The sequence below is a fragment of the Bradyrhizobium sediminis genome (assembly GCF_018736085.1).
In the GTDB taxonomy this organism is placed as follows: Bacteria; Pseudomonadota; Alphaproteobacteria; order Rhizobiales; family Xanthobacteraceae; genus Bradyrhizobium; species Bradyrhizobium sediminis.
In genome coordinates, this window is the sequence record NZ_CP076134.1 from 1,899,416 (window position 1) to 2,013,533 (window position 114,118).

At 60.8% G+C, this 114,118-nt stretch carries 101 protein-coding genes and 5 pseudogenes (1 of these 106 only partly in view); 53 read left to right on the plus strand and 53 right to left on the minus strand.

The genetic code is table 11. The annotated features are described in order from the left end of the window. The first annotated feature begins 14 nt into the window (after nt 1–14). Complete coding sequence (locus tag KMZ29_RS09090) at nt 15–413, plus strand: hypothetical protein (RefSeq protein WP_215623383.1); 399 nt, start codon at nt 15–17, stop codon at nt 411–413. Nucleotides 414–603: 190 nt separating this feature from the next. Here the strand turns inward: KMZ29_RS09090 and KMZ29_RS09095 are convergent, their stop codons facing one another. Further along, nucleotides 604–789 (minus strand): hypothetical protein, encoded by a 186-nt coding sequence (locus tag KMZ29_RS09095; RefSeq protein ID WP_215623384.1) that lies wholly within the window; start codon nt 787–789, stop codon nt 604–606. A gap of 25 nt (nt 790–814) precedes the next feature. Here KMZ29_RS09095 and KMZ29_RS09100 point away from each other — a divergent pair, with 25 nt between their 5' ends. Beyond that, complete coding sequence (locus tag KMZ29_RS09100) at nt 815–1,000, plus strand: hypothetical protein (RefSeq protein ID WP_215623385.1); 186 nt, start codon at nt 815–817, stop codon at nt 998–1,000. A 26-nt stretch (nt 1,001–1,026) separates the two neighbouring features. Here KMZ29_RS09100 and KMZ29_RS09105 read toward each other — a convergent pair whose 3' ends face one another. From KMZ29_RS09105 to KMZ29_RS09120, 4 genes are read right to left on the minus strand one after another with little or no spacing between them, the layout of a single operon-like run. Further along, complete coding sequence (locus tag KMZ29_RS09105) at nt 1,027–1,347, minus strand: cupin domain-containing protein (protein WP_215623386.1); 321 nt, start codon at nt 1,345–1,347, stop codon at nt 1,027–1,029. Beyond that, a complete protein-coding gene (locus KMZ29_RS09110; RefSeq protein WP_215623387.1) occupies nt 1,344–2,099 on the minus strand; it encodes a YqcI/YcgG family protein in 756 nt (251 codons plus the stop codon). The genes KMZ29_RS09105 and KMZ29_RS09110 overlap by 4 nt, the downstream gene beginning before the upstream one ends. Before the next feature lie 23 nt (nt 2,100–2,122). Beyond that, nucleotides 2,123–3,415 (minus strand): MFS transporter, encoded by a 1,293-nt coding sequence (locus tag KMZ29_RS09115; protein ID WP_215623388.1) that lies wholly within the window; start codon nt 3,413–3,415, stop codon nt 2,123–2,125. Continuing rightward, complete coding sequence (locus KMZ29_RS09120) at nt 3,415–4,128, minus strand: hypothetical protein (RefSeq protein WP_215623389.1); 714 nt, start codon at nt 4,126–4,128, stop codon at nt 3,415–3,417. The genes KMZ29_RS09115 and KMZ29_RS09120 overlap by 1 nt, the downstream gene beginning before the upstream one ends. 62 nt (nt 4,129–4,190) lie before the next feature. Between KMZ29_RS09120 and KMZ29_RS09125 the strand changes: the two genes are divergently transcribed. Next, nucleotides 4,191–5,207, plus strand: a complete 1,017-nt coding sequence (locus KMZ29_RS09125) for a GlxA family transcriptional regulator (RefSeq protein WP_215623390.1) — start codon at nt 4,191–4,193, stop codon at nt 5,205–5,207. A gap of 45 nt (nt 5,208–5,252) precedes the next feature. On the opposite strand, the gene KMZ29_RS09130 is transcribed toward KMZ29_RS09125, so the two are convergent. Next, a complete protein-coding gene (locus KMZ29_RS09130) occupies nt 5,253–5,933 on the minus strand; it encodes a transglutaminase-like cysteine peptidase (protein WP_215612807.1) in 681 nt (226 codons plus the stop codon). Between the two features lie 438 nt (nt 5,934–6,371). Further along, on the minus strand, nt 6,372–6,560 hold the full coding sequence (locus KMZ29_RS09140; protein WP_215623392.1) for a hypothetical protein: 189 nt from the start codon (nt 6,558–6,560) through the stop codon (nt 6,372–6,374). A 237-nt stretch (nt 6,561–6,797) separates the two neighbouring features. Between KMZ29_RS09140 and KMZ29_RS09145 the strand changes: the two genes are divergently transcribed. Further along, nucleotides 6,798–7,928 carry an alpha-hydroxy acid oxidase gene (locus KMZ29_RS09145; protein ID WP_215623393.1) on the plus strand — a complete coding sequence of 377 codons (1,131 nt, stop codon included), beginning with the start codon at nt 6,798–6,800 and terminating at the stop codon, nt 7,926–7,928. A gap of 49 nt (nt 7,929–7,977) precedes the next feature. Here the strand turns inward: KMZ29_RS09145 and KMZ29_RS09150 are convergent, their stop codons facing one another. Beyond that, nucleotides 7,978–10,047 carry a HAMP domain-containing methyl-accepting chemotaxis protein gene (locus tag KMZ29_RS09150; protein ID WP_215623394.1) on the minus strand — a complete coding sequence of 690 codons (2,070 nt, stop codon included), beginning with the start codon at nt 10,045–10,047 and terminating at the stop codon, nt 7,978–7,980. A 409-nt stretch (nt 10,048–10,456) separates the two neighbouring features. On the opposite strand from KMZ29_RS09150, the gene KMZ29_RS09155 reads away from it, so the two are divergent. Beyond that, a complete protein-coding gene (locus tag KMZ29_RS09155; protein ID WP_215623395.1) occupies nt 10,457–11,107 on the plus strand; it encodes a hypothetical protein in 651 nt (216 codons plus the stop codon). Nucleotides 11,108–11,251: 144 nt separating this feature from the next. Here KMZ29_RS09155 and KMZ29_RS26665 read toward each other — a convergent pair. Then, nucleotides 11,252–11,475 (minus strand): annotated as a pseudogene (locus KMZ29_RS26665) (DUF6894 family protein); the annotation flags it as partial. Between the two features lie 434 nt (nt 11,476–11,909). On the opposite strand from KMZ29_RS26665, the gene KMZ29_RS09160 reads away from it, so the two are divergent. After that, nucleotides 11,910–12,263 carry a phasin gene (locus KMZ29_RS09160; RefSeq protein WP_215623396.1) on the plus strand — a complete coding sequence of 118 codons (354 nt, stop codon included), beginning with the start codon at nt 11,910–11,912 and terminating at the stop codon, nt 12,261–12,263. Between the two features lie 13 nt (nt 12,264–12,276). On the opposite strand, the gene KMZ29_RS09165 is transcribed toward KMZ29_RS09160, so the two are convergent. Together KMZ29_RS09165 and KMZ29_RS09170 are read right to left on the minus strand one after the other, a co-directional pair. Next, complete coding sequence (locus tag KMZ29_RS09165; protein ID WP_249779870.1) at nt 12,277–13,065, minus strand: 2-keto-4-pentenoate hydratase; 789 nt, start codon at nt 13,063–13,065, stop codon at nt 12,277–12,279. A gap of 248 nt (nt 13,066–13,313) precedes the next feature. Then, nucleotides 13,314–13,634, minus strand: coding sequence for a c-type cytochrome (locus KMZ29_RS09170; RefSeq protein ID WP_215623398.1), 321 nt, complete (start codon nt 13,632–13,634; stop codon nt 13,314–13,316). A gap of 115 nt (nt 13,635–13,749) precedes the next feature. Here KMZ29_RS09170 and KMZ29_RS09175 point away from each other — a divergent pair, with 115 nt between their 5' ends. After that, the gene (locus KMZ29_RS09175) at nt 13,750–14,004 is read left to right on the plus strand and encodes a hypothetical protein (RefSeq protein ID WP_215623399.1); all 255 of its coding nucleotides are present in this window, start codon (nt 13,750–13,752) and stop codon (nt 14,002–14,004) included. Between the two features lie 44 nt (nt 14,005–14,048). Here KMZ29_RS09175 and KMZ29_RS09180 read toward each other — a convergent pair whose 3' ends face one another. The 4 genes and pseudogenes from KMZ29_RS09180 to KMZ29_RS26670 form a co-directional block, all read right to left on the minus strand. After that, the gene (locus tag KMZ29_RS09180) at nt 14,049–14,189 is read right to left on the minus strand and encodes a hypothetical protein (protein ID WP_215606880.1); all 141 of its coding nucleotides are present in this window, start codon (nt 14,187–14,189) and stop codon (nt 14,049–14,051) included. 94 nt (nt 14,190–14,283) lie between these two features. Then, nucleotides 14,284–14,823 (minus strand): hypothetical protein, encoded by a 540-nt coding sequence (locus KMZ29_RS26985; RefSeq protein WP_369810091.1) that lies wholly within the window; start codon nt 14,821–14,823, stop codon nt 14,284–14,286. 157 nt (nt 14,824–14,980) lie between these two features. Then, on the minus strand, nt 14,981–15,166 hold the full coding sequence (locus tag KMZ29_RS09190; RefSeq protein WP_215605715.1) for a hypothetical protein: 186 nt from the start codon (nt 15,164–15,166) through the stop codon (nt 14,981–14,983). 176 nt (nt 15,167–15,342) lie between these two features. Further along, nucleotides 15,343–16,164 (minus strand): annotated as a pseudogene (locus KMZ29_RS26670) (ShlB/FhaC/HecB family hemolysin secretion/activation protein); the annotation flags it as partial. Between KMZ29_RS26670 and KMZ29_RS26675 the strand changes: the two are divergent. From KMZ29_RS26675 to KMZ29_RS09210, 4 genes and pseudogenes are all read left to right on the plus strand, one after another. Further along, nucleotides 16,132–16,722: pseudogene (locus KMZ29_RS26675) on the plus strand (EAL domain-containing protein); the annotation flags it as partial. The pseudogenes KMZ29_RS26670 and KMZ29_RS26675 sit on opposite strands and share 33 nt — an antisense overlap. Nucleotides 16,723–16,811: 89 nt before the next feature. Beyond that, entirely contained in the window at nt 16,812–17,735 is a 924-nt protein-coding gene (locus KMZ29_RS09200; RefSeq protein WP_249779871.1) for a hypothetical protein, read from the plus strand. Between the two features lie 203 nt (nt 17,736–17,938). After that, on the plus strand, nt 17,939–18,292 hold the full coding sequence (locus KMZ29_RS26680; protein WP_249779872.1) for a DNA-directed RNA polymerase subunit N: 354 nt from the start codon (nt 17,939–17,941) through the stop codon (nt 18,290–18,292). Between the two features lie 1,083 nt (nt 18,293–19,375). Then, entirely contained in the window at nt 19,376–20,704 is a 1,329-nt protein-coding gene (locus tag KMZ29_RS09210) for a hypothetical protein (RefSeq protein ID WP_215623401.1), read from the plus strand. A 123-nt stretch (nt 20,705–20,827) separates the two neighbouring features. Here KMZ29_RS09210 and KMZ29_RS09215 read toward each other — a convergent pair whose 3' ends face one another. Next, complete coding sequence (locus KMZ29_RS09215; protein ID WP_215623402.1) at nt 20,828–21,937, minus strand: IS5 family transposase; 1,110 nt, start codon at nt 21,935–21,937, stop codon at nt 20,828–20,830. A 533-nt stretch (nt 21,938–22,470) separates the two neighbouring features. On the opposite strand from KMZ29_RS09215, the gene KMZ29_RS09220 reads away from it, so the two are divergent. The 7 genes and pseudogenes from KMZ29_RS09220 to KMZ29_RS26990 form a co-directional block, all read left to right on the plus strand. Beyond that, nucleotides 22,471–22,866 carry a hypothetical protein gene (locus KMZ29_RS09220; RefSeq protein ID WP_215623403.1) on the plus strand — a complete coding sequence of 132 codons (396 nt, stop codon included), beginning with the start codon at nt 22,471–22,473 and terminating at the stop codon, nt 22,864–22,866. Between the two features lie 12 nt (nt 22,867–22,878). Beyond that, nucleotides 22,879–23,004, plus strand: coding sequence for a hypothetical protein (locus tag KMZ29_RS26870; protein ID WP_256442505.1), 126 nt, complete (start codon nt 22,879–22,881; stop codon nt 23,002–23,004). A gap of 42 nt (nt 23,005–23,046) precedes the next feature. Then, on the plus strand, nt 23,047–23,547 hold the full coding sequence (locus tag KMZ29_RS09225) for a hypothetical protein (protein WP_215623404.1): 501 nt from the start codon (nt 23,047–23,049) through the stop codon (nt 23,545–23,547). A 199-nt stretch (nt 23,548–23,746) separates the two neighbouring features. Further along, a complete protein-coding gene (locus KMZ29_RS09230; protein ID WP_215623405.1) occupies nt 23,747–23,962 on the plus strand; it encodes a hypothetical protein in 216 nt (71 codons plus the stop codon). A 699-nt stretch (nt 23,963–24,661) separates the two neighbouring features. Next, complete coding sequence (locus tag KMZ29_RS09235) at nt 24,662–24,952, plus strand: hypothetical protein (protein ID WP_215623406.1); 291 nt, start codon at nt 24,662–24,664, stop codon at nt 24,950–24,952. Between the two features lie 171 nt (nt 24,953–25,123). Continuing rightward, a complete protein-coding gene (locus KMZ29_RS09240; protein ID WP_215623407.1) occupies nt 25,124–25,372 on the plus strand; it encodes a hypothetical protein in 249 nt (82 codons plus the stop codon). Nucleotides 25,373–25,457: 85 nt separating this feature from the next. Further along, a pseudogene (locus tag KMZ29_RS26990) lies at nt 25,458–26,075 on the plus strand (phage terminase large subunit); the annotation flags it as partial. A gap of 291 nt (nt 26,076–26,366) precedes the next feature. On the opposite strand, the gene KMZ29_RS09250 reads toward KMZ29_RS26990, so the two are convergent. Further along, complete coding sequence (locus KMZ29_RS09250; protein WP_215623409.1) at nt 26,367–26,714, minus strand: c-type cytochrome; 348 nt, start codon at nt 26,712–26,714, stop codon at nt 26,367–26,369. 254 nt (nt 26,715–26,968) lie between these two features. Here KMZ29_RS09250 and KMZ29_RS09255 point away from each other — a divergent pair, with 254 nt between their 5' ends. The 6 genes from KMZ29_RS09255 to KMZ29_RS09280 all read left to right on the plus strand — a co-directional run bounded on the left by KMZ29_RS09255 (nt 26,969) and on the right by KMZ29_RS09280 (nt 32,188). After that, complete coding sequence (locus tag KMZ29_RS09255) at nt 26,969–27,397, plus strand: GNAT family N-acetyltransferase (protein ID WP_215623410.1); 429 nt, start codon at nt 26,969–26,971, stop codon at nt 27,395–27,397. Nucleotides 27,398–27,630: 233 nt separating this feature from the next. Next, entirely contained in the window at nt 27,631–28,638 is a 1,008-nt protein-coding gene (locus KMZ29_RS09260) for an ABC transporter substrate-binding protein (protein WP_215623411.1), read from the plus strand. A 38-nt stretch (nt 28,639–28,676) separates the two neighbouring features. After that, nucleotides 28,677–29,492 carry an ABC transporter permease gene (locus KMZ29_RS09265; RefSeq protein WP_215623412.1) on the plus strand — a complete coding sequence of 272 codons (816 nt, stop codon included), beginning with the start codon at nt 28,677–28,679 and terminating at the stop codon, nt 29,490–29,492. A gap of 4 nt (nt 29,493–29,496) precedes the next feature. Continuing rightward, nucleotides 29,497–30,282 carry an ABC transporter permease gene (locus KMZ29_RS09270; protein WP_215623413.1) on the plus strand — a complete coding sequence of 262 codons (786 nt, stop codon included), beginning with the start codon at nt 29,497–29,499 and terminating at the stop codon, nt 30,280–30,282. Next, a complete protein-coding gene (locus tag KMZ29_RS09275; RefSeq protein ID WP_215623414.1) occupies nt 30,279–31,340 on the plus strand; it encodes an ABC transporter ATP-binding protein in 1,062 nt (353 codons plus the stop codon). Before KMZ29_RS09270 ends, KMZ29_RS09275 begins: the two co-directional genes overlap by 4 nt. An 11-nt stretch (nt 31,341–31,351) precedes the next feature. Further along, complete coding sequence (locus tag KMZ29_RS09280) at nt 31,352–32,188, plus strand: phosphodiesterase (protein WP_215624204.1); 837 nt, start codon at nt 31,352–31,354, stop codon at nt 32,186–32,188. A 204-nt stretch (nt 32,189–32,392) separates the two neighbouring features. Here KMZ29_RS09280 and KMZ29_RS09285 read toward each other — a convergent pair whose 3' ends face one another. Next, nucleotides 32,393–32,968, minus strand: coding sequence for a DUF2889 domain-containing protein (locus KMZ29_RS09285; protein ID WP_249779936.1), 576 nt, complete (start codon nt 32,966–32,968; stop codon nt 32,393–32,395). Nucleotides 32,969–33,015: 47 nt separating this feature from the next. Continuing rightward, a complete protein-coding gene (locus KMZ29_RS09290; protein WP_215623416.1) occupies nt 33,016–33,993 on the minus strand; it encodes an NADPH:quinone oxidoreductase family protein in 978 nt (325 codons plus the stop codon). Between the two features lie 307 nt (nt 33,994–34,300). Here KMZ29_RS09290 and KMZ29_RS09295 point away from each other — a divergent pair, with 307 nt between their 5' ends. Beyond that, on the plus strand, nt 34,301–35,533 hold the full coding sequence (locus tag KMZ29_RS09295; RefSeq protein WP_215623417.1) for an acetyl-CoA C-acetyltransferase: 1,233 nt from the start codon (nt 34,301–34,303) through the stop codon (nt 35,531–35,533). Between the two features lie 47 nt (nt 35,534–35,580). Here the strand turns inward: KMZ29_RS09295 and KMZ29_RS09300 are convergent, their stop codons facing one another. Next, nucleotides 35,581–36,309: a CBS domain-containing protein gene (locus KMZ29_RS09300; protein WP_215623418.1), complete on the minus strand. Its 729-nt coding sequence runs from the start codon at nt 36,307–36,309 to the stop codon at nt 35,581–35,583. Nucleotides 36,310–36,479: 170 nt separating this feature from the next. On the opposite strand from KMZ29_RS09300, the gene KMZ29_RS09305 reads away from it, so the two are divergent. Then, on the plus strand, nt 36,480–36,848 hold the full coding sequence (locus tag KMZ29_RS09305; protein WP_215623419.1) for a hypothetical protein: 369 nt from the start codon (nt 36,480–36,482) through the stop codon (nt 36,846–36,848). A gap of 240 nt (nt 36,849–37,088) precedes the next feature. Then, on the plus strand, nt 37,089–38,768 hold the full coding sequence (locus KMZ29_RS09310) for a PHA/PHB synthase family protein (protein WP_369810122.1): 1,680 nt from the start codon (nt 37,089–37,091) through the stop codon (nt 38,766–38,768). Between the two features lie 18 nt (nt 38,769–38,786). On the opposite strand, the gene KMZ29_RS09315 is transcribed toward KMZ29_RS09310, so the two are convergent. From KMZ29_RS09315 to KMZ29_RS09325, 3 genes are all read right to left on the minus strand, one after another. Beyond that, on the minus strand, nt 38,787–39,626 hold the full coding sequence (locus tag KMZ29_RS09315; RefSeq protein WP_249779874.1) for a CHAD domain-containing protein: 840 nt from the start codon (nt 39,624–39,626) through the stop codon (nt 38,787–38,789). A 134-nt stretch (nt 39,627–39,760) separates the two neighbouring features. Next, nucleotides 39,761–41,293, minus strand: coding sequence for a bifunctional aminoglycoside phosphotransferase/ATP-binding protein (locus KMZ29_RS09320; protein WP_215623422.1), 1,533 nt, complete (start codon nt 41,291–41,293; stop codon nt 39,761–39,763). A gap of 12 nt (nt 41,294–41,305) precedes the next feature. After that, nucleotides 41,306–42,289 (minus strand): zinc-dependent alcohol dehydrogenase family protein, encoded by a 984-nt coding sequence (locus tag KMZ29_RS09325; RefSeq protein ID WP_215623423.1) that lies wholly within the window; start codon nt 42,287–42,289, stop codon nt 41,306–41,308. 268 nt (nt 42,290–42,557) lie between these two features. Here KMZ29_RS09325 and KMZ29_RS09330 point away from each other — a divergent pair, with 268 nt between their 5' ends. After that, nucleotides 42,558–45,251 carry a bifunctional acetate--CoA ligase family protein/GNAT family N-acetyltransferase gene (locus KMZ29_RS09330; RefSeq protein WP_215623424.1) on the plus strand — a complete coding sequence of 898 codons (2,694 nt, stop codon included), beginning with the start codon at nt 42,558–42,560 and terminating at the stop codon, nt 45,249–45,251. A gap of 63 nt (nt 45,252–45,314) precedes the next feature. On the opposite strand, the gene KMZ29_RS09335 is transcribed toward KMZ29_RS09330, so the two are convergent. Genes KMZ29_RS09335 through KMZ29_RS09345 form a run of 3 tightly spaced genes read right to left on the minus strand, consistent with a single transcriptional unit; the run spans nt 45,315 to nt 46,537 of the window. Further along, nucleotides 45,315–45,716, minus strand: a complete 402-nt coding sequence (locus KMZ29_RS09335) for a hypothetical protein (RefSeq protein ID WP_215623425.1) — start codon at nt 45,714–45,716, stop codon at nt 45,315–45,317. Nucleotides 45,717–45,765: 49 nt separating this feature from the next. Further along, complete coding sequence (locus KMZ29_RS09340; protein WP_215623426.1) at nt 45,766–46,260, minus strand: phage holin family protein; 495 nt, start codon at nt 46,258–46,260, stop codon at nt 45,766–45,768. Between the two features lies 1 nt (nt 46,261). Continuing rightward, a complete protein-coding gene (locus KMZ29_RS09345) occupies nt 46,262–46,537 on the minus strand; it encodes an ElaB/YgaM/YqjD family protein (RefSeq protein WP_215623427.1) in 276 nt (91 codons plus the stop codon). Nucleotides 46,538–46,726: 189 nt separating this feature from the next. Here KMZ29_RS09345 and KMZ29_RS09350 point away from each other — a divergent pair, with 189 nt between their 5' ends. Genes KMZ29_RS09350 through KMZ29_RS09360 form a run of 3 tightly spaced genes read left to right on the plus strand, consistent with a single transcriptional unit; the run spans nt 46,727 to nt 49,753 of the window. Further along, nucleotides 46,727–47,863: an ABC transporter permease gene (locus KMZ29_RS09350; protein ID WP_215623428.1), complete on the plus strand. Its 1,137-nt coding sequence runs from the start codon at nt 46,727–46,729 to the stop codon at nt 47,861–47,863. Nucleotides 47,864–47,865: 2 nt separating this feature from the next. Continuing rightward, nucleotides 47,866–48,645 carry an ABC transporter ATP-binding protein gene (locus KMZ29_RS09355; protein ID WP_215623429.1) on the plus strand — a complete coding sequence of 260 codons (780 nt, stop codon included), beginning with the start codon at nt 47,866–47,868 and terminating at the stop codon, nt 48,643–48,645. 4 nt (nt 48,646–48,649) lie between these two features. Further along, entirely contained in the window at nt 48,650–49,753 is a 1,104-nt protein-coding gene (locus KMZ29_RS09360) for an ABC-type transport auxiliary lipoprotein family protein (protein WP_215623430.1), read from the plus strand. A 63-nt stretch (nt 49,754–49,816) separates the two neighbouring features. Here KMZ29_RS09360 and KMZ29_RS09365 read toward each other — a convergent pair whose 3' ends face one another. Then, a complete protein-coding gene (locus tag KMZ29_RS09365) occupies nt 49,817–50,134 on the minus strand; it encodes a c-type cytochrome (RefSeq protein ID WP_215623431.1) in 318 nt (105 codons plus the stop codon). A 158-nt stretch (nt 50,135–50,292) separates the two neighbouring features. Here KMZ29_RS09365 and KMZ29_RS09370 point away from each other — a divergent pair, with 158 nt between their 5' ends. The 4 genes from KMZ29_RS09370 (at nt 50,293) to KMZ29_RS09385 (ending at nt 56,188) form a co-directional block, all read left to right on the plus strand. Next, entirely contained in the window at nt 50,293–51,006 is a 714-nt protein-coding gene (locus tag KMZ29_RS09370) for a helix-turn-helix domain-containing protein (protein WP_215623432.1), read from the plus strand. A gap of 549 nt (nt 51,007–51,555) precedes the next feature. Beyond that, nucleotides 51,556–54,762 (plus strand): ATP-binding protein, encoded by a 3,207-nt coding sequence (locus KMZ29_RS09375; protein ID WP_215623433.1) that lies wholly within the window; start codon nt 51,556–51,558, stop codon nt 54,760–54,762. 47 nt (nt 54,763–54,809) lie between these two features. Next, entirely contained in the window at nt 54,810–55,199 is a 390-nt protein-coding gene (locus KMZ29_RS09380; RefSeq protein WP_215623434.1) for a hypothetical protein, read from the plus strand. Nucleotides 55,200–55,453: 254 nt separating this feature from the next. Beyond that, nucleotides 55,454–56,188: a Crp/Fnr family transcriptional regulator gene (locus KMZ29_RS09385; RefSeq protein WP_249779937.1), complete on the plus strand. Its 735-nt coding sequence runs from the start codon at nt 55,454–55,456 to the stop codon at nt 56,186–56,188. Between the two features lie 32 nt (nt 56,189–56,220). On the opposite strand, the gene KMZ29_RS09390 is transcribed toward KMZ29_RS09385, so the two are convergent. The 10 genes from KMZ29_RS09390 to KMZ29_RS09435 all read right to left on the minus strand — a co-directional run bounded on the left by KMZ29_RS09390 (nt 56,221) and on the right by KMZ29_RS09435 (nt 66,249). Further along, nucleotides 56,221–56,886 (minus strand): ATP-binding cassette domain-containing protein, encoded by a 666-nt coding sequence (locus KMZ29_RS09390; protein ID WP_215623436.1) that lies wholly within the window; start codon nt 56,884–56,886, stop codon nt 56,221–56,223. Continuing rightward, a complete protein-coding gene (locus tag KMZ29_RS09395) occupies nt 56,883–57,632 on the minus strand; it encodes an ABC transporter ATP-binding protein (RefSeq protein WP_215623437.1) in 750 nt (249 codons plus the stop codon). The genes KMZ29_RS09390 and KMZ29_RS09395 overlap by 4 nt, the downstream gene beginning before the upstream one ends. Further along, nucleotides 57,629–58,621 (minus strand): branched-chain amino acid ABC transporter permease, encoded by a 993-nt coding sequence (locus tag KMZ29_RS09400; protein ID WP_215623438.1) that lies wholly within the window; start codon nt 58,619–58,621, stop codon nt 57,629–57,631. Before KMZ29_RS09400 ends, KMZ29_RS09395 begins: the two co-directional genes overlap by 4 nt. Then, complete coding sequence (locus KMZ29_RS09405; protein ID WP_215623439.1) at nt 58,621–59,517, minus strand: branched-chain amino acid ABC transporter permease; 897 nt, start codon at nt 59,515–59,517, stop codon at nt 58,621–58,623. Before KMZ29_RS09405 ends, KMZ29_RS09400 begins: the two co-directional genes overlap by 1 nt. 146 nt (nt 59,518–59,663) lie before the next feature. Continuing rightward, on the minus strand, nt 59,664–60,974 hold the full coding sequence (locus KMZ29_RS09410; RefSeq protein ID WP_215623440.1) for an ABC transporter substrate-binding protein: 1,311 nt from the start codon (nt 60,972–60,974) through the stop codon (nt 59,664–59,666). Between the two features lie 152 nt (nt 60,975–61,126). Then, the gene (locus KMZ29_RS09415) at nt 61,127–61,903 is read right to left on the minus strand and encodes a cyclase family protein (RefSeq protein WP_215623441.1); all 777 of its coding nucleotides are present in this window, start codon (nt 61,901–61,903) and stop codon (nt 61,127–61,129) included. Nucleotides 61,904–61,946: 43 nt separating this feature from the next. Then, nucleotides 61,947–62,654: a molybdate ABC transporter substrate-binding protein gene (locus tag KMZ29_RS09420; protein ID WP_215623442.1), complete on the minus strand. Its 708-nt coding sequence runs from the start codon at nt 62,652–62,654 to the stop codon at nt 61,947–61,949. Next, entirely contained in the window at nt 62,651–64,789 is a 2,139-nt protein-coding gene (locus tag KMZ29_RS09425) for a xanthine dehydrogenase family protein molybdopterin-binding subunit (RefSeq protein WP_215623443.1), read from the minus strand. Before KMZ29_RS09425 ends, KMZ29_RS09420 begins: the two co-directional genes overlap by 4 nt. Beyond that, on the minus strand, nt 64,786–65,256 hold the full coding sequence (locus KMZ29_RS09430; protein WP_215623444.1) for a (2Fe-2S)-binding protein: 471 nt from the start codon (nt 65,254–65,256) through the stop codon (nt 64,786–64,788). Before KMZ29_RS09430 ends, KMZ29_RS09425 begins: the two co-directional genes overlap by 4 nt. A 12-nt stretch (nt 65,257–65,268) precedes the next feature. Continuing rightward, on the minus strand, nt 65,269–66,249 hold the full coding sequence (locus tag KMZ29_RS09435; protein ID WP_215624205.1) for a Bug family tripartite tricarboxylate transporter substrate binding protein: 981 nt from the start codon (nt 66,247–66,249) through the stop codon (nt 65,269–65,271). A gap of 315 nt (nt 66,250–66,564) precedes the next feature. Between KMZ29_RS09435 and KMZ29_RS09440 the strand changes: the two genes are divergently transcribed. The 4 genes from KMZ29_RS09440 (at nt 66,565) to KMZ29_RS09455 (ending at nt 72,493) form a co-directional block, all read left to right on the plus strand. Continuing rightward, nucleotides 66,565–68,673, plus strand: coding sequence for a molybdopterin-containing oxidoreductase family protein (locus KMZ29_RS09440; protein ID WP_215623445.1), 2,109 nt, complete (start codon nt 66,565–66,567; stop codon nt 68,671–68,673). A 72-nt stretch (nt 68,674–68,745) separates the two neighbouring features. After that, nucleotides 68,746–69,528, plus strand: a complete 783-nt coding sequence (locus KMZ29_RS09445) for an enoyl-CoA hydratase/isomerase family protein (RefSeq protein ID WP_215623446.1) — start codon at nt 68,746–68,748, stop codon at nt 69,526–69,528. A gap of 93 nt (nt 69,529–69,621) precedes the next feature. Next, the gene (locus KMZ29_RS09450) at nt 69,622–71,136 is read left to right on the plus strand and encodes an IS1182 family transposase (RefSeq protein ID WP_215620168.1); all 1,515 of its coding nucleotides are present in this window, start codon (nt 69,622–69,624) and stop codon (nt 71,134–71,136) included. Nucleotides 71,137–71,524: 388 nt separating this feature from the next. After that, complete coding sequence (locus tag KMZ29_RS09455; protein ID WP_215623447.1) at nt 71,525–72,493, plus strand: Bug family tripartite tricarboxylate transporter substrate binding protein; 969 nt, start codon at nt 71,525–71,527, stop codon at nt 72,491–72,493. 6 nt (nt 72,494–72,499) lie between these two features. Here the strand turns inward: KMZ29_RS09455 and KMZ29_RS09460 are convergent, their stop codons facing one another. The 3 genes from KMZ29_RS09460 to KMZ29_RS09470 are packed head-to-tail and all read right to left on the minus strand — an operon-like array spanning nt 72,500 to nt 77,603. Then, complete coding sequence (locus KMZ29_RS09460; protein ID WP_215623448.1) at nt 72,500–74,131, minus strand: alkaline phosphatase family protein; 1,632 nt, start codon at nt 74,129–74,131, stop codon at nt 72,500–72,502. A gap of 60 nt (nt 74,132–74,191) precedes the next feature. Then, entirely contained in the window at nt 74,192–74,620 is a 429-nt protein-coding gene (locus KMZ29_RS09465; protein WP_215623449.1) for a GlcG/HbpS family heme-binding protein, read from the minus strand. Further along, nucleotides 74,613–77,603 carry an FAD-binding and (Fe-S)-binding domain-containing protein gene (locus KMZ29_RS09470; protein WP_215623450.1) on the minus strand — a complete coding sequence of 997 codons (2,991 nt, stop codon included), beginning with the start codon at nt 77,601–77,603 and terminating at the stop codon, nt 74,613–74,615. Before KMZ29_RS09470 ends, KMZ29_RS09465 begins: the two co-directional genes overlap by 8 nt. 261 nt (nt 77,604–77,864) lie before the next feature. Between KMZ29_RS09470 and KMZ29_RS09475 the strand changes: the two genes are divergently transcribed. From KMZ29_RS09475 to KMZ29_RS09500, 6 genes are all read left to right on the plus strand, one after another. Beyond that, nucleotides 77,865–78,728 (plus strand): hypothetical protein, encoded by an 864-nt coding sequence (locus KMZ29_RS09475; protein ID WP_215623451.1) that lies wholly within the window; start codon nt 77,865–77,867, stop codon nt 78,726–78,728. Between the two features lie 202 nt (nt 78,729–78,930). After that, complete coding sequence (locus KMZ29_RS09480; RefSeq protein ID WP_215623452.1) at nt 78,931–80,136, plus strand: pyridoxal-phosphate-dependent aminotransferase family protein; 1,206 nt, start codon at nt 78,931–78,933, stop codon at nt 80,134–80,136. Nucleotides 80,137–80,247: 111 nt separating this feature from the next. Beyond that, nucleotides 80,248–81,045, plus strand: a complete 798-nt coding sequence (locus KMZ29_RS09485; protein ID WP_215623453.1) for an enoyl-CoA hydratase/isomerase family protein — start codon at nt 80,248–80,250, stop codon at nt 81,043–81,045. 141 nt (nt 81,046–81,186) lie between these two features. Then, nucleotides 81,187–82,173, plus strand: a complete 987-nt coding sequence (locus KMZ29_RS09490) for a tripartite tricarboxylate transporter substrate binding protein (RefSeq protein WP_215623454.1) — start codon at nt 81,187–81,189, stop codon at nt 82,171–82,173. Nucleotides 82,174–82,318: 145 nt separating this feature from the next. Continuing rightward, nucleotides 82,319–82,861: a tripartite tricarboxylate transporter TctB family protein gene (locus KMZ29_RS09495; RefSeq protein WP_215623455.1), complete on the plus strand. Its 543-nt coding sequence runs from the start codon at nt 82,319–82,321 to the stop codon at nt 82,859–82,861. A gap of 27 nt (nt 82,862–82,888) precedes the next feature. Then, nucleotides 82,889–84,406 (plus strand): tripartite tricarboxylate transporter permease, encoded by a 1,518-nt coding sequence (locus KMZ29_RS09500; RefSeq protein ID WP_215623456.1) that lies wholly within the window; start codon nt 82,889–82,891, stop codon nt 84,404–84,406. A gap of 416 nt (nt 84,407–84,822) precedes the next feature. On the opposite strand, the gene KMZ29_RS09505 is transcribed toward KMZ29_RS09500, so the two are convergent. The 4 genes and pseudogenes from KMZ29_RS09505 to KMZ29_RS09520 form a co-directional block, all read right to left on the minus strand. Next, on the minus strand, nt 84,823–86,016 hold the full coding sequence (locus KMZ29_RS09505) for a CaiB/BaiF CoA transferase family protein (RefSeq protein WP_215623457.1): 1,194 nt from the start codon (nt 86,014–86,016) through the stop codon (nt 84,823–84,825). Nucleotides 86,017–86,275: 259 nt separating this feature from the next. Beyond that, nucleotides 86,276–87,429 (minus strand): IS3 family transposase gene (locus KMZ29_RS09510; RefSeq protein ID WP_215620300.1). Its coding sequence is split into 2 segments (ribosomal slippage): nt 86,276–87,180 and nt 87,180–87,429, totalling 1,155 coding nucleotides; the frame shifts between segments, so codons are not numbered across the junction. A 943-nt stretch (nt 87,430–88,372) separates the two neighbouring features. Then, nucleotides 88,373–88,857: pseudogene (locus KMZ29_RS09515) on the minus strand (CoA transferase); the annotation flags it as partial. Between the two features lie 162 nt (nt 88,858–89,019). Continuing rightward, nucleotides 89,020–89,355 (minus strand): hypothetical protein, encoded by a 336-nt coding sequence (locus tag KMZ29_RS09520; RefSeq protein ID WP_249779875.1) that lies wholly within the window; start codon nt 89,353–89,355, stop codon nt 89,020–89,022. A 167-nt stretch (nt 89,356–89,522) separates the two neighbouring features. Here KMZ29_RS09520 and KMZ29_RS26925 point away from each other — a divergent pair, with 167 nt between their 5' ends. Next, nucleotides 89,523–92,726: a M10 family metallopeptidase C-terminal domain-containing protein gene (locus KMZ29_RS26925; protein ID WP_215623458.1), complete on the plus strand. Its 3,204-nt coding sequence runs from the start codon at nt 89,523–89,525 to the stop codon at nt 92,724–92,726. A 7-nt stretch (nt 92,727–92,733) separates the two neighbouring features. Here the strand turns inward: KMZ29_RS26925 and asnB are convergent, their stop codons facing one another. The 3 genes from asnB to KMZ29_RS09540 form a co-directional block, all read right to left on the minus strand. After that, nucleotides 92,734–94,581 carry an asparagine synthase (glutamine-hydrolyzing) gene (asnB, locus tag KMZ29_RS09530; RefSeq protein ID WP_249779876.1) on the minus strand — a complete coding sequence of 616 codons (1,848 nt, stop codon included), beginning with the start codon at nt 94,579–94,581 and terminating at the stop codon, nt 92,734–92,736. Between the two features lie 56 nt (nt 94,582–94,637). After that, nucleotides 94,638–95,720, minus strand: coding sequence for a glycosyltransferase family 2 protein (locus tag KMZ29_RS09535; RefSeq protein WP_215623460.1), 1,083 nt, complete (start codon nt 95,718–95,720; stop codon nt 94,638–94,640). Between the two features lie 199 nt (nt 95,721–95,919). Continuing rightward, complete coding sequence (locus KMZ29_RS09540; protein ID WP_215623461.1) at nt 95,920–97,248, minus strand: polysaccharide deacetylase family protein; 1,329 nt, start codon at nt 97,246–97,248, stop codon at nt 95,920–95,922. Nucleotides 97,249–97,304: 56 nt separating this feature from the next. Between KMZ29_RS09540 and KMZ29_RS09545 the strand changes: the two genes are divergently transcribed. Beyond that, a complete protein-coding gene (locus KMZ29_RS09545) occupies nt 97,305–99,263 on the plus strand; it encodes a hypothetical protein (protein ID WP_215623462.1) in 1,959 nt (652 codons plus the stop codon). A gap of 121 nt (nt 99,264–99,384) precedes the next feature. On the opposite strand, the gene KMZ29_RS09550 is transcribed toward KMZ29_RS09545, so the two are convergent. Genes KMZ29_RS09550 through KMZ29_RS09560 form a run of 3 tightly spaced genes read right to left on the minus strand, consistent with a single transcriptional unit; the run spans nt 99,385 to nt 103,358 of the window. Further along, nucleotides 99,385–101,037, minus strand: a complete 1,653-nt coding sequence (locus KMZ29_RS09550) for a hypothetical protein (protein ID WP_215623463.1) — start codon at nt 101,035–101,037, stop codon at nt 99,385–99,387. Next, nucleotides 101,030–102,229 carry a DegT/DnrJ/EryC1/StrS family aminotransferase gene (locus KMZ29_RS09555; protein WP_215623464.1) on the minus strand — a complete coding sequence of 400 codons (1,200 nt, stop codon included), beginning with the start codon at nt 102,227–102,229 and terminating at the stop codon, nt 101,030–101,032. The genes KMZ29_RS09550 and KMZ29_RS09555 overlap by 8 nt, the downstream gene beginning before the upstream one ends. Nucleotides 102,230–102,239: 10 nt before the next feature. Then, on the minus strand, nt 102,240–103,358 hold the full coding sequence (locus tag KMZ29_RS09560; RefSeq protein WP_215623465.1) for a lipid II:glycine glycyltransferase FemX: 1,119 nt from the start codon (nt 103,356–103,358) through the stop codon (nt 102,240–102,242). Nucleotides 103,359–103,538: 180 nt separating this feature from the next. Here KMZ29_RS09560 and KMZ29_RS09565 point away from each other — a divergent pair, with 180 nt between their 5' ends. From KMZ29_RS09565 to KMZ29_RS09575, 3 genes are read left to right on the plus strand one after another with little or no spacing between them, the layout of a single operon-like run. Next, a complete protein-coding gene (locus tag KMZ29_RS09565) occupies nt 103,539–104,606 on the plus strand; it encodes a radical SAM protein (protein WP_215623466.1) in 1,068 nt (355 codons plus the stop codon). 27 nt (nt 104,607–104,633) lie between these two features. Next, the gene (locus tag KMZ29_RS09570) at nt 104,634–105,413 is read left to right on the plus strand and encodes a class I SAM-dependent methyltransferase (protein WP_215623467.1); all 780 of its coding nucleotides are present in this window, start codon (nt 104,634–104,636) and stop codon (nt 105,411–105,413) included. A gap of 46 nt (nt 105,414–105,459) precedes the next feature. Then, nucleotides 105,460–106,305 (plus strand): class I SAM-dependent methyltransferase, encoded by an 846-nt coding sequence (locus KMZ29_RS09575; protein WP_215623468.1) that lies wholly within the window; start codon nt 105,460–105,462, stop codon nt 106,303–106,305. Here the strand turns inward: KMZ29_RS09575 and KMZ29_RS09580 are convergent. The 3 genes from KMZ29_RS09580 to KMZ29_RS09590 all read right to left on the minus strand — a co-directional run bounded on the left by KMZ29_RS09580 (nt 106,302) and on the right by KMZ29_RS09590 (nt 109,723). Next, complete coding sequence (locus tag KMZ29_RS09580) at nt 106,302–107,327, minus strand: lysylphosphatidylglycerol synthase transmembrane domain-containing protein (RefSeq protein WP_215623469.1); 1,026 nt, start codon at nt 107,325–107,327, stop codon at nt 106,302–106,304. The genes KMZ29_RS09575 and KMZ29_RS09580 overlap by 4 nt on opposite strands. A 139-nt stretch (nt 107,328–107,466) precedes the next feature. After that, nucleotides 107,467–108,612, minus strand: coding sequence for a glycosyltransferase (locus KMZ29_RS09585; protein ID WP_215623470.1), 1,146 nt, complete (start codon nt 108,610–108,612; stop codon nt 107,467–107,469). 7 nt (nt 108,613–108,619) lie between these two features. Then, complete coding sequence (locus KMZ29_RS09590) at nt 108,620–109,723, minus strand: N-acetyl sugar amidotransferase (protein ID WP_215623471.1); 1,104 nt, start codon at nt 109,721–109,723, stop codon at nt 108,620–108,622. A 324-nt stretch (nt 109,724–110,047) separates the two neighbouring features. Here KMZ29_RS09590 and KMZ29_RS09595 point away from each other — a divergent pair, with 324 nt between their 5' ends. The 3 genes from KMZ29_RS09595 to KMZ29_RS09605 form a co-directional block, all read left to right on the plus strand. Beyond that, the gene (locus KMZ29_RS09595) at nt 110,048–111,472 is read left to right on the plus strand and encodes a lipopolysaccharide biosynthesis protein (protein ID WP_215623472.1); all 1,425 of its coding nucleotides are present in this window, start codon (nt 110,048–110,050) and stop codon (nt 111,470–111,472) included. Nucleotides 111,473–111,607: 135 nt separating this feature from the next. Continuing rightward, nucleotides 111,608–112,867: a glycosyltransferase family 4 protein gene (locus tag KMZ29_RS09600; RefSeq protein ID WP_215623473.1), complete on the plus strand. Its 1,260-nt coding sequence runs from the start codon at nt 111,608–111,610 to the stop codon at nt 112,865–112,867. A 155-nt stretch (nt 112,868–113,022) separates the two neighbouring features. Further along, nucleotides 113,023–114,118: the 5' portion of a hypothetical protein gene (locus KMZ29_RS09605; protein WP_215623474.1), read on the plus strand. The gene runs 488 nt beyond the window's last position; only the first 1,096 of its 1,584 coding nucleotides appear in the window; its start codon is at nt 113,023–113,025; its stop codon lies off the right edge, out of view.

A 114,118-nucleotide genomic window follows, 5' to 3' on the forward strand; every position in this document is an offset into this window, starting at 1 on the left:
ATGAGGAGTTTGAGATGTCGAAGCGAAAAGCGTCAACTTCCTGGATTGGCCGCGGCGCCGTCGCGGGGACAATCGCCGCGCTGGCATTCACGATGGCAGAGCCGCCGCCGGCTGCCGCCGGCTCGGTAGAGGCCGCATCAACCGGCGTTGCGTCGACCGCGCCGTCCAGCGATGCCACGGACTTCAGCGCCCGCCGTCGCCGCTACTACCGCAGCGGCAACGCCGCCGGACTCGCTATGATGGGCATGATGATTGGAACCATTGGCGCGATTGCCGCGCAACAACGGCGCGATGACTACTATTATTATGGACCCGGCTATTACGGCTACGGACCCGGTTATTACGGGCCCCGCTATTACGGCTATGGACCGTATTATTACGGCCCTCGTTACTATCGCTATTACCCGTACTAGCCTGCGGGTCAGGCGGGGGACACGGGCGAATACGTTGCCGTGACCTGCGCCGCACGCCAGAAGCGAAGCGGAAAGAGGTCGCCACCAAGGCGGCCTTCTGGTGTGCGATCTTGGATATTGCCAAGCCGCCAATGTGTCGCGCCGGACTCGAATCTGGCACGGTTTGACGGTTGGTGGCGGTTTTCGGCTCTCAGTTTGGCTTGCCGCGCGGGTTGTTCCTTGGCATACTTTCAACTTCGTCGGGTCCCGCCCGGTCAATTTCGAGGCGCGCCATCCGAAGTATCAATGTAGCTGTCGTCAGGCCGAGGCGCTCGGCCTCCTGCGCTGCTGTATCGACCTTTCGGGCCAAGCCTTCGCGTTTATCTGGATATGTCATTCCTGTTCCTCATCTAAGGTGCGAGATGAAAGATCCCACATTTGTTGCAGAGCTGCAGAAGAGGCTCGGAGCTCCATCGAGCGAAACCGTCGAAAGCCTGCGGCTATTGAAGGCCTTCCTCAAACTTGCGCCCGGCCAGCGTTTTGAAATCATCGAGCTGGTCGAACGCTTGGCGGCCGACCCAGCCGACAGCGATCCCACATTGTCCTGATTAGTCTCGTTTTCCCGATAGCCGCCTCAGCCGCCGGTCGGATTGACGGCGGGTGGGCGCGTTGCGATCGCGTAGATCGCCTCATCCAGCGCTTCGGATTGGTGCAGCGTGCCGGCGGGCAGCAGGATGGTGTCGCCAGGACGGCAGATGCGCTCGCCGCCCTCCCACTCAAATTTCAGCGCGCCTTTGATGATGACGAGGATCTCATCCACAGGGTGGGTGTGGAAATGATGCACCTTGCCCGCGGCATCGCGCTGCAATTCGACGCAGCCCTGCGCCGGAAGCAACGCCAGGATGGCGGGGTCGATCGAGAATTCCGTCTTCGTGCCAGCGATGATCCGGGTCATGCTGCTTGCTCCCTGTCTTTGGCTGGAGAGGTCTTGTTCTGCGCGAGTTTGGCAAACGGACATCCCACCTCGGTTTGATTGTCGTCTGCCAGGAAGTATTGCTTGTATTCGCGTCCGTTGGCGTCGCCGTAGCGTCCAAGCAGCGGCGAGGGGCTGGTGCTGTCGTAGGGGATGAGCCGCTTGCGTACTTCGGCGAATGCGGCGGCGGCGGCCTTCTCCGTTCCGAGGATCTTTTCAAACACCCAGCGCGGTTGGAACGTCATCATGAACGCGCTGGAGCGGCGGCTTTGCCGCATCACATGCGCAGGCGTGCTGCAGACCACGAAGATCGGCTCACCCGCGAACGAGAACTCCCACATCGGATGATCGATCTGTTCGGGGATCATGTCCGGCCACGGACTCTTGTCCTGCTGCGCCAGCTGATCGAGCGTGTGCCACATCTTCCGGTAATAGGCCTCTAGCGTCTGCACCGGGCGCGGCCGGGTGAATACGATCAGCGACGTGTTCGGCCCGTGCGAACGGGATTCGGCGACGAACCGCGCGAGCTGCGCCCCGAGGACCTCGACGTCGAACGGATCGAGGAACAGGTAGCGCAACTGGTCCTGCCGGTGGCCGGCGACTCCGAACACACAGGGGAAGGGTCTCGCCTCACTGCTCATCTGCGCTTCGAATTCGGAGAACATCACGCTTTGCCATGTGCTCACCGCGTAGCTCGAGGCGACTTCGCCCTTTCTCAAATACAATCGCGACATTCCGTCCCCTCCCGTTTATGCGGCTAACGAACTATCAATTTGCTCCTCATCAGCAGCGGGCCGGCAATGCCCGGCAGCGACATGAGCAGCAGAATTCCAATGAGCGCGCCGTAGCCGGCATCGCCGACCGAGCCCGTGCCGTGCCCGAGGTCGGTCCCGGCAAGCTGGCTAACGCCAACCATGGCGAACCCGATAACGGGCTGCGAAGCGCCTGCGAAAATTCCCGCAGCCGTGGTGTTGACCGATGCGCCGACACCGATCAGCTCGGCCGTGTAGAGTTTCTTCGTGCATTTCAGCACCAGCGGCACGGTCCCGCCGGCCACCAGTCCGAGGGCTGAGAAAACGACGGTGACATAGAGAAAGCCCAGCGCATGGGCGACCGGGGGCAGCAGCATCGCGATCAGGGCCATCCGTAGCAGGCATATGCGGACCAGGGCCATGTCAAGCGCTGCCGCCGCTCGGTCCGCCATGTGGCCAAGAAAGATCGAACCGATCGCGTTGCCGATCATGAAGGCTAGCAGGGGCGTGCTCGCGGCGGACGGTGAGATATTGAAGAAATGCGCCACCATCGGAATTCCCCAGACGCCCGATAGCGTCGTCACCACGGCAAAGTGGGACGCAAAGGTCATGGCGCATCCCCAGTTCGCCAATTGCGAAAGGGACTGCCGGCTGGCGGCGAGAACGCTCTTCAAGGTCTTGGTGCTGTGCGACGCCGGATCCGGCTTGAGCGCCACGGAGGCAAAAGCGAGGTTCGCCACGCCGACGCAGGCGATAAAAACAAAGCACGCTCGCCAGCCAAAGCCGGTCACTGCAGCGGCGAGCGGTGTGGTCGCCAATACACCGCCGACATAGCCTGACACCTGCGAGATGCCCGACATCACGCCGAACCGTTCGTCCTTGAAACTGAGCGCGACTAGCTTCAACAGTGCGGTGAAGACCAGCGCATCGCCGCAGGCAATGACCAGTCTTGCCAGGAAGACGTCGAGCAGGTTTGGCGCCAACGCAAACGCCGCGCTGCCGAGTGAAGACGCCGTCATGCTGAACAGCACCACGCGCTTGACGCCGAAGCGGTCGACCAGAACCCCCGCCGGAATCTGCATCAGGGTGTAGCCCCAGAAGTAACTCGAGGCGAGCATCGCAACACCGGCGGCATCGGTGCTGAAATCGGCCATGAAATTCAAACTGATCGATTGCGGCGACACCCGCTGCAGGAAGGCGATCGCGTAGGCGGTGGCCACCGCTGCCCAGGCCAGATAGGTGCGATCCGTCGGGCGGACGGCGGGGCTAAACGCGGTGTGTTGTTCAGTGAGCGCCATCAGCCCCTCACGAGACCGACCGAGAAAAGTGCGTCTGCCGAGTCCGGGATGGTGCGCTGCATCGCAGCGTCGACCAGCGACGCCGCGCCGCGATAGACCTGCCGGTGATGCCTGATATGGCCGTAGGCGCCGCGCATGATCATGCCGGGTACTTCGAGGCGCTTGCCGGGATAGAGCAATTCGCACATTTCGACGCAGGCCGCCTGGAGTACTGCGTCCTGGGTGTCAGCGAGCAGCGAGGGCGTAACCTTCTCGCAGATCTTGGCATTTGCGGCCCACACGATGGGATTGCGGGTGCGCCATCCATAGAGGATGCCGGCATCGCCGCTGTCGGCGGCGCCCGATGACTTCAGGACCTCCGTCGTGAAAAATCCGTAGAGGCCGCGGCCTTGATGGGCCGGAAGTACCTCGGTGCCACTGCGGTAGATAGCCAGCCGGCCCGCGATCCGCAGCTTGCGGTAGACCGAAAAGGCTATCAGTCCGGTAGCGTCATAGACCAGGACGAGGCTGAATTTCCTGTCGAACGGGGAGGATTCTGCCGTCCAATGCGGCTCCGTCGCTTGCCAGTTGACGGCGATGATATTGTTCATCGCATCCATCAGTGCCCGCTGTTCGTTCGGGCTGACCCGCGAGGCATCAGGAAAACTATAGACCGCGTAATCGGGCCAGGGCGATTTGATCGTTCCGTATTGGCGGCGCAGCTCTCGTGACATGTCCGGCACCCCGCTATCCTAGCGAGCTATACAGGCGAGCCCTGAATGGCTTAAAGGACAATATGCCCTCGAAATCTGCCAAATTCCGGCGGCCGGAGCCGCGCGAAAAGGCCCCGGCAAGGCGCGTGGCGATCGTCGCCTTTCCCGGCGTGACCCTGCTCGACATCTCGGGTCCGGCGCAGGTATTCGCGGAATTGCAGGCGATCGACCTGCCCGGCGCGGGCTACTCGCTGTCGTACCTCTCGACCTCGGGCGGATTGGTGCCGACCGACGTCGGGATGATGGTCGACACCGCCCCGCTCGCCAGCATTCGACCGAACCAGGTCGATACCCTCGTGATCCCCGGCGGCCCGGGCATCTGGGCGCTGCGGCAGGACGCGGTTCTGATGAAGTGGATTATGGAGGTGCTGCCCAAAGCCCGGCGGGTGGCATCCGTTTGTCTCGGAGCGTTCGTGCTGGCCTGGATCGGCGCGCTGGATGGCAAGCGCGCCGCGACGCATTGGCGCTACTGTCCGAGGCTGGCGGACGGTTTTCCAAAAATCCGCGTCGAGCCGAATGCGATCTTCGTCAAGGACGGGCGGGTCTGGACATCGGCCGGCGTCAGCGCCGGCATCGACCTTGCGCTCGCCATGATCGAGGAGGATTTCGGCCATACCACCGCGCTCGACGTCGCGCGCAGGCTGGTGGTGTTTCTCAAGCGCCCTGGCGGCCAAAGCCAGTTTTCGACGGTGCTCGCGGCCCAGGCCTCCGACGTCGAGGGGCGGTTCAGCGCACTGCACGCATGGATCATTGAAAATATTGCCGGCGACCTCAAGGTGGAAACGCTCGCCAAGAAGGCTGGCATGACCCCCCGAACCTTCGCGCGCGCCTATGTCAGCAGGACCGGAATGACGCCGGCAAGCGGCGTCGAGGCGCTGCGCGTGGAGACCGCGCGGCTGTTGCTGGAGAGCAGCGAAATCCGCGGCGTGATCGAGGTGGCGCGGCGGGCCGGGTTCGGCGACGACGAACGAATGCGGCGGGCATTCATTCGGCACCTCGGCATATCGCCCTCGGAGTACCGAAGCCGCTTTTCGGGATGAGCGGCACCCATGCGGGCACGGGCGAACAGCCGCGCCGGGGCATGGCTAGCCGACAGCCTTGTTGCAGGGCAGGCCTGAAACGGCTGTACCCGGCAGTGTCCGAAACTCTCTGACGCCGGAGTGATCGAGCGCCAGAATTGGCAGATAATTGTGCCGGGCGGTGCTCTCGACCAATGTCATCGATCTGTTGTCAAGGAGGACCCATTGTGCCGAAATGCGCACCGCCACGACCAGATGGGCGCCCTGTTGGGGCGATTTGGGGTGGACGATGATCAGTCGACGGTCATTGGCAGGAATGCCCGCATCCCCCAGTGCTGCGTATTTGGTGACCGCATAGTTCTTGCAATCCCCTGATGATGCCAGCGCGTCGAGAGGCGATCTCCAAACTCCATCCCTGGTTGGGTGGATCGCAAGATTGACGGCGCGATTGATGTGACCGACCCGCGCGCGTCCCTCGTATTGCCGTGCTTCGTCGACGATTTCGATGAACCGGAGGGCGGCAGGCGAGCCACATCCATCGGGTTGAGCGCGGCACCGGGCGACCGTCCGCTCGTCAGCCTCGATGTCCAGTTGCAGTTGCCGCCAAATCGCCGACAAGGAACTTGACGGCGCCTCGACGGTGGGAAGCCCAAACGGCTCGTCAGAATCGGCGCGCGCGGCGCCCCCCGACAGGAGAACCCCGAGCACGGCCGCGCGAAACAAGCGTGCGAAAGGAGCTGCCTTCATAACTAATCATAGCCGTCTGTGGGCTACGTCGGTTTGACAAGGGTCAAGGATCGCCGCCACGATGTTTCTCCGGTTGGTCCCGAAAATGCGCCAAGCTCTGACATTTTCGGCCACAATCGAAAATGACGATGGTGCCATGAAAACGCTGGCCGTCATTTCGATTCTGGCGCTGCTCACGGTCTCGGGGGCGGCCTATACGGATCAGCTTCTGACCGGCGATCAACAGATGACGCAAGGCGCGAACTGAAGCCGGCTGTGGGGGCCGGCTTTTTCTATTTGGCTACTTTGGGGGACGACAACGATGCTTTCTATGGATCAATTCTTGAGATTCATCAGCGTGCCGGCGGTCATGGCCGCATTCCTGATCGCATCGCAGGTCTCCGGGGCGGGAATTTTCCATTCTACGCCGGTGCAAATCGCCAGCCAGTGACAGAGCGCTTATCGCGCCGCCTTCGAAAAGACCAGCGACTGATCCTCGAAGTCCTCGATCGGGAGCTTACTGACGTCGCTCGAGACTTGGAAACCCTGCAACGACATCATGCCTGCGGATCCGGCGGGACGTTCCGCCGAAGGCGTTGCAGCGAGCATGACGACCGCCGCAAAGGCAGAAATCATCAGGCGCTTCATGGGAAACCTCCGTTCGGCTCTCCCCCAAAAGCCTGCGCCTTTTGACTAGCGCGGGCTGCAACGCAGCCATGTGAGTGGCTTCACCCCTCACCTTTATGTGTCCTTATCCGGCGCGGGCTGCTTAATGAGCGGCGGGGCAGGGCTCGCAATTCGGGCCCCAAAACGCGCGTCAGGCGGTAGCTTTCCCCGTCTGTTCGCAGCGGCTATTGTCTTTAAAAAGACGGGGGGAGAAACACCATGAACGACGGTACGCCCATTCGACCGATGGACGTGGAACTTGGCGCGAGCGGCGAAGAGTTCCAGAACCTTCACGAATTCGTACGCAAGGCGCGCACGAACCTCAATCAGAACGCCTGGGACTATATTGTCGGCGCGGCCGAGACCGAGACCACCATGCGCCGCAACCGCATGGCGCTCGACGAGATTGCGTTCCGGCCGCGCGTGCTGCGTAACGTCGCCAAAGTCGACCCGTCCGTCGAGGTGTTCGGCCGTAAATTGCGATTGCCTGTCATGCTGGCGCCGGTCGGCGCGCTGGAGATGTTCGATCCCGACGCAGGCGCGGCCGTGGCGCGCGGGGCTGGCACGTTCGGCACCGCCCACATGCTGAGTTCGGTGACCGAACCGGGGCTAGAGAAGACCGCCGAGGCCGCGCCCGACACCTTGCGCATATTTCAGCTCTACGTTCGCGGCGGCGATGCCTTCGTCGAGGATTGCGTCGGCCGCGCCATCGCCAATGGCTACACCGCGTTCTGCCTGACCGTGGATACCGCGCATTACAGCCGGCGCGAGCGCGATATCGCCAAGCGCTATGTCCGCGCCAGCCGCGTCCGCGCCACCGGGGGCGACTTCCAGAAGGGGCTGGAGTGGCGCACCGTGAAGCTGATCAAGGACAAGTTCAAGATCCCGCTTGTCATCAAGGGGATCGCCACCGCGGAGGACACGGCGATTGCGCTGGATCACGGGGTTGACTGGATCTATGTGTCAAATCACGGCGGCCGTCAGCTCGACCATGGCCGTGGCGCCATGCAGGTGTTGCCCGAAATCGTCGCCGCCGTCGCCGGCCGTGCCAGGATCATGGTCGACGGTTCGTTCTGCCGCGGTACCGACATCGTCAAGGCGATCGCAATGGGAGCCGATCTCGTCGGCGTCGGCCGCCTGCAATGCTGGGCGCTGGCGGCTGCGGGCGAGGCCGGCGTCGTGCGGATGCTGGAATTGCTGGAGGACGAGGTGATGCGGTGCCTGGGACTGCTCGGTGTGACGAGTTTCTCCGAACTCGATAAGTCCTATCTGCACCCGGCGACGCCGACCAATCTGCCCCATGTGTTCAGCGCATTCCCGCTGCTGGACATTGAGCCCTACCGCTATTGACGGCCGGCCCTCTCCGCGCCCGGGCGCGGAGAGGCTTGTCTGATTGCGATCAAGCGGCCTTGATGTTGCTGAGGAAGGCTTCGACGTGGGCCCGCATCGTCTCGGACTGCCTCGACAACTCGTTGGACGCCTGCAGCACCTGATGCGCCGCGGCACCGGTATCGCCGGCGGCTTGCTGAACACCGGCCACGTTAGATGAGATTTCACCGGTGCCGAGCGCCGCCTGCTGCACGTTGCGTGCGATTTCCTGCGTGGCCGAGCCCTGTTCTTCCACCGCGCTGGCAATCGCCGAGGCAATCTCGTTCATATCGTTGATCGTAGTGGTGATCCCCTTGATGGCGCCGACGGCCTCGCTGGATGAGGTCTGGATCGACGAAATCTGGGCACTGATCTGGTCCGTCGCCTTTGCGGTTTGCTCGGCGAGACTCTTGACCTCGGCGGCCACCACGGCGAATCCCCGGCCGGCCTCGCCGGCGCGTGCCGCTTCGATCGTGGCATTGAGCGCGAGGAGGTTGGTCTGGCCGGCGATATCGCTGATCAGCTTGACGACGTCGCCAATGCTGGCGGCGTCATTGAACAGTCCCTGCACCGTCGTATTGGTGCGATCGGCCTCTGCCACGGCCTTCTGGGCGATCGCGGCCGATTGGGCTACCTGACGGCTGATCTCAGTGACGGAACTGGCCAATTCTTCTGACGCCGCCGCGACCGTTTGCACGTTCGTGGATGCTTCTTCAGTCGCGGCCGCCACCGCGGTCGCCTGATTGCTGGTCTCTTCAGCCGTTGCCGTCATCGACGATGCGGTCGCCTGTAGCTCGGTCGAGGCCGATGCCACCGACCTCAGCACCGTCGAGATATCCGCATCGAACGTTTCGGTCAGGCTGTTCACCCGCGCCGCACGCGCAACACGCGCACTGATGGCTTCGGCTTCCTTGGCGGCAAGCTCCTTGGCCTTGATCATGTTCTCCTTGAAGATCAGGACTGCTCTCGCCATCAGGCCGATTTCGTCCTTCTTGTCGGTCGCGGGAATTTCGACGGAGTGATCGCCGCCGGCAAGCCGCCCCATCGCGGCCACCATCTTGAGAATGGGTGGCACGATAGACCGGTTGGTCAGGTAGACCACGGTCGCGGCGACGCCGATGCCGACGCCCATCAGCACCCAAAGCAGCGTCGTGAGGAAACTGGTTTCAGCGAGAACCGCTGCGCCGTCAGCCTTGAGGCTGTTTTGTTGCCGTGAGACCATTCCGCCCGAACGCGAGCCCGCGGTATCTTTCGCTCCCACGAAGATGTCGAGCAGCTTGTTGGCGCGGGGGGCGGCTTCGTTGGTCAGGAACCATTGCGCCATGTTCCAGCGGTCCGAGGCCCGGATATCGAACATCTTCTGCGGCAAAGGCGCGAACTTGGCGCGCGCTGCAACGAGTTCGTCGAAGGCCTTCTGCTGGTCGCCGGTCATTTCTGACCGCCGCTGCGACAGCGCATCGAATTTCTTCTGATTGAGCGCCCAGAGTTCCTCGAACTCCGTTTTGAATGTCTTGTCGGCCGTGAGCAGATAGGCGCGGATTGCGCCGATCGCCATTGCCATGCTGCCACGCATATCGGCAAAGGCAATCAACAGGCTCTTGCGCTGATCGGTCGAGGCAATATTGCCCTCCTCATCGATGATGGAGGTAGCCTTCTGCAGCATGAGTCTGGCGAGAGGGGCGGCTTCGGTGGCAAGCATCTTGGCCGCGGGCTGCTCGTCGATGGTGTGAGCGATCGCCTCGGCCTTGTCTTGCGCGCTACGCAATTCGTCAAGCAGCGGCTTGGCTTGCTTCCAGTCCTGCTTGTTCTGCTCCACGGTCCAGTTGCCGGAAAGGCGATCCATCTCGGAGCCGCGGGTCTGGATCTCCTTCCAGAGCCCGGCGCGTTCGGTCTTGAAGGCTTCGTTGCCGGTGACGAGCCAGCCGCGCAGCGAAGCGAGTGACGCGTAAATTCCGGCCACCAGGTCGCTGGCGGTCATGGCGGTCGGAACCCGAAGGTTGACGGTGCGGTCGGTGGATTCGCTGACCGAGCGAACCTTGAGGATGGTCGTGCCGACCACGCCGGCCAGGAGAATGCAAAGGACGCTGAAACCAAGAATCAATCTTCCTCGGATATTCAATTGCATGAAAGCCATACCGAATCCCCCCTAATGAATCGCATCTCGAATGAGGCTCTCCATTAACTCTAAAGATTGAAACAACGTTTGGTCCGTAATAATACGCATTGTCGGCAAGGTTGCGGGATTTGCACTCGCGCAGGAATGGGCGGCTAGGCGCGCCTCAAGGCGGTGTTTCTGAGAGGCGGCTTCGAGGGCTTCAGCCGCGCCGCCGAAATGCCCTTCAACATGGTGTTGGAGGCCAGTCCGTAACACCCGCTCGTTCGGGTTTGGTGCTGGTCGAGTTGGGCGATGTCCACTATTGCCATGGATCAGTGCACAACAGCAATTTGCGGCGTCTAAGGCCGATGTCAGGCTGGGCGATTGCGTATCGCACTATGGAAGGGGATCAACGATGGGCGCCGCTATCAAGATTGGCAGCATGTTGCGGGAATGGGGGCGTTCGTGCCTTGTGGCACCCCTCGTATTCGGGGCCCTCGTCACGGCAGGCTCGGCTCAGTCGCAGGGGAGTGGCGATACGATTGGCGACTTGGTCAGAACATCGACCTTCAGCAGCGCCGATCATGTCAATGTCGGGAAGTCGAATGTGGTCAAGCAGGCGTGTTTCTTCCGCGAGCAGGGAAGCAGCCATATGCTCGATATCGGCGTGAGCGCCGACGGCGCCTTCATCCGTCTCGCCTATGGCGACGGCCCGTTACCGGCCGATTCGATTCCAAAGCCGACGCTGCAGGTGTTTGCCGGCAAACAATTGACGAAGCTGGTCGACGGCGACATGAAGGTGACGGGTGAATACGAGCCGATCCAGGTTTATGACGGCGCGGCGAATTACACGCCGAATATCGCAACCAGATACGGTAGTGGATTCATCGTTGTGACAAGCGGCGACACCAGATCATTTTTGGGGATCGTGGCTCGTGCCCGCGGCGAATTCATCGTTGTGAGGTCTGCCTCCGATCCCCGGAAGGTCGATGTCGTAGCAATCTATGATTTCAAGGAAAGCACGATGTCGGCGCTGCTATCCTGCGCGAAGAAGCTGTTCCGCTAGCTAACGCCACCGACGAGGCAAGTTAAGGTCCGTTTCTTGCGCTGGTTACAGCTATTGCGGCAAGCATGGCGGCGAAGAAGGCATGCCAAGGTCGGAGCCGCGCCCCCACGTGACTGGCGTCAGGTCTTCGTAAGGGAGATACCGGGCTTTGCCTCGCCCGGGGTAAACCGGCTCGCGATGAACCTCGGCGCCGGACTCGTCGACGACGATGATCGAAAGGCTGCGATCCTTGAGCCGGGGTCATGCCTGAGCAACCGCGCGAGCTCCTTGCTATGCTCAATCGCACCCACAGCGTTAGGAAATTTCAGTCCCTTTCGGTCTCTGGTTGGAACGCCGTCCTTCACGTCGAAATAATAGATTCGCGACACGATCCTTGCAGCGGCCGCTATTGTTGAAGAGGACGGACGCCCCCGGCAGCGAGCTCAGGGGCATCCGTGAACCAGCGTACAAGGAAGCTTGCTCCGAATTCGATCGACCGCGATCTTCCTTTACATTGACAAATGAGCACTAATCGGCGGCGGCAGTCTTGACCTTGATCAAGGTGACTGTTTCGGCAGAAGGCCGGCCGACGCTTGCTGCCTGCGGCAGCTGTGGATCCCGCAGCCGCGGCAAGTGCCGGGAAATTCCAGCGCCGGCAGGGCCATTTGCGATGTCGGCTCCCCGGGGGCGAGGGAACAAGATCCGAGGCGTGATCGAGAGCCGTGTCGTTCCGGTAAGCTGACCCGCGCCGGGACCAGGCAAACTCTCCAAAGACGCCGCTGCCGAAATGTGGTACCTTGAGTTTAAACGGGAGGATGGTGGAATGATCGAACCAAAATTGGAAGTCCCGGCCGAATTGCGCGAGTTGGCCGAAAAGACGATCGACCAGGCGGAAAAGGCCTTCGGGATGTTCTTTGATGCCGCGGGCAAATCGATGGAGTCGATTCCGAATCCGGGAACGGAGATGTCGAAGCAGGCGCTATCCTTCACCGAACAGAACATGAAGGCTGCGTTCGATCATGCGCGCAGGCTGGTTCATGCGACCGATCTCCAGGAGGCGATGCGAATTCAGTCGGAATTCCTGAAGAGCCAGTTTACCAATGCCGGAGAGCATATGAGACAGATCACCGGCGGCGTGATGTCGGCGGCCAAGGATGCGTCGAAGGGTAAATTCTGATAGCCGCAGCGTCTCAGACAAAGCGGAGACGGATTTCGTCAAGTGCTATTCCCGTTGGCACTGCGGTCCATGTCTCGCCGGCAGCGACGGGCATGGCCTTTGTCAGCGTGCCGGTGCTGACAATCTCACCGGCCGCGAGCGGCGGGTTGAAGGGATCGTTCGCCAGCAATCCGACGAGATGGCGTAGTGCCGAGAGCGGGCCGCCCAGCACGTTTTCGGCATGGCCTCGGTCGATCGGTCGCCCGCCGCAACTGAGGTCGATCCGGAATGCCGGCAGCGTTCGTTGCCATTCCGCCGACTGCGGCGCAAACGGATGACGCGGTCCAATTAGCAGTGCACCGTGTACGCCGTTGGCGGCAACCGTATCGGCTGCGGAAAATTTCCACCCCGGAAAGATCGACTGCACGATCTCGAAGCCGAGTGCAACCCAATCGATGCAAGATGACAAGGCCGTCTCGTCCATCTGCGCCGACGGCGCTGCCGAAAGGCCGAACACGATTTCCGGCTCGATGCGTGGCTCGGAAAACGGCGCCAATGACAGCGTATCGACGGCGGCAAGATCGTGCAAGCTGCGATCGAACACATAGCCCCAGATCGGGGCATAGACGCCGTATTGTGTCCAGATCGTGCGATTGGTGAAGCCGATTTTGCGTCCGGCTGGTTTGGCGCCGCTGGCTTCGTACATCTGCCGGACCAGCGGAGTCAGGCGGTAAGCGTCATCGACGCTGAGGCCACCGGGCCTCGAGGAGAAGGGCGAAATTTGCCGGCCGCCGACCAGCGCGGCGAATGCTTCGGTCGCCATGGATTCTTGAGGCCTGGTGCTTTCGCCTTGGTCCATTCGAGAAGGCTCACTCAAAGCAGGTTACTGAGTATCGAGCCAAGCCTATCCAGTCAGGGTGCGGCCGTACAGCCGGTAGGACCCTCGCGACACTTGGCGGCGGCAGCCGCAGGTGGCGAGAAAACCGCTGACCTTGGGGTGGTTGCGCGGGGGCGCGGGCTGTTGTGCGCTGCGAGGAGCGGACCCGCCGCCGGAAATTTACCCTGCGCGTCCTATTTGCGAAGCGAGCCGATATAGGCGGCAATATCGGCCGCCTCGCTCCGGCTCAAGGGGAAGTTCGGCATCTTCGGGTGCGGTTCGATCAGGAAGGCAGCGACCTTTTCCGGGGTAAAATCGGGCTTCTTGGCGATCACCGCAAACGGCGGAACGTCGGCGCTGGCCTGCTTCTGATCGCCGTCAACCACGTGGCAAGTGGCGCACCAGCGCTTGGCGAGCGTGGCCCCCTGATCGGCATCGGCGGCCATTGCCAGTGATCCGCTCAGTCCGGCTGTGGCGACAACCAATGCCCGAATTCCCTTGAAAACCGCTCGCATCCGATGCTCTCCTTCGACGTCAGTGGCCTACGCTATTGGCCAGCACCAATGCAATGGGCCCGGCAATCAGCTACACAAATTGGCAGGCAGGGCAAAGGCTACAAAGCGGGCATTAATGGCCGAAATCATCCATTTCGTGGCACTGGCTTTCGATCTCGTCGATGGCGCCCTCGTTCCCGGGGAAGGCGTGGACTGCGAGAACCCGGGGCTCGCCATCCAGACGGCGCAGGGGCAGTGGAAGCTGTTCGGTCACGCCGGTGCCGTTGCGTTCAGCCGGACCAGCGATTTCGAACAGGGCAAATTCAACCGCCGGCATGTGCTACGCTGGTTTGGCCAGGTGCCGGACGAATATCTGAACGACGAGGGGTGATCTCCGCATCGCCGCGACCAGACTTGCGGGATCGCTCAATACCTTCACTTATCCTTGTCGCCCAGCGTCTTGCCGGTGGTTTTGTTGACCAGATGCACCCGGGCGCAAGCCGGGCAAGTCACCGCCTCATAACTATCCGCTCGCTCGGCCGGCGCCTCGTCGGGCAACCAAACCTGAACGTTCATGGCAGTCTGTGGGCACCGAAAGATGAGATTGGCCATCAATACAAAATGGCCGGGCCGACGTGTAGCGCATTGACCTGCCTCAAAGCCGTTTGATCTACAGGCGCGGTCTTCCTGATGCGGTCCTTGGGGTGGCGCTTGGCCTTTGGCTGCCCCAAGCTCCGCGCGTCCAGTGCGAAAGCGCAAGTTGTGGCTCGTTGGTAACGATCGCTCCGATCATTGTTGATTCGGACTGTCGATGCGCGCGCGGCGGGTGGCCGGACGATTGACGAGGTGCTTCGGAGGGGGCGGTGATCGCAGCGCGGATTCCTGTCAGCACGGAGGTGAAATGCTCATCGCGTTCGCGGTCGAAACGCTGTTGATGGGCGCGGAAAGCCGCCACCCGCCCTGCAATTTCTTCGCGAATCTCGCTACGGGTGACGGTCGACGTGCGCGGCGTCTCCGCGGTTGCAACGGGTGGTTCGATCGGTTCAAATTCATCGACTGGTGCGGATTCAATTCGCGCTTCAGCCTCCGGTTTCTTTCCGGTGACAGACTGCACGAACGCCATTGTCTGCGCGATTAAGAGATCGCGCTCTTTTGCCCACTTCATCACCCACCTCAGCCAAGGTAGCTTCAGCAAAAAGCCGGTGATCATTCAAGCGAGTTTTTTGTGCGGCGCCTATGCGTGACGGTTCGGTCAAGACGGCAGGGGGCTTTACCGCGGCGCGATCGCTGTTGTCTTGCTCAGCCATCAACCGTGGCCCGACGCGCGGCGGAGATTTCCATGATCCCGCATGATGCGTCGGTTGCCGTCAGCGGACGCTGACGAATGCGCCCCATAATGCCGCGAGGATGGCGCCGGCCAAGACATAGCTCGGGCTGTTGCAGAACGTGCTGCCATATCGGCACATTTCCACACCGAGAGTGCCGATTTCATGATGGCTGGCGGCATAGAACAGGCCCGACAAAATCGCCAGTGCGGCAGCTACGAAATACATCGGGTATCCCTGGAGCAGCGTTTTCGGTGGCAGAGTCTGCGGGATTGTTCCCGCACAGAGCGCCAGCATATTGGAGGCTATGGATTAAATCGCGTTGACGTTGAAGCGTGGAATTTTCACCAAAAATTGCTTCAACCAAGCCGCAAATTGTTCCGAAACCGGCGTCCCGGTCCGACCTAATGACAGCGCGCCTGGGCTCTTTGCGGACAAAGTCTCAAAGAGTTGGACAGCGAAAACGGCACGCGCGCACTGCGGGTCGTGTTGTCGGAGGCGCGGTAACTCAAGGGGGCGGCCACCGCGATGTCGGCCCGCAGATCGTCGCCCAGGGAGAACCGCACGCCGGCGCCGACGGAGGTGAGCGCCAGGCCGTCATTGTAGCTGTATCCGGCGTTCCAGGCCGTGCCGGCGTCGACGAAGTTGTAGAGTTGAAAACCCGTCAGGTAGCCAAGATTCAGCTTCTGATCGAAGCGCAATTCGAGCGATCCGGCCATGCCGTTGTCGCCGCTGATTTCTGCGCTGCCATAGCCTCGTCCGAAGGCCGCGCCGCCCAAGTAGAATTGCTGCGAGAGAAACAACGGGCCCGACGCGATCTGGCCGGCTGCCGACAGTTTGACCGACCATGCGTCGGGCAGCGTCTGATAGCGCGTGAACCAGAGACCCAGCACCGAGAACGTGCTGGAAGCGCCGTAACGTGACGAAAAAACATCATCCTGCTGCGAGGCGCCGAAGATATCGAGACCTTGCCGCCCCATCACCGTCAGGTAGTTGTTGCCGCCGAAATTGTCCTGCAGTCGATAATCTGAAGTCAGGCTCACGGTGCGGATGTAGTCCCTGTAGATCGGACCAATGACGTCGCTCTCGGAGACGTTGCCGAAGCCCGCTGCCGCCGTGATCGTCAGCGTCGATTTCTGCGATTGCAACGGAACGACACTGCCGTGGGTCTCGAAGGATTCGGTTTTGGTGACGTCGTTGAAGAGGCGGCGGAGGCGCGGACCTGGGAGCAGGCCGGACACAATATTCGCATCGGCGTCAATCTTTCGCCTTCGCAGCTTCAGTCGGGCGATCTCGCAACCTCGGTTGTGGAGGCGCTCGACATCACCGGCCTGACGCCTGCACTGCTCGAACTCGAGGTGACTGAGGATATCCTGCTGCTGGACGAGCAGCGGGTGCTCGACACAGTCTTGAGAATCCAGGAACTCGGCGTGCGTGTCGTGTTCGACGACTTCGGCACCGGCTATGCCAGCCTGAGCTATCTGAAGAAATTCCCGCTCGACGGGCTCAAGATCGACCGTTCGTTCGTGCTCGAGCTGCTTGCTGATTCCGACGATGCGGCGATTGTCGGCTCGACTATCGGCCTGAGCAAGCAACTGGGCCTGTCGGTGATCGCAGAAGGCATCGAAAACCGCGCCATCGCCGATCTGCTCGCCAGCATGGGATGCGAAGAGGGGCAGGGCTATTTCTTCGGTCGGCCGATGCCGGCCCAGGCGTTCGAGGAGCAGTTCTTCACGGTGCGCGAGTCCACGGCCCGTGTGCTCGCAGGCGGCGAGGCGGCCTGAACAACTTCGCAAGAGCCGTCTTGGGCGATTGAGTCTCTTGAACGTGAGCCACCCTGCAGTATAACTTTTGAGCTGTTGGAGGGCGTTCTATGGCAAGGGCCATGCTTCGGCCGGCCCGTCGCGTGGCGTTCGCCGGGGTGGTGTTGATTTATTCGTCCTGCCTGGCCTTGGGCAAGGACGCGGATGAAAAGACCGCTTCAGCGCCCAACATCTATCTCGACCTCAGGACGAATTACGCCACTTTCCCTGCCGGCTCGCTCTCGGTCGGCTTCGGCAGCTTCGGGTTGTTTGCCGGACATCCGGCGCTTTCGAGGCTCGCGAGCCTCTCGAATCTTTCGAACATCGCGACACTTCCGGCGCTCCCGGCCGTGTCGCCGTCTTCCAGCCGGACCGTCGGGCTCGACGTTCCGCTCACGATAGATTTGAACGACCAGGTCTCGGTGTATGGCGGCTTCAGCGCCAGCGCATCGCGAAGCGATGGGTCCGACTGGTCCGCGTTTACGATCAACAGCTGGAACGTCGGGTTCCAGGACGATGTTTATCAGCAGAACGGCGGTTCGATCCCGACAATCACGCTGCAGTCGACCGTCACGCGGTCGGCACCGGGAGTCTCGCTTCCCACGACGTCGCTCAACACCATTCTCGAGTTCGATTACGCCCTGAACGCGGATGAAACTCGGGGGCTGCTCGCGGGCGGTCAATACACCGCGGTTGCCGTGGAATCCCCGCGCGTGACGATCAATCCAAATTTCGTCGGCTATGTCGGCGGCTACTATCAGTGGGATAACAACTGGAAATTCACCGGCCGGGTCGGAGTCCAATCATTCGGCGGCGGGCAGCTTCTCAACCGAACGGTGTTCGAACCTTTCACCCAGCCGCTCGTAAGGCTCGACCTCGACCGAATGGATGACGACGACAACCGCTTGTTCGGCGTGACGGCGCTGATCTCGTGGGTGCCGAAGCCGTCCTACCAGTTGACGGTGAGGACGCCGCTCTATCTGGTGAAGAACTAGCGCGGTCGCCCGCGCCGGAAAATTTGACACGTCGGGCAAATCACCGGCATATCTTCATCATCGCAAGACTATCAAAGCCCGCACCGGGGAACCGGCCGCAGGCTTGTTGGCTCCTGAATTGGACGTTGGGTTGCCACCACATTTCCCTTGTGCCGCCGCATTTCCGCGATCCTGTGTGTCGCGCTGGGCCAAGGGAAATTACGATGAATAAACCGCTCGTTGCCGCACTGATCGCAGCATCCCTCATATCGTTCGAGGCGCGAGCCCAGGAGCGGGCCGGAAGTGCCGCTCTCGGCGCGGTGTCGGGGGCCGTCGTCCTTGGGCCGGTCGGCGCGGTGGCAGGTGCATTCATCGGATATACCGCAGGACCGGCGATCGCGCGTTCCTGGGGAGTGGGGCGCTCCGGATCGCGATCACGGGCGCGACATGCCGCGCAATCCACTCCGGGAACGCAGCAACAGGCGGTCGCCCAGGCGAGTTTGCAGCCGCCGCCAGCCAGGACGGCGGGCCCGCGTCCGGCAAGGAACGCCGCGCCGCCGGTTCAGGGATTTGAATAGCAGCGTCGGCGGCACGGCGCCGTCCGCTTTCAGGATTTGACACGTCGGGCAAATCACCGGCATATCTTCATCATCGCGAGACTATCGAAGCCCGCGCCGGGAAACCGGCCGCGGGCTTTTTCAATCTGATTTTTTCAAACGGCCGGCGGTCGTACTCCACCGGCATGAGCCGTCTGCACAAAATCTCCTGAGATTATCGGCGATAGGTAATGAGGAGACACCCAAAAATTCCCGCCGGAAAGGCCATTAAAACGGAGCTGGCGCGTATTGCAGAGAATGTCGTAGCCAGGAGGGTTTGAACGCGCGCCCTTGGTCGGCGGCCTTAATAGACGGGGATGGAAATGCCATACGCTTGCGCGACGCAAGATCCACCGCAGCGTCAACGCAATCCCAAGCGATACACTGGCAGCTTCGGCTGTTCGACTTTACGCACCGGAAGACTTGCATCTCCATCCGGGAATTGCTTCGCAGCGTGCTCGCAATGACGCGCTTGAAGGAGTTTCTTGTGCTGGGCGTGCTCGCGAGTTGGTTTGTTGCTGCGGTTTCCTTCGTCAACGGCTCAGTTTTTAGGTACGCGGTCTTGTTCGTGGTCACGGCATACGCGCTAGCGATGCTTTTGATGGCGCTGTCGGCGCTAGTCCGGAGCGGGTGGAATAAGGAGTTAACACTCGGCCTTGAGAGGTGGTTCTTGCTGTGGGGGCCACCTGGGTTAGCGGCTGCATTTTCCGTTGCTCTCGTTGTTGATCTGATGAAATGCCAAAACCTTTGTAGTGCGTTTGATGATTGTCTATCGCTCGAGGCTTTCAAGTACCACGTTGCAATTTTCTTAATGGGCTTGATCAGGATCACGTTGCAGGTCTACGCAATCATAGGGCTTGCAGCTCTTTTCATCAGGTCGATCCAGATGGTTGAGAAATTCCGTAGGAGATGTCAGTGCCCACATACTTGCGAAGAGCATAAGATCGGAAAGATTCGATCCTAAAGGATACGCCAGACACAAAATTTTACTTTGAGAGCCAGAGGTTCTCCGACATTCCAAATTATCGAAGCCGCTACGTTCAAAACTATACCCAACTAAATAGTGTGGGCGCGCAAGAAGTAAGGAAATACCGTGCCCTAATCGATGCTGCGGCTGCGCGTTACTCGATCGACCCTGATATTGTGAAAGCCACTATTTACACCGAAGTATCTAGAGGCGTGATCTATGGGAAGCCTGCCGAGTGGCTGGGGAGGGCGCGCACATGGTATCCGGGAAATATCGATACAAGCTGGCAAGAATTGATCCCAGGATCGAACGTGCGTGATCCGAAAGACAATATTGAACTCACTGCAAAGCTCATCTCGCGGATTGCCAACCGGCTCGATGACCCCAGCATTGAGAATATCTATTCTCTGTACAACAGCCTGTCGCATGATCGAACGTACGTGAACAAGGAAACCAAGACGACGCCCTATTTTGCCAAGATGGCGTTGGAAGCGAAGGCGTGGGAGAAAGACAACTGGTCTTCTCCGGAATTCCCAAGCGCCAAAGATGCGCAGCGCGAGGTTCTTCCTTCTGAACGTCACGTCTTCGACAATCGTTTCGGATGGTGGGGCTCCTCTCCGGCAGGCGCCGCCATAACGCCTGCTCCCGACGGTTCGGATGCATTCGGCAACCGTTTCGGAAATTGGGGCACTGCCCCGGCGGGCGGTTTGGGCGATGCCCGTTCTCCGGTCTTGCGTGAACTGGAGAAGTACCGGAAATCTTCGGCTCCCGACGGTTCAGCACCGACTGCGGTACACGGCGCGCCTACGCCGGCGTTCCAACCGGATGCGGTATATTCGCCTGCTGGCGATTTCTTCGGAAATTTTCCGCGGGTTTCTGCTGGTACGACACCGGCACCCATCGCCTTCAACGTGCCAGGGCCGGCCGTTGGTACAGGCGCCGCCGACAATTTTGGTGCCGCCGGGAGGAGGCCCGTAGGTGTCCTCGGTAGTTTCATCGGAGATAGTCCCATCGTCGCTGCGGAGGTGAGGCCGCAGTTGCACGGCGTGAGCGCACCGGGTCTTTCGAACGAGGAAACCGCCTATGGCGATCAATCGGGAAATCTGCCTAGCGGGCCGCGGCCTGTGGGTTATCCGCGGCTACGGAGCCGCGTCGTCAGCCCTGCTTTCCCGGCCATCATGCCTCCCGATGCTGTTCCGCCGGATCCGCCAGAACCTGCGCCGCTGCTGGGGATCTTCAGCGGCAAGCCGATGGTGCCGCTTCCACATGAGTTCTGGGGCTTGCCGAAAAAATCCGGTGCGTCTTCCAACGACGCCTTGTTCGATCTTCTGGCTGGCCTCGCCTTGCGGAATCCAGCGTCGATTCCGCCGGACGACGATCCTCGCAGATTCGATCGCGACGACCAGATGCAGCCCTGGTTCCTCTAGCAGTCTGCTGAAAAACCCTGAGATGGAGAGTATTCTTGTTCTGGCCGGTCGTTGTTGGGGCGGCGCGGTGGAGTTGGATGTAATTTTCTAGTCTGGTGTTGGGTGTACCCTGACGCCGGGTGGCTAAGCGGCAAGCAGTTTGGGAATGCGGATCAGGTTATAGGCGATCAGATTGAGCAGGAAGTCGGCGGCGACGCGGCCGATGCCACGATGTTTGGTCTTGCGCATGGTGCCATGCTGCTTGCCCCATCCGAAAATGCACTCGACCATCGCCCGGCGCGATTGCGACATGCCGTACCCCGGATGCCGCGTGGTTCGTTCGTCGATGGCGCTGTTGCGGTTCTTGCCGGTTTTGGTGACGGCCTGGTTCTGTGTCACATGCGGCGTCACGCCGATGGCGCGAAGATTGGCGACGTGATCGGCCGTATCGTACGCCTTGTCCTCACCGACCGTGATGCGGCGGCCTGCGGCTTTGCGTCTCGCCTTCAGCATGGTCTCCGAAGCCCGGCGTTCGGCGGTGCCATTGGCATGCGTGACCCTGCCGGCCACCGCCAGCCCATGCCGGTTCTCCATGGTGGCGTGGCCCATATAGCAAAGCTTGGCCTCCCGGCCGGCCGCCTTGCGATAAAGCCTGCTGTCCGGGTCGCTGGTGCTCGCATGGGTGTCGTTCTTGCGCTTCTGGCCGTGGAAGTTGGCGCCATCATCATCGTCGCCGCTGCCGTCCTTGGGGCGAAAACTCTTCTGCGACGCCCAGGCTTCGATCAGCGTTCCGTCCACCGAAAAATGCTCATCCGACAATAGCGATTTGACCTGAGAATGGTTCAGAGATTTGACCTGAGAATGGTTCAGAAGCCTGGTCATGAACTTCGTGAACACATCCCCGTTCTGCAGCCGCTCCCGGTTCTTGGTGAAGGTGGTCGGGTCCCAGACCGGATCGTCCGGCGACAGCCCCACGAACCAGCGATACAAAAGATTGTAGTCCAGTTGCTCCATCAACTGGCGTTCCGAGCGGATGCCGTAGAACACCTGCAGCAGCAAGGCGCTCAGCAATTGCTCTGGAGGGATCGAAGGACGTCCCTCGCTGGCGTACAACCTCCCAAGGCTGCGGTTCAAATCACTCAAAACATCCCGGACAAGTTCCCGGACCTTCCGCAGCGGGTGGTTCGCTGGCACACGCCTGTCCGGCGCAATGTACGAAAACAGGCCGCCCTGATCCGTAAACCTGCCGCGCATGATCGCCTCCGCCGATTCGAGATGACAAAGTGAATCATCAAGCCCCCTCCGTGGCGAGGGGGTTCTTCAGCAGACTGCTAGAGGCGGAGCTAGCTGCGGATCGGCCGCCGCCTCTCGATCGGCGCCGCCGGAACTCCGCTTCATCGGTGTCCAAAAAATTTGACACGTCGGGCAAATCACCGGCATATCTTCATCATCGCAAAGACCAACAAAGCCCGCGCCGGGAAACCGGCCGCGGGCTTTCTTATCTTGAAGCGGGCTCTCTGATCTTGAATCCAAAGGTGGCCGTCCCGTATGAGTGGTGGCCAGTTTCTCCTGCACAGAATCTCCTGGGATTATCGGCGACAGCTGAGGAGGAGATGTGCGAAGATTCTTCACGAAGCAGGAAAGTTTGACGTCGTTCTGAAGTCATACCTGTTCTCCGGGATTGCCGCCGCCCCATGATATCCGCGACCTTGGATGGTAGTGGGGTTTGGCAGCGGGGAATTGAGATGTCGCGCTGGGTGCCAGGAGTTGGGCTGGGGAATACGGAAATGTCCGATCGCATCTTCTACGTTGCTGGGCGGGCGGCGCTTGGCGCGCTGTTTCTGTGCGTGGCGCCAGTGACGAGCGCACGCGGTGACTTCGGTTCATGTATTGCGAATGCTTCTGCGTATGTGGTTGAGCTGGATGATCTTCTTTTAAGAGAGGAGAACCGGCTTGCGCCGTATGACGATCTCAACGAGCGATCGTTTCCGCTGCACGATTGTGAGACGGATGCCTTGTTGGAAGTAGTCAAGCGATCGCGCTTCATTCGGTTGGTAGACTACCACCCGCCCACCAAAGAATACTTCATATATTTCTCAAACGACTACATGCGGGCCAGTTTCACGTATCTGGTTCCCGAGAAAAGATCGACTTTCAAGACCGCCTCACGGGTCCACAAGTAGCGAATCCCAGCAATGTCCGAAAAAATCTTCCTCACTTACACCAATGCCTCGGCGGTGCCTTATCAGGGCTCGGTGCTTGGCCATCATATTGTGCTGAACCACATCACCGTCAGCGTTGCAAGGCGGGATTTGATCTAGTCCGGATCAGCAGCCGCCGTCGTCCCGGCAGGAGGCAGCAGAATGTTTTCCCGAGAAATGGCAATTCGGATGTTGCTCATTGGCGCCCTTCTAGTAATAGCGAGGCTGGCGGTCGACCTCACCGCGGCTGCGGCTTATGTTTTTCCGGAATTCGACGTCGGGCAGAAAGATATCGCATTTGTCATCTTCATTCTCGCCGTACCGTGTGTCCTGATACTGGCTTTAGTTCGTCTCTTCCAGAAGCGGCTTGTCGAGGCCGGCGGCCTCTTGATCATCTGTTGTCTTCCATTCTCATTTGACGAAACCCTCAACCGGCAATTCTGGAAATTCCGAATCCACAAATCAGATTACCAGTCGATCATGCAGTCAGATCCTGGGCCGCCACCTAAATATCGAGTCTTCAATTGGGGCAATCGAAATACTCGATTAATGGGCGGCGGCGTCCTTTTCGAGGCCGTCGTGTACGACGAGTTTGACAACATTGCATGGTGGTCGCCAGAATGGGGCGGACTCAGGTCAAGTCCATCGCCCGAAGATCGGTAGATCACCATGCCTTCCGCTTATCCGTCGTGCAAACGGCGTACTGAGCCTTTTGGCGATCACTTCTATTACGTTTCCGAGGAATGTTGACCGCCACGGAATGGTAGGATCGACGCCTTCAGCGCGTGGTCGCAAGATCTGTCGAGCGAAGCCAGGATGAGAGCAAATATGCAAAGTCATTTTTCAGCTTTGGGTCCAGTTCATGCCGCGCATTGATGGCCTCACATCTCGTCAGCAATGGATGCTCTATCCGGTTTATGCTGCGGCTGTGTTATCTTGCCTGGGGACGGTGCTCTTTTTCATAAGCCTGAATGATACCCGCAATTTCATTGGTGAAAAGGGCGTGGAGTACTGCTGGATGTACGGAAGCTTTGAGCGGTATCTATTCATCAATCTGGCGTCAATCGGTGAAGCATAGGAGAGTTGCTGGGTCTGCATTGGCTCGCGCAACGAAACTACTTGTTCATCTATCTAATCCTCTGGGCAGCCTGGCTGCCTGGCTGCTTGGCGAACCATTGCTGTCGTTATTGTATTGTTAGTTTGGCGTGAAGGAGTGAGCGATGGCGGATCGAAGCGTTTTTGACGGCTACTCCCTGACGCTTTATCGTTCTGATGGCTCGGTTGTGGGGTCGTGGCCGGCCATTTCGGGCAGAAACGGAAATCAAAGGCCAAGCGATCAGAATCTGCCATTCAAGGGGCCGCTTACCGAAGGAACATATTCTTTCTCGACCGTGGTTCGTTCAGCGGCAGCGATAGGCGAAGATCTGCCTTCAGCCGTTTGACGTCGGTGTCATCGAAGCCCGGAAGATTCCGTGGAGCCCGTTCGGTGATGGGCCTCGCGAATTTCCGAGGTTGTCGTCAGGTACCTTCCTCGATATCGCCCGGCTCACCTGCACTGCGGCTCGCAAAGAGAGTTTGACACGTCGGGCAAATCACCGGCATATCTTCATCATCGCAAAGACTAACAGAGCCCGCGCCGGGAAACCGGCCGCGGGCTTTTTCATTCTCTGACTTCCCGAATCGGACGGCGGCCGCACGTCATGGCGCCACATCCTCCCATGCACCGCTGCCAGAAGCGTCGCAAGCGGGCCGCCGTCCGAGCCTTGGTGATCTTTGGATGATCCGTTCGGACATGCATCTTTCGTTTCGGATCATGTTCATTTTTTGCCGGCACGCGCGAACGCGCCGGCACGCGGCGTGGCAAGAGCCCACGCTCGCACGCGGTCCCGCCGCGACGATCCACTATGCGGATCGCGTCTGGGATACGGTTCGCGCCGGAAATGATTGCATCAGCGATCATGCCGCACATTTCATTCATACCGAGGCAGGAGGCTGCATGACCGCATATCTGATAGCGCTCGCACTGGCGGGTCTCGTCACCATCGCGGTGTGGGAGGGATTCCAGTGAGTGCCGAGATTATCCAGTTCATGCCGCGACCTAAACACAACCGCGCGCCGGTCGGCTTTCCCAAGCCGGTCCTTCACTCAACCGCAAGGCCCGAAGATCGCGCCGAGGATCATGCCGACACGTCGCCTTGCGAAGATGTCGGGACAAATCCCGAAGAAATCCGGTTTGAAGATGGCCAAAGCACTCACCGAAATCCGCTCGCTGGCGCGAAGCCACACCCGAACCGCGCTCAACGTGCTGGTCGGCGTCATGCGCAGCAAGGATGCCACAGCAGCGGCGCGCGTCTCCGCGGCCAACGCCGTTCTGGATCGCGGCTGGGGTAAGGCGCCTCAGGCGCATCAGAACGGCAACGACGGCGCGTTTGAACTGATCCACAGAATCGAGCGTATCATTGTCCATCCTGAAAATCCCGACAGCTAAGGTCTTCGAGCCGCTGCTTGCGCCCGCCCGTTACAAAGGGGCATACGGCGGACGAGGCTCGGGAAAATCGCATTTCTTCGGTGAATTGCTGGTCGAGACCTGCCAGGCCGAGCGCGGCACGCTGGCGGTGTGTATTCGCGAAGCGCAAAGGACGCTGGCGCAATCTTCCAAGCGGCTGATCGAAAGCAAGATTGCTCGCCTGGGCCTCGGTCACCAATTCCGGGTATTCAGCGACAGGATCGAGACGCCCGGCGACGGCGTTATCATCTTCAGGGGCATGCAGGATCACACCGCCGAGTCGATCAAGTCGTTGGAAGGTTTTGGCATCGCCTGGATCGACGAGGCACAGAATTTGAGCGCGCGGAGCCTTTCCCTGCTGCGGCCGACGATCCGCGCCGAAGGCTCCGAGCTGTGGGCGAGCTGGAATCCGCGGCGAAAATCGGACGCGATCGACGATTTCTTCCGGGCGAGGGAGCCTGCGGGCGGAATCCTCGTCAACGCCAACTGGCGCGACAACCCCTGGTTTCCTTCCGTGCTGGAAGACGAACGCAAACTGGACCTGTCGCGCTATCCCGACCGTTACGATCATATCTGGGAGGGCGATTATGTGAGGGCATTCGAGGGCGCCTATTTCGCGCAGATGCTGTCGGAGGCGAGGGCGCAGGGCCGGATCGGAAAGGTCTCCGCCGATCCGCTGCTGCCGCTGCGCGCTTTCATCGACATCGGCGGCTCCGGCGCCACCGCGGATGCCTTCACGATCTGGATCGTGCAGTGGATCGGCGCAGAATTGCGGGCCGACTTTCAGCATCTGCGGCGGTGGCGAAAAAGCGTGGAGCAGGCGCAGAGTTATACATTCAAGGCCATGATCACGGTGATCGTCACCGGCTTTGTCGGAGCGGTGTGGCTGGGGATCAAAGCCATGCTCGGTAAGTGACCTCGACGTTCGTCCGGAAAATCAGCCGGTGTTGCTCCGTCTCCAAACTCCGGGATCACGCTATTTCTGTGTCGCAAGAGCGTAGAGGTAGGCGAGGATCGCATCGACGTCCTCGTCGGAAAAATCGATCTGCGGCATCGCCCTGTGTCTGGAAACCATGCCCTCCTTCAGTTCGGCCTGCAGTTCTCGCGGCGCAAACCGGGCATAGATATCGCGCATCGGCGGGGCCTGCTTGAGCGGGCTCTCGCCAGCGGCTTCGATGGCATGGCAGCGACCGCAATTTTGCTGAAGGATGGCCTTACCTCTATTCCTCAGCCCGCTGGAATCGGCGGCTTCCGAGCTGGCGGACAAGCCCAAAAGGAATCCAACGGCCAGAATCCTGGCCTGATTGGCGAGACACGGTGTCATGTGTGGAGCCTCCCTCGTCCGCATTGTCGTCATAATAGCGAAACCGGGCAAGAAGACTATATTTTGAGGCCCCCTGTCGAATCTTTCGGAGATGGGGAAGCCGCACCTTATCCTCCATCAGGGTGCTCGCACTTTCGACATCATCAACAACCTGTCCTCCGGGCGTCTCGGGCTTTGATGCAAGCGCGACGCCGGATTCGACGCGGGTTGGAGCAAAGTTACTTCAGAGGCCGAGGTTTGTGGAGGACTGGCCAATGTACAGGATACGTGAGGTCGACGGGCACGACGATGAAGTCGCGGATACGCTAACTGACCTGCACCGCCTAACGTTCTTTGATGGCGCTTCGATGCCGGAATTCGATCTCGGGCATTGGTGGCTCGGCTTTCACGAGGCGATCCCGATCGCGTTTGCCGGCATGGTTCCATCGACGCGCGCTCACAATTCAGGATATTTCTGCCGGATCGGTGTCTTGAAGAAGCACCGTGGCAACGCGCTTCAGTTGCGGCTGACGCGTGCATTGGAGTCACGCGCTCGTCGCAATGGATGGAGTTTTGTGGTCTCGGATACCACTGACAATCCTGCCTCTGCCAACAACCTCATCCGTGCCGGCTATCGGCTGTATCAGCCATCATATCCATGGGGTTATCCGAACACGCTGTATTGGCGCAAATCTATCAGATAGGGACGCGGACGGTGCGCGTCTTCCGCAACTGCACGTTCCGCCCGGTGGCCTGACGGCCATCGGGCGGTTTTTGCTTTGGCTCACAGCCACGAGGGCTGGCCGGGTGCGTCCACTCCCTGACTTTGCTGCACGGCAAAAATGCGGCCGTCGCAAAAAGTTCATACGCGACCTATACTTGGTGACTTCGTGAGTACTGTTGAAAAAATGCCTCTTTGGAAATCGGAGCCATCCGCATGAAGACCGCCCGTTTTGTCCTGACATTGCTCGTGCTGTCGCTGGTGGCGCCGCTGCAATCTGCCAAGGCGGCTGACGTCATCTGCTACAATTGCCCGCCGGAATGGGCGGATTGGGCCTCGATGCTGAAGGCGATCAAGGCCGATCTCAGCTACGATATTCCCCACGACAACAAGAACTCCGGTCAGGCGCTTGCGCAAATTCTGGCCGAGAAGAGCAATCCAGTCGGCGATATCGGCTATTTCGGCGTCACCTTCGGCATGAAAGCAAAGGCCCAGGATGCGCTGGAGCCCTACAAGCCCGCCAAATGGGACCAGGTTGCTGCCGGATTGAAGGATGCGGACGGTTACTGGACCACCATTCATTCCGGCACGCTCGGCCTGTTCGTCAACAAGGACGCGCTGGGCGGCAAGCCGGCGCCGGCCTGCTGGAAGGATCTGCTGAAGCCGGACTACAAGGGAATGGTGGGCTATCTCGATCCATCGTCGGCTGCCGTCGGATATGTCGGTGCCGTCGCGATCAACATGGCGCTCGGCGGCTCCGCGGCCAATTTCGATCCCGCCATCACCTTCTTCAAGGAGCTCCGAAAGAACGATCCGATCGTGCCCAAGCAGACCTCCTACGCCCGTGTCGTTTCCGGCGAGATGCCGATCCTGCTGGACTATGATTTCAATGCCTATCGCGCGAAATATTCGGAGAAGGGGAGTTTCGAGTTCGTGATTCCGTGCGAGGGATCGGTGACATATCCCTATGTCGTCGGCCTCGTGAAGAACGCGCCAGACAAGGACAAGGCCAAGAAGGTGCTGGACTATCTCTTGTCCGACAAGGGACAGGCGATCTGGACCAATGCTTATCTTCGTCCGGCGCGGCCGATCGAATTGCCGGAGGCGGTCAAGAAGAAATTCCTGCCGGACAGCGACTATGCCCGAGCGAAGAATGTCGACTGGGGCCAGATGGAAACGATGCAAAAAGGCTTCGTCGACCGCTATCTCGCCGAGGTCCGCTGATGCAGTATGGTGCCCCGTCTTAGGGGTTCCATTGGTTCATGCCGAATAGGTTCTTCGTCTGGCTGTGTTTGCTGCCGCTTGCCGTGCTGACGGCGGCGTTCTTTCTGCTGCCGATGGCAAGGCTGGTGGTGACGGGCGCCGAAGGACCGCAAGGAATGGCCGGATACCTGGCCATCCTGGCCGAGCCGCGCTACCGGGCCACACTGATCAACACCGTTCTGCTGGCGGCTGCGACCACGATCGTGACGCTCGTCATCGCGACCATTGCGGGCATGTTTCTGCAACGCCATCGCTTTCCCGGCCGGGCTGTGCTGATTGCGATGCTGACCTTTCCGCTGGCGTTTCCCGGTGTGGTCGTCGGTTTCCTGATAATTCTGCTCGCCGGACGACAGGGCCTGATCGGCGATTTCTCAAACCGCATGTTCGGCGATAAACTGGTCTTCGCCTATTCGATCTACGGGCTTTTTCTCGGCTATCTCTATTTCTCGATCCCGCGCGTCATCCTCACCATCATGGCGGCAGTCCAGAAACTCGACGTCGGCCTCGAGGAGGCCGCGCGCTCGCTTGGCGCGAGCCCCTGGGCCGTGCAGCGTGATGTGGTGTTGCCGGCACTTGGGCCGGCTTTCCTTGCCTCCGGCGCGATTGCCTTTGCGACCGCGATGGGCGCATTCGGGACGGCGTTCACTCTGGCCACCAATATCGATGTGCTGCCGATGCTGATCTACACCGAGTTCACGCTTGCCGCGAATTTCGCGACATCGGCTGCCTTGTCGGTCGGGTTGGGGATCATCGCCTGGGCGATCCTAGCGCTTGCCCGTTCTTTCAGCGGCAGCGCGGTCGCGGCGGCTGGATGACACCATGCGTGATTGCCTGATATTTGTCGGCCAGCTCCTGTTCACACTGCTCGTCGCCGCATTCCTGGTAGTGCCCGCGATTCTGTCGATTTCCGCCGGAGTCACGGTGAATTATTTTCGCGGCATCCAGTCGGGGGTAACGCTGCAATGGGTATTTCAGGTCTGGGATTTGTATGCCGGCACCATTCTGCTGTCGTTCCTGATCGCATTCGCAACCCTTGCCGTCACGCTGATTGCAGGAGTACCGGCAGCCTATGCATTGCACGTGCGGGGAGGGCGCCTCTCGCGCATCGTCGAGGAAATCATCACGCTGCCGCTGGCGATTCCCGGGCTCGCGATCGCGCTGGCGCTGCTGTTCACCTATCAGGGCTTCAGCGATTTTCGCCGCTCGTGGCTGTTTATCCTCACCGGACATGTCATCTTCACGATGCCCTTCATGGTGCGGTCCGTGATGGCGGTATTTGCAACCGTCGACATCAAGACGCTCGACGAAGGCGCGGCATCGCTGGGCGCGTCGCCCTGGCGGCGCTTTTACGACGTCATCGTCCCCAACGCCGTGCCCGGCATTCTGGCAGGCAGCTTGATGGTGGTGACGCTCTCGCTCGGTGAATTCAATCTGACCTGGATGCTGCACACGCCTTTGACAAAGACGTTGCCGATCGGCCTTGCCGACAGCTATGCGTCGATGCGCCTGGAAGTGGCGTCGGCCTATACACTGATTTTCTTCGTCATGATCATTCCGCTGCTTGTCGCGATGCAGATGTTTGCCGATAAGGAGCAGCAAAGATGAGTTCAACTGCCGGGCATGGCGCGTCGGTGCGCATCGAAGCCTGCGGCAAGACGTTTGCCGATGGCACGCGTGCGCTCGAGCCTGCGACCCTCGACATCGCCCGCGGCGAAACGCTGGTACTTCTCGGCCCCTCCGGCTGCGGCAAGACCACTATGCTGCGCATCATCGCCGGGCTTGAATTACCGGATGCAGGCGGCCGGGTCCTGTTTGACGGTAATAACATGACGTCGGTGCCGATCGAGCGGCGGAACGTCGGCATGGTGTTCCAGTCCTACGCGCTATTTCCCAATATGAGCGTCGCCGACAATATCGGCTATGGCTTGAAAATCCGGGGCATGGCGAAGGAGGAGCGCGCATCGCGCGTCGCTGAACTGGTGGCGCTGACCAACATCTCCGGATTGGAGAACCGCCGCGTCGACCAGCTTTCCGGCGGTCAACGCCAGCGCGTCGCGCTGGCGCGCGCGGTCGCGATCCGGCCGGGCATCCTGCTGCTCGACGAGCCGCTTACCGCGCTTGACGCCGCATTGCGTGACCGTCTGCGCGGCGAACTCAACCGGCTGCTGCGTGCGCTCGGCATCACCACGATCTATGTCACTCACGATCAGTCCGAAGCCATGGAGCTCGGCGACCGAATTGTCGTCATGCAGAAGGGGGCGATTGCCCAGATCGGCTCGCCGCGCGAGATCTATTTCAGGCCAAGGAATCGCTTCGTGGCTGAGTTCATCGGCGCTGCAAACATCATCGAGGCCCCGGTCGAGGACGGCCGTCTCATGCTGCCGGGTGGACGACAACCGATCGGCGGTGACGCAAGGCATGCGGCCGCGGTCGCCATGATCCGCCCTGAGACGATCCGGGTCGTCGAGGAGGGAGCGGCGCCACTCTCGGGGACCATCGACAGCGTCAGCTTCATTGGCGATCGGCAACGCATGGTGATCCGCGGGGCATCTGATAAACTTCTCACCGTCGATGCGCCGAATACCATCGGGGCCCAGGCTGGCGAACGGATTGGACTTTTGATCGCGCCAGAGGCCGTCCGCCTGTTGCCGCCTGAAGATTGAAAATGACGTCGATGACCCCAAGCCCTGTTCGCATCGCGCAGATTTCCGATCTGCATATCAAGCCACCGGGCCGGCTGGCTTACGGCCGCGTCGATACGGCAGTGGCGCTGGAGCGCTGCGTGGTTGCCTTGAATGAATTCAGGCCGAGGCCAGACCTCGTGGTGATTTCAGGCGATCTTGCCGATACGCCGACGGTTGAGGAGTATGATTATCTCAAGCACCTGCTGGCACCGCTCGAACTGCCTTTTGTCAGCATTCCCGGCAATCACGACTTGCGCGAGATGATGCGCGCTACGCTTCCGCAAGGCTACGCCTTTTCGACGGGAGCGCTCAATCAGCGGGTCGAAGTCGGCGGGCTCGATCTCGTGCTGCTGGATTCCAGCGTGCACGGCAAGCCGCATGGCGAGCTCGATGGGCCGACCTTGCAATGGCTTGAGGCAACCTTGGCATCCTCGGGCAACCGACCCGCGTTGCTGTTTCTGCACCATCCGCCGTTCAAGGCCGGAATCTGGCACATGGACCGGCAGAACCTCGCCAATGCCGGAGAACTCGCGCCTGTCATCAGACGCCATCCACGTGTGCTGCTGATCGCCACGGGGCACATTCATCGGGCGACCCTGACGATGTTTGCCGGGGTTCCGGCCACGATCTGTCCTGCGCCCAATCACGCGGTGGATCTCGATCTGGCGCAGTTGCGGGAGCCGTCGTTCAAGGTCGAGCCGCCAGCCTTTCATCTCCACAGCTGGTTTCCGGGCGAGGGCTTTGGCAGCGTAGTCACCCATCAGGTCCAGATCGGTATATTCGACGGGCCGCATCCGTTTTTTGGACTCGACGGCAAGCTGCTCTAAGCGGGTGACCGGAAAAGCCCTCCAAGGCGGGAAGATCCGTGCTATAGTTAAATTGGTCATTGTTTTAGTTCTGGGATCTGCCGCAATCTCCCCCGCGCATGGATATGGGTCTGGTCGAAGATGGAAGGCGGTCGGCCCTCGGGCCAATCTGCCAGCGGGAAGATCCATACGATGATCCTGTTCGGGCCAATCAACAGGCCGCGCTCAGGCACCGGCAGGACGCTTGGCTGAAAATTGCGGAAACATCTCGGCGACAATGGGTCCATCGGTTCGCCAGGAATGGCAGCCGCCGATGAAGAACGGCCGCTCGGTCGAACTGCGCTGATTGTCAAGCGAACCGCCGCCCTCCGGCGTCTTGCCGTAAGACATCGTCTGAAACAGCGCCGTCACAGCCGGGCCAAGCAGTTCCGACAAATGAGTGCAGGTTTCCAGCGGGCCGATCTTCTGCCGGACCAACGCGCGCCATCCCTTGCCGATGCGTTCGCCCACCAAGCGCTGCAGGATCGGTTCGACCTCGATGCAGGTGGGGAACGGCGTCGAACGCATGATCGTCTCGGCTTCGACAATGGTCATGCCATCATCGACCGCGAGGCGCAGGGCGATGTCGTGAACGGGTTCACCTGGCTTTAACTCGCCGCGGTAACGGTCTTGCTGGGCAAAGGGTTTTGTGTCGATCAGCCGCGCTTCGACTTCCCAGAGCCCGTCGTCGCGCAAATAGCCGTCGCATTCGACCGTGCGCTTGTGCATGCGGCGGCGGCGTTCACTACTTTCTTCGTTCATTTGCGGCAACTGCTCCTGTCTCTATCTGCGAACTTCGCAAGTGCTCGCTAGCTGATCCTGACGACCATCTTCCCAAGCGCCGAACGGCTCTGCATGGTCCTGAATGCATCTCGGAAATCCTCGAACGCAAATATCTTGCCGACGACGGGTGCGAGTTTCCTCTCCGTGAGCCAGGTGAACAGCTGGGACATCACGCGCTTCTGCGCCTCCGGCTCACGCCGGGGAATTTGTGCCAGATCGACGCCCAACAGCGCGCCGCCCTTCAGGAGCGGCAAGTTGAATGGCAATGCCGGAATACTGCCGGCGGCAAAGCCGATAACGAGATGACGCCCGTTCCATGCGATCGAGCGGAATGCCTGCAGGGAGACCTCGCCGCCAACCGGATCGAAGTTCACATCCGCGCCGTGGCCATCGGTCAGAACCTTCGGGGTGTCGCGCCAATCCGCCCGCGTATAATCCACGGTCGCCTCAGCGCCGTAGCGGCTCGCAAATTCTCGCTTTTCCTCGGTAGAGGCCGCGGCAATGACGCGGGCGCCCAACAGTTTGCCGATCTGAACCGCCGCAATCCCGACGCCGCCGGCCGCCCCCAATACCAGCAGATACTCGCCCGCACGCAGTGCGCCGCGCTCGCTCAGCGCATAGAGTGATGTCAGATAGTTTGCTCGGAACGAGGCCGCGACCTCCGGTGCGATCCCTTCCGGCATGACTTCGAGTGCGGCAGCCGGCACGGATATGTATTCCGCCAGCCCGCCCGACCGCGCGATGCCCATGACCGGCACGCCCCGCGCAAATCCCTGAGCGTCCGCAGCCACCACGTCCACGACGCCGGCGAACTCCGTTCCAGGCGTGAAGGGGAGAGCATCCTTGGTCTGATACAATCCCTGCACTTTCAGGCCGTCGACGAAGCCGACGCTCGCAGCCTGAATTCTGACGCGCACCTGGCCGGCCGGCACCTCGGGTAGCGGAACTTCCTTCAAGGGGATGTTGTCGATGAGATCGTACTTCTCGACCACGACGGCTTTCATTTCTTCCTCTTGATCGGTGTGCTGAGGCAATAGCGCGCCGTTTACCGCCTATTGCCAGCTCCGTCACCCGCCGCCTCGTTAATAATTTGACCGGTTATCCGGATTATTAAATCATGCCGTTCTGCCAATTCGCAAGCGGTAGTCGGGCTTGCTGCACGGGATGTCGCCGCGGCTGAGGAATATTCGCGATCACGACGATCTCGATACCAGCCATGTCGACGGCGCCGACGTTGCATGGGCCGTACGAATTGACTTTGAAACCTGCCCCGCGGCAAATGCCGGCAACGATTTCACGGAAGGAAACATCATGGTTGAGGCGCTGATCATCGACGCATGCAGAACGCCGCGGGGCATCGGCAAAGCCGGCAAGGGGGCGCTGGCAGGCATTCATCCGCAGCGGCTCGGCGCGACGGTGTTGCGGGCGCTCGCCGACCGCACCGGGATCGATACCGCCGATGTCGAAGACATCGTCTGGGGCTGCAGTTCCCAACGCGGCCCGCAGAGCGGCGATCTTGGCCGGATGTCGGCGCTCGACGCCGGCTACGATGTGCGCACCAGCGGCGTCACGCTCGATCGCTTCTGCGGCTCCGGCATCACCAGTGTCAACATGGCGGCCGCCTCGATCATGTCGGGCTCCGAGGATCTCGTAATCGCCGGCGGTACCGAGATGATGTCGATGGAAGGCCGCCGCGGCGAAGGCCCGCTGATGATGGATGCCGGCAATCTGCACCTGCGCGCAATTCATCCGCAATCCCATCAAGGCGTCTGCGCCGACGCTGTCGCGACGCTTGAAGGCATTACGCGACAGGACATCGACCGGCTCGGCTTCGAGAGCCAGCAGAGGGCCGCCGCTGCCATCAAGGCCGGCCATTTCAGCAAGAGCCTGATTCCCGTCTACCATGAGGACGGCAGCCTCGCGCTCGACCGCGAGGAATATCCGAGGCCACAGACCACGCTCGAAGGGCTGGCCGGTCTGAAGCCGGCCTTTCCGGCGATCGCGGACTACCCGCTCGACGACAAGGGCACGACCTATCGCAAGCTGATCCTGCAGAAATATCCCGACCTGGAGATCGATTTCATGCATCACGCCGGCAATTCATCCGGCGTGGTCGACGGTTCGGCGGCGATCCTACTGGCATCGCCGAGCTACGCCAAGACGCACGGCCTAAAGCCCCGCGCGCGCGTCGTGGCCATGGCCAATATGGGCGATTCGCCCACCCTGATGCTGAATGCCCCGGTCCCGGCGGCGCGCAAGGTGCTGGCCAAGGCCGGTCTCACGCTGGATGACATCGATCTGTTCGAAATCAACGAGGCCTTTGCGGTGGTGACCGAGAAGTTCATCCGGGATCTCGAAATCGACCGCGACAAGGTCAACGTCAACGGCGGATCGATTGCGCTCGGTCATCCCATCGGCGCGACCGGCTCGATCCTGATCGGCACTATTCTCGACGAGTTGGAGCGGCGTGACCTCAAGCGCGGCCTGGTGACCATGTGCGCCGCCGGTGGCATGGCCCCGGCTATCATTATCGAACGCGTCTAGTTGGGAGCGGTAACGCGGCGGCTGGCGCGAGCGCCCGCCACCGACGATCAGCTCGCCTTGGCCATTTCCTCGTCTTCCGGCGAGTTCAGGTACATGCCGGACATGGTGTCGACCCAGCAGAGATGGTCGTGAACCTTGACCACGCCGGTGACGTTTTCGGTGGCGACAACGGCCGCCTGCCTTGAACTCTCCTCGGTGATGACGCCGCTCAAATGCACGATGCCGTCGCGCACGATGACGTTCAGGCCGAACGGGCACCAGTCGTTCTTCTCGAGGACGTCGATGATGCGGTTACGAATGTGATCATCGTCGGCGGTCGGGTCGGGGACCTGGCGGGCAAGACTCGCCACCGCTTGCAGCAGGTTGGCACGCGCCACGATACCGACAATCTTGTCGCCGCGCATCACCGGCAGGCGTTTGATGTTGTTGTTCTCCATGCGCCGCACGATCTCCTCGAGCGGGGTATCTTCGGTGATGGTCACCGGATCTTGCGTCATGATTTCGGCGACCTTGCTGCCGTGTTCGTGAACGAAATCGGCTGCCGCCGCACTCGGGCCGAGTATGAATTTCAGGAATCGGCCGCGCTTGCGCTGGGTACCGATCTCACTGCGGCGAATGAAATCGCCTTCGGAGATGATGCCAACCAGTTTGCCTGAAGCATCGACCACCGGCAGCCCGCTGACGTGCTTCTGAAGCATGGTATTGGCGGCTTCGGCAATCGTGGTCTCCGGCATGACGGTGATGACCGGCCGGGTCATGATCTGATGGGCGCGCATGGGGGCCTCCGCAGGGGTCGAAATTGGAGCTAATTTTGTAACACTATTCCCAAAGGCGAGCCACATCTTGATGCAAGTCAAGGGCGGACAGGGCCTCGCCGATTGACGCAGCTCAATGTGCCTCCCGGAGGAGGCCGTATGCTTCCAAGCAAGGTAAGATGGAGGGTGTGATGCCTGAGCTTCCTGAACCGGCTGCTACGGTAGTCGAACAATCCGCGATTGATGCATCGGCGCGATTGACCAAGGCAAGCCAGCGCGCGCTGGATTTGATGATGGGCGCGCAGAAGGTGATGCTTGAGGAGGTCGTTTTCGCGAGCAACGAGTTGCTAGACCGGGCGAAGACCGAGACGCACCTTTTCTCCGAGTTCATCTCGAAAATGGCGGGATCGCATTCGGTCAAGGACCTGAACACGATGTGCAGGGAGTGTGGACAGCATCAGATCGACTTCATCCGCAGGGACAGTGATCGGATCTTCAAACACGGCGAGCGGATGATCGAGGTCACCTCGAAGCTGTTCAGCGGGCGGCCCGACAGCTGATCCGTCTGCGGCTGTCATGGAATTGAAGTGGAAGTATTCTAAGTGAAACAGATGGAATCCGTGCAACCGATGGCGGCTCTGCCAAAGATCGATAGGCCGAGACTGCCCTGTCCAGCGCATGCCCCGGGTTACGGCGAAAACCGAGCTGTCGTTTCGGCCGAGCCTCGCGCCGTGCCAGCGTCCGAAACCCAGCAGAAATCGCCGCCTGAGGACCACGAGGCCGATCGCGCCTTTCATGCGATGCTGGCGCGTCTGACCGGTGGCATATCGCCGGTTGCGTTGTCGCTTGCCTTTATCGATTGGGCCACGCATCTAGCGGCGGCGCCTCAGCGGCAGATGGATATTTCCCAGGAAGCATTGCAGACGGCGAGACAGCTGTTTGGATCCTCGCTGCATTTCTTTTCGTCCAACCTACAGTGGGCCCTGATCAAGCCGAAGCCGCAGGATCGGCGCTTTGCAGCCCCGGAGTGGGAGCGTCCGCCGTTTAATCTGCTCGCGCAGGCGTTTCTGCTGCGAGAGAAATGGTGGCATAATGCGACGACTGGCGTCCGCGGCATGGCGCCGGCAAACGAGGCGATTGTCGAGTTTTCGGTGCGGCAGGTGCTCGACATGCTGGCACCGTCCAATTTCGCCGCCACCAATCCCGAGGTGTTGCAGAAGGCGTTCCAGAGCGGCGGCGAGAATTTCGTTTTCGGGTTGCAGAACTGGTATAGTGATTGGATGCGCATGCTGTCCGCCGGCAAGCCGTCCCAGCAGGATCAGGATTTTGTCGTCGGCAAGAACGTGGCGACGTCGCGCGGCAAGGTCGTCTTCCGCAATGAGCTGATCGAGTTGCTCCAGTACTATCCGACCACGGCCGAGGTGCATCCGGAACCGATCCTGATCGTACCGGCCTGGATCATGAAATATTACATCCTCGACCTTTCGCCGCATAATTCACTGGTGAAGTTCCTCACCGACCAAGGCTTCACGGTATTCATGATCTCCTGGCGCAATCCGGGACCGGGGGATCGCGACATCGCCTTCGACGATTATCGCAAGCTTGGTGTGGAAGCTGCGCTCGATACGATCGGGCGGATCGTGCCGGACCGCCAGGTTCACGCGCTTGGCTATTGCCTGGGTGGGACATTGCTGTCGATCGCCGCCGCCACGATGGGACGCGACGGCGACAACGGATTGAAATCGATCACCTTGCTCGCGGCACAGACCGATTTCACCGAGGCCGGCGAACTGACCTTGTTCATCAACGAAAGCCAGGTCGCTTTCCTCGAGGACATGATGTGGGAGCGCGGCGTTCTCGACACCACGCAAATGGCGGGCGCATTCCAGTTGTTGCGCTCGAACGATCTGATCTGGTCGCGGATCACGCGCGATTACTTGATGGGAGAACGCGCGCCGGCCAGTGACCTGATGGCTTGGAACGCCGACGCCACGCGGCTGCCGTACCGGATGCATTCAGAATATCTGCGCAAGCTGTTCCTCGACAACGACCTCGCGGGAGGCCGCTATGTCGTCGAAGGAAGGCCGATTTCGTTGTCGGATATTCACACAGCAATGTTCGTGGTCGGGACGCTTCGCGACCACGTGGCGCCCTGGAAGTCCACCTACAAGATCCACTACCAGGTGGATGCCGATGTGACATTCCTCTTGACCAGCGGCGGCCACAATACCGGCATCGTGGCGCCGCCCGGCGAGGAGGGCCACTCCTACCAGGTCAGCTGCAAGCCGGAGGATGCTCCCTATGTCGGTCCTGACGAATGGCTGAAGGCGGCGCCGCACGCCGAAGGATCGTGGTGGGCGGAATGGGTCAGATGGCTCACCACGCGGTCCGGCGAGCCCTGCGAGCCGCCCCGGATGGGCGTTGGGCAGGTCGACGGCTGGAGTTTACGTGATGCGCCCGGTGATTACGTCCGCCAGTGATCTGCCACGACCGCGGTCTCACTCCAGCGCGGCCAGTTTCCGATAGGCCGCGGCCGCCGTCCGTATCAGCCGCTTTGCGCGCTTGCGGCTGAGAAATTGCAGAGGCGGTCGGCCGCCGTCTTTCTCCAGATCAACCGCCAGAGAATGCCCTCTTGCATCGTCGTTCAACTGCCCGAGGGCTCCTTGTGCCTTGCGCAGGTGCTTCAGCGCAGTCCGTTGCGGCGAAAATTTCCTGTCCGGAAACAGGTCTTCGAAGGATTCGATAGAATAGGTCAGCTTCTTGTTCAACAGACGCAGCCGATGCCGCTTCTCCGCGTCCATTTTCGCGAGCTTGCGGCTCTTCTTCAGAAGCTTCTGCTGCCACTGCGCCAGTTTGCGCAGGCTGTAGGCGGCGACCGGGGATGCGCGCTTCCGGGCGGCTTCTTTTCCTTTCCTGATCGACCAGGGTCCATGTTCGATCCAGTCGGAGGTATTCTTGACCAGACGCCGATATCTGGTTGAGACGAGCGCTCGCGCCAGAAGTCGATGGGTATCCGCGCGCTTGGCGGTCCAGGCCTGATGAGAGGGGATGTCCTGCGGCCGCCGTCTATTGATTGTCTTCAGCCTTTCGATTGCAACGTCGATATCTCGCATGACCCCGAGATGGGTGTTCAGCCACTTCAGATCGGCCCATATTTGTGTCCGCTTGGAGTCGGAAACCATCGGCGAGAAGAACAGGATGGCCGCGCGCAAATGCGTCAGCGCGATACGCATCTGGTGCAGGGCTGCCGGATCGCCATTGCATGTCGCTTCATGATTTGCGGTCAAAGCAACGAGGGAGCGGCGCGCTATAATTCGAAATGCGGTGTCGCACGCCATCGCAGCATTCAGCCGCGGGGCAGGATCGTGGCGCCGTCCTTGCTTAGGTGCGGTGCGGGAGGCGGCTCGACTGCCTGATTTCGGGGATGGCGGCATGGCTGTTTCGCGTTATCGGCCCTGTGCTGCCTCACCCATTAGCGGATCCGGCTTCGGCAGTGTTCCAGAGTTTGCCCGGCTGTTCCAGATGCGTCGATGACGTCCCAGTCGATCGCGCCGGTGTCATATTTCTCCTGGAGTCCGGCGATCTCGGGCGTGGCGTCGGACGCATCGCGCTCGCGGCGACCGACGCGGTTCATCCGGGTCGCGAGGTCGGCTACCAGAAAGAAGCCGGCAAACCTGATATTCAGCCTGCGCGCGGTATCGTGGATTGCGGCTCGCTCCGTTTCATGAGCGAATACGGCGTCCACCACGACGGAATGACCCTGCGCAAGAACCCGCGCCGCGCGTTGCACGAGGATTTCGTAAATTTGTTTGGTAATTTCCGGCCGGTATGCGCTTTCGGGCAGCCGGTCCGTCTCGTTGGACTTGAACAGCTGCTTGCGCAGCACGTCGCTGCGCAGCACGACCGCGCCCGGGAGCGGCGCGATATCGGGAGCGAGCGCCCGCGCCAAGACGGATTTTCCAGTTCCGGACAATCCGCCGATCGCAACCAGTATTGGCGCCGGGGGATGGATGATCTGACGCGCCAGCGCGAAATAGGCCCGCGCCGAATGCATGACCTCAGCTTTGCCGTGATTGTTCCGGTCAAGACGGGCGAGCAGCACGTGGGCGCGGATAGCCGACCGCAGCGACATGAATAGGGGAAGCGCTGCGAGCGCATCGTGGTTTTCGCTTGCTGCCATCCCAAGATATCGATTGAGCAGCGCGTTCGCCGCCGCTTGCCGGCCGTAGCGAATGAAATCCATCATCGGAAATGCAAGATCGTAGAGCACATCGACCGAGGCGATCGTGGCATCGAACTCGATCGCATCGAACAGCACGGGCTTGCCCTCGATCAGCACGATGTTCGCCAGGTGCAGGTCGCCATGGCAGCGGCGGATGTATCCCTGTCGGCCGCGCTGTTCCAATAGCCCGCGGACCCGCGCAAACGCGGCCAGAGACCCATCCCTGAGGTCATCGATATCGCCGGTGGGAAAACAGGCTGCGGTACGGAACGCCTCGGTATTGCCCTCGATGATCGAGGGGATTGACGTGATCCAGGGCTCGGCGGCGGCGCGCGGCGCGACTGCGTGAGAGGCAGCGATCGCTTCCGCGATGGCATCGACGAGCGTGGGATCCGGCGGGCCGGACTCGACCAGCCGGTCGATGGTCTGGCGTTCGTCGAAGCGCGTCATTTCGATGGCGAATTCGACCGGAGTGCCGCCACCGTCGATAGCAAGCGATCCATCGACGCCTTGCGTGATCGGAATGACGCGGCGATAGATTTGCGGCGCGAACTGGCGGTTTATTCTGATCTCTTCGTCGCAGGCGGCTTTCCGCTTCTCTAGCGTCGAATAATCCAGAAACGGAAACCGGACGGCGCGCTTGATCTTCAGCGCGCGGTTGCCCTCAAGAAAGACCGACGCCGCATGCGTATCGATCCGATGAACATGCGGGTGCGTCGCGGGGTCCGTGAGCAATGCGAACACGCGCTCCTGCATGGGGGAGTCGGCGGTTGAAGGTGTCATGCGGGCCGGGCCTCAGGGTTGGAGAACTGCGGCGCCCAGGATTTGCCCCGTCCGCAGCTTGGTCAGGACATCGTTGGCTTCAGCAAGCGGGAATGCCGTGGTCTGGGTCCGGATTCCGGCCTCGGGGGCGATCTTGAGGAAATCCAGCCCGTCCTGGCGCGTCAGATTGGCAACTGAAACCAGCTGCCTTTCCTGCCAAAGGAGATGGTAGGGAAAGCTCGGAATATCGCTCATGTGGATGCCCGCGCAAACCACCCGTCCGCCCTTGCGCACCGCGCGCAGTGCCGCGGGCACCAATTGTCCGGCAGGGGCGTAGATGATGGCGGCGTCGAGTGGGGCGTCAGGGACCTGGTCCGACGGCCCGGCCCACACGGCGCCGAGCAGGCGGGCGAAATCCTGCGCCGCGATGTCGTTGGCTCGCGTGAAGGCATAGACGGAGCGGCCCTGCCAGCGCGCGATCTGGGCGACGATGTGTCCGGCCGCGCCGAAGCCATAGATGCCGAGCCGCGGTGCGCTGCCAGCCATCACCAGTGACCGCCAGCCGATCAGGCCCGCGCACAACAGCGGCGCGATCGACACGTCGTCGCCGTCTTCGCCGAGCGGAAATGCGTAACGGGCGTCCGCGATGGTGTGGGTGGCGAAGCCGCCTTCACGGGTGTATCCGGTGAATTGAGGATAATCGCAGAGATTTTCCATGCCCTCTTTGCAGTAGCGGCAAGCGCCGCAGGTGTAGCCGAGCCAGGGGATTCCGACGCGGTCGCCGATTCGGAGCGTCGTGACATTGCGGCCGACGAGGTCGACGCGGCCGACGATTTCATGACCGGGAATCACGGGATACTTGATGCCGGGAAGTTCCGCATCGACGACATGGAGGTCGGTCCGGCAGACGCCGCAGGCGCTTACCTTGACGCGAATTTCTCCGGCGCCGGGGTCAGGGTCCGCGCGCTCCTGCATCTGCAGAGGTGTCCCCGGCGCCGACAGTACCATCGCCCGCATCTGCTTCTCCAGAACCTGCCCGACGGACGCTAGTATGCATACGGCGGCGCGGTCGCGAGCCATTGACCTCAATCAAATATATCCAGGAGGAATCATCCTATGAATTTAGAAATATTTCTGTTGCCTTGACTAATAATCAACAATGGTGCGACCAAAACAGTCATCGCGCTGCCATGTGTTGGGTTATGATGTTTTCTTCGGCGATCCGGTCACACGCAAGAACGCGTTAAGAATCATAACACCTAGGCCGGCGTCAGCCGGGCAAGTCATGTCAACCTATCGTCTAAAAAATGTGCTTTCGCCCCGTTCGGTCGCGCTGGTGGGGGCCAGTCCGCGGCCGAGATCCGTCGGGCGGGCCATTCTCGGGAACATTCGCAAAGCGCAGTTCCAGGGTGAATTCGGGATCGTGAATCCGCGCTATGCGGAGATCGACGGCGTTCGCACGGTCGGCAGCCTCGCCAAATTGCCGTTCGTACCCGACCTCGTGGTGATTACGGCACCGGTAACCGCGATCGCGGGGCTGATTGATGAGGCAGGAAAGCTCGGCACGGCGGGCGCGCTGATTATCACCGCCGGGCTCGGCCATGGTCCGGGCTCGCTGGCGGAGGCGGTCGAGCGCGTCGCGCGCAAGTACGGAATGCGGCTGATAGGACCGAATTGTCTCGGCGTGATGATACCTGGCGCAAATCTCAACGCCAGTTTCTCCGCGCATATGCCGGGTCCGGGAAATCTGGCGCTGATCTCGCAGTCCGGTGCCATTGCCGCAGGCATGGTGGATTGGGCGGCGCAGCGCGCCGTGGGCTTTTCCGGGATCGTTTCGATCGGCGACCAGCTCGACGTCGATATCGCCGACCTGCTCGATTATTTCGCGCTGGATGGCAAGACACGGGCGATCCTGCTCTATGTCGAAGCGATCAAGGACGCCAGCAAGTTCATGTCCGCGGCGCGAGCCGCCGCCAGGATCAAGCCCGTCGTGGTCGTCAAATCCGGCCGCATGGTGCAAGGCGCGAGAGCGGCTACAACCCACACCGGGGCGCTGGCCGGTTCGGACGCGGTCTACGATGCTGCGTTCCGCCGCGCCGGCATCTTGCGGGTATCCGATCTTCGCGAGCTATTCGATTGCGCTGAAACGCTGGGGCGGGTCGAATCGCCGCCGGGCAAGCGGCTGGCGATCCTGACCAATGGCGGCGGCATCGGTGTTCTCGCGGTCGACCGGCTTGTCGAACTGGGGGGGATTCCCGCGGTCATCACCCCTGAGACCAGGCAGAAGCTTGACGCGGTGTTGCCGCCGACATGGTCCGGATCGAATCCCGTCGATATCGTGGGCGATGCCGACCCCGCGCGCTACGCGGCGGCGCTGGAAGTCTTGCTGGCCGACACGAGCATTGATGCAATCCTGGTAATGAATGTTCAAACTGCGATCGCTTCGGCTGACGATATCGCCGCCACGGTAACCGGCTTGGTCGGCAAGTATCGTGAAAAGCACCGCCGCTCGGCGAAGCCCGTGCTTGCGGTTTGGGTCGGAGCGCACCACGAGATCGGGGATCTCTTGAGCGGCGCCGGGATTCCCAACTACCCCACCGAGGATGACGCGGTGCGCGGGTTCATGCACCTCGTCAGGCATCGTGAGGTGGTGGCGGAACTGGCGCAGGTGCCGCCTGCCATGCCGAGCGAGTTTGCGCCCGATATCGAGACCGCCCGCGGAATCGTTGCCGCCGCGCTTGCCGATGGCCGCCAATGGCTCGATCCGATCGAGGTCAAGCGGCTGCTCGAGGCTTATGAAATTCCGATGGTGCCGACATTTGCAGCCGCCGACGCCGAGCAGGCCGTCGCCTACGCTTCGGAGCTGTTCGCGCAGGGCGCTACCGTGGTGCTCAAGATCATGTCACGGGACATCGTCCACAAATCCGATGTCGGTGGCGTCGTCCTCAATCTCACGAGCCCCGAGGCGGTGCGCGAAGCCGCGGCAAGAATCCTCGCACGGGCCAGAGAGCTTCGCCCGGAAGCCCGTCTATCCGGCGTCATCGTGCAGGCGATGGTGGTCCGGCAGAAGGCGCGCGAACTCATTCTTGGCCTCGCCGACGATCCGACCTTCGGCACCGTGATCGTATTCGGCCGCGGCGGCACCGCGGTCGAAATCATCAACGACAAGGCGCTGGCGCTCCCGCCGCTCGATCTGCAACTGGCCCGTGATCTGATCGATCGCACCCGCGTTTCGCGGCTGCTGCGTGCCTACCGTGATGTGCCCGCGGTCAAGCAGGACGCCGTCGCGCTGGTTCTGGTCAAGCTGGCGCAGATGGCGGCGGACATTCCCGACATCCGCGAACTCGACATCAATCCATTGCTGGCGGATGAAGCCGGCGTGCTGGCCGTCGATGCGCGCGTCGCCGTCGGGACGGTGGCGCGCAAGTTCAAGGGGTCAGGCCCCGGCAATTTTGCGGTGCGGGCCTATCCCTCGCAATGGCAACGGCACATCGAGGCCAAGGACGGCTGGCGGGTGTTTGTGCGTCCGATCCGCCCCGAGGACGAGCCGTTGATCCACGAATTCCTGCGGCATGTGACCAGCCATGATCTGCGGCTGCGATTCTTTGCGCCGATGAAGGAGTTCACTCACGAGTTCATCGCGCGGCTGACCCAGCTCGACTATGCCCGTGCAATGGCCTTTGTCGCGGTGGACGAGACCACTAACGAGGTGCTCGGCGTCGTTCGAATTCACTCGGATTCAATCTACGAGAGCGGCGAATATGCGATCCTGCTCCGGTCCGATCTCAAGGGCAGGGGACTCGGCTGGGGGTTGATGCAACTGATCATCGAATACGCAAAATCGGAAGGGCTCAAGGTAATCGCAGGCGATGTCCTTCAGGAAAACATCGTGATGCTGGAGATGTGCCGGAATCTCGGATTTGAGATAAAGGGCGATCCCCACGAGCACGGCATTTGCAACGTCAAGCTGAAGCTTTGAACTGGTACCTTTCATTCCGGGCGCGGCGAAGACGCGACCCCGGAATAACGAGAGGTGTTAGGTCTACAGGTGTGATACCGAAATGACCCGGTAGGTGTGCATCTTGCCGCCCTCGTTGATCGAGACGTACTCGCCCGATATGAACCGTTCATCCGCGAAGTGAAATCCCAGCGAATCCGGCTTGTTGGATTCGTAGTGCAGCACCCAGCCACTGTCCTGACGATGAACGAGATGACCGTGGTCGTCCTCCTCGCCCGGCCGCAATCGCGTGATCCGGCATGCCTCGCGATTCGTTTGCCAGAGAGTCGGATCGATCTTGTCGTTGGCGTCGAGCGGAGCGACGATGACATAGGCGAAACTGGCGTCGCCTTCGGGATGACCAGGCTCGCGGGCAAGCTCGATACGGATCTGCCGGAACTGGGGTGGCAGGGACGTATTCAGGATCGGCTTGGGACTCTTTGACATAAGTGTGTCGCTCCTAGTTGACGATCTGGGGCCAGCCTTGGCCCCGCGATTATTTCTGCTCTGCCGCGGGAGCCGCGGCTGAGGCGGGGGAGGCCACCGGCTTTTTCAGGCTTTTGATGATGATCGTGATAAGCGGCACGATCAGCAACGGCAAGATGCCGTTGAGCGGATGGTGGATCATCCCCGACACCTGCGATTGCAGTGCTCTGGCCTCGAGCTGCAAGGCCTCGACCGAGGATCCATGGATTTCATTGGCGAGTTCCAGTTCTCGGCCGGACGGCGGCCTCCCCGAGATGACGAACAGGATTGCGGCAATCAGGAAATTGACCCCACCGAGGATGGCCGCGGCGGAAATGGCGCTCCAGATCTGCACCAGCGCGAAATAGGCCGACAGCTCCAGCATCAGCAGGCCGAAGGCGGCGATCAGCGCCGCAAACGCCCGTAAGCCCAAGCCAACGAGCATATGCCGCAGCCGGATATCGGCGATAATCCTGTCGGTGCGCCAGAGCACCCGCAGGTTTTTCACGACATTCTCTGTGTTCACGTTAATGTCTCCTCAGCATGAAGCCGATGACGACGCCGAGCGCGAATGCGGAGGCAAGCGATGTGATCGGACGCTCCGAGACGAGCTTCTCGACGTGATCTTCCTGCTCGCTCAGGATCTCGCCGAGTTCGTTCAGCGCCGCCTTGATCTGATCGGCGAGAGCTTCGGCGCGGTTCTTGGAGGTGTCGAAGATTCCTTCGCTTGTGGTATTGAGGAGCCGCGACACGTCACCCTTGAGTGCCAGCAGCTCATCTCTCAGCTCGCTCGAATCGAACATCCGTCTTGCCTTTGTTGCATAATTCAGTGGAAATTCTATGTGAGCCCGTGCCGGGGCTATTGATTTGCGTCAACAGCCCCGGAATCGGCCATGGCTGTCTTGAGGCAGGTCAATTGCTGTGCCGCGTCAGGCCGTAGGAATTAAAGGCCTCGGGAAAACAAGTGCTTCGATTGAAGAGGAACAAAGATCTTGGCGACCCCACCTCTGTTAACGGCCACTCCGTCCGGCGATGTGCTTGAGTTGCATCCGGGCGGGTCCTGGACTGCGGCCAATGTGACGACCCTCGAGGCACTCTCCGACTCGGTCGCAGCCCAGCTCGACCGTTCCAAGGTCGTCAAGGTGGATATGGCCGGGGTACGCGAGCTCGATACGCTCGGGGCCTGGCTGATCGAGAAGATGTCCCGGCGCGCGACCGCAGCTGGTCATCGTACGGAGGTGGTCGGCGTTGCCGATAATTATGCGGGGCTGATCGAAGAGGTCCGCCAGGTCAATCGCAGCAACCCTGCGCCGCTGCCTGCGCAAAACCCCGTCGTAGCCAAAGTGAACGAGATCGGTCGCTCCGCGGTCGGCGCGACGGAAGACATCAGCATATTCCTGCAGATGCTGGGCTCGCTTTTTCTGGCCCTCGTCGGCGTGCTGCGCAGGCCGAGGTCGCTGCGACTGACATCGTTTGTCTATCAGTTATACAGGGTCGGCTGGCAGGCGATTCCGATTATGGCGCTGATCACCTTTTTGATCGGCGCGATCATCGCGCAGCAGGGCTTCTTTCATTTCCGCAAGTTCGGTGCCGATTCCTACGTCGTCGACATGGTCGGCATTCTGGTGTTGCGCGAATTGGGTGTATTGATTGTCGCAATCATGGTCGCCGGCCGCTCGGGAAGCGCCTACACTGCCGAGCTCGGTTCGATGAAAATGCGCGAGGAAATCGATGCGCTGTCGACCATGGGCCTCGACCCCGTCGAGGTGCTGATCCTGCCCCGCATTCTAGCGCTGGTTTGCGCGCTGCCGATCCTGAGCTTCATCGGGTCGATGGCAGCGCTCTATGGCGGCGGCCTGGTGGCGCAGTTCTACGGCGACATGGCCCCGGCGATCTACATCGCACGCCTGCATGAAGCCGTTTCCGTGACCAGTTTCAAAGTCGGCATCATCAAAGCGCCGTTCATGGCACTGGCGATCGGCATCGTCGCCTGCAGTGAGGGCTTGCGAGTGAAGGGAAGCGCCGAATCGCTCGGCAAGCAGACCACGACCTCGGTGGTGAAGTCGATCTTTCTGGTGATCGTGCTCGACGGGCTGTTTGCAGTCTTCTTCGCATCGATCGGAATGTAGTGATGCAGCAAACGGCCCCTCAGTTCGCGATACGCGTCCGCGACCTTGTGGTCGGCTTCGGCAAGCAGGTCGTGATCGACCACCTGTCGCTTGACGTTCGCCGGGGCGAGATTCTCGGCCTGGTCGGCGCTTCCGGCGGCGGCAAGACGGTTTTGATGCGAACCATCATCGGGCTGATTCAGCGGCGAAGCGGAGAGATCGAGGTGATGGGGGCCCCAATCGGAGCCACCCAGGATCGCATCACCCAAAGCGCATCGGGCAAATGGGGCATTCTGTTCCAGCAGGGCGCTCTGTTTTCATCGCTCACTGTGCGGCAGAACATTCAGTTTCCGCTGCGCGAAAATCTGGTGCTGTCGCAGACGCTGATGGACGAGATCGCCACAGCCAAGCTCGAAATGGTCGGGCTGTTGCCGGAGGATGGCGACAAGTTTCCTGCGCAATTGTCAGGCGGCATGACCAAGCGCGTGGCGCTGGCCCGTGCGCTGGCGCTCGATCCCGCGATCGTGTTTCTCGACGAGCCGACCTCGGGTCTGGATCCGATTGCGGCGGGCGATTTCGACGCCCTGATCAAGACCCTGCAGAAAACGCTCGGGCTGACGGTGTTCATGGTCACCCATGACCTCGCCAGCCTGAATACGGTCTGCGATCGCGTGGCGGCGCTGGCGGACGGCAAGATCGTCGCCATCGGACCGATGCGCGAACTGCTTCAATCCGAGCATCCCTGGGTGAGAGCCTATTTTCACGGCAAGCGCTCCCAGATGCTGCAACCCAAAGCGAGTTAGAGAGATGGAAACCCGCGCTCCCTTCGTCGTTGTCGGCGCCTTCGTGCTGGCGACCATCTTCGCCGTGTTCGGCTTCGTGTACTGGCTCCACAACACTGGCGGGCTCGGCCCGCGCGCGACCTATCATGTCCAGTTCGACGGCTCAGTGCCGGGACTGCTGATAGGCGCCGGTGTGCTGTTCAACGGCATCCGCGTCGGCGAGGTGACCGATCTCGGTCTCGCGCCGGACAATCCGCGCCGCGTCAATGCGACGATCTCGGTTGCCTCGACCACGCCGGTGCGATCCGATACCAAGGTCGGCCTGGAATTCCAGGGCCTGACCGGCGTGCCCGTCATTGCACTGGAAGGCGGCACGCTGCTGGCGAATTCCGGTCCGGTGCCGACGTTGATTGCCGAAGCCGGCGCAGGCCAGAGCATGACCCAGGCTGCCCGCGACGCGTTGCGCAAGGTGGATTCCGTGCTGACTGAAAATTCGGAGCCGCTCAAGAAGACCATCGCCAATATGCAGACGTTTACCGACGGGCTGGCGCGTAACACCGGCAAACTCGACGGCATCATCGCCGGTCTCGAAAAGCTGACCGGTGGCGGCACGCCGGTGCAGAAGATCACTTACGATCTGCGGGCCCCGCAAAATCTCGGACCGGCAGGCAAAACCCTCAAGGGCCAATTGGCGATCCCGGAACCGACTGCGGTTGCGATGCTCGAGACCCAGCGCGTGCTGTTCTCGCCGGCCAAGGAATATCCGGGGTTTGCGGATGTGCTGTGGGCCGACAGCATTCCGAAACTGCTGCAGGCCAGATTGATCGAGAGCTTTGAAAACTATGATATCGCGCATGCTCCGTTGCGTACCTCGGATATCGGGCAGACGGATTTTCAACTCCTGATTGATGTCCGGCGTTTCCGGGTAGCGGTCGATGCTGGGCCGGCTGCCGAGATCGGATTATCGGCGCGGATTGTCGACAAGAACGGCAAGGTGATCGCGTCGCGGCTGTTCGAAGAAAGCCAGAAGTTCGACAAGCTCGAGCCGCCGGCAGCCGTCGCCGCCTTCAGCGATGCGTTCGGTCGCATTGCGAAGGATATCGTCACCTGGACCGTGCGGGCGCTGTAGTCGCGGCAGGATTCGGGAAAGCGAAAGGGCCGGTGAGACTTTGCAGTGGGGTACGTGCCGGCGTTATTCGAGCGTCTTCAGGAATGACAGAAAGTCATTGATCTGGTCAGGCTCGAGCTGAAATTGCGGCATGGTCGGATGGCCGGTAACGATGCCCTCGGCAAGGGCCTCGGCGAGGGTTTCAATCGGGTACCGATTGTGCAGCGTGCGGAATGGTGGGGCGATCTTCAGCGGGCTCGGGGTCGTCCGGTCGATGGAATGGCAGCGCGCGCAATTGGTGAGGGCGAAAGCCCTGCCGCGCTGCTCGGCGGGCGAGGCAGCCAAAACCGGTACGGTCAGCATCAGCACAGCCAAGGCTTGGCGCAGGGTAAATTGCAGCATTCCAGAACGATCTCTTCCAAAGCGGACAGGTCTTTGATAATGCTGCAAAACCGGTCGTCTTTGATCTGCATCAACCGACAAATGGGTGATCCGTTAAGATGCAACCGACCTGCAGGCTGGCCGCTATGGTTGCAGCCCGCCCTGTCTCGGAGTGGTGCATGAAGATTTCCCTGGTTGCAGGCGAGCCGAGCGGGCAAGTCTGCACCGATTGCGCGATACGCCAGTTCAGCCTCTGCGCCGCGCTTGACAAGGTCGAATTGCGGGAATTGGAGCATCTGGGTCGCCATATCCATTTCGCATCCTGCGAGACCGTGTTCGCTCAGGAGGAGATGACGACGTCGTTCTACAATCTGATGGAAGGCGTCATGCGCCTCTACAAGCTGCTGCCGGACGGCCGCCGGCAGATCGTGGGATTTTCCTTGCCCGGTGATTTCCTGGGGCTGGCGGCGTCCGCGCGGCACAGCCTGTCGGCGGATGCGATCGGCGCGGTTACCGTTTGCCGATTTTCCAAGGTTCCCTTTGCACGATTCATCGAGGATAAGCCCCATCTCCTCCGCCGTATCAATGAATTGGCGGTTCGCGAACTGAGCCACGCTCAGGACCATATGGTGCTGCTCGGCCGCCGTTCCGCCGAAGAAAAAGTTGCGACCTTCCTGATCGGCTGGCGCGACCGTCTGGTTCAGCTCAACGGCCCGTCAACAACAGTGGCGCTGCCGATGAGCCGTCAGGACATTGCAGATTACCTTGGCCTGACCATTGAAACGGTGAGCCGTACCTTCACCAAGCTCGAGCGCGATCGTGTGATCGGAATCATGCCGGGAAGCGTGTGCCTGCTGGATCCGGCGCGCGCTGAGGCGATGGCCGCGGCCTGAGTCTCGCACGCTCCTGTGGAGTGACTCGCGAAGTTGATCCGCATCAACGTGTGTCGTCCCTGATCGAGGATGATCATGTCGGTTCAAGGGAGGCCGTCATGTCTTTCGATACGATGCTGGTGACTGCAGCGGTGCTGCCCGTATGTGTGGCGTTCGCGGCTGTGCTGATCTCTGGCGATTTTCAAACGCGGCCCGTACGGCAAAAGGCCCGCGCGAATCTCCTAAGGTGCCGAAGTTTTTGAGCGGGTTAGGCACCTGCTGCTGACGTGACGGGGCACAGGGATTGTTCAGTCCCATATTCTGGCAGTTGGCGTTCGGATAGAATTGCGCGCGCAAAAGACTGTCGCATCTTCTGGATGCGTTTAGTGAAGGCAGCTACCTCAGGGCAGCTGCACTCCTCTAAAATTGTCGCCCAATCGTTCTCGTCCCGACAATCGCCACCCAACGCTTGGCTTGCTCGAGCCCGCTTCATCCGCGATAGACGGATGCAAATGCTTGTTCCGCCATGATCTTTCGCTAATCTAAATCGATTGGACGAAGGAGGCCCGGGTGTCCTGCCAGGTGTGTCTATCGACCCTGAAGGCTGGCGACCTGTATTGCTCGTCCTGTGGAGCGGTCGTCCCCGAGCATCCTCCGAAGCCCGCGGAACTTCGCGGCCGTATCGCCGGCGAGCGGAAATACCTGACCGTGCTCTGCGCCGATCTGCAGCGATCCACCGATTTGATCTCGGAACTGGACCCCGAGGCCGCCATTTCGCGGCTTGAGCCGGCGCTGATTGCCATGCGCACCGCGGTGCGCCGCAACCGCGGAATCGTGAGCAAGGAAGGCGGCGACGGTCTGATCGCGCTGTTCGGCGCCCCGCATGCCGATGACAATCACGCTGTCATGGCTTGCCACGCGGCAGTCGAGCTGGTTCGCCGGGTCAAGCTGCTGGACGATCCGGCGCTGCAGGTCCGGGTCGGCGTGCATTCCGGCTATGTGGTCGCCCATGTCATCAAGGCCGATTTCTCCTCGATCTATGAAGCGGGCGGTCCGGCGGTCCATCTGGTCAAGCGGCTCGAGAGCGCCGCGCAGGCCGGACAAATCATGGTGTCGGAATCCTGCCAGAGCCTGGCCGCAGGCCTGGTGACTTTCCATGCCTTGCCTCCGAAGCAGCTTGAGGGGTTCTCCGCACCGGTTCCCTGTTACGAACTCGCCGAGATCAGCGGGCTTACCCGCTGGCGGGCCCGTTCGACCAAAGGGCTTTCCTCCTTCGTCGGCCGCGAGGAAGAGACTTCCCTGCTTGACCGGGCGGCGCGGGAGACCGGCCCGTCCGGGCAGATCATCGCGCTGGTGGGCACGGCGGGCATCGGAAAATCCCGGATGGCCCACGAATTTGTTAGCGTATTGCGGGAGAGGGATTGGCAGGTCCTGGAGGCGGAAGGCAATCCGCTGGAGCAGGCGGTGCCGTATGCATTGCTGAAGAAGCTGCTGCAGAGCGCGCTGCAGGTAGGCAACCTCACGCCTGCCAATCTGGCTGCCTTCGCCGAAGGGCAGGGACTCGCCCATTCCGACCTGTGGCCCGCGGCCCTTGGCTCCGTTCTCGACCAGCCCATCACCGACCCCCGCTGGCATGATCTCGAACCGCTGTTGCGGCGGCGCGCAATCATCGACTCGGCACGCCATGCGATCGAACAGGTGGTCTCGGCGCGGCCGACGATCCTGCTCCTGGAGGACCTGCACTGGATCGACGGCCAAAGCGAAACTGCCATCGAGGCCATGATGTCGCTGACGGCGAACCATCCGCTGCTGGTGTTGCTGACCTGGCGGACGGAGGATACGCCGGGATGGTTGGCCCGGCTGGACGTTCGCAGGATCTGGCTGCGATCGCTCGATGTCCCCTCGGCGAACGCGCTGCTCGACGACCTTCTCGGTACCGCGGAGCACCTCGACGATCTCAAGGCGCACATCCTTCGCCACACTGGCCAGGTTCCGCTCTTTATCGAGGAGGTCGCACGGCAGCTGATCAATCGCGGAGTCCTCAAGGCCGATCCCGCGGGATTTGCGACCAAGGTTGATTGGGATGCGCTGGAAATTCCTCCCACGGTGCAGGGCGTCATTGCATCCCGTATCGATCGGATGCCGAACGAAGACAAGGCTCTCCTCCAGCTTGCGTCTGTGGTGGGGCCGCGAATTTCGCATCGCCTGCTGGCAACGGTGATAGGCATGCCGGCCGCTCAGCTGCAAAGCCGCCTTTGGTCCCTGGAAATTCTCGACTTTTTGGTTGAGCCGCGATCGATCACCGATCCGGAGCATGAATTCTCCCACGATCTCATTCGCGAGGTCGCCTATGATTCGATCCTCAGGACGCAACGCGAGGAATTGCATCGTCGGATATTGACGGCTTTGGAAGTCAATTCCGCCGGCCATGAGGCAGACGTTGCGGAGGCGCTTTGTCATCACGCGGTCAAGGCACATGACTGGGCAAAGGCCAGCCATTATGGCCGCCTCGCGGCGCGAAAGGCGTTGGCCAGGTCGGCCTTCCGCGACGCTGCGGGCTATTTTCAGACCGCGATCGATGCCGTTGACAGGTTGCCTGACTCGGTCGAGCGCGAACAGCGGGCGATAGACCTGCGCATTGAGGCTCGTCTTGCTCTAGCTCCACTTGGAAGCATCGAGCAATGGTTTGGTCTTTGTCGCGATGCGGAGGCGCGCTCCGAGAAGATTGGGGACGAACAGCGGCGGCTTGCGTCCATCGTCGCCAAGGCGGTGGCGCTGAATTTCTATGGTGCGCCCTTTGACGCGATCACCGCGTCCGAGCAGGCTGTCGCACTGGCCAATACCCTGGCCGCCACGGCATGGCTTGGCTATGCCGAGTATGTACTTGGTCAGGCCTATTTCATCGCGGGCCGCTATCGCGACGCTGAGCGGCTTTTCGACCAGGCCAGCGCAAGGCTGGCCAGCGCGCCGGAAAATGCTCCGCCGGGGACGACGGGGGCAAGCCTTCTCGTGCTTTGCCATATGATGAAGGCTCTGGTCTATGTCTCGCTCGGCGAATACGACGATTCCGAGCGCTGCTCCCGGCAGGCCAGTGACCTAGCCGAAAGCAATGACCGGCCTTATGACATTGTAGCGGCCCTTTACGGTCGTGGCCTGGTGCAAATGAGTCACGGTGACTTTGACGGGGCGGAACGAGCCCTTGATGAAGCCGCATTCCTCTCGCGCGAGAACGAAGTCCGGCTATTTTTGCCCCTCGTGTTGTGCGCGCTTGGGAATCTCAATTTGCAGAAGGGGCGGGCCGCGGAAGCAAGAGACATTCTGCTGAAGGCGAAGGAGGAAGCAGAGGCGCTTGGCCACGCCAGCAGCACCATGCTGGCACCGGTCTATCTTGCTTCGGCCTTCGCACAACTCGGCGACATTCCCCGCGGGCTGGAGGTTGCGCGAGCCTGCCAGGCGGGAGCAAAGCAAAAGGGATATCTTGGGATTGAAGCCCTGGCAGCTTTCGCCGAGGGTTTCATTCTTTCCCTCCAGGGAGCGCCGTCCGCTGCTGAGGCAAAGGCTCGACTTGACCGGACGATTGAACTGGCAACCACGCTCGGAGCCAGGCCGTTGCTCGGGATGGCCAAGGGAGCATTGGCCCGCTTGTTGGCGGCTTCGGGCCGGAAATCCGAGGCACAAGACGAACTCGCCCAGGCGATCGAGCTGTTCGACAAGTCGAAAATGACTGTCCAGTTGGAACGTGCTAAGGTGACGCTCTCCAAGTTTGCGGACTTATAGTATTTTGGCAACCACGGCATATCTCGCCGCTTCTGAGGGAGTGAACGATGGCCTTTGCACCCTATAGTGGGACATTTGAGCAAATTATCAACGAATTGCTCGGTCCGAAAAACATCATCGCTGCGGCCAGCAAGTTCGCCGAGCTGGAAAAGCAGCACGGGCCCTATAGTTTTGGGAAGTTCATCAAATACTTTCTGCCGAATCCGCAGCAATTTGCCAGTTGGGAAAAAGATTCCGGCGGAATCTCGGAGCCTGTCCGTCGGCGCCTGACGGAAATCGTTTCGGCCAATCTCAAGTCAGCTTCCCCGTTGCCGATGTTGTTGAAGGTAGGCGAAAACGTCGATGACACCCACGACCTGATCGTCAAGACGTTTGCCCATAACGGTCATATCTTCATCGGTCTCCACATGCTCTGTCCTAATCCCGAGCTGAAATGATTCGGAGGCTCATGAGATTACCGGAGGTCAGATTGACTCGCTTCCGGCATCCATTCCCGATGCCTATCTAAAATTGTTCACTTGAGATTCGCGCCCTTTACGAGTATCCCCTTGGGGGCTGGTCATAGTCGGGCCCTTTCTTGCCGTGCGCTGCCTGCGGGAGTATAAATTGCGCGGCGGATGATTGCTCTCTAGCCTTGCATTGAGCGCGACCCGCCGATCAAGGGCAAACTCAGCAGATGGTCGTGACCGGCGTGCCCCAGGACGGAAAAGCTGCATCTCGGCCGGTTGCGAGTAGCAAGCTGGCGGTGCTGCGCAAGCATCCGATTTTCTGCGATCTTGATCCCGAAGCGCTCGATCAGCTCTGCCGTTACGCCAAGCATGCCACGCTGAAGCGGGGAGCCACGATCTTTTCGAAGGGCGACCCTGGAACCAGCATGTTTGCAGTGATCAGCGGCACGGTAAAGATCAGCACCTCGTCCCCAGATGGCCGCAGCGCGATTCTCAATTTGATCAGCGCCGGCGAGATATTCGGGGAAATCGCCGTGCTCGACGGGCAGGCGCGGACCGCCGACGCGACGGCCAATACCAATTGCGAGATCTTCATCATCGACCGCCGCGAATTCGTTCCGTTCGTGAAGAGCCAGCCGGCGCTGGCGATGAAATTCATCGAGCTGCTCTGCACCCGTCTGCGCTGGACCAGCGAACAGGTCGAGCAGATCATCCTGCAGAACCTGCCGGGCCGGCTGGCCAACGCGTTGCTTCGCCTGACCGAGAAGCACAAGCTCGCGCCCGGCGGCCGCACCATCGCCGTGACCCAACAGGAAATCAGCGAAATGGTCGGCATGACCCGGGAAAGCATCAACAAGCAGTTGCGGGTCTGGGCCGATCGCAAATGGGTGCGTCTCGAACACGGGGCCATCGTCGTGCTGGATGCCGAGCCGCTGCAGGCCCTGGCCGAAGCGGGATCGGACGCCAGCGGAGATTAGCGCCAAGGCGCCGATCGGGATGATGGCGCGGGCTATGCCGTCGCGAGGTTGGCGCCGCGCTCGATCGTGAATTCGACGTCGATCAGCCCGCGCGAATGGTTCATATCGGATTGCGACATCAGAAGCGTGAGGTCCTTGCCCCTGAGCGAAGCCAGCACTTCGGACAGCCGCTCGGAAAGGGCCGGCGCTATTCCCTCGAACGGCTCGTCGAGCAGCAGGCATTTGGTGCCGATAGCGAGCGCGCGGCCAAGCGCCACCAGCTTCTGCTGGCCGCCGCTCAGCAGCAGCGCCTTGCGATGGCGCATCTCCGTGAGTTCGCCGATTACCTCGTAGACGAAGTCTAGCCGCGCGTTGCGGTCGAGGTGCTCGGCGACCCACAGCGGCAGCAGGATGTTCTCCTCGACAGTGAGTTGCGGCACCAGGCAGCGATCCTCCGGCATGTAGCCGATCCCGAGGGCGGCACGGGCGTGGCGCGGACGTGCGGCCAGATCGGCGCCTTCGAACCGCACGGTGCCTTGTGCCGGCTTGAGGTGACCCATGATGGAGCGCATCAGCGTGGTCTTGCCGGCGCCATTGCGGCCGACCAGGCTGACCATGGCGCCCCGCGTCACCTTCATCGAGAAGCCGCGCAGCGCCGGCATAGACTGGATCTCGACGACCAGATGGTCGATCTCGAGCAGGGGCCCCGCCGCGTTCATTGCGAGCCTCCGGTGACGTAGCGGCGCACTTCCGGATCCTTCAACACGTCTTGCGGATCGCCATCGGCGAGAATGCGGCCCTGGTAAAACGCCACCACGCGATCGGCATAGCGGCTGACGATCTCCATGTCGTGTTCGACGAAGACGATGGTCGCGGCATCCGGCGCGACGGCATGAATCACGCGGTCCATGGTGGCGAATTTCTCCTCCGCCGACACGCCGGAGGTCGGCTCGTCCAGCAGCAGCAGTTTCGGCCGGCGCACCAGCGCCATGGCGATGTCGACCAGCTTGCGTACGCCGCCCGCAAGTTCCGAGATCGGCCGGTCGGCCATCTTGGCAAGTCCGAACCGCCCGAGCAATTCGAGCGCCTTGTCGTGGCGGCCGTGCGCCTCCGCGGGCGAAAAGAACGACAGCGAATGCGCGCCGACGCCGGAGACCGCCACCGCCAGGTTTTCGGCCGCCGTGAGCTCGATGAACAATTGCGGAATCTGGAAGGAGCGGGAAATGCCGAGCCGCGCCACGTTCCGTGGCGAGCGCCTACCAATGTCCAATCCCTCGATCGCAATAGAGCCGGAATCGGGTTTGAGATAGCCGGTGACCATGTTGACGAAGGTCGTCTTGCCGGCGCCGTTGGCGCCGATCAGGCTGACCCGCTGGCCGGCCGGGATATCAAGGCTCAGAGCGTCGGCGGCGACCACCGCGCCAAAGCGCTTTTCGACCGCGCGCACGGAGAGGACAGGGATCATGACGTCGCCCCTTCCTCGGTTGCGACCGACGTTGCGGCCGTTGCGCGGCGCTTTTGCCGCCTGTTCCCGACCCAGAGCGAGCCGATACCGCGGGGCAGAAACAGGATGACGCCGAGCAGGAATACGCCGAGCACGAGCTGCCAGGTATTGGGCAGATACAGGTTCGAGAACGAGCGAACCAGCTCCAGCGCCATCGAAGCCACGAACACCGCGGCTACGCTCTGATATCCCGCCAGCACCGCCACGAACACGAATTCACCCGATGTGGTCCAGTAGGCGAATTGCGGATCGATGTGTCGTTGCGCCATCAAGGCAAAAGCGCCGCTGGCGCCGGCGAACACGGCCGCAATGACGAAGTTGATGGTGATGACCCGGTTGGCCGAAATGCCCAGATACTCGACGCGCAGATTGTTTTCGCGAACCGCGAGGCTGGCAAGCCCCAGTTCGGACCGGAACAGGATCGTTGCTGCGATGCCGGCGAAGCCGGTGGTGACCACCGAGACGGCATACAGCATGAAATCCGCCTCGCGGGTGTCGGTGAACACCATGCCGAACAGGCTCGGCCGGCCGACGTTGAATCCGTCGGAGCCGCCGAGCGCGGTGGTTTTGACCAGCGCGCCGTAGAGCACCATCGACAGCGCCAGCGTCAGCATGCCGAAGAAGATGCCGCTGTAGCGGGCAATCAGGGGGCCGATCACCAGCCCGAGCAGGCCGCCGCAGACGGCGCCGATGATGACCTGCGCCGCCGCATCGGTTAGGCCCCAGGCGTTGGCGATCAGCGCCACGCCATAACCGCCGGCGGCAAAGAACAGGCCCTGGCCGAAGGAGACGTTGCCGGTGCGCGCCAGCACCACGATGCCGAGCGCGATCAGGGCGTTGGAGGCGGCGATGGTCGCGAGTGACAGCGTCCATGTCGGAAGCACGCGGCCGAATAGCGTCACGGCCGCCACCAGCGCAATCATGGTCAGGGGGGGCAGACCTTGCTTCATCAGATCCGCCTCGCCGTTTCGCGCGTGAACAGGCCCTCAGGACGGAACATCAGCACCCCGGTCATGATCAGGTAGATCATGAACAGCTCCGCCTGCGGCATCAGATGCACCGACGCCGCGCGCGCCAGTCCGACCAGGACCGCGCCGACCGCGGCGCCCTCGACGCTGCCCAACCCGCCGATCACCACGATGGCAAAACTCAGGATGATGACATCCGAGCTGAGGCCCGGCTGCATCGAGATTTTGGGTGCGGTCAGCGCGCCGGCGAGCGCTGCGAGCAGCACGCCGAAGGCAAAGGCGACGGCGTACACCCGGTTTACCTTCACGCCCATGCTGACGCTCATTTCCTCATTGTGGATCACGGCCAGCACGATCTTGCCGGTGACGGTGCGATTGAGGCCGTACCAGACAGCAAGCCCGATTGCAGCAGAAATCGGTATCAGCACCAAGTCGTAGCCGACGTAGTACAGACCGGCGAAGGCGACATTGCCGAACAGCTCATAGGGCTGCGTCGCGTAGATCGGGTTCACGCCCCAGATCAGCTTGGTGACGTCCTCGAGGATGAGAAACACCGCATAGGTTACCAGCAGCAGCACCACTTCGTCGCGGCCGTAGAACATTTTGAGGAGGCCGCGCTCGAGCAGAAAGCCGACTGCGGAGGCGATCAGGGCAACGGAGACCAGCATCGCGACAAAGCCGACGCTGGGCGGAAGGCTGTGCGCCGCCACCATGGTCACCGCGGTCGCCGCGATATAGGCGCCGAGCGCGTAGAAGCTGCCATGGGCGATGTTGAGAATCTTCAACACGCCGAATACCAGCGTCATCCCGAGGGCAACGATAAAGAGCCATGACGCCTGAATCAGCCCATCGACCACGATCGTCAGAAAGAAGTTCATTTGCGTGTTTCGTACCGGACGTTGGGGGGGGCTGGTAAGCTGAGGAAACGGCGACAACGCGGATCGGACGCCGCAAGGCGGGAGGAGGGGGCGGCGCGAGGTTCACACTCGCGCCGCCTCAACCCCCATTCAGATGCTGACGGCCGTCAGTTGCACTTGGCGCCTTGCATGCCGCCCTTGATCCAGTCGAGCGACTTGACGCCCGGAGGCGGATTGACGCATTCGGCGGGGAAGTAGAGGACATCGACCAGATCGACCCGCTTCAGGTCCGGATTGTACTTGGTGCGGCTGAACGCGATCGACTGGATCGCCTGATGGCCGTCGGCAAGCTTCATCTGGATGAGCCCGCCCGGCGATTGCCATTCCAGCCCGGTCATCGCCGCGACCAGTTCATCGGACGAAGGTTTCTTGCCGCCGTTCTTGGCCATGGCCTTCTCGACAGCCGCCTTCAGTCCGAGGATAGACTGCGTGATGCGGTAGGCCGCCTGCACCGGATAGACGCCATTCGCGGCCTCGTAACCCTTGAACAGCCAGTCGTTCAGCGGCGACTTCTGCGACATCAGGCCGTAGGCGCCGCGCGCGCCGATAATGGTGCCGTCAGGCATCTTGTCGCCGAGCGGCGGCAGCACGTGGTCGGCGGCGCTGAACACCAGCTGGCTGCGCTTGGGCAGACCGCGGGGAGCGGACTGCAGCACGAAAGCCTGCAGATCGCCGCCCCACAGGCTCGAATAGACCACGTCGGAGCCTGCACCAACCAGTGCGGAGATTTCGGTGCCGTACTGGCCTGCACCGAACTTCGGCAACAGGTCGGTCGCGAGCTTGACGTTGGGATAAAGTTGTTGGGCTGCGGCGACGAAGTCGGCCCGGCTGTCCTGGCCCCAGGCGTAATCCTGGTTGATGGCCGACAGCGTGTCCATCTTGACGTTTTTCGCCTTCATGTACCTGACGAGGCCGACATTATCCATGGTGGCGTGCGACGCGGTGCGGAACACATAATTGTATTTCGCTTCCTCGAAAATGCGTGGCGTGCCGCAGTCCATCAGCACCAGCAACTTTTTCAGCTCTTCAGCGATCGGCGCGACTGCAAGGCAATCGCCCGAGCTGATATAGCCGAGCACGGCATCGACATTGTCGCGCTGATAGAGGTTGCGCAGTTCCTGGACCTGCTTGGTGGCGCCGCCGTTCTCGTCGATGATCACGGGCTCGATCTTCATGCCGCCGAAGCCGACCTTCTGGTAAGGAGCGGGGGCGGCGCCCTTGTTCAACTGGTCGATGACGAACTGGCCGCCATTGCGGGCCGGCACGCCGAAGCTGTCGGCGGCGGGCCCGGACAGGAACGTCACAATGCCGAGCTTGAAGGTTTCTTGCGCGGACGCCGGCGCCGTCAGGGCAAGCGCCGTTGCGGTAACAGCAGTCAGCAGTGTGGCAGCACGGTGAATCCGCGAAAATTGGTCCATGATTCTCTCCCATTTTTATTGCCGGCGGTTGAAGCCGCCCGTTCGACCGCGCCGGTTGTCCCCGGCGTCGGCGGTTATGGCCGTGAGTTTAGGCGGGCTTTTCCGGCGCGTCTATGGATGCCTCCGGTTGAAACATTTTTCGGGTGCGGCATCTAGCCGTCGAGGATCGCCACCGCCCGGGTCCAGCCCGCCGAGGCGCGCTCGATCTTGACCGGAAAGCACGACACGGTGAAACCGGTTGACGGCAATTGCTCCAGATTGTGCAGCTTTTCGAGATGACAGTAGCCGATGTGCCGTCCGGCCTTGTGGCCTTCCCAGATCAGGCTGGCGTCTTTGGTTTCGGCGTATTTCTTCGCGGTAAAGATGAACGGCGCATCCCAGCTCCAGCCGTCGATGCCGGTCAGCCGCACCCCGCGCTCGAGCAGGTACATCGTCGCTTCATAGCCCATGCCGCAGCCGGAAGTGACGTAGTCCGGCCTGCCGTATTTGGCGCCGGCGCTGGTATTGACCACGACGATCTCCAGCGGCGACAGCGTGTGGCCGATGCGCTTCAGCTCGTTTTCGACGTCCTTTGCGGTTGCGACATAGCCGTCCGGCAAATGACGGAAGTCGAGCTTCACGCCGGGCTGCAGGCACCACTCCAGTGGCACCTCATCGATGGTCCATGAGCGCTCGCCGCGGTTCATGGTCGGGTGAAAGTGCCAGGGCGCATCGAGATGGGTGCCGTTATGGGTGGAGAGCTGTACTTGCTCGACCGCCCAGCCCTGCCCATCCGGAAGGTCCTCGGCCTTTAGCCCGTCGAAAAACTGCAGCATCCGCGGCAGCCCCTGCTGGTGATCGATGTACTGGATGGTGGGGTGTCCTCCCGGAGGATCGGCCGGCACGTCGTTCTGCAGCGGCACGGAAATGTCGATCAGCCTTCGCGCCATGGCGCTTCCTTTCGGTGTTCTTGTTGTCCGAATTGTCGCGTCGTTAGTTCCGGACGTCAAGAAAACCTGCTTCGATACGCAACCCGCGCGCATCGTCCCCCGTCAGTAGATCGATCAGGTGTTGCGCTTGTAGTGCCGCAGCGGCCCGCATGGCTACCGCCGCCGTATACATGGTCGCGAGGTCGCAGCCTTTGGGCAGCACCCCCGACAGGGTGACGCCCTTCGTGCTGATGATCTCGGTCGATTGCGTGCAGCCGATCGGCCTCGCGGCGTCGGATAGAGCCAGATGGCGCATCGCGGTTGCGCCGTTCGGAAAAATCCTGAGCCGGGAGGCCACCTCGTCGGCAATGCCGAGCTGCCGTAGCACTTTCGCAACGTGAATCCCAGCCGTCGATGCCTTGGTATCTGGAACGAAGATCGCATCCGCTGCAAGCAGCGCGGCGCGCAAGCCTGTGGCGTCATTGACCGCGACCAAGGGATCGCCGGACCGTACGCCGATCGCGGTTTCGACCAGACCGATGTCGGATATCGAGGCGGGGACCAGCCAATTCTCCTGCGCTAGTTTGGTGATGATGGCCGATGTCAGAATGACGATGTCGGCCGGCATGCCCTGACGCAGTTTGTCGGCCATGGCGCCTACCGCGCCAAACTCGCCCGCGATGTCGAGGCCGGTCTGCGCCTTGAACTTCGGCGCAAGGCTCGCGACCAGGCCCTGCGCCGCGCCGCCGCTCAAGATGTTCAAGGCGTTCATGACGTCATTTCCGTCGCTGCGATCAGGCTGTCGCGGGTGATCGGCAGGTTTCGAACGCGCAATTCCAGCGCATCGAATACGGCGTTGGCAATAGCCGCCGTGACCGGGCCATGTGCCGCTTCGCCGGCGCCGAGCGGCTCGCTGTCGGGCCGCTGGATCAGCTCGACCTGCACATCCGGCACTTCGCTGAAGCGAAGGATCGGATATGACCCCCATGTGGTGCTGGTGATACGCTGCCGGTCGAAGCGGACGCGCTCTTTCAAGACCCAGCTGGTGGCCTGGATCGCGCCACCTTCGATCTGATTGATCGCGCCGTCGGGATTGATGGCTTCGCCGACATCGGCCGCAATCGTCAGTCGCCTGACGCGGATATCTTCGGCGCCTTCGATCTCGGCAACCACGGCGCAATAGGCGCCGGCGTTCTTGTAGCGTGCGAAGCCGAGGCCGTAGCCGGTGCCTGCTTTCCTGGCAGGCTTCCAGTTCGCGCGCTTCGCGACGGCGCGGATGACAGCCTTTGCCCGCTCGTCCGACAAATGGCGCAGCCGGAAGGCGACCGGATCCTCGCCGCGTTCGAAGGCCACTTCATCGAGAAAGCATTCGATCGCGAACACGTTGCCCTGCGCACCGAGCGTACGCAGCGCAGAGGTTCGGATCGGCATGGTGGTCAGGCGGTGGCATTCGATCCGCCACGACGGGAAGTCGTAGAGCGGCACGGCGTTGCGATCGGCGCCGCCGCCATTGACTGATGGGGGATTGGTCGAGATCATGCGCGGGAACGGATTTGTCAGTTCAGTTGCCGCGAGCAGCGCCGGCTGCGCCGCCCGCCCCGGCCGCGCGGTGTGACCGGCGCTCCAGACACTGTGACGCCAACCGACGATCTCGCCCTGCGCGTCGAGGTCGGCCTCGATCTCGATCGCCATCGCAGCACCAAACGGTGCATGCGACATCTCGTCTTCGCGCGACCACTGCACGCGGACCGGCTTGCCACCGGCTGCTTTCGCCAGCAGGACTGCATCAAGCGCGACATCGTCGGCGGCGTTATGGCCGTAGCAGCCGGCGCCCTCCATATGTTCGACGGTGATATTCTCAGGCGGCAGTTTGAGGACGAGCGCGAGATCGGTGCGCAGAAAATAGACCCCCTGGCTGTGGCTCCAGACGTGGACGCGGTCGACCCCGGTCCATTGCGCCATGGCGCAGGACGGAGCGATCGAGCCATGCGCGATATAGGGGCGGGTATACTGCCGCCGGATCGTGCGCGCTGCTGCAGCGCTTTTTGCCGCCGTCCTGGTGTCGATCACCGTCAGTTCCGATGGCTGGGATTTCAGGAATGAAGCCAACTTGTCTTCATCGGGTAGCGGCTCGCCTGACGACCATGTGGCACCCTTGCGCAACGACTTGAGGGCGGCCTCCGCGCCATTCTCGGTCTCACAGACCACACCCGCAAAGTTGCCGTCGCGGACGATGGCGAGGAGGCCGGCGACGTCGCGCGCGCCGTCCTCTTTCAGCTCGACGAGCTTTGCCGCCGACATTTCCGGTCGCAGCACCCGGCCATGCAGCATCCCGGGCAGCGCGGCATCGTGAATGAAGCGGGGATGCGCAAAAACCTTGTCGGGGATATCCAGCCGCTGAACCGAATGTCCGGCCAGCATGCGCTGGCTCGATGATTTCGGCGCGATGCCTGGCGTCGCGTCGCGATCCAGCGAGACGTTTTCGGCGAGTTCCCAGTAGCTGGTCCTGACATTGCCGGGCCCGGAGATGGTGCCGTCCTCGATCGCGAGCGTGTCGATGCCGACGCCAAGGCGATCCGACGCGGCGGCGAGGAAGATCTGCCGGATCTCAGCGCAGCCGTGCCGGATCGCGCGGCCGGACTGCTGCACGGAAAGACTACCTGAGGTGACCCCTTCATTGGGACTGCCTGCCGTCGACGCGCGGATCATCCGTACGCGCCCTATATCGATATCGAGTTCGTCGGCGGCGATCTGGGCCAGCGCGGTCACGATGCCTTGTCCGATCTCGACCTTTCCCGGCGAGACCGTTACCTGGCCTTCCGGCGTGAACCGGACCCATGACGACAGCCTGGGGTTCGCCGCGAGGCTGACCGGCAACTTCGGCGCGGAGGAGGGCGGGGCCGTCATCGAGGTTCTATCTCAGCCGCCGCGCGCAGCACCGCCCGCACCATTCGGTTATGCGACCCGCAGCGGCAAAGATTACGATCGAGCGCGGCCTTCACGTCGTCGCTGGTGGGGGCCGGGTTTCGCTTGAGCAGCGCGGCGGCACTCATCAGGATGCCCGGGACGCAATAACCGCACTGCAGCGCCTGTTCGGCGATGAAGGCGCGCTGCAGCGGATGCGGCGCTTCCGTGCTTCCCAACCCTTCCAGGGTGGTGATGTCCTTGCCCGCGACCGACCACAGCGGCGTGTCGCATGCGGCCAGCGCGCGATCGCCGACCATGACGTTGCAGGCGCCGCATTCATTGGTGCCGCAGCCGAAGTGCGGACCGGTCATGCCGAGTGTCGCGCGCAGGATGTTGAGCAGGCTGCAATCGGGATCGGCGTCGATATTGGTCTCGACGCCGTTGAGGCTAAATCGAACGCTCGGCATCGTGGGCCAGACCTATTTCGGCTTATCGTTGAATTTCTTGACGACCTCGGCCCATCTTACGATATCGCCGCGCAGATATTTGTCGAACTCTTCGGGGCTCATCGACATCGCCACCGCGCCCTGCTGGGCCCAGAGCTTGACGATATCCGGCCGCTTGATAGCGGCGTTCACGGCGGCATTCAGTTTGTCGATGATCGGCCTCGGCGTGCCCGCGGGCGCCATCAATCCGAGCCAGATCGTCGCCTCATAGCCGGGGACACCGGTCTCGGAGGCTGTCGGCAGATTAGCCAGCACGCTCGATCTTGACTTGCCCGTCGTGGCGAGCGCGCGGACCTGGTTTCCAGCGACATTTGGGGCCATCGCCGGGACCGCGTCGATCATCATCTGCACCTGTCCGCCGATCACGCCGCTGCGCGCTTCGCCGCTGTTGCGATAAGGCACGTGCACGACATCGATACCGGCCATGGCTTTGAATAACTCACCGGCCATGTGGTACGGCGTGCCCTGGCCGGACGAAGCGTAGTTCAGCTTTCCCGGCTGCGACTTGGCGAGCGCGATGAATTCGGCCAGCGTCTTGGCCGGAACTTGCGGATGCACCACGATCACGAGGTCGGAGGAATTGACCGGCGCGATCGGTGCGAGATCGCGCATCAGTTCATATTTGCGGGTCGGCACCAGCGATTCGTTCGCGGTCTGGGTGTTCGACATCATCAACAGCGTATAGCCGTCGGGCGGCGACTTGACGGCTTCAACGGTGCCGATCACCCCGCCGGCGCCAGTGCGGTTCTCGACCACGAAAGGCTGGCCGAAATTCTCCTGCAGGATGCTGCCGATCTGGCGCGCCGTTACGTCGGCGGGGCCGCCGGGACCGAAGGGAACGATGATCTTGACCGGTCGCGCCGGATAATCCTGCGCCACGCATTGGGTCGCAACAAGAGCAGGGGTCGCGAGTAGAGCTGCCGCCAGCGCGAGCGCATATTTTCGGCCCGTCATTTCAACCTCCCGAAATCGATCTTGTTCTGTGTTGGCCAAGTCTAATCTGATCAGGCCTGACGGCAATGGCAATGAGCTTCCCGCAATAGACTCAATATGCGCTCCAGGAATAAAAGAGCAGGTCCGGTGTACGGACGTCATCCCGAACCGGCGGATAGAATGAACCCATGAAACATCCGTATCAGCGGTCAGGCAATCCACCTCAATGGCGGGGCCTATCTCGGCGCGGAATGCATAGCCCACGCGCGGTTTTGGCTGGCGCTTGCCGGATAAATGCGCTCGGCGCTCCCGATTTTTGATGCTAGCAATCGGGGCATGAACCAGCAGACCAGAATCGACATCCGGCATTCCACCTGTCCGCACGACTGCCCATCGGCCTGCGCGCTCGATGTCGAGGTGATCGATGGTTCCTCGATCGGCCGGGTGCGCGGCTCCAAGCTGCAGACCTACACCGCCGGCGTCGTCTGCGCCAAGGTCGCGCGTTACGCCGAGCGCATCCATCATGCCGAGCGGCTGACGCATCCGCTGCGCCGCACCGGACCGAAGGGTTCCGGCCAGTTCGCGCGGATTTCGTGGGACGAGGCGCTGGACGAGATCGCCGATCGCTTCAACGCGGCCGAGCGCGAATTCGGCGCCCAATCTGTCTGGCCCTATTACTACGCCGGCACCATGGGGCTGGTGATGCGCGACGGCATCAACCGCCTGGCCCATGTGAAGAAGTATTCCCGCTATTATTCGACGATCTGCGCCAATGTCGCCCGCGTCGGATTTGCCATCGGCACCGGCAAGATCGCCGGCGTCGATCCGCGCGAGATGGGCGTCTCCGACCTGATCGTGATCTGGGGCACCAATCCCGTCAACACCCAGGTCAATGTGATGACGCACGCGATGCGCGCCCGCAAGGAGCGCGGCGCCAAGATCGCGGCGATCGACATCTACAACAACGACACCATGAAGCAGGCCGACATCAAGATCATCCTGCGGCCTGGCACCGACGGCGCCTTTGCCTGCGGCGTCATGCATGTGCTGTTTCGCGAAGGCTATGCCGACCGCGACTATCTGGTGCGTTACACCGATTGCCCTGGCGAGCTCGAGGCGCATCTTGAGACCCGCACGCCGGAATGGGCGTCGTCGATCTGCGGTGTGCCGGTTAAGGAGATCGAGGCCTTTGCCCGCGCCGTCGGGCAGACCAAGCGTACCTTTTTCCGTCTCGGATACGGTTTCACCCGCAGCCGCAATGGTGCTGCGCAGATGCACGCGGCGCTGTGCATTCCAGCCGTGACCGGCGCCTGGCAGTACGAGGGCGGCGGCGCATTCTTCAATAACTACGCGATCTGGAAGTTCAATGAATCCATCATCGAAGGGCACGACGCCATCGACCACTCCACGCGGGTGCTCGACCAGTCCAAGATCGGGCGCATCCTGACCGGCGATCCCGAAGCGCTTCACAATGGCCCGCCGGTCAAGGCGATGCTGATCCAGAACACCAATCCGATGACGGTGGCGCCGGAGCAGGCGCTGGTGTGGCAGGGTTTTGCGCGCGAAGACCTGTTCATGGCGGTACACGAGCAGTTCATGACCGAGACTGCCGCTATGGCCGACATCGTGCTGCCGGCGACGATGTTCATGGAGCACGACGATCTCTATTACGGCGGCGGCCACCAGCATATTTCGGTCGGCGCCAAGCTGATCGATCCGCCCGGCGAATGCCGCTCCAACCATGAGGTGTTGCAGGGGCTCGGCCGGCGTCTCAACGCGGTGCATCCCGCCTTCGACATGACGGCGCGCGAATTGATCGACGCTACGCTGAAAAAGAGCGGCCATGGCGACATCGCGACGCTGGAGGCCGAACTGTGGCGCGATCTGCAGCCGGATTTCCGCACCTCCCATTACCTCGATGGTTTCGCGCACAAGGATGGCAAGTTCCATTTCAAGGCGGACTGGGCGAATCCTCCGTTCGGCATCAAGGGTATGGGGCCGTGGCAGCGGATGCCGTCGCTGCCGGACCACTGGACCATCATCGAGGAGGCGGATGCGGCGCATCCGTTCCGGCTTGCCACCAGTCCGTCGCGCAGCTTCCTCAATACCAGCTTCAACGAAACCCCGTCGTCAATCGCGCGCGAAGGCGCGCCCTCGGTGATGATCCACCCACAGGATGCGGCTGCGCTCGGGATATCCGACGGCGACGCCGTCACGCTCGGCAATACGCGTGGCGAGACCACGCTGACGGCGAAACTGTTCGACGGCCTGCGCCGCGGCGTGCTGATCGCGGAATCGATCCAGCCCAACAAGGCCCATATCGGCGGCCGCGGCATCAATATGCTGACCGGCGCCGAAGCGGTGGCGCCGGTCGGCGGCGCGGCGTTCCACGACAACAAGGTCTGGGTAAAGAAGGCGGCGCCAGCCACTGCGCGCAAGAGCTGATCTCGCTTGCAGTCCACCGCTATACTGCCGCAAATGTTTGTGCGCACATAAGCGAAACAGGCGAGTGGGACAATGACCGACAATACCAGCGTGATACGCGAGAAGCGTGGACAGGCGTTCTGGATCACCATCAACCGGCCCGACAAGCGCAACGCCCTCAATGGCGACGTGATCGCCGGCATCGCCAGGGGCTATCGCGAAGCGCATGACGACAAGGACGTCCGCGTCATCGTCCTGACCGGCGCGGGCGACAAGGCGTTTTGCGCCGGCGCCGACCTGCAGAACAGCGGCGCCGCCTTTGCGATGGATTTTTCCCGGCCCAACGTCGATTACGCCGATCTCTTGCGGCTGTCGCAGAACGCCACCAAGCCGGCGATTGCGCGGGTTGGCGGCGTCTGCATGGCCGGCGGCATGGGCCTGTTGTGCATGACCGACATGGCGGTCGCCGCAGACAACGTGATTTTCGGATTGCCCGAGGTGAAGGTCGGCGTGTTCCCGATGCAGGTGATGGCACTGTTGCAGTCGATCGCGCCGCGCCGCCTCGTCAACGAGTGGGCGCTGACCGGCGAGCCCTTCGACGCGCACACTGCGCAGGCTGCCGGGCTTCTGAACTACGTGGTGCCGGCAACCGAGCTCGACGCCAAGGTTGACTGGCTGATCGGCCGCATCACCGACAAGTCGCCGACCGCGATCCGGCGCGGCAAGTACGCCATGCGCGCGATCGCCTCGATGTCGTTCGACGAAAGCATCGCCTATACCGAAAGCCAGATCGCGCTGCTGGCGATGACCGAGGACGCCAAAGAGGGGCTCAAGGCGTTCGGCGAAAAGCGCAAGCCGTCCTGGCCGGGGAAGTAGGGGGAGTTGCGATGCTGGAATAGTGCCGGTGATTTGCCCGTCGAGGCTGAGCAAGAACTCGGCATTTTGAGGAGTTGATGTACGATTCGGTTCATGACGAATCGCACATTCAAGACCGGCGCGAGCCGGGATCAGACCAGCCTGCTTCCTCCACGGATTGAGGATTATGTCGGGCCGAACAACCCGGTGCGGGCGATCGAGAGCTTTGTGTGTGCCCTCGACCTTGCAAAGCTCGGTTTCCTCCATGCGGCGCGCGGGGCGGACGAGATGGGGCAGCCACCGTACGATCCGGCCGATCTGTTGAAGCTGTATCTGTACGGCTACATCAACCAAGTCAGATCATCGCGCCGGCTGGAACGGGAAGCAGGTCGCAATCTGGAGCTGATCTGGCTGTTGAAGAACCTGAGGCCGGGCTATCGGACGATCGCCAACTTCCGCAAGGAGAACTGGGCAGCGCTGAAGGCCGCGAACCGCAGTTTCGTGCTGCTGCTTCGCGAACTCGATCTGATCGGAGGGAGCCTTGTTGCGCTCGACGGCGCCTTGTTCCACGGCAACGCCAGCAAGGGAAGCATCTTCACGCAAAGGAGGCTGACCAAACAGATCGCCGCCTTGGACAAGGAGATCGAGGCCTATGGCAAGGCTCTCGAAGCCAATGATGCGGAAGAGGCCAAGCAGCGAAGCGACGGTTCGCGGGGCGACGGCAAGGGTGGTAGTGGCGACGTCGGCGAGAAGGTGAAGGAGCTGATGGCCCGGCGCGAACGCGCGCAAGCCGACCTCAAGGACTTGGAGACAAGCAACAAGGGGCAACTCTCGAAGACCGATCCCGACGCGAGGCTTCTGAGCAAGGGCGATCAGACCATTGCGGGCTACAACGTGCAGAGCGTTGTCGACGACAAGCACATGCTCATTGTTACCAGCGAGGTCGTCAATCGCAGCGATGCAGGCCACCTTCATGAGATGGCAAACGCGGCAAAAGAGGTTCTCGATGTGGAGACCCTGCGGGTGGCGGCCGATACCGGCTATTACAATAGCGAGGACCTGAAGGCCTGCGAGGATGACGGCATCAAAGCCTATGTGCCGATGCATGAGGGCAATGGCAAGCTCGAGGAGGGTCGCTTTAGCCGCAAGGATTTCCGCTACGATGCGAGCGCCGACGTCTACCGTTGCCCGACCGGAGAACTGCTGCGTCCAACGGAAGGGCGCTGGAAGAATGCGAGCGGCCGCGTCGAGATCCGCTACCTGGGGCGCAAGGCGGCCTGCGCAGCCTGTCCTCTGAGAGCGCAGTGTCTCGCCCCGAAGGCACCTTACCGGAGCATCGCTCGCTGGGAACACGAGGATGTTCTCGAACGTCACCGCGCGAGGATGGAAAGTGAGGAGGCCAAAAAATTGATGCGCCGCCGTTCCGCCATCGTCGAGCATCCCTTTGGAACGCTCAAATGCCGCGCCGGGTATCAGCACTTTCTCGTGCGCGGCTTCGACAAGGTCCGTGGCGAATGGAGCCTGATGGCCCTCTGCTACAATTTCACTCGCGTGCTCAACATTCTCGGCTTCGACCGCTTCGTCGCGTACCTTGAAAAGGCGCCATTGCCCGCGAAAACCTTCCTATAAGCACTCTGCGCGCCCTTCAGCTTGCTTTGCGGCCCTTCCGGACTAGAATCCTGCTGTGGCTCGCAGTCAGTCCTTTCCGCGCCACCCCAGCCTCATAATCAGCATTCTTGCCCAGCCTCGACGTGTCAAAATGTTTTTCGCGGGCAAAGGATCCATCCCGGCGACCCCTTTTTACTTTGCATGGGGTTGTTTTCGATATTTTTGCTTGGGAGCTGGAACCGCGCCGGCCTTGCGGCCGGGAAGCGTGGCTGGCGAGCGGTGGCTCGCGCGCAGCAGGCCGTTTGCACCCGTTGAGCGATCGCACCTTGCGCCGAGTTCAATTTGGCCAAAGGCCGGTGAGTAGTCTAGTCTGCTGTAGTGGCAAAATCGCCTGCCGGGGAGGGGAAACATGGATCGCCGTAATTTCATGGCCGGGTGCGCCGGTCTGGCGTTGTCAGCCAGAGCGGGCGATGCGTTCGCCCAGTCGGGGCCGCTGACCAGGATCGTCTTTCCCTTCGCGGCCGGCGGCGGCGGCGACGCGCTTTGCCGGATCGTGGCGCAGCACATCGCCCCGCTGCTCGATCGCAACGTCATTGTCGAGAACCGCACCGGCGGCGACGGCCTGATCGGAATCAAGTCGGTGATGAACGCCAACCCCGATGGCAGCACGATCCTGGTGACCACCGGTCCGACCATGTACCTGCTGCCGATGGTGGAGACGGTGCCGAGTTTCAATACGGCGAAGGATTTCGTGCCGGTCTCGCAGCTCGTACGCTTCGAGTTCGGCGTCGTCGCGAGCCCGACGATCGGTGCCAAGGACTTCAAGCAACTGGTGGCCTGGCTCAAGGCCAACCCGGAGAAGGCCACCTATGGCGTGCCGAGCAACGGCACCATTCCGCATTTCACGGGACTGAAGCTGGAAGAAGCACTCGGCATGAAAATGACCCGCGTGCCCTATCGCGGCAGCGCGCCGATCATCAACGACCTGATCGGCGGCCATCTGCCGTTCGGCGTCACCACCATCGCCGACGCGATCCCGCAGCATCGCGCCGGCGGCGTCAGGATTCTGGCGGTGAGCAGCGCTGCGCGTTCGCCGTTCCTGCCCGAAGTGCCGACGCTGAAGGAGAACGGCATCGAGCTGGTCGCAGACGCCTGGTACGGGATGTGGCTGCCGGCCGGAAGTTCGCCTGTCTTTGCCAAGAAGTTGAGCGAGGCGGTGGCCACCGCGCTCGCCAAGCCCGAGGCGCGGGACAAGCTGCTGGCGATCGGCCTGATTCCGGTCGGGACCACGCCTGAAGGCCTCACCCAGGAACTCGCCGCCAACACCGCGTTCTGGCAACCGATCGTCAAGACTTCGGGCTACAAGATCACGAACTGAGGAATTTCAGGCGGGCGGGACGCCGATCTTCTTCCGGATCGCCGACAGTTCCGCTTCGTCCCAGATTCCGATCAGGATGCCGTTCCTGACCTGGAGCTGTTTCTCCGCATAGGCAGCGATCTTCTCAGTGCTGGTGGTGATGTGGCCCTTGGGGTGCAGCGCCCATTCGAACAGCGCCGACTGCAGCCGGGCGATCACGCCGGCGCAGGACGGATCTTCGCCGCGGTCGGTCAATTCCTGCGGATCGTCCTGGAGGTCGTACAGCATCGGCCGGAAGCCGGAGGCGTGGACATATTTCCAGCGGCCGTCGAACACCATGAACAGCCGGCACTGTTCGATCGGCTGGTTCAGCTTCAGCCGGACATCCTGCATGCAGTAGTCATATTCCGAGAAGACCACTTTGCGCCAATCCGGCGGCCGCTCGCCGCGCAGCAGCGGCATCAGGGAACGGCCTTCCAGAATATGATCCGGCGGCTTGCTGCCGAAATAGTCGATGAAGGTCGGCGCCAGGTCGATCGCCTCGATCAGCGCATCGCACACCGTGCCTCGCGTGGCGTCGGCCGCGGTGGACGGATCGATCACGATCAGCGGGATTTTCGCGGAAGCATCGTGGAACAGGTCCTTCTCGCCCATCCAGTGATCGCCGAGATAATCGCCGTGGTCGGAGGTGAATACGATCATGGTGGTGTCGAGCAGGCCGCGTGCTTCGAGGAATTGCATCAGCACGCCCATCTGGTCGTCGATCTGCTTGATCAGGCCCATATAGGTCGGAATGACTTTTTCCCGTGCCTCGTCGCGCGACATGTTGCGGGAGTAGCGCATGTCCATGTAGGCGGCGAACACCGGATGCGCGGATTGCTTTTCCTGCTCTGAGCGCACCGCCGGCAGCACGTCGCCGGGCCCATACATGCTGGCATAGGGCTCCGGCGCAATGTAGGGCCAATGCGGCTTGATGTAGGACAGATGCATGCACCACGGGCGCCCGTCCGCTTCCGCCTCGGTGATGAAATCCATCGCGCGCCGCGTCATGTAAGGCGTTTCGGAATCCTCCTCCGCGACGCGGGCCGCCTTGTCGGCGTGCACCAGCAGCCAGCCGTTCTGCAAGCTCCCGTCGTCGTCCGCGCCGGAATTGGCCCAGTGCTCCCACGGGTTGGGCGCCTCATAGCCGCGCTCGCGCAAATATGCGTCGTATTTCGGGCGAGGCCGGCCGGTCGGATGCAGGCCGTCGTCGCGCTCATAGGGCTCGAAGCCGCATTCGGCCACGTGCACGCCGATGATCGAGTCCGGCGCGATCCCCAGCATCTTCAGTCCTTCGAGGTCGGGCGTCATGTGGGTCTTGCCGACCAGCACGTTGCGCACCCCGATTTTCTTCAGGTGATCGCCGAGCGTCGGCTCGCCGACGCGCAGCGGCCAGCCGTTCCAGTGCGAGCCGTGCGAGCGCATGTAGCGGCCGGTATAGAACGACATCCGCGAGGGACCGCAGATCGGCGACTGCACATAGGCGTTCGAGAACCGCACGCCGCGTTTGGCCATCGCATCGATATTCGGCGTCTTCAGAGTGGGATGCCCGGTGCAACCCAGGTAATCATAGCGAAGCTGGTCGCACATGATCCAGAGAACGTTCTTGGGACGTGACATGGCTTGTGTACTTCGGTGATGGCGGAGGGCTTCCAGCAGGGTGACCCCGACGACGGTCAACTATCCCGCGTTGGCTTTCAAGCCGGCGGCCTCGATGCCCGCGACCGCGCAGATCTCGTCATTGTCGGAGGTGTCGCCGCTGACGCCGACTGCGCCGAGCAGGGTACTGCCGTCCTGGATCAGCACGCCGCCGGGCACCGGGATCAAGCGGCCCTGCGCCATCGTATTCACCGCGCTGATGAAATATGCCTGCTCCTGCGCGCGCTGGAATAGCGCCCGCGACCCCATGCCCATCGCCAGTGCGCCGTAGGCCTTGCCATGGGCGACCTCGCTGCGCAGCAGGCTGGTGCCATCCTGCGCCGCGGAGATTTTGACGCAACCGCGCGCATCGAGAACGGTCACGACCAGCGGCTTCAGTTTCTTCTCGACGCCCTTGGCAAGCGCGACGTCGAGAATCTTGCGGGCAACGTCGAGGGTCAGTTCAGCCATGGATCGGATCCTTTGTGATCGGCGAGGAATAGGGGGTGGAGCGCGCGTTGTCGAGGCTCATCGCCAGCACGCGCGCGACATGCAGGGCGCCGCGCCCGGCGCCGTCCTTGATCTGGTGCCGGCACGAGGTGCCGTCGGCGACAACAAGCGTTGCGGCGTCGGCGCGCCTGACGGCGGGCAGCAGCGACAGCTCGGCCATCTCCATCGAGGCCTGGTAGGTCTCGGCGCCGTAGCCGAACGCGCCGGCCATGCCGCAGCAACTGGATTCGATGATCTCGACATTGAGGTCGGGAACCAGCCGAAGCACCTGCTCGACCGGCTTGAACGCGCCGAATGATTTCTGGTGGCAGTGGCCGTGCACGATCGTCCTCGCGGCGACCGGTCCGAGCGGCAGTTGCAGCCGGCCGGCCTCGGCCTCGCGCACCAGGAATTCCTCGAACAGCAGCGCATGTGTGCTGATGCTCCTGGCGGTGTCGTCGGATCGCAGCGACAGCAGTTCGTCGCGCAGGGTCAAGAGGCAGCTCGGCTCAAGACCGATGATCGGCACGCCGCGCGCGGTGAACGGCGCATAGGTCGCAACCAGCCGGTCCAGTTCGGCGCGGGCCTGATCGATCAGCCCGGCCGAGAGGAACGTCCGCCCGCAGCACAGCGGCCGGCCGTCATCAACGGGTTTCGGAATGTGGACGCGGTATCCGCCCGCGACCAGCACCCGCAGCGCGGCGTCGAGGTTTTCGCGCTCATAGGCGCGGTTGAAGGTATCGGCGAACAATACGACTTCGCGGCCATCGGCCGGGCCGACCGCCTCGGCATCGGACCGGAACATGTCGCGCCGCCATTCTGGCAGGGCGCGCCGCGCGCTGATGCCGGCGAATTTCTCGAACTGCTTTCGCAACAGGGGACTGTTGTTGCGAAGATTGGCGAGCGGGGCGAAGCGCGAGGCCAGCGCGGCGTAGCGCGGGAGATAGCCCACCAGCCGGTCGCGCAACGAAAGCCCTTGCCGGGCTGCGCGTGCCGCCAGCACCTCGATCTTCATCCTGGCCATGTCCACGCCGGTGGGGCATTCGTGACGGCAGGCCTTGCAGGACACGCAGAGCTTCATCGTGTCCATCATCTCGTCGGAGGCGAGCGCATCCGGACCCAACTGGCCGGAGATCGCCAGCCGCAGCGTGTTGGCGCGCCCGCGCGTGACGTCCTTCTCGTTGCGGGTGGCGCGATAGGACGGGCACATCACGCCGCCCTCGAGCTTGCGGCAGGCGCCGTTGTTGTTGCACATCTCGACCGCGCCCTGGAAACCGCCGCCGGCACCGGGATAAGCGGACCAGTCCAGCGCCGTCTTCAGCTCAGGCACGTGGTAGTCCGGCGGATAGCGAAACAACGTGCGATCGTCCATCTTGGGCGCATCGACGATCTTGCCGGGATTGAGCACATTGTCCGGATCGAAGCGGTGCTTGACCTCGCGGAAGTCGGCGATGATGCGCGGGCCGAACATCGCCTCGTGGAATTCCGAGCGCACCAGGCCGTCGCCGTGTTCGCCGGAATGCGAGCCCTTGTATTCGCGCACCATCGCAAAAGTTTCTTCGGCGATGGCGCGCATCGCCGCGACGTCCTTCTCCAGCTTCAAATTGAGTACCGGGCGCACATGCAGGCAGCCTTCGGAGGCATGCGCATACATGGTGCCGCGGGTGCCGTGCCTGGCGAAGATCTCGTTGAGCCGGGCGGTATAGTCGGCGAGGTGCGGCAGCGGCACCGCGCAATCCTCGACAAAGGAGACGGGCTTGCCCTCCTGCTTCATCGACATCATGACGTTGAGGCCGGCGGCGCGGAATTCGGCGATGCCTGTTTGCAGCGCGGGCTCCGTGATCTCGACCACGCCGCCCCATTTGCGCTGCGGGTTGTTCCAGCCGAAGCCGAGGTCGCCCATCAGCTCGCCGAGTTGTTTCAGGCGCCTGATATTCTCGGCCTGGTCCTCCTCGGCAAACTCGACGATCAGCACCGCATCGGGATCGCCGCGCACCGCGGTGCCGATGATCGGCTGGAACATCGCGATCTCGCGGCCCAACGCCAGCATGGTGCGGTCGACCAGCTCGACCGCGATCGGGCGCAGTTTCACCAGATGCTGAGCGGCGTTCATCGCCTCGTAGAAACTGCCGAAATGGCAGACGCCGAGCACCTTGTTGCGGATCACCGGCCACAGCTTGAGCTCGATCTGGGTGGTGAAGGCCAGCGTGCCTTCCGAGCCGACCAGCAGATGCGCCAGGTTGTTGGGTGCATTGCGCGGCACCAGCGCATCGAGATTATAGCCGCCGACGCGGCGCTGCACTTTCGGAAATTTATCGGTGATCTCGGCGGCCTCGCGCGCGCCGAGATCGAGCATGTCGCGAAACAGATCGGGGCCGTTGTCGCCTGAATTGACCTCGCCGAAATGCAGCAGCTTGCCGTCGGCCAGCGCCGCGTCCATCGCCAGCGTGTTGTCGCGCATGGTGCCGTAGCGCAGCGAACGGCCGCCGCAGGAATTGTTGCCGGCCATGCCGCCGATGGTGGCGCGCGAGGCGGTGGAGACATCGACCGGGAACCACAACCCATGCTTCCTGAGCTGCCGGTTGAGATCGTCGAGCACGATGCCCGGCTCGACCACGCAAGAGCGGTTCTCGACGTCGAGCGAGACGATGCGGTTCAGGTGTTTGGAGAAGTCGATGACGATGCCGTGACTGACGGTCTGGCCGCATTGCGAGGTGCCGCCGCCGCGCGGCGTCACGACCCGCCCGTCGTCGCGGACAATCGCGAGCGCCCGCAGCGCTTCGTCCATGGTCCGGGGGATCACGACCCCTGTCGGCATGAGCTGGTAAAACGAGGCGTCGGTGGCATAGCGGCCGCGGTTGAACGGGTCGAAAAATACGTCCCCGGTAATCTCGCGGGTCAGGCGCGCCGCAAGGGCGCTGTTTTCAGCCGAATTTCCAGACTTATCGGTCTGCGTCGCCGCCATCGGTCCAATCTCGTGATGTTTCCATGTCTTGCATTCGGGTCCTGCCTTTGCAAGGAATACCTCCGTGTCCGGCGTCCTCGACGGCCGATGAAGTCCTGTCCATCAATCGGCCGGATCGCCATGGGCCCTCTCGAGCAGATCCACGTTGGAGACTCCGGCCACGAACCCGGGCCTGTGCCGGATCGCGTCGTCCGCAGCTTCTGGCACGGCCCGTTCTCACCCTATGAAGCGCTGTGCCTGTCGAGCTTCGTGGCCGCCGGAGTGGAGGTCGAGCTGTTCTCGGAAGCGCCGGTGCCGGGTCTGCCTGACGGCGTGAGGCGTCGCAATGCGCGGGAAATTCTCGACCAAGAGGTTGCTTTCTATCGGCATGAGTTCGACGGACCGAGTCCCTCCCTGCACTCCAATCATTTCCGTTACACACTTCTCGAGAAACTGGGCGGTTGGTGGATTGATACCGACGCGATGCTGATCGCCTCGTCGCTGCCCGCCGCAAACATCTTTATCGCGCGACAGTCGGATCGCGAATTGAACAGTTCGGTGATGCGCTTTCCGCCCGGTCATCCATTGATGAAGACGGCGCGTCAGCGAACGGCGGCGCGGCTGGAGAACGCGCGTTGGGGCGAGACCGGCCCCAAATTGCTGACCGGACTGCAGCCGGCCTATGCGCCGGATATGCCGATCGCGCCACGCCAGAGTTGCTACGCAATCGGAGCGGAAGAATTCGAGAAATTCCTGCTCCCGGAAGCGCGGGATGAGGTCGATGTGCGGACGTCGGATTCCACGTTTGTCCATCTGTGGAATGAGATGTGGCGCAAGGCCGGGGTACCCAAGAATATCGCGCCGCCAAAGGGATGCTGGCTCGATCGGATGTTCGAGCGTCTTCAGGTCCCCGTGGTTTGGTCCGACCGGCTGGACGCGACTTACATCGAGCGATGGGCGGCGTTGCGCCGCGACCGCGATCACGCCGGTCACCACAATCTCGTTTTCGACCGGGAATTGAGCCGTCTGCGCGCCGAGAGGGATGCACTGGAAAATGCGCGCTTTTTGGGACTCAGCCGAATTGTCGGGGATTTGCGGGCTCGCGTGAAAGCGCGCTTCAAGAGGGCTCGCGACAATCCGAAATGAAATGCCTGGCCGTCGCGGAATCGCGTCGTCGGTCGGGCAGGCCGCCGCTTCTGGGTTTCGCCAGCCAGGCTCGCCGATATTGCAATGCAATCATGCACGATTCCAAGGAGATAAAACGTTGATCTCTGTTGGGGACAAGCCCGCCGAATAGTGATATTCGAGCGGCTCGCGAAGCCAGAATACCCCCCGGGAAGGACGCCATATGACCCTGCACACTGGTAGGCATTTTCTCCAGATTCCAGGACCGACCAACGTGCCCGATCGGGTGCTGCGGGCCATGGACATGCCCACCCTGGATCATCGAGGTCCCGAATTCGCCGAATTGGGTCATGCCGTGCTGGCGGGTTGCCAGCGGGTCTTTCGGACCAAGCAGCCGGTCATCATCTACCCGTCGTCGGGAACCGGGGCCTGGGAAGCGGCGATCGTCAATACGCTGTCGCCCGGCGACAAGGTGCTGATGGCCGAGACCGGCCAGTTCGCCGTGCTGTGGCGCGGCATTGCCGAGAAATTCAAACTCGACGTCGAATTTCTGCCGACCGACTGGCGGCACGGCGCCGACGTCGAGCAGATCGAGGCCAAACTTGCCGCTGACCGCGAGCACAAGATCAAGGCGGTGTGCGTGGTGCACAACGAGACCTCGACCAGCTGCGTCACGCACCCGTTCGAGGTTCGCAAGGCCCTCAACCGCACCAACCATCCGGCGCTGTTGATGGTCGATACCATCTCCGGCCTCGCCTCGCTGGAGTATGAGCACGACGCCTGGGGCATCGATGTCTCCATCGCGGGATCGCAAAAGGGCATGATGCTGCCGCCGGGGCTCGGCTTCAACGCGCTCTCGGAAAAGGCGCTGGCGGCCTCCAAGGCCAACACATCGATGCGGTCCTACTGGGACTGGCACGACATGATCGCGATCAACAAGCAGGGCACGTTCCCCTACACGCCGGCAACCAATCTTCTGTTCGCGCTGAAGGCGGCGATTGCGATGCTGGAGGAGGAGGGGCTCGACAACGTGTTCGCCCGCCACATGCGCCATGGCGCGGCCACCCGCGCGGCGGTCAAGGCATGGGGCCTGGATACGGTCTGCCTCGACCCGCATGCCTATTCGCCAGCGCTGACCGCGGTCATGGTTCCGGACGGACACGACGCCGACGCCTTCCGCAAGGCGGTGCTGGAAAACTTCGACATGTCGCTGGGCACCGGTCTCGGAAAGCTCAAGGGCAAGGCGTTCCGGATCGGTCATATGGGGCACTTCAACGATCTGATGCTGATGGGCACATTGTCGGGTGTCGAGATGGGTCTTGACCTCGCCAAGATTCCGCACCGCAGCGGCGGCGTGCTGGCCGCCATGGAAGTCCTGAAAGGACGCGACGTGGTGGCGATGCCGAAATCCAAGGCGGCGGTTGCCTGAGCCGGATTGAAAACCTCACCGAAGCGCGCGCGCGTCCTGCGCACGCTTCGGTCTTCCTGACCATGCGGCGCCAGCAGCCCCAAGAAGCGGCAAGAACAGAAAGAGCGTGCCATGAACGCCCCGGTACCCGCCACCGAAGACCTGATCTATGCGGTCGAGAACGGCATCGCCCACCTGACCTTCAACCGCCCGCAGGCGCGCAACGCGCTGACCTTTGCGATGTACGAGCGCATGGCCTCGATTTGCGAGACCGTGAACTCCGACCGCTCGATCAAGGCGATGATCCTGACCGGCGCCGGCGACAAGGCATTCGCGTCCGGCACCGATATTTCGCAATTCCGCGCCTTCAAGACCGCGGAGGATGCGCTCGAATATGAGGAGCGGATCGATCGCGTGCTGGGCGCGCTGGAGAAGGTCCGGGTGCCGACCATTGCCGCCATTGCCGGCGCCTGCACCGGCGGCGGGGCGGGCATCGCCGCCTGCTGCGATATCCGGATCGGCACCGCGGCGACGCGGATCGGCTTTCCGATCGCGCGCACGCTCGGCAATTGCCTGTCGATGTCCAATATCAGCCGGGTGGTCGCGCTGGTCGGGCCGGCGCGGACCAAGGACCTGATTTTTACGGCGCGGCTGATCGAGGCGCCCGAGGCGCTGGCGCTGGGTCTGCTCAACGAAGTGGTGCCCGACGTTCCGACGCTGCAGCGCCGCGCCGCCGAAACCGCAAAGCTGATTGCCGGCCATGCGCCGATCACGATGGAAACCGCCAAGGAAGCGGTGCTCCGCATTCGCCGCACGTTGTCGCGCGAAGAGGGCCGTGACCTGATCCTGCGCGCTTATATGAGCGAGGATTTCCGCGAGGGCATGGATGCGTTCCTCAACAAGCGCACGCCGAACTGGAAGGGCAAATAGGTCCGCTAGCTCGCTTCCCATGCCAAAGTCATGCGCAGGGCGGCCGGACCTGCTTGAACTCATCGGCGTAACCCCGCACAATGCCCCCAACAAGCCATGCCCGGGGTAACCGGGCCGAACGAGAACATAGGGGGATGGAACGTGCGAAACATCATTAGAGCCACCGCCGCCGTGGCGACCGTGCTGGCGAGCGCGCCGGCGATCGCTGCCTGGGAACCGACCAAGCCGGTTGAAATCGTGGTCGCTGCCGGGGCCGGCGGTGCATCCGACCAGATGGCGCGGATGATGCAGGCCGCGATCCAGAAGAACAATCTGATGAAACAGCCGGTGGTGGTGTCGCTCAAGGGCGGCGCTTCCGGCGCCGAAGCGCTGATGTACATGAAATCCGGCGAGGGCGACGCCAACAAGGTGCTGATCGCCTATTCGCTGATCTACATGCTGCCGCTGTCGGCGAAGATTCCGTTCAACTGGCGCGATCTGTCACCGGTGGCGGTGGTGGCGATGGACCAGTTCGTATTGTGGGATAATGCCGCCGGGCCGAAAACCGTGAAGGAATTCGTTGCCGCCGCCAAGGCCGCCCCTTCGCCGTTCAAGATGGGCGGCACCGGCTCCAAGCGCGAGGATCACGTTCTGACTGTGTTCATGGAACAGCGGACCGGCGCGAAATTCTCCTATCTGCCCTACAAGTCCGGCGGTGAGGCGGCGACGCAACTGGTCGGCAAACATACCGAAGCCAACGTCAACAATCCCAGTGAGAATCTCGAGGTCTGGCGCGCCGGTCAGGTCCGCGCGCTCTGCGTGTTCGACAAGGAGCGGATTTCCTACAAGACCAAGGTGACCGACACGCAGTCGTGGAACGATATCCCGACCTGCAAGGAAGAAGGGCTCGACGTCCAGTACCTGATGCTGCGCGCGATGTTCCTGCCGGGCAAGGTGACTGCGGAACAGACGGCGTTCTACGTCGATCTGTTCCAGAAGGTGACGCAAACCACCGAGTACAAGGAGTACATGGAAAAGCAGGCGCTGAAGCCGATCTTCCTCACCGGCAAGGACATGCTGAAGTTCCTCGAGGAGGACGACAAGCTCAACGCGTCGCTGATGAACCAGGCGGGGTTCGTGGCGAAGTAGGTGATACCGGGATGCCCCGCGAACGGGGGGCATCCCGTATTCCAGGGCGGTACGGATTGACATCGGTCACGCGGCTGGATCCCCACTTTTCGCGGATGACCGTCTGCTTTGATGCATCATCGGCTTTTTTCCTTCCGGCAATCCCATGTCCAATACCGAAATCGAAATTGTCGTCGACGATCCGACCGCGCCGGAGGCCGATTCGCCCGATGTGGCCAGTATCCGAGTCGTCGATGTTGCGGTGTCGCTGCTGCTGCTGGCGCTGGCCGCGACGCTCGGTTTCGACAACTGGCGCACCGGCATCGCCTGGGATTCCACCGGACCGCAGGCCGGCTATTTCCCGTTCTATCTGTCGGTGATCCTCGCCGGTGCCAGCCTCTATGGCCTCGTCGCCGCTTTCTTGTCGCGCAAGGAGGCTGCGGAAAGCTTCGTGACCCGCGCGCAGCTCCGCCGGGTCCTGCTGGTGTTCGTTCCGACGCTGCTGTTCTGTCTGGCCACGCAGTTCCTCGGGCTCTATGTCGCGAGCTTCTGTCTGATCGCCGGCTTCATGCGTCTGGTCGGACGGATCGCGCTGTGGAAGTCGCTGCTGACGGCTTTCGTATTCACCGCCATCATGTTCGTGACCTTCGATATCGCCTTTGACGTCATCATGCCGAAGGGACCGCTCGAAGCGGCCCTTGGCCGCTAGCGCCGCGCCAACCGGGACGGATTTTCGATGGAAGCTTTCGGCCTACTCATGCACGGCTTCGCCGTCCTGCTGACGTGGAAGACGCTGGCGCTGATGATGGTCGGGCTCGTGCTCGGCATCTTCGTCGGCGTGCTGCCCGGGCTCGGCGGGCCGAACGGCGTGGCGATCCTGCTGCCTTTGACCTTCACCATGGACCCGACCTCGGCCATCGTGATGCTGTCCTGCATTTACTGGGGCGCGCTGTTCGGCGGCGCCATCACCTCGATCCTGTTCAATATCCCCGGCGAAGCCTGGTCGGTCGCGACCACCTTCGACGGCTATCCGATGGCGCAGCAGGGCAGGGCGGCGGAGGCGCTGACCGCAGCCTTCACCTCGTCCTTCATCGGTTCGCTGGTCGCGGTGCTCCTGATCACGTTCCTGGCGCCGATGATCTCGTCCTTTGCGCTGAAATTCGGGCCGCCGGAATTCTTCTCGGTCTATCTCCTGACCTTCTGCTCGTTCGTCGGACTAGGTCGTGAGGCCAAGCACAAGACCGTCATTTCGATGTCGCTCGGCCTGCTACTCGCCGGCATCGGCATGGATACGGTGTCCGGCCAGCTTCGCATGACGTTCGGCACGAGCGAGCTGCTGCGCGGCGTCAATTTCCTGGTCGCGGTGATCGGCCTGTTCGGCATCAGCGAGATCCTGCTCACCATGGAGGAGCGCCTGGCGCTACGCGGCCACGCCGCCGGCATCAGCCTGCGCGTGGTGCTCAGGGTCTGGATGGACCTGCCGAAGTACTGGGTCACGTTGCTGCGTTCCTCCTTCATCGGCTGCTGGCTCGGCATCACGCCGGGCGGCGCGATCGCGGCCTCGTTCATGGGCTACAACCTGGCCAAGCGATTTTCCAGGGACCCGGAAAGCTTCGGCAAGGGCCGTATCGAGGGGGTGTTCGCGCCGGAAACCGCAGCGCACGCCTCGGGCACCGCGGCGCTGCTGCCGATGTTGGCACTCGGCATTCCCGGCTCCGGCACTGCGGCGATCCTGCTCGGCGGGCTGATGGTGTGGGGCCTCAATCCTGGCCCATTGCTGTTCGTCGAGCACAAGGATTTCGTCTGGGGCCTGATCGCCTCGATGTATCTCGGCAACGTGGTCGGCCTCGTGCTGGTGCTGACGACGGTGCCGGTTTTTGCTTCCATCCTGCGAGTGCCGTTCGCCGCGGTGGCCCCGATGATCGTGGTGTCCTGCGCCATCGGCGCCTATGCGATCCAGAACGCGATGTTCGATATCTGGATGATGCTCGGCTTCGGCGTCGTCGGTTATGTCTTCAAGAAGATCGGGATTTCGCTGGCCCCGTTTACATTGGCGCTGGTGCTCGGCAACCGCGCCGAGGATGCGTTCCGGCTGTCGATGATCGGCGCCGGCGGCGATCTGAAGGTGTTCTGGTCGAATGGCCTGGTCGGCTCGATCACGACGCTGGCGATCGTGCTGTTGTTCTGGCCTGTGATCGACAAGGCGTTCGGCAGCGTCGGGCGGTTGATGCGGCCGGCGAAGGCGCCCGGCTAGAGCGCGGTCGCGTCGGCCGGCGCCAGTTCATCCAACTTCATTGTTCAATCAATAGTTTGGGACGTTGCCGGATTCGGCGCGACGCAATTACACGAAGGTGATCGAGGGCAACGGCATGGAGTTGCTGGTATCGAGCCCAAGCCCGATCTAGCCAACCTCATTCTCCGGATTCGGGCATGCCGGAAAATATCGACCACAAGATCACCTCTGTGTTAGAGCGCGTCTTAATCCGCTTCATCGCGAATCCGCCAGGCGCCGGTAGGGAATGAGTGATGTCGCTGCGGGTTCACACCCTGTCTACCTGACCGCTGCGAGCAAAGGTAAGTCAATCTGCAATTTACCCGAGCGGCAACCGGGGACGACTGACTGTCGGTTCGGCGGTCAGTCCTAGCTAGTGCGGATCGTTTCGCCTTGGGTCACACTACCTTGTCCTGCTTCAGGAGAGTGATTTCGTCAGCACCAAATCCAAATTCCGCAAGCACCTCGTTGGTTTGTTCGCCGAACTCCGGAGGCCGCGCCGCCATCTTGCTGGGGGTGCGCGATAGCGTGACCGGCTGGCCGACCAGGCGGATGTGGCGGTTCTCGTCGTTGGGGACGTCCTGGGCGATGCCGAGATGCTTGACCTGGTCGTCCTCGAACATCTGGTCGATCGAATAGATCGGGCCGCAGGGCACGCCGGCGGCGTTGAGTTCCTTCACCCAGGTGTCGGTGGTCTTCTTCTCGGTCAGCTTGCCGATCGCTGCGTTGAGCGCATCGCGGTTCTTCGAGCGCGCCGGCGCGGTGGCATAGTCAGGATTGGTCACGAGCTCGGGCGCGCCGATCGCCTGCGCACAGCGCTCCCAGATCCGCCCGCCCGTGGTGGCGATATTGATGTAGCCGTCGGTGGTCTTGAATACGCCGGTGGGAATGCTGGTCGGATGGTTGTTGCCGGCCTGCCTGGCGACATCCTTTTCCATCAGCCAGCGCGCGGCCTGGAAATCCAGCATGAAGATCTGTGCCTGTAAGAGCGAGGTCTGCACCCACTGGCCTTCGCCGGACACCTCGCGCTCCAGAAGCGCCGTGAGAATGCCGGTCGCACAGAACAATCCGGCGCTGAGGTCGGCCACGGGAATGCCGACCCGCATCGGCCCCTCGCCGGGAGCGCCGGTGATCGACATCAGCCCGCCCATGCCCTGCGCAATCTGATCGAAGCCCGGACGCTTGTGATAGGGGCCATCCTGGCCGAAGCCGGAAATGCTGCCATAGACGATGCGTGGATTGATTTTCCGCACGCTCTCATAGTCGATACCGAGCTTGTTCTTCACGTCGGGGCGGAAATTCTCGACGATCACGTCGGCCTTTTCCGCTAGCCGCTTGAATACCGCGAGGCCTTTCGGATCCTTCAGGTTGAGCGTCATCGCGCGCTTGTTGCGGTGCAAATTCTGAAAATCCGAACCCTGCCGCGGGCCGCCCGGCTGTTCGCCGGCGGCGTCCTCCATCAGGGCGTCGATCTTGATGACATTGGCGCCCCAGTCGGCGAACTGGCGCACGCAGGTCGGCCCGGAGCGAACGCGGGTAAGATCGAGTACAGTGAAGCGGGACAGGGCCTGCGAGGCGCGTGGGAAGGGCATTCAGAACTCCAAGCTAGCAATTCGGCGCTTGCACTTCGTAGGCTAAGGGAAGTTTGCAGTATAGCTATCTAATTCCATGTCCGCCGTCCACATTGGCTTAGTTGCGAACCGTACGGCCGAAAGGTGGGTTCAGCCCGCTAGCGTTGATGCCCAGAAGTTGAACGTATCAGGTTGTTGGATCCTCTCATTGCCAAGGACATAGATGTCGCGCCCAAAGAGCATGGGAGACTGAGCTGCTGCCGGTTTGATGGACACCCGGTTAAGCTAATCCCACCTTGCGCTCGAACTCAACAGGGCTGAGGTATCCGATCGTCGAATGACGTCGGGTCGCATTGTAGAACCGCTCGATGTAGTCGAACACATCTGCTCTGGCCTCGTTCCTGGTACGGTAGGTTTTGCGCTCGATGCGTTCGGTCTTTAGCGACGAGAAGAAGCTCTCCATCGCCGCGTTGTCCCAGACGTTGCCGGATCGGCTCATGCTGCAGACGATGCCGCTGTCAGCCATCAGGCGCTGGAACTGTTCGCTGGCGTATTGGCTGCCCCGATCCGAGTGATGCATCAGGGCATCCGGCTTGCCCCGGCGCCAGACGGCCATCAACAGGGCGTCCGCAACCAGCTGGGCTGTCATGCCGGCGCTCATCGACCAGCCGACCACCCGTCGCGAGAACAGGTCGATCACAGCCGACACGTAGAGCCAGCCCTCGGCGGTCCAGATGTAGGTGAAGTCGGCGATCCACTTCTGGTTCGGCCGCTCGGCCGCAAACTGACGATCGAGAAGGTTCGCCGGCACGTTCGCAACCTGGCGATCGCCTTCGTCCTTCGGCAGACGCCGGCGCCGTGGCCGCGCCCGCAAGGCCTGCAGGCGCATCAGCCGCTCGATCCGGTGAAGACCGCATTCGACGCCGTCTGCCAGCAGGTCTCGCCAGACGCGCCGTGCGCCGTAGGTCCGGTCGCTGGCAAGGAAGCTGGCCTTCACCTGCTGGCCGACCGCTTCGTCGCTTCGGGATCTGGCGCTGGGAGATCGATTCAGCCAGGCATGGAAGCCCGACCGCGACACGCCCATTGCTTCGCATAGCCATGCCACCGGCCAGATGTTCCGGTGCTTCACGATGAAGCCGAACTTCATGTCGCTTCCTTCGCGAAGTAGGCAGCGGCCTTTTTTAGGATATCCCGCTCCGCCTTCAGCTTGTTGACCTCGCGCCGCAGCCGCTCGATCTCCAGCTGCTCGGGTTTCATCTGGCCGTGGCCGGGGAAGGCCTGCACGGGATCGGAGCCGAACTCCTTGACCCATTTGCGCAGCACGTTCTCATGAATGCCCAGGTCTCGGCCGGCTTGCGCTACCGATACTCCGCGCTCCCTGACAAGCTTGACCGCCTCGACCTTGAACTCTCGACTGAATCTTCGTCTCTGCATGACCCACCTCCGGCTGTATGAAACACCCAATCTTGGTGTCCATCAAACCGGCAGCAGCTCAGACGGTGAATTTTCAATCACCCCTGATGCTTGAGATAATCTCCGATCTCTTTCAGGTAAGTCTCAATCGACTTCATTGTTTTCGCGCGCAACTTCGGAAGGCTGAGCGAATCCCGCCTCATCTGCCCTCGGAGCTACACCATCCGACCACGGCAAAAAATGATCCCGTCTTGCAGCGCGTTAACATAATGTCTGAAAATATTGAGATCATTATCGCAACTAACGCCAACACAAATATGGCACCCATGAACCTCATACGGTCTCCTGACCGTTTCGTTTGGTGCGGACCAATACCTATGGGAATTCACCCCAGCCTCGGGATATAAAACCTATCCCCGAAATCTGACGTCGAGCCACAGTAACAATAGTGGGAACAGCAAAGAATACCAATAGGCCGCGAATGACCGCGGCGCTTGGTGCTGGGTATCTGGCTGCCGTGTTATCTTGCTTCGCTACCCGCAGCCTCCGCGCGGTTCTGCGAGGGTTTACGGCGCCGGACTCAAAAACGTGTATTCGGTGTGCATACAACTTTAATGCGTCTTGCATTACAAGCACGTGTAAACCGAACACGCTGGTTATTTCTACCGGCGTGCGTTGGTTCCGTGCGAGCCAGTTTGCGGTTCGGAACGCCTCTCGGCGGCTATGCTTCGGGCGGCGTGCCACGCTTGGTTAAAATTAATATCGACTGATGATCGGCTTCCCATGGGCGCAAAGTTGCCCTGCAAACCTCACACCGATCATCCGCGCGCTCGCGATGCCAACCTTTGGTTTCCACCTTTTGATGGTCATATTCCGACTTGCAACTCTGACAGATGATCCTTTGCATTGAATCAATATGCTCCGCTCCGCGCTAATTTTCCAGAGAGTTCCCCAGACGAGCGGCGGGTCCAACGCCCGGCGCGTCCGTAATCAATATCAGCCCGTCCATGCCCTGCGCGATGCGATCGAAGCCTGGACGCTTGTGATAGGGCCATCCTGGCCGAAACCGGAGATGCTGCCATAGACGATCCGCGGATTGATCTGGCGCAGGCTCTCGTAATCGATACCGAGCTTGTTTTTTACGTCGGGGCGGAAGTTCTCGACGATCACATCGGCCTTTTCCGCCAGTCGCTTGAACACCGCGAGGCCTTTCGGATCCTTCAGGTTGAGCGTCATCGCCCGCTTGTTGCGGTGCAAATTCTGAAAATCCGAACCATGGCGCGGCCCGCCCGGCTGTTCGCCGGCGGCGTCCTCCATCAGGGCGTCGATCTTGATGACATTGGCGCCCCAGTCCGCGAGCTGACGCACACAGGTCGGCCCGGAGCGGACGCGGGTGAGATCGAGCACCGTGAAGCGGGACAGGGCCTGCGAGGCGCGTGGAGAGGGCATTCAGGAAAGCTCCGGTGTCATTTGGATACCATTGTGGAGGGACACAATCGCCGAAAGCTAACGTCTTGTCACGTTGCCCTTGGTTGCCACTTCAATCCCCGCAGCGAGATGTTGTTCGCGCAGGCCCCAGCTGGAGAGGTCGCTAAGGGGTCACAAGGTGTGTCAACGTTGCATTCGACGCAGTTCACTGCGCGCCTTTTCGGCATAGGCGCTGTCCGGGTGCCGCGCGATGAAGAGTTCCAGAGCTTGCGCGGTGCCGCGTTGCCGGGCCGCTTGGTATTCCTCCTCCACCGCCACCTCGGGATTCCTGGCGGGAGGGCTTGTTTGATCGCGGGCGGCTTTCCCCGCCTCGTCAGCAGAAGCGATTTTTGCCATGGAGATATTTCTTTCCCGAAGGGTATGTTCTGGGTCAAACGGAAGCATTATCGGGGCGATAAACAGGGCCACCAGCACTTTTCTGCGGTTCAAACAGTTCCGCGCGAGTTCCGTTCGGCTCATGAGTTCGCCGTCATTATCCGGTAGCCTTGGCTGGGTCGAGAGTTAATGGAATCTTGTAACCGAATGGAAACCTAAGCGGCCCAAACTTAACCGATCTACAACTTGCAAGTCAGATATCAGGGTAGTGTCCGAATCGGGCTGCGGCGAGGCCGCCGGGAGATATTCATTTGGCGACTGCCGTCTCTGTAAGCAGTACCGGTAACCCGGAGATCGACGGCCTGCTCGGCGGCAGCCGGTGGACCGGCACGATCACCTATAGCTTTCCCGATTCCCCCAGCGATTACCCTGCAAATTATTACGGCGACGGCGAGCCGACGACCGCGGGCTTTGCGTCGGCCCCCTTGGCAATGCAGCAGGCGATCACCTATGCGTTTGCGCTGATCGCAGGCTATACCAACGCAACCATTCAGTTTGCGGGAACCAACGGCGCCGATATCGCGATAGCCCAATCGCCCGCCGCCAATCCGACCTCTTACGCCTATTATCCGTACAATGTTCCTGCCGGCGGCGACATCTGGTTTGGAACCGGGTACGATTATTCGCAGGCGCGTCTCGGAAATTATTACTTTGTGACCGCGTTGCATGAGCTCGGTCACGCACTCGGTCTCAAGCACAGCCAGGAGTTAGGCGGCGTCTCCAATGTCGCGGTGCCGGCCGCGCATGACGATTCCGAATATACCGTCATGAGCTATCGCAGCTATGTCGGCGCTCCGCTCACCGGCTATACCGCCGAAGCCTATGGCTATCCGCAGACCTTTATGGCGAACGATATCCTCGCCTTGCAGACGCTTTATGGCGCGGATTTCACCACCCATAGCGAAAACACGGTCTATTCTTGGAGTCCGACGACCGGGCAGGAGTTCATCAACGGCGTTGCGCAACTGGCGCCGGGCACCGGTGCGGGCGGCTCGGCCAACCGCATTTTCGAGACGGTGTGGGACGGCAATGGCGTCGATACCTACGACTTCTCGAACTACACGACGGCGCTGACGGTCAACCTCAATCCCGGCGCATCGTCGATTACGTCGGCTACGCAAATTGCCTATCTCGGCAACGGGCACTATGCCTCGGGTAACGTCTACAACGCGTATTTGTTCAACGGTGACTCGCGGTCTTACATCGACAATGCCATTGGCGGTTCGGGCAATGATTCCATAACCGGCAACGCTATCGCAAACACGCTTAACGGCGGCGCCGGCAACGACACGCTGATCGGCGGCCTCGGCGTCGATATGCTCACCGGCGGTAGCGGCGCCGACACCTTTGTATTCGTGACCGGCGATAGCTCAGCCGTAAGCGGTCAACACGACCGGATCACCGACTTCGTGTCGGGCGTTGACCGAATCGATCTCAGCGGCATCGACGCCATAAGCTCGACGGGCGGCTATGATCAGTTCCGCTTCTTGGGGGCGTCGGCATTCGACGGCGCCGCTGGAGCTCTAAATTATTCTTATGACAGTTCGCTCGGAGTTACCGTTCTTCGAGGCGACGCCAACGGCGATCGAGTAGCCGACTTCGCTATCGACATTTCCGGCAATATCACGCTGAGCGCTGCCGACCTGATCGGAATTGTGCCGACTCCCGTCGTGATCGAGGCGCTTGGATCGACCAGCCTAGTCCAGATCGGCGGCAATTTTTATCTTGATAGCATCAGTGGCGGGACGGGCCCATCGCTGAAATATGCCGGCGCGGCTGTAGTGGCGGGTCAATTTGGCGCTTGGGCGCCGATCGGCGCGGAGCAGACGGCAAGCGGGTATGAGGTTGTCTGGAAGAATGGGGGGGCCGATCAGTATACGGTCTGGAACACCGACAGCAGCGGCAACCCAACCTCTATGACCACCGGCGCTATGTCGGGAGCTGACTATGCGTTGCAATCGCTCGAGCCCGATTTCCACCAGGACTTGAACGGCGACGGGCATATCGGTCTTACGACGACGGTGATCGAGGCGAATGGATCGACCAGTCTGACCGGGGTGGGCAACGAGTATTTCCTTTTTAGCAGCAGCGGCTCGGGTCCCTCGCTGAAATATGCCGGCGCGGCTGTAGTGGCGGGTCAATTTGGCGCTTGGGCGCCGATCGGCGCGGAGCAGACGGCAAGCGGGTATGAGGTTGTCTGGAAGAATGGGGGGGCCGATCAGTATACGGTCTGGAACACCGACAGCAGCGGCAACCCAACCTCTATGACCACCGGCGCTATGTCGGGAGCTGACTATGCGTTGCAATCGCTCGAGCCCGATTTCCACCAGGACTTGAACGGCGACGGGCATATCGGTCTTACGACGACGGTGATCGAGGCGAATGGATCGACCAGTCTGACCGGGGTGGGCAACGAGTATTTCCTTTTTAGCAGCAGCGGCTCGGGTCCCTCGCTGAAATATGCCGGCGCGGCTGTAGTGGCGGGTCAATTTGGCGCTTGGGCGCCGATCGGCGCGGAGCAGACGGCAAGCGGGTATGAGGTTGTCTGGAAGAATGGGGGGGCCGATCAGTATACGGTCTGGAACACCGACAGCAGCGGCAACCCAACCTCTATGACCACCGGCGCTATGTCGGGAGCTGACTATGCGTTGCAATCGCTCGAGCCCGATTTCCACCAGGACTTGAACGGCGACGGGCATATCGGTCTTACGACGACGGTGATCGAGGCGAATGGATCGACCAGTCTGACCGGGGTGGGCAACGAGTATTTCCTTTTTAGCAGCAGCGGCTCGGGTCCCTCGCTGAAATATGCCGGCGCGGCTGTAGTGGCGGGTCAATTTGGCGCTTGGGCGCCGATCGGCGCGGAGCAGACGGCAAGCGGGTATGAGGTTGTCTGGAAGAATGGGGGGGCCGATCAGTATACGGTCTGGAACACCGACAGCAGCGGCAACCCAACCTCTATGACCACCGGCGCTATGTCGGGAGCTGACTATGCGTTGCAATCGCTCGAGCCCGATTTCCACCAGGACTTGAACGGCGACGGGCATATCGGTCTTACGACGACGGTGATCGAGGCGAATGGATCGACCAGTCTGACCGGGGTGGGCAACGAGTATTTCCTTTTTAGCAGCAGCGGCTCGGGTCCCTCGCTGAAATATGCCGGCGCGGCTGTAGTGGCGGGTCAATTTGGCGCTTGGGCGCCGATCGGCGCGGAGCAGACGGCAAGCGGGTATGAGGTTGTCTGGAAGAATGGGGGGGCCGATCAGTATACGGTCTGGAACACCGACAGCAGCGGCAACCCAACCTCTATGACCACCGGCGCTATGTCGGGAGCTGACTATGCGTTGCAATCGCTCGAGCCCGATTTCTACCAGGACTTGAACGGCGACGGGCATATCGGTCTTACGACGACGGTGATCGAGACCGCCAACCATTTTTCAAATTGGTTAATCTAAGACTGCTTTATCCATCTATCGAGAGACTCACGCCGTAAATTTCTTCAGTTTGGCGAAGCCAGCTTTCCAGACAGAGCAGCATCCACATGCGATGCGTAGCGATTTCGTTGAGTGGACGGATGTATTGCCGCCAGGAGCTGAGGTAGACATCCACAGCCTCCTTGGGATAGTCAGGAGCGAAAATTCGCGACAGGCGTGACTGGGGGGCGCACAGGCGCGACCGTAGCCAGTCCGACAGCGGACCTCGCAACCAAGCAGATAGGGGTGTTGGAAAGCCTCGCTTTGGCATTTTGAACATCTCAGGAGGAAGAGTTCCTCGGGCGGCCTGTTTAATGATCGCCTTCAATATACCGTCACTCAGTTTCATGTCTTCGGGGATGCTCAACGACAAGTTAACCATTTCATTGTCGAGCAGAGGGGTGCGCGCCTCCAGCGCGTGCGCCATAGAAATCTTATCCTCCACTACCAGCAAGCCAGGCAGGTAGATTTTAAGATAGGTCATCAATATTCTTTCATAGAGGGTCGGGGCCGACGTGAGAATCGCGGCGAGGGGGGCGATGCTACGGGCGGACCTGATCGCATTCTGAACTGCCGGATTCAGCACGCGCGCCTGCTCGACTTCATCAAAGAGAACAGGCAACAAGCCACCGTCGGTGCGGTTGCCCGTCTGCTGCATGGCGAAGTAAACGAGATGAGGTAGCTCGGAAGCGCGCAGGGACCGGATGTCCCGGCCAATCGCAACATCGTACGAGGCGACCCGCTTGGAAAGCAAGGCAAGCTTGAATATCGGATAGCCGGAGAACAGTTCATCGCCGCCATGACCCGTTAAGATAACCTTGCGCTCTGCGGCCGCAGCCCTTGCGACCATGAATTGTGAGAATGCGCCAATTCCCATGCGTGGCTCGTCGAGCGCGAGGACGACGTCATCCAGACGCTGTTCAAAGTCAGCAGCGGAAATGCCGACTTTTCTGACCGAGATGCCGATGTGTCGAGCAACCATTGCGGCGCCTTCCGACTCGTCGTACCATGATCCATCCGAAAAATGCCCAGTGAAGGCAATGGGCGGCTGGCTCATCTGCGTTGCTGCTTCGGCGCTCACTATCGAGCTATCGAAGCCAGAACTGAGATAGCAGGCAACCGGAACATCGCTCATCAAATGCCGCTTGACCGAGCGAGACAGCGTATAGCGAAAGTCGGTGACCGCCTCGCTGAAATCTGCGGGTGCAGGTGAGCGTCCGAGCTCCGGCTGCCAGTAAGCCTCGATGCGAACCTGTCCGCGATCATATTCCAGGAAATGGCCGGGTGGCAGCATGCGGATCCCCGCGAACAGCGTGTGATCCCCCAGCATATTTTGATAGGTAAGGTACTGACCAAGCGCCTCCGCGTCGATCTGCCATTGAGAGCGTCCCGCGGCCGCCAGGATTGCCTTGATTTCGGAGGCGAAACAGAACGTCCCGGTCGAGGGTTCATGCCAATAGTAAACGGGTTTAATACCCAGCCGGTCGCGGACCAGGAACAACTTTTGTGCGACGTTGTCCCACAGGCCATAGGCGAACATTCCGTTGAGCTTGCGGAACGAGGAAACGCCGTAAGCGAGGTAGGCATGGAGCACGATCTCGCTGTCGCTGTTAGAACGAAACGACGCGCCGGAGCTCTCAAGTGTCCGCCGCAGTTCAGGGTAGTTGTAAATTTCGCCATTGACGACGGCCACGCAGCCGCCGTCCGGAGTTTCCATCGGCTGGTGGCCGCCCTTGGACAGATCTACGATCGACAGCCTGCGATGACCCAGTACCAATCCTGTCGTGTGCCAGACACCTTCGTCGTCCGGCCCGCGGTGGACGAGCCGAGCCAACATGGCCGCGACACGTTGCTTCCCATCTCCGGGTCCGGCGTATCCGCAGATACCGCACATCAGCGGTTCTTCTTCTCTTGCAGTTCTCTCAGGCGAATATTGATCCGGTTCAGGAGCGTGTAAAGCTCCTCGTAATTTTTCTTGTTTTGCTGCGAGGCGAAATAGAAAGCTATGAAGACCATCGAAACGACAAGCGCACCGCCGGTTAGAAGCAGAGTCAGTTCACCGTTGATCAATGTCTCGCGCAGCGCCTGATAAAGCTTGGTTGGGCCGAGGCCTCCGGGTAAATTGATCAGACGCTCGCCAAACGCATAGATGATCGTCAGTACGCCAATCAGCGTTGCAGCCAGAAGCCCCACGACGGGAATGTTCAGGATTGAACCAGGACGCAGTACGTAGTTATAGGAAAGATGCGAGGCGATTGTACCGGACATCGACAGAAAGGGGATATAGTCGACGATCCGCGTCTTGCGCTTGCGGCCACGGTCACGATCTCGCCATTTGAGGTGGGCCGGGATCTCAACCACGCGCAACCCGAACAACTCCGCCTTCTGGATAATCTCGAGATGCAAATCCTTGCCGTCGTTAATGAGTTCGAGATGATCGAGCACGTCGCGCGTAAAACCGCGCACAACGCAGGTGACGGTGTGAAATTTGCCCCGCAGCCCGACGCTCAAAACGCGGTTTCCCCAGCGCGACAGCAGGGCCCGTGAAAACGGTACGTTGCTCACGCTGCCGGCGGGGTGATAGGCGGAAGCGAGCGTGATGTCAGCCGCGCCGGTTTTTAGTGGCTCAAGTAGCGCTGGTATGTGATCCGGCCCGTAGGACAGGTCGGCGTCGAGGCAGATTACGTAGCGTCCCGCGCTATTCTCAAATCCGCTGCGGATCGCCCGGCCGCGACCGCGGTTGCCGTTGTGATGAAGCGTCTTCAGACGTGGGTCGGTTTTCGCGCGTTCATCGATCAACTGGCCCATAGCGTCGGTCGACCCATCATCGATGACGACGATCTCGTAATCGATGTCAGGTTGGTGCTGCCCCATCCACTGTTCGATTTCCTCGACGTTTCGAAGAATGATCGCCGACTCATTGTATGCCGGAATGATCAGGCTCAACTCAATGTTCCGCCGGTCGGTGTGGTCCATTGTGATGTCCTATCGAAAGAATTGCTGCCTTGGAGGAGCAGATCAGGGATGTCAAGAAGCGGACACATTGTCGGCATCCGGGAGACGATTCCGGGCTGTCGCGAGTAGGTTCCAAGCCGCGGTGGGCTGGATCGGATGACTGGTGTTGATATCCTTCCGTGACAATGGCGGCAATGCTGAATGCGTGTGTCCGGCCGCATCAGGAGATCAGGTCGAGCAGATCGCGGAATCCTTCCTTCCAGCCGTAGTCCTCGGACAGCGTATGGGGGTGCCAGTTCACGCTGCCGATGCCACCGACGGCGCGTAGTTCGTCGATCCAGTATCGCATCGCTGTCTTGCGTTCGCTCGCGGCTATCGATCGATAGTCGTAGAAGTGGGAGTCCATGAAGACCATCGGAAGCGCATGGATCGGCCGCGCCGCGCCGGCCTCGGCATCCCAGGGCCGAAAGCACAGCGCGGCGCCGTTCCGGAACGCCGGTCGGTCGTTGAAGCCCAGGGTCGTGTCCAATTGAAGCCCCGCGCGCGATTGCGCGCGCCAAGTATCCGCCCAAGTGAACCGAAGCCAATGTTGCCGGCAACGCGTGACCGGCCGTCCGCAGGCGCGTTCGACGGCTTCTCTTTCTCGGCCAATCCGTTCGGGGTCGCTCGAGCTTTGAAACGACGGATGGACGCCAATTTGCCATCCGCCCTCCAGCAATCCGCGCCATTGGTCGCGCAGATCGGTTGAGCCGGCGTCGTAACCGGGATCCAGCAGCATGCGCAGCGGCGACAGCCTGCGCAAGCCTGGCGGGCCGCCATAGACATGGAACGTGCTGCGCAGCCCGGCTTCGGCCTCCATCCTGCGCATCGGCTCGATTGTCTGGTAGGATGGGGTTGTGGTGAAGAAGCGGATACCGTGCATCGCTTTTTGTCTCGCGCTCCGCCATTCGCCCTTTAGCGCCGATCGCGCCGCGTTGAAGCCGAAGAATGCGGACTGCTTGAGCCTGATCTCCAGCGTCTTGCGCACGGCATCGACATCGTGAGTCAGATCGATTTCGGATTTCGGGATCGCGCCGAACAATTCATGTTCAGGCCGGCTTGCATGGCGCGCCGCGAGTTTGCGGAGCAGCAGCATGTACCGGTTGACCCAGGCGCGCTCGAATAGGCGCGGATCCGTATCGCCGACCGCGCCGCTGTAGGAATTTTCCGAGGCCTCACCTTCCTGCGCGCCTGTGAGAAACATGAAGGCTGCGGCAAACCAGTTACAGCGGTCGAACGCCGGGCCATCGCCCGAAGCGATCGCCGCCCGGTCAACCAATAGCGCCGCTGGAGCGCCGACGCCGGCCTCGACCGCCCATAATGGAAGCTCGACCATCTCGCAGCGGCGCGATGCGGTCCAACTCGTCGGTTGTTGCGGAAGAGCAGCCACCAACTCGCCGCGACCGTCAGGCCAGTAGCGTTCGCCGCAAGCGACGACCCAATTTATTCTGGCTTCATGACCGTCATCGACGATGCTGTTGGTGCGCGCTTCGGCTGGCGTCGAATGCATTGTCGAATGGCTTTACTGACTGTAATAGGGATCAAGATCGATCGGGAATTGCATCATTGTCCTATCTTGGCATCAACCGAAAGCAATGGTTTTCAACGAACCTCGAAGCCGGAGTCGGTTTCGTTGTCCTTGTCGCGGTTGCCGTGGCATTGTGGTGGTGGGTCACGCGGAATCTAGACCTGCGAATGGCCTGGTCAGGTTTCTCGCCTGCGTATTTCTTGGCATTTGAACGTCATCCGGAATGGTTTGCAAGTAATTTTCCGAGCGGGGCAGAGGAATTTACGAAATCTGCGCAAATGTTGTTGTACCTACCTGCAGACAGTCTCGGAATTCCGCCGATGATGATGATGCGAATCCTGATCGGCACCGAGATTGTAATGCTTGCCGGCGCGGCAATTTGGGCGAGCTGGATGATTGATGACAAAGTCGGTTGGACTGTCGCAGTCCTGACGCCAGTTTTTCTAATTGCTGGTGGCCTTGTGCAGCCGGACTTTGGGCGCTGGGGTCATCCGTATTACGGATGGAGTTACAACGCGGCCTATGCGTGCATTCTGGTGGGCGTCGTTGCGACCGTGCGACACCGAATGATCTTGGCGGCGCTCAGTCTTTCGCTTTGTGTGTGGATTCACGTCACCCTCGGCGCGTTCGGAATCATCTTCGCGACCGCCGCCTTGTTGGCCGATTGGCGGAGATATCGCCTGCGCGATCTTGTCGTGGCGGGAGCGATCGGCGCGGCGCTGTCGGGCGCCTGGCTCGTATATTTGACGCGAACGAGCAGCATCGGCGGTGGCGGAATTCCCGACGACATCTACGTCGCGATTGTTCGGGTGATGAGCGTCCACTGGTTTCCGTTCGACCTTGGGCTTTTCTGGGAGCGACAATGGGAAGTCCTTATTCCCTTCCTGTCGGTCATGATTCTGTTTGTCGCCTATCTGCCCTCCCGCGAGGGAGAGATTGTTGGCATAGCGCGGCAGATCGGGGTGGGTTGCCTCGCCATGCTTGTATTGACGGTCGCTGGTGTGCTGGCATCGCGTTATCTGCCTCAACCGTTCCTACTTAAGCTCGCCCTGCAGCGGTCCAGCAGCCTTATTTTGATATTCTCTCTGTTCTTTATCGTGCCCGGTCTCTGGCGTGACGCGACGGTTCATCACAGCTTACTGCGCGCGGCATTGGCCGCACTAGCCCTGTTCGCGCCGTTCCTCGTCCCCGCGGGGGTTCCCCTGGCCCTGGCGGTGCTGCTGGGCGGTTTGGTTCTGGCCGAAGAAGTTAGGATGCGCGGCTGGACCCACTATGCACTCGCCCTTCTGGGGCTGTTGACGCTCAGTGTAGGCGCCGCGATCTTCTATTTTGCTGCCGGGCTCGCTCCCGGTTGGAGGCATTCCGCTTATACCGGGATCGACGTGATCGTGACAACAGCAGGAGGCGCTGTTGTTGCCGGATTGTTCATCGCGATAGTATTGCGTCGACGGGTGCCCGTGCAAATCATTTTGTTGCCTGGCATTGCGATCGCTGCCGTGACGTGGGGCAAAGTACTTGATGAATACCAGGATCCAGTGCTGCGGGCGAGAGCCGAGGACTATATGGCGGCCCAGCAATGGGCCCACGACAATACTTCGGTTGGAACTCTCTTCATGCCGGATCCAGCACATTTCTACGGCTGGCGCGAAGTATCGCTGCGGCCGTCTTTCGGCAATCTGCGTGAATGGATGTACACCAGCTGGCTGTATAACACCCAAAAGCCAGTATTCGACCTCGGGGTAGCTCGTCTGCGCTCGTTGGGGCTGGAGATCGGCTCATACCTTCAAACCAGCGACCCACAAGCTGACGCATCGCGTCTCGTGAACGATGTTCGACAGGCATACTATTCCCTTACTGAGAACGACCTAGTGCGAATGCAGAAGGAATTTCACATTGGGTACTTCGTGTTCGAGAAGAATCGACGCTCGGACATCCCGCTTCATATTGTTTACGAGAATGCGAATTTCTTGATCGGCACAACCCGCGAAAGCAGATAGCTGAGCCTGCCATCTTGGCGACGACCGCAAACGAAACACATATCGCGCTGTTTGGTACAGAGAATTTGACACGTGACAATTCGGACTGTTCAAATCTCCAGGATTATCCTTCAGCATCCATTTAGCCGATTTTTGTGAATATCCTGCGCCCGTCCAGCACATCGAGGGACACGGGTTCAAGCCAGAGCTGCGCGCCCTCAATCTCTTGCTGCTGAAAATAGCGCGAGCTTGCCATGTGATTGGCGATCGTGCGGCGACAGCGGTACAGGCGCGCACCGTTGGCGCGCGCGGATAGGCCGGGGCCGGCGATCAGGCGGTCGACGATGGTCACGCCACCGTCGGCGATCACGACCTGACGGTCGAGGCGCAACGGCAGCAGCCTGTGCCCGGAAATCAGGCGACGGACCACGACTTTGCGGAAGAGGTCGCCGATCCATTGCGATCGCAGAACCGTCAAGTTGAGTATTCTCAGAACGATCATTTTGAACGGGGTGAGGTCCTCATGCAGGGCCTGCTCGAAAGTGGCCTCCAGCCTCAGTCGATCGGGGGCCAGCTCGATCAAGCGGCCTGCGTCGGCACGCCGCACCAGCCAACGTGTGTCGTCCCCAAAGTGGAGGAGATAGCCGGAATTCTCAAAGGCTAGGTTCCACGAAAGGTCCGTGGCCTGCCGGTGCAGAACGACAACGCCGCCCAGCCTGGATGCGATCGTCAGGGCCTGCCGCCGACCATCGGCGGGCGTCACGACGCGGCGATGCAGACCGGCGTCGGCAAAATCGAAATTGCTGCTGTCCGCGGCAAGGGCGACAGCCGGCGCTTGCTGTGATGCACGGCGCGCTTCGCGAATTGCGGCAGCCTCGAATGCGTCTTCGGCGATGCGGATACCGTTCTCAAAATCGATTTCGGACGGACGCGGCGTTTTGCCCGTCAGCCAGCCATCGTGGATCCGCTCCGCGAGCGTAGTGAATTCCGGCTGGCGCGCCGCGAGACGTTCGAAGGCGGACGGATAGACAAGTGCGGTCGAGCGCACTCCGAGCATCGGATGTAATGCGTTGTCCGGCGTCATCATGGCTTCGACGAAACACGCAGCCTTTCCGCAGACGCCCCAGAGCTCTTCATCGCCGGTAAGTTCGGCAATCCGCGTCAGGAATGACAGCAGTCGCGTCTGGTATCCCGCATCCGCGCCGTCATACTCGCGGAACCATCCCTCCCGCTCATTGAATAGCGCGAGCGTCCGATCGAGGTAGCTACGACCGAACCGCGTTGCGGCGGCATCGTTGAACGTGTGACCATAGTTAATCAGTTCCCAGGCGTACCCGGCAAAATGATTGGCAATCTCACCGTGCGTTTCGTCAGATTTGAGTGTGTAGGCGGCGCCCCTGTGAATAACAGTTTCCAGCCGAATTCGTGTCTCAGTATTGAGGTGGAACGAGCGCCAAAGCCAGATCAGTGGCGTCAACAAATCATGCACAACGCCCGGGGTTCTTTCGAAAGGATAGACTTGATCGAAGCTGCCATCGCGATGCTGAATGCGCTCCAGGTAGCCGACGAAGCCGTCGAGAAGCCCGGGTAAACTAGCCGTCTGCCCAGTCTCTTCAGCAAGTCGCACACAGAGCGTCACGCCTGCTTGAAGTGTCGCATCCGCAAAGTCTTTCTTCTTCCAGCCCCAGTACTGGCGATCAAAACAACCAAATGACGGAGAGGCGGCTTCGCGCTGCCAATAGGAATAGGCGATTCGCGCCGCGCGGAGTGCTTCGGTGCGATAGGAATTAGTCAAATGCATTCTCCACAATATTAGAGAAGTCTCTGAACGAGTCGTCGTTCATGCGACCCAGGAACGGCAGCCGAATGGCGTCGGAGAGGAAGCGTTTGGTGTTAGGCAGTCCGTCGCTGGACGGTACCACCGACATCGCGTCGTTAGGCAGATAGGTTTCGGGCAAAGGCTCGCCGGCCGGCAGGGCGTCGATGCCGGCGTCCCTCAGGGTCGATAGAATGCGCCCGCGTCGATCCTGATCGACAAGACGCACAATCTGTCGCAAATGCATCTGGATTGCGCTGCCGAAGAGTTCTTCCTGTCTGCAGTGTCGTGAGATGGCGGGCTGTTCATGAATAGATACCGCCCGGCGGCTCCCCAGCTCAATTTCGGTTGCAAAACGGGACAGTCGTTCAGCGTAGGCATTGAAGATCTGATCTGGCAGTCGTTTGCTAATCAATGCCGCTTCGATTGAGCGGTCTGACTTGTCAGCTTCGGTTGCCAGGTCAATCGCAGGAATCAGATGCCGATATATACCGAGCTTGAGCGCGAGCTGTAGCGCAAGGGCGGCGGGAAGCTCAGCGAATGTAGTAAGAGGCAGATTGTTGTTGGCGGAGTCGAACTGTACCTCCGTTTCCCGGACCGCGAGCAAGCCGCCGCCTATGTCGACACCTTTGCCTTGGCCGAAGCTGAAGACAGCCGCGTCCGCGCGAGCCATTAGTCGGGGCAGCCGCGGCGCAAGGGTGGTGCCTTGTGCAAGGTCGAGAAAGACGGCAATCCCCTTGAGCCGTTGGGCGACCTCATCGAGCTTCATTGGCAAGTAGCCATAGATTGGTGCAATGATAATGGCCGCGACGGAGTCCGTGTGCCTCAGGTCACAAAGGGCAGACAATATCTGGTCTTCTCCAGGCATGGGGGCCCCCTCGTCGACGTCGATGAAGACCGGGTGGAAGCCTAGCCTGAGCAATATTTTCGGGACCAACGGGCAGATCTGGGCTGATAGCAACACCGATCGCCGCGCATCTTTTACGGCGAGTTCGCGAAAATAGGCGGTAATTCCGACGCGCGCGCGCGCGACAGGAACAATCTGTCGCCATTCCTCGACACCCAGACGGACAAGAACCTTTTTATATGCTGCGGCGGTATCGACCCTCGTCAGGGCGGCGAATCGCGCGTGAAGATCGATTGCGGGTAAGTAGCGAGGAAATGTTTTCACTGCATTTGCCTCAGCCGAAATATCGAACCAGCGGAGCAAGCGTTGCCCGGGCGATCGGTAGCGGCAGCCTGCGGGTGATGCTGCGAACCAACTCAAATCGGCCGGCAGAGCTGTCGATCATCTCAGGCGCCTGCTCGCCGACATAGTAGCGCGGTATGGTGGTCTGCTCCGCGAGCCATTTGCGCTTGAAGAAGAGAAGTCCGGACTGACTGGGCGAGTCGGCGCCGAAGTCGAAACGCCGGCAGCCTTCCTCGATGAGTCTGCACATGACGCGGAACAGCATTAGATCATTGGGTCGGGCATGGCGATTGATCGGAAGCGAAACCGAATAGGCATAGATCGCGGTGTCGCGGTCCATCAAGACGATGCAGCCGGCGATGACCGAGCCGCTGGCGTCGTTGACCTGAAAAAGCCGAGCAAGCCGTCGGGGCCCTAAGTCCGCGAACAGTTTCTCGAAAAAGGGGCGCGGAAAAGGTGGAAGGCCAAGACCTTTTTGCGAGCTTTGGTGAAGACGGTACCAGCTTGTAATCGCTGCTGATGTGATGTCGGTCTCGACCACTTGAAGCCCGGCCCGCTCGGCCTGCCGGATCATATTGCGGGTCTTGTCGCCAACGGCCTTGAGCAGCTTCGTCTTGCTCAAGCCGGCAAGCGAGGTCACGCTGTGCATCCAGTGATCGGCCCGTATCAGGCCGGTGCCGACAATGACAGGTTCGGGGTAGGGCACAATCGTTTTAAATTCAATATGGCTGGCGCCGATGTCAATTTTAAGACGCTTTGCTTCATCAAGAAGAGCGGTGAACGTCGCGGGGTCGTCGAACAAGGGCCCACCTCGATCGCGAAAAGGCACGGATACCAGGCGAGGACGACCAAACATGGCCGGAACACGGTAAAGTGGGAATATGCCTCGAATCCGGCCCAATCTGTCTTCTGCGACGAGGAAATAGGACCGGTAGCCGAGTGCCAATCTGAAGATCTCGCGCCAAGCGATATCATGGTAGATCGTCGCAGCAGGTGCGGTTGCAACATAAGCCTGCCATCGGGCCACCTCATCCGGCGTTTCGCCCAGGATCCGCACAATTAACGCGGGGGTCGATTCGGCGGGCATTTCGATAGGCGACAGGTGGTCCATGGGATCTCTCGGCCGGAACCAGGGGAGGATGGCAGCCAGCGTTGTGGGGTCGACTTTCGCCAGCAGGGCTTGTAGACCAGCGCCCTTGGCGGAACAATGGTAGGTTCGATGCTGTATGAAATTAAGAAGGCGGTGCAAGCTTTTAAGCGCCCCGGGATTGACACCACGCCTTGGAAAATGGTGCGCAATGTGGCGCCCTATTACCTGCCAGGCGACCTCAACGTGTCCGCGCCGCTCACCCTGTATTGGTCGATCAACAGCGTCTGCAATTTGCGCTGCAAGATGTGCGACGTCGGTATGATGAATACTGAGGGCATGTTCTTCAAGAATCTGCGCATCGACAAGAAGCTGCACGAGATTGATCTCGACGTGTTCAAGCGCGTGATCGACGAGGTTCACGGCGACAGGCCGTTCATCGCCATCAATTCGACCGAGCCGCTGATGTACAAGCCGCTCGCTCTTGCAGTCGAGCATTGCACGCGGCGCGGGCTTAAGACCGGGGTGACAACAGGGGCTTATGCGCTCGCCAAGCAGGCCGATGCGTTGGCGGAGGCGGGGCTCAGCCGCCTTAGCGTCAGTATGGACGGGCCGCCCGACGTCCACAATCACATCCGCGGCCGCAAGGACAGCTTCGAGCAGGCCTATGCCGGCGTTGAGGCGTTCGATCATGCCTGCCGGCGGCTCGGCCGCAAGGCGGAAATATACATCAACTGCACCATCACCAACATGAACCACAATCGCCTCGTCGACTTCTATGAGGCGATCCGGCCGCTTCCCGCGACCAATGTGAACTTCAATTACATGTGGTTCATCGATCCTGCGACGGCGGCGGAGCACAATGCCCTTTATGGCGACCGCTTCGAGGTGTCGGCGAGTTGCTACAGCGAGTGGATCGATCCTCTTGCCGTCGATATCGATGCCCTCGCCGACCAGATCGACCAGCTCAAGAACCAGCCCAGGGTGCACTTCTCTCCCATCTTCAGCCGCGAAGAGCTCAAGAGGTATTTCCACAAGCCGAACGAATTCGTGAATCCCGCCGGCAAGTGTCTGGCGACATGGTTCTTTCTCCAGGTGCTCGCCGACGGAAATGTCATTGTCTACACGCGCTGTCACACCAGGCCGATGGGCAATGTCAATACGCAGTCGATCGCGGAGATATGGAACGGCCCCGAGGTGAAACGATGGCGCTCCTTCATTCGTGACGTGGGGAAGATGCCGATGTGTAAGCGCTGCGATCTCGTTTACTGAGCAGTGCAGCGTGCTGGCGGTGGCGCAATGAAAAAACTGGAGCTCGCATACGACCGCACCAATTTTTGGGAAGACTATTGGCGCGAACACGGCATCGATTATGATGAGTTCCGCGACCTTGACATGTATCCGATCCGTATGACTTTACGATACGTCCGGCCGGGTCAAGAGATACTCGAATGCGGATGTGGCGCTGGGCGTGTGGTACGGCATCTTACCAAGCACAACTATAACATAGTTGGCTTGGAGTATGACGGCCGCATTGTCAATGAACTCAAAACCTGCAGTCCGCAGTTAAAGATCATCGAGGGGGATGCCGCGGACATGCCTTTCGACGAAAATAGCTTTGACGTTTCTCTTTGCTTTGGAACTGTCGGAACTCTGCACGGCAAGATGGCGGCTGCAGTGCAGGAATTGCGGCGAGTGACACGTCCTGGCGGCAAAATCGTGCTTTCCGTCATGCTGGACAATTCCGCTCGCCGACTGCAAAAACTGCTTAATAGGATAACGACACGGGGGGAGCCGGAATTTTATGCCTGGATGGACAGCGAGCAGGGATGGCGCGCCTATTTTGAGAGCTTCGGGTTCAGTGTCATAGATAGCGAGCCGATGGTTAGTCGATATAATGTTTACTACTGGACACCTATGCTCAGGGCTGGCGAGAAGACCAACCTCACTCTCGCTCGGGTTGATGACAGTGCTTACAGGCTAAATTTCCTTGGGCGTATCTTTTGGCAACTACACAGTACGATCCTGCGGCGCAGTCTTGCGGCGGCAACAACCTTTGCTATGACCAATTTGAAGTAACCATGTTGCGGTCGTCATGCCGTGGCTGATCTGGTGAGCAATAATTATGATCGAGGCTAAATCTCAAATTTCCATCCACGACATTCACCGCTTCTGGAGCGACAATCCCTTGTTCGCCGAGGATGGCGCGCATGAGCTGGGTTCTCCGAGCTGGTTTGAGGAGCATGCAAAGATCGTAATAAACGACGGCTACGCGGGTCATTTTGACAGCCGTATTCTGCCCCCGCCCGAAAACTGTGGGCGAGTGCTCGATCTCGGATGTGGGCCGGGGTTTTGGACTGTCGAACTTTTGCGCCGCTGCAAGATCGATTCGATGACTTCGGCGGACCTCACCGAACGAGCGTTGGAGTTGGCTAAGGCACGACTTGCCCACTATGGGCTTGCGGCTGAGCACAGAATTGAGAACGCCGAGGCGATGACTTTTTCTAACGCCAGCTTCGACCATGTGAACTGCCAAGGTGTTATCCATCATACGCCAAATACTTCAGCTTGCGTCGCTGAGATAGCGCGCGTTCTGCGTTCCGGCGGAACGGCGAGCATTTCCGTCTATTATCGCAACGTTGTGCTTCGTCATTGGCACAGTATTGGCGCAATAGGCGGAGCACTGGCAAGCATGGGCGCCAAGTTACGTGGGCGCGGTCGAGAGGGAATTTATCGCGAACGGGATGCTGATGAGATTGTCCGTCTCTATGACGGTTCCGAAAACCCAATCGGTAAATCCTACGACAGGTCGCAGTTTCAAGCCCTTCTTCAGCCTCACTTTGAAGTTGAGAAAATATACTACCATTTCTTTCCTGCGCGCTCTTTGCCATTTGCAATCCCGCGATTGGTACACCGTGTTCTTGACGCTCGGCTCCCGTTCATGATCTTCGCCAACGTTCGTAAGCACTAGCGTCGGCGCATGCCTTTGATTGCTACGATTGCGTCGCTGGAAAGCTGCCCGACGCCCATCGACCGTCGCAACATGATGACAGGACCAAGGACGGCCGCCGGTAGCAACTCGGCTACATGCAGCACGATTGCGAAGGCCAGCGCCTGATTAAACCCAACCCCACGGCTCTGCAGAACATAGACAACAGCAGCTTCGAACATTCCCAGTCCTGCTGGTAGCGCCGGGATCGCGCTCGCAAGCACTATTGCACCAAATACCAGGGTCACCTCGGGCAGCGAAAGACTTCGCATGGGCAGGAGGTGAAAGAACAAAGCCAATGCCGCAAGGTGAGCCAGCCAGCTTCCGGCTGTCAGCAGCGCAGCACGTGCTATGATGTCGCGCTTCAATATTGTGACGATGTGTCTGCATTGCCTCTCGATGAAACGGGCAAATGGACTGTGACGACCGGCGAGTCGCTTCGACAGCAGGGTGGCGCACGGGCGAAGCACAAACAATGCTGTGAGCCCGCCAATTGGTAGGGCAATCACAAGTGTCCCACCGACGTTCAGCATGCCAGCGACACCCGTGGCGGCAATAGCGCCCACAAATACGACATCGAATAAACGCTCAATGAGCACCGCCGAAAGGCCATGCGCGAGTGGAACGCCAAGTCGCGATCGCAGATAGGTTGCCTTTACAAGTTCCGCGATTCGCCCCGGCGTGACGATATTGAGTGCCGCCGACAGGATAATGGCCTCGACGGCGATCAGCAATGGAATTGGCGGCTTGCGTACAAGGATTGCGTGCCGCCTTGCATACCAAAGATGTCCTGTGATCATCGGGATCTGGAACAGGATGGCGGCCCAGACTAAAGTCCGATCGAACGAGAGCCTGAGGCTAGCGAAATCGATCTGGCGCGCGAGCAAGATCACGACCAAGATGACAAGCGCGAACCGCAGCAGCGTGGCGTACCCAGAGAAATGTCCCTGAGGTCTATCGGAGTCTTCAACGACGGAGACGTCTTGATTATTGCCGGACAGCATACAACCTCTGACCTGCTCCCCGATTTTGCAAACTGGAAACTGTTGGAAAATTGGGGTGATAAGGTGGATTGCCCCTATGTGCATTTGAATCGAAAGATAACGATGGGGGTGGAACAGTCTTCAACCAGAGAGCATATCGTTATTCCTTGACTTGCTTAGTCTTCAGCAGATCGCGGTAGAGTCCAACTAGTTTCTTTGACTCTTGCTCCCAGTTATATTTGTCTTTGACTGCTTTTTGTCCGTCTTTGCCCATGGCTTCGGCTTCGACCGGATGCTCAAGGATCCAGCGAAGTGCATCGGCGATCGCCTTCGGATTGAGCGGATCAACAAGAAGACCGCATTCCGCGCCTCCGACAATTTCTCGCCACAAGGGGAAATCGGAGGCAATAACGGGAAGGCCGGCAGACATGTATTCGAACATTTTGACTGGCAACGCATCGAGATAGTTAATGACCGGATGCAGAAGGACCAGTCCTGCCCTCGAACTGCCGAACAGACGGGCGATTGCCGACCGGTCGATGCTTCCGCAATAGTTGATCTTCGACCAAGCAGGCAGCCGGTGCAGTTCGTCCGCAAAACTGGGCGGGCTTACTTCACCCGCCATTTGAAGAGTAACTTCGGGCTGATCAGAAAACCATTCAAGGGCTCTCACCATTTCCTTAACGCCGCGGATTTCAGCGATCCCGCCGACATAAACAAATTTGTTAGGCCTCTGATCGTAAGGCTGCGGCTCGGCAAGCACGAGTTCAGATTGGATCGGGAAATTCTGCACAAGCACCGTCTTCGCCGATGGAAATCGGGCGGCGATAGTTGGCGTGGCGGCGACGATGCCGGAAAAAGTTGCTGCAGCAAGCCATTCCATCGCCGCAATGGCCTTGCCGACCGGCCAGCGGAAATACACCGGGATCCAGTGCTTGCTCATGGTTTGGCGTGGGGCGTCCTCGTGAACGTCATAGACGACCTGGCATCCGAACAGGCGCAGCAACAGCCCCAGCGGGATCAGCTCCGGATCGTGAAAGTGAACGAGTCTCGGTTTGGCGCGACGAAGAAATTTGAACGCCCGGCAGTTTCCAGCCAGCGAGCGCTTCAATCGACTTCCGGGCAACTTGCCGAGATCGTAAATTGCCGGGCTACCCGGATTGTGGCGGTCGCCGAGCCCGTCCGCAACGACAAGGCTGACGTCTTCGGCGAGCGCGGAGAACAGGGTTTGAACTTGCTTGACAAAGATGCGCGTATCGGCCCGCGGGTGAACGGTGCTCAGGTGCACCAGCTGCAGCTTTTTCATGTCCAGCTCAGGAATAGACTTTGACTTCCCGACCGAGCGCCCGTTGGATCAGGCCCTGGACCTTCTTGAGCAACCTGTAGCGTCCGTCCCATGTAGGAAAATCCGTATGGTGGTGCGACTGAGCGGTCAGGTAGCTGTCGAACTGCTCGCGCGTAATTCTGAGCTTTTTGCAGAAATACTCGATGTCGGTCTCAAGTTCTTCAGGATCGTAGAGTGGTTCCTGCAGCTTCGCCAGCGCCTCATCGCGGGTCATTTGGCCCGAGACAATGAGGCTGGAGAAATGCGGCCTGCGCTTGTCGTAGCCGAATTTGATCGGCAAATAGTAATTCTGGAACAGTTTTGTAAACAGCGACTCGCCGTGCTTTCTGGGGTAGGCGCGCCACCCGATTTCCTCGAGCTCCTTGACGGCAAGCTGCTTATCGTAAGGCATGAAGTTAAGCGGGCGTACCGTCCGCATCCTTTTGATAAAGGGATACCAGAAATAGTAATCGAAGAAGCCGATGGTGCTGTAAGTCTCTAGCGGCCGTTCGCCATACTTCGCGTGAATTGCCTTCAGGTTGATCGCATCCATCGCGCTGCCATGCCAGGCCTGCGGAAAAATGCCTTCGGTCGCCAGGTTGCCGCCGCTGAGGATGTACCGGATGTTGTTGCTAGTCGCGAAGTGATAGAGGCTCGCAAAGAAAACGTGGTCCTGCGGAACGTCCTGATTGGCAACACCGGCCTTGAGGTAAGCAACCTGCAGATCCCGCATTTCCTCCCAGTCGACGACGTGGGTGTGCAGGTCGAAATTGCAGTGCTTGACGATCTTTTCGATGTTGGCGACGGCGAGTTCGCTGTTCCAGCCGGCATCGACGTGCACCACCAGCGGGCGCAATTTCCAGTCCCTGACTTTCAGCGCCATATATGAGCTGTCGACCCCGCCGCTGAGGCCGAGGATGCAGTCATATTCCTGACCGTGTCCGGCAAGACGGATCTGCTCGCAGGTAGCCGCCCATTTCTTGGCGCCAACCTCGTTGGGAAACCACTCGAGCCGCGTCACCTCGTCGAATTTGCGGCAGTGGTTGCAGACCCCCTGCGCATCGAATGCGATTTCAGGATCGCTCGTATCCATGACGCATCGAGAGCACTGCTGATACTGTGGCACGGAGATTTCTCGCTCGAGGAATTGAATGTTTGACGCTTTACTGCGGCTGGTCGATGCCTGCAACGAAAAGCTATGACTTAATGGGCCGAATCGCAACGGGCCGGTCAGGATCAGGCGGATTGGCGGTCCAATGTGGCCAGCGCGAGCGAGCCCGGGCTGCGTGATGGGGCCGAACCGTATTTGGCTCAAACAAGCCGACGGGGTTGCCGCGAGACCCCATGGAACCGCTATAATGTATGCGGGCGTCGTGTTACAAGCGCCGAAGCTCGGTGGTTAGAGCGCTTCGAGGTCATGACTATTTCGCTGCAATTCCTGCGCCATACTGCGATTTTGATGGGCGGTACGGCATTGGCGCAGGCGCTGGCATTGCTAGCGGCGCCTGTGTTGACCCGGCTTTATCAGCCCGCCGAGTTCGGGTTGTTTTCAGCGATCGCCGCCGCTGCCGCAATTCTCTCGATCGTTTCGACGCTGCGCTACGAGCTTGCTATCGTCCTTCCCAAGAGCGAGGCTGAAGCTGTCGGTCTCGCGCTGATCGCGGTCCTAACGACGCTGGTCATCACTGCTGCGGCCGTCTTCTTGCCTTGGCTGCTGCCTTCAACGGCTGCGCGGCTTCTGGGCCCGCTCGCGAACTACTGGTGGCCGGTTCCGCTGCTGGCAGTGCTGATGGCATCGACCCAGATCCTGAATTGTATCGCCAACCGTCAAAGATCTTACGGTTCGATCGCTGCTGGATTGCTGTTTCAGCAAGCCGGAACCGCGGGTTTCTCGATCCTGATCGCCGCGTTTGCGCTGTTCGCCCATGGCCTCGTGATTGGCCGGCTGGCAGGCCAGGTTTGTGCCGTGGTAACTCTTGCGGTGGCGCTGAAATTATGCTTCGCCGCGCGCGGGTCACTCGATTGGCCGCTGATCCGGGACGTCGCGTCGCGGTATCGGCAGTTTCCGATCTTCAATGTCCCGTATAGCCTGTTTGGTGCTGTATCGAAGGAATTCGTCATTCTCGCCTTCACCGCGGTGAGTCACCTGCCGGCCGCCGGCTACTACGGTCTGGCACGCATGGTGCTGACTGCGCCGATCAGTTTTCTGTCGTCCTCGCTCAGTCAGGTTTTCTACAAGGAGGCGGCTGCCAGCATCGGTTCCCCGGAATTCGAGCGCTTGATGCTCGGTCTGCTTCGCACCATCGCCGTGGCACTGGCTCCGGCCTTCGTCTTTGCGTGGTTCTGGAGTCCGTTGGCCTTCGAATTCATTTTCGGATCGCAATGGCGGGAGGCGGGACAGTACGCCTCGATTTTGATGCCGATTGCATTCCTATCACTGTTCACGAGCTGGCCTGAACGTATTTTCGAAGTTCGGGGAAAGCAGCAATATGCGCTGGCGATCCAGGCGACTTTCGATATTTGCTCGCTGCTTGTGATCGTCGTCCTTCTGAGCAAGGGCTATTCGGAAATGGCGGTGGTACGCTCATATGTGACGATCCAGATCGGCTATCACCTGAGCTATCTGTTCGCGGTGTTCGTTTTCGCAGGATTGGGCGCTCGGCAATATTGTGGCTTTCTGTCGTTGCTGACATTGGGAGTGGGGGTTTCCCTCGCAATCCAGTTTCCGATTCAGTACTACCTCTCGCAGGATTACTCCGGAATGTTGTTCGCGGCCTTGGCGGCCATTGCAGTGGCGGCGCCGAGCGGGATCTATTTCGTCAAATATCGAACGCGGCCCTGAGCCAGCCCATCTTTCAATGCCCGAATTCTCGACGAGCGATGGATCGTCCCGGCACCCGGCGACGATTCAATTGCTCGTCCTGCGCGACTGACGTATGCAGGGCGCTCACGCTATTAGCCTAGTTGGGCGATCATCATGAATGTCTGGATCGTTGCGGTCGGTGAGCCCTTGCCTATCGAGCAAAGCAATGAACGTCTTCTGCGGGCCGGCATTTTTTCGAAGATGCTGGCCGCGCGGGGCCATCAGGTGACTTGGTGGACCTCGACCTTCCTGCACATGAAGAAGCGCCATTTGTTCGACTCGGATCGCGTGGTCGAGGTGGAACCTGGCGTTCGGATGCGGCTGCTTCATGGATTAGCTTATGACAGCAATGTGTCATTGCGGCGGCTGATCGACCATTGGATCATCGGGCGGAAATTTGCCGGGCAGGCGGCGAGCGAACCCCGACCCGATCTGATTTTGTGCTCGTTCCCTACTATCGAGTTGAGCCTCGAGGCCGTAAAGTACGGTAGGCGCGAATCTGTTCCAGTGGTTCTCGACGTCCGCGACCTTTGGCCGGATATCTTCGTTGCGCTCGCCCCAAGAGGCCTTCGATCCCTCGTGCGGCTCGTTCTTGCGCCCTATTTTTCTATGACGCGGCGGGCCTTCGAGGGAGCCTCAACGGTGGTTGCGATCAACGAGGGGTTCGTCGACTGGGGCGTGAAACGAGCGGGACGGATGCGAACCAGCCGCGATCGCGCTTTCCCGATGGGGTATCCCGACGTCGAACCTTCCGAGGGTGCGATCACTATTGCGGGGAAATTTTGGAATGACCTCGGCGTCGCCGGAGATGGCGTGTTCAAGGCCATTTTCGTTGGCAATATCGGGCGTCAGTTCGAATTCGAGCCGATCGTCGAGGTTGCCCGCCGCATGGCATGCGAACCGGTGCAATTCATCATCTGCGGAACCGGAAACTTCAGCGAAACGCTCTTACGTCTTTCGAAAGAATTGCCGAACATCCTGCTTCCGGGCTGGGTCGGTTCCGATGAGATTTGGACGCTGATGAGGATGTCGCAGGTTGGTCTTGCTCCCTACCATGCGGAAGAGAGCTTCACTCACAGCCTGCCTAACAAGGCGCTTGAGTATTTTTCCGCCGGTCTACCGATGATTTCCAGCCTTCCCGGTGCGCTGCAGACTCTTCTCGAAACCGCGCAGTGCGGCGTGACTTACGCCAATCGGGATGCGGATGCGCTCGAGGCCGCGTTGCGTCGGCTGCTTTTCGATCCGGATTTGCGGCAACGCCTGGGGGACAATGCGAGGGCGCTCTTCAAATCGCAATTTTCGGCCGCTCATGTCTATTCGGAAATGATCGATCATCTTGAGACCCTGTTGGCCGCCAAGTCCGCTCCGACATAAATGACGCCGAGCTCAGAAAACTGATCCCTTCTGTAGCGAAATTCGCTTTTGTTTAGCCAATTAGCCAAAATCGGAAAGATTTTGGTCCCATATAGCCGATTCCGCCTTCCGCTTGAGTTGCAATGGAGCTATTAACTCGCTTAAGGGGGAGGGGGATGATTGCTGAATACAATCCATTTGAGTCCGGGATAACGGGTTTCCACGCTTTAAACATTCTGCTGGCCATGGTGACCAGCGTGCTGCTCTTTTTAATATTTGTCAAAGCGAGATATCTGTTCATCAAGCCGAGCGTGTGGCTGCTTGCTGTCTCTCACGTTCTTGTGCAGTGGCCGGCGGCGCTCTTCTTTGGATACTATCAGTCTTGGCTACCGCGGCCGATTGAATTTTCGGCGCTGTTTCAAGGAACCATCATTCTCGGCCTCGTGCTAACGGTCCCGCTATTCCGCCCAACCGCCAAACTGGCCTGGGCCCGCCTTGGTGCGAAAGGGGTAACGAACAGCCCAATCGGGATTTCGCCCGACATTTTGGCTATCTCCATTCTAGCGGTCGTCAATGTCGTAGCGATCGGGCTGTACCTGGCGGAGGTTCCGCTTCAGTGTACTGGACTGTATTCTCTTGTGACATCGCCCGACGTCTTTCCGCTGGCGCGAGAAATTTCCCTCAAATTGGTAAAGCCCGCACTCCCGCGCTACGCCCTGACGCTTGCCTCGTCTTCGATTGTTCCACTGATGACTGGACTCTTGGTCATGCAAATAATCAAACATGGCCGCACCCAGTCCTTTGGCGCGACCCTGTCATGCCTAATCTGCCTCATTGCGGCCTGGTTGCTCGCGGATTTGACGGGCGCGAAGGGCGTCTTCGTCGCTTTGTCTCTGGTTGTGACTTTTACCTTCCTGTGGTGGCGAAGAATTTCAGTCAATCCGCTCGTTGCTGCGATAGCGTTGATCTGCTCGCTTCTGCCGGCGATTGCGATAACAACGGTGATCGGGGCGGCGCCGTTTCGAGACCGCGGCTCCTACGATATCGATTTTTGTCTTAATGTTGTGGGACTTTCGATTCCCAGGCTATCTAACGGCAATTTGAAGGCTGAACAGCCAGCTTTACAAGAGAGGCGGAAAGAATTGATTGCATCGCTCGTAATCAAGCAGGACGAAACGATTGCCCCGAGTTTTGATGACGAGAAATCGCATGAGAGGGAGGGGCCCAAATATCTTAAGATACTCAAAGACAATATCATGCCCGTATTTTATC

Excerpts from the sequence above, each read along its gene's own strand:
- KMZ29_RS09090 (WP_215623383.1), top strand. The coding sequence starts at position 15 with ATGTCGAAGCGAAAAGCGTCAACTTCCTGGATTGGCCGCGGCGCCGTC.
- KMZ29_RS09095 (WP_215623384.1), bottom strand. The coding sequence starts at position 789 with ATGACATATCCAGATAAACGCGAAGGCTTGGCCCGAAAGGTCGATACA.
- KMZ29_RS09100 (WP_215623385.1), top strand. The coding sequence starts at position 815 with ATGAAAGATCCCACATTTGTTGCAGAGCTGCAGAAGAGGCTCGGAGCT.
- KMZ29_RS09105 (WP_215623386.1), bottom strand. The coding sequence starts at position 1,347 with ATGACCCGGATCATCGCTGGCACGAAGACGGAATTCTCGATCGACCCC.
- KMZ29_RS09110 (WP_215623387.1), bottom strand. The coding sequence starts at position 2,099 with ATGTCGCGATTGTATTTGAGAAAGGGCGAAGTCGCCTCGAGCTACGCG.
- KMZ29_RS09115 (WP_215623388.1), bottom strand. The coding sequence starts at position 3,415 with ATGGCGCTCACTGAACAACACACCGCGTTTAGCCCCGCCGTCCGCCCG.
- KMZ29_RS09120 (WP_215623389.1), bottom strand. The coding sequence starts at position 4,128 with ATGTCACGAGAGCTGCGCCGCCAATACGGAACGATCAAATCGCCCTGG.
- KMZ29_RS09125 (WP_215623390.1), top strand. The coding sequence starts at position 4,191 with ATGCCCTCGAAATCTGCCAAATTCCGGCGGCCGGAGCCGCGCGAAAAG.
- KMZ29_RS09130 (WP_215612807.1), bottom strand. The coding sequence starts at position 5,933 with ATGAAGGCAGCTCCTTTCGCACGCTTGTTTCGCGCGGCCGTGCTCGGG.
- KMZ29_RS09140 (WP_215623392.1), bottom strand. The coding sequence starts at position 6,560 with ATGAAGCGCCTGATGATTTCTGCCTTTGCGGCGGTCGTCATGCTCGCT.
- KMZ29_RS09145 (WP_215623393.1), top strand. The coding sequence starts at position 6,798 with ATGAACGACGGTACGCCCATTCGACCGATGGACGTGGAACTTGGCGCG.
- KMZ29_RS09155 (WP_215623395.1), top strand. The coding sequence starts at position 10,457 with ATGGGCGCCGCTATCAAGATTGGCAGCATGTTGCGGGAATGGGGGCGT.
- KMZ29_RS09160 (WP_215623396.1), top strand. The coding sequence starts at position 11,910 with ATGATCGAACCAAAATTGGAAGTCCCGGCCGAATTGCGCGAGTTGGCC.
- KMZ29_RS09165 (WP_249779870.1), bottom strand. The coding sequence starts at position 13,065 with ATGGCGACCGAAGCATTCGCCGCGCTGGTCGGCGGCCGGCAAATTTCG.
- KMZ29_RS09170 (WP_215623398.1), bottom strand. The coding sequence starts at position 13,634 with ATGCGAGCGGTTTTCAAGGGAATTCGGGCATTGGTTGTCGCCACAGCC.
- KMZ29_RS09175 (WP_215623399.1), top strand. The coding sequence starts at position 13,750 with ATGGCCGAAATCATCCATTTCGTGGCACTGGCTTTCGATCTCGTCGAT.
- KMZ29_RS09180 (WP_215606880.1), bottom strand. The coding sequence starts at position 14,189 with ATGAACGTTCAGGTTTGGTTGCCCGACGAGGCGCCGGCCGAGCGAGCG.
- KMZ29_RS26985 (WP_369810091.1), bottom strand. The coding sequence starts at position 14,823 with ATGATCACCGGCTTTTTGCTGAAGCTACCTTGGCTGAGGTGGGTGATG.
- KMZ29_RS09190 (WP_215605715.1), bottom strand. The coding sequence starts at position 15,166 with ATGTATTTCGTAGCTGCCGCACTGGCGATTTTGTCGGGCCTGTTCTAT.
- KMZ29_RS09200 (WP_249779871.1), top strand. The coding sequence starts at position 16,812 with ATGGCAAGGGCCATGCTTCGGCCGGCCCGTCGCGTGGCGTTCGCCGGG.
- KMZ29_RS26680 (WP_249779872.1), top strand. The coding sequence starts at position 17,939 with ATGAATAAACCGCTCGTTGCCGCACTGATCGCAGCATCCCTCATATCG.
- KMZ29_RS09215 (WP_215623402.1), bottom strand. The coding sequence starts at position 21,937 with ATGCGCGGCAGGTTTACGGATCAGGGCGGCCTGTTTTCGTACATTGCG.
- KMZ29_RS09220 (WP_215623403.1), top strand. The coding sequence starts at position 22,471 with ATGTCCGATCGCATCTTCTACGTTGCTGGGCGGGCGGCGCTTGGCGCG.
- KMZ29_RS26870 (WP_256442505.1), top strand. The coding sequence starts at position 22,879 with ATGTCCGAAAAAATCTTCCTCACTTACACCAATGCCTCGGCGGTGCCT.
- KMZ29_RS09225 (WP_215623404.1), top strand. The coding sequence starts at position 23,047 with ATGTTTTCCCGAGAAATGGCAATTCGGATGTTGCTCATTGGCGCCCTT.
- KMZ29_RS09230 (WP_215623405.1), top strand. The coding sequence starts at position 23,747 with ATGCCGCGCATTGATGGCCTCACATCTCGTCAGCAATGGATGCTCTAT.
- KMZ29_RS09235 (WP_215623406.1), top strand. The coding sequence starts at position 24,662 with ATGATCCGTTCGGACATGCATCTTTCGTTTCGGATCATGTTCATTTTT.
- KMZ29_RS09240 (WP_215623407.1), top strand. The coding sequence starts at position 25,124 with ATGGCCAAAGCACTCACCGAAATCCGCTCGCTGGCGCGAAGCCACACC.
- KMZ29_RS09250 (WP_215623409.1), bottom strand. The coding sequence starts at position 26,714 with ATGACACCGTGTCTCGCCAATCAGGCCAGGATTCTGGCCGTTGGATTC.
- KMZ29_RS09255 (WP_215623410.1), top strand. The coding sequence starts at position 26,969 with ATGTACAGGATACGTGAGGTCGACGGGCACGACGATGAAGTCGCGGAT.
- KMZ29_RS09260 (WP_215623411.1), top strand. The coding sequence starts at position 27,631 with ATGAAGACCGCCCGTTTTGTCCTGACATTGCTCGTGCTGTCGCTGGTG.
- KMZ29_RS09265 (WP_215623412.1), top strand. The coding sequence starts at position 28,677 with ATGCCGAATAGGTTCTTCGTCTGGCTGTGTTTGCTGCCGCTTGCCGTG.
- KMZ29_RS09270 (WP_215623413.1), top strand. The coding sequence starts at position 29,497 with ATGCGTGATTGCCTGATATTTGTCGGCCAGCTCCTGTTCACACTGCTC.
- KMZ29_RS09275 (WP_215623414.1), top strand. The coding sequence starts at position 30,279 with ATGAGTTCAACTGCCGGGCATGGCGCGTCGGTGCGCATCGAAGCCTGC.
- KMZ29_RS09280 (WP_215624204.1), top strand. The coding sequence starts at position 31,352 with ATGACCCCAAGCCCTGTTCGCATCGCGCAGATTTCCGATCTGCATATC.
- KMZ29_RS09285 (WP_249779936.1), bottom strand. The coding sequence starts at position 32,968 with ATGAACGAAGAAAGTAGTGAACGCCGCCGCCGCATGCACAAGCGCACG.
- KMZ29_RS09290 (WP_215623416.1), bottom strand. The coding sequence starts at position 33,993 with ATGAAAGCCGTCGTGGTCGAGAAGTACGATCTCATCGACAACATCCCC.
- KMZ29_RS09295 (WP_215623417.1), top strand. The coding sequence starts at position 34,301 with ATGGTTGAGGCGCTGATCATCGACGCATGCAGAACGCCGCGGGGCATC.
- KMZ29_RS09300 (WP_215623418.1), bottom strand. The coding sequence starts at position 36,309 with ATGCGCGCCCATCAGATCATGACCCGGCCGGTCATCACCGTCATGCCG.
- KMZ29_RS09305 (WP_215623419.1), top strand. The coding sequence starts at position 36,480 with ATGCCTGAGCTTCCTGAACCGGCTGCTACGGTAGTCGAACAATCCGCG.
- KMZ29_RS09310 (WP_369810122.1), top strand. The coding sequence starts at position 37,089 with ATGCTGGCGCGTCTGACCGGTGGCATATCGCCGGTTGCGTTGTCGCTT.
- KMZ29_RS09315 (WP_249779874.1), bottom strand. The coding sequence starts at position 39,626 with ATGGCGTGCGACACCGCATTTCGAATTATAGCGCGCCGCTCCCTCGTT.
- KMZ29_RS09320 (WP_215623422.1), bottom strand. The coding sequence starts at position 41,293 with ATGACACCTTCAACCGCCGACTCCCCCATGCAGGAGCGCGTGTTCGCA.
- KMZ29_RS09325 (WP_215623423.1), bottom strand. The coding sequence starts at position 42,289 with ATGCGGGCGATGGTACTGTCGGCGCCGGGGACACCTCTGCAGATGCAG.
- KMZ29_RS09330 (WP_215623424.1), top strand. The coding sequence starts at position 42,558 with ATGTCAACCTATCGTCTAAAAAATGTGCTTTCGCCCCGTTCGGTCGCG.
- KMZ29_RS09335 (WP_215623425.1), bottom strand. The coding sequence starts at position 45,716 with ATGTCAAAGAGTCCCAAGCCGATCCTGAATACGTCCCTGCCACCCCAG.
- KMZ29_RS09345 (WP_215623427.1), bottom strand. The coding sequence starts at position 46,537 with ATGTTCGATTCGAGCGAGCTGAGAGATGAGCTGCTGGCACTCAAGGGT.
- KMZ29_RS09355 (WP_215623429.1), top strand. The coding sequence starts at position 47,866 with ATGCAGCAAACGGCCCCTCAGTTCGCGATACGCGTCCGCGACCTTGTG.
- KMZ29_RS09360 (WP_215623430.1), top strand. The coding sequence starts at position 48,650 with ATGGAAACCCGCGCTCCCTTCGTCGTTGTCGGCGCCTTCGTGCTGGCG.
- KMZ29_RS09365 (WP_215623431.1), bottom strand. The coding sequence starts at position 50,134 with ATGCTGCAATTTACCCTGCGCCAAGCCTTGGCTGTGCTGATGCTGACC.
- KMZ29_RS09370 (WP_215623432.1), top strand. The coding sequence starts at position 50,293 with ATGAAGATTTCCCTGGTTGCAGGCGAGCCGAGCGGGCAAGTCTGCACC.
- KMZ29_RS09380 (WP_215623434.1), top strand. The coding sequence starts at position 54,810 with ATGGCCTTTGCACCCTATAGTGGGACATTTGAGCAAATTATCAACGAA.
- KMZ29_RS09390 (WP_215623436.1), bottom strand. The coding sequence starts at position 56,886 with ATGAACGCGGCGGGGCCCCTGCTCGAGATCGACCATCTGGTCGTCGAG.
- KMZ29_RS09395 (WP_215623437.1), bottom strand. The coding sequence starts at position 57,632 with ATGATCCCTGTCCTCTCCGTGCGCGCGGTCGAAAAGCGCTTTGGCGCG.
- KMZ29_RS09400 (WP_215623438.1), bottom strand. The coding sequence starts at position 58,621 with ATGAAGCAAGGTCTGCCCCCCCTGACCATGATTGCGCTGGTGGCGGCC.
- KMZ29_RS09405 (WP_215623439.1), bottom strand. The coding sequence starts at position 59,517 with ATGAACTTCTTTCTGACGATCGTGGTCGATGGGCTGATTCAGGCGTCA.
- KMZ29_RS09410 (WP_215623440.1), bottom strand. The coding sequence starts at position 60,974 with ATGGACCAATTTTCGCGGATTCACCGTGCTGCCACACTGCTGACTGCT.
- KMZ29_RS09415 (WP_215623441.1), bottom strand. The coding sequence starts at position 61,903 with ATGGCGCGAAGGCTGATCGACATTTCCGTGCCGCTGCAGAACGACGTG.
- KMZ29_RS09420 (WP_215623442.1), bottom strand. The coding sequence starts at position 62,654 with ATGAACGCCTTGAACATCTTGAGCGGCGGCGCGGCGCAGGGCCTGGTC.
- KMZ29_RS09425 (WP_215623443.1), bottom strand. The coding sequence starts at position 64,789 with ATGACGGCCCCGCCCTCCTCCGCGCCGAAGTTGCCGGTCAGCCTCGCG.
- KMZ29_RS09430 (WP_215623444.1), bottom strand. The coding sequence starts at position 65,256 with ATGCCGAGCGTTCGATTTAGCCTCAACGGCGTCGAGACCAATATCGAC.
- KMZ29_RS09435 (WP_215624205.1), bottom strand. The coding sequence starts at position 66,249 with ATGACGGGCCGAAAATATGCGCTCGCGCTGGCGGCAGCTCTACTCGCG.
- KMZ29_RS09440 (WP_215623445.1), top strand. The coding sequence starts at position 66,565 with ATGAACCAGCAGACCAGAATCGACATCCGGCATTCCACCTGTCCGCAC.
- KMZ29_RS09445 (WP_215623446.1), top strand. The coding sequence starts at position 68,746 with ATGACCGACAATACCAGCGTGATACGCGAGAAGCGTGGACAGGCGTTC.
- KMZ29_RS09450 (WP_215620168.1), top strand. The coding sequence starts at position 69,622 with ATGACGAATCGCACATTCAAGACCGGCGCGAGCCGGGATCAGACCAGC.
- KMZ29_RS09455 (WP_215623447.1), top strand. The coding sequence starts at position 71,525 with ATGGATCGCCGTAATTTCATGGCCGGGTGCGCCGGTCTGGCGTTGTCA.
- KMZ29_RS09460 (WP_215623448.1), bottom strand. The coding sequence starts at position 74,131 with ATGTCACGTCCCAAGAACGTTCTCTGGATCATGTGCGACCAGCTTCGC.
- KMZ29_RS09465 (WP_215623449.1), bottom strand. The coding sequence starts at position 74,620 with ATGGCTGAACTGACCCTCGACGTTGCCCGCAAGATTCTCGACGTCGCG.
- KMZ29_RS09470 (WP_215623450.1), bottom strand. The coding sequence starts at position 77,603 with ATGGCGGCGACGCAGACCGATAAGTCTGGAAATTCGGCTGAAAACAGC.
- KMZ29_RS09480 (WP_215623452.1), top strand. The coding sequence starts at position 78,931 with ATGACCCTGCACACTGGTAGGCATTTTCTCCAGATTCCAGGACCGACC.
- KMZ29_RS09485 (WP_215623453.1), top strand. The coding sequence starts at position 80,248 with ATGAACGCCCCGGTACCCGCCACCGAAGACCTGATCTATGCGGTCGAG.
- KMZ29_RS09495 (WP_215623455.1), top strand. The coding sequence starts at position 82,319 with ATGTCCAATACCGAAATCGAAATTGTCGTCGACGATCCGACCGCGCCG.
- KMZ29_RS09500 (WP_215623456.1), top strand. The coding sequence starts at position 82,889 with ATGGAAGCTTTCGGCCTACTCATGCACGGCTTCGCCGTCCTGCTGACG.
- KMZ29_RS09505 (WP_215623457.1), bottom strand. The coding sequence starts at position 86,016 with ATGCCCTTCCCACGCGCCTCGCAGGCCCTGTCCCGCTTCACTGTACTC.
- KMZ29_RS09520 (WP_249779875.1), bottom strand. The coding sequence starts at position 89,355 with ATGAGCCGAACGGAACTCGCGCGGAACTGTTTGAACCGCAGAAAAGTG.
- asnB (WP_249779876.1), bottom strand. The coding sequence starts at position 94,581 with ATGTTGGCTCGGCTCGTCCACCGCGGGCCGGACGACGAAGGTGTCTGG.
- KMZ29_RS09535 (WP_215623460.1), bottom strand. The coding sequence starts at position 95,720 with ATGGACCACACCGACCGGCGGAACATTGAGTTGAGCCTGATCATTCCG.
- KMZ29_RS09540 (WP_215623461.1), bottom strand. The coding sequence starts at position 97,248 with ATGCATTCGACGCCAGCCGAAGCGCGCACCAACAGCATCGTCGATGAC.
- KMZ29_RS09560 (WP_215623465.1), bottom strand. The coding sequence starts at position 103,358 with ATGGACCACCTGTCGCCTATCGAAATGCCCGCCGAATCGACCCCCGCG.
- KMZ29_RS09570 (WP_215623467.1), top strand. The coding sequence starts at position 104,634 with ATGAAAAAACTGGAGCTCGCATACGACCGCACCAATTTTTGGGAAGAC.
- KMZ29_RS09575 (WP_215623468.1), top strand. The coding sequence starts at position 105,460 with ATGATCGAGGCTAAATCTCAAATTTCCATCCACGACATTCACCGCTTC.
- KMZ29_RS09580 (WP_215623469.1), bottom strand. The coding sequence starts at position 107,327 with ATGCTGTCCGGCAATAATCAAGACGTCTCCGTCGTTGAAGACTCCGAT.
- KMZ29_RS09585 (WP_215623470.1), bottom strand. The coding sequence starts at position 108,612 with ATGAAAAAGCTGCAGCTGGTGCACCTGAGCACCGTTCACCCGCGGGCC.
- KMZ29_RS09590 (WP_215623471.1), bottom strand. The coding sequence starts at position 109,723 with ATGGATACGAGCGATCCTGAAATCGCATTCGATGCGCAGGGGGTCTGC.
- KMZ29_RS09595 (WP_215623472.1), top strand. The coding sequence starts at position 110,048 with ATGACTATTTCGCTGCAATTCCTGCGCCATACTGCGATTTTGATGGGC.
- KMZ29_RS09600 (WP_215623473.1), top strand. The coding sequence starts at position 111,608 with ATGAATGTCTGGATCGTTGCGGTCGGTGAGCCCTTGCCTATCGAGCAA.